The organism is Herbaspirillum sp. VT-16-41 (assembly GCF_001994935.1).
GTDB lineage: Bacteria > Pseudomonadota > Gammaproteobacteria > Burkholderiales > Burkholderiaceae_D > Herbaspirillum > Herbaspirillum frisingense.
Genome location: NZ_MUXB01000133.1, coordinates 56,370 through 171,712, shown reverse-complemented (window position 1 = coordinate 171,712; position 115,343 = coordinate 56,370). Strand labels below are relative to the sequence as shown.

Genomic DNA, 115,343 nt, shown 5'->3' with positions numbered 1-115,343 from the left:
CCGCATTCTCATGCCCTGGCGAGATCGGCGGGTCGCCGGCCCGCGCCCTGTGGAGACGGGCCGCTTGTGCTAGCATGGCGCCTCGCAACAAGGAGGTTTCATCACATGTCCCAGATCTTCCCGTACAGGGGAAATGCCGTCATTCCAGAGGTCAAGAAGCTCGATAGCGGTAAATTCATGGCTTGCTTCGTGATTCACGAGGGCAAGGATGGCAGCGGCAAGCTGCGCTACCAGCGCAAGGCGCCCACCAATGAATTCGACTCCGAAGACGAGGCCATTGCCTACATCCTCGATTTCTCCGGCGACTGGATCGACCAAAACCCGATGTGAGTCTGCGCAGGCGCAATTGTCAGGTTTATCAGGTTCGTCAGGTTCGTCAGGTTCCTCAGGCAGCGCCGGTCACGAGCACATGAAAAAAGAGCCGCATGGTTTCCCTGCGGCTCTTTTTTCGTCTGTGCGCTCCGTGCGTCCTGGAGGCGTTGGATTGAATCGGAACAGGCCCTAATCCCCCAGTACGCCATCGGCCTTCTGCTCGAACCATTCGCTGCCGCGCTGCACGAAGGTCTGCGTGGCCTCCAGCGCGAAGGAGCGTGCCTCGGGCTGCCAGGCCAGGCGGTGCACCACGATCTCGTGCGGCTGCACCTGCAGCACATTGAAGGAATTGCTCTCGCCCCGGCCCCGGGTGGACGTGGCCGTGCCGGCCTGTACCACCAGCGCCGAATAGCCGGGGATGTGGTAGCGCCCGGCGCTGCTGACGGCCGAGCTGGTGTGCACATGGCCGGCCAGCAGCAGGTCGGCGCCGCACAGGGCGAAGGCGCGCATGGCCGGTACTGCCTGGCCGACCAGGCCATGATGCTGCGGCCCCGGCGGCAGGTCGAAGGGATGGTGGGTGACGATGATCTTGACCAGATGGTCGCCCACCGCCGCCAGCTCGCGCCGCGCCAGCTCGATCTGGCGGTCGTTCACGCGCCCGTCCTGGATGGTCAGCGAGCGGGCGGTGTTGATGCCCACTACCGCAATCTCATCGTCCACGTACGAGGGCTGCAGGTCCTGGGTGATGTGGCGCTTGTACTTGCGCAGCGGCTGCAGCAGGCGCGCGGCGACATTGAAGAGTGGCACGTCGTGGTTGCCTGGGACCACCAGTTGCGGCTTGGGCAAGGCGTCCAGGAACTGGCGCGCCTCTTTGAACTGGCTGCTGCGGGCGCGCTGGGTGAGGTCGCCCGAGACCACCACCAGATCCGGGCGCAGTTCGTGGATCTGGGCGATCAGCGGTTCGATGATGGCCGTATCGATGCGACCGAAATGCAGGTCCGACAGATGGATGAGGGTACGCATCAGCGGTCCCCCCACAGTTTGTCCAGCATACCGGCTTCCTTGCCGGCGTCGTCATTTGCTTCCTGCGGCACGATCACCTCCAGCGAGGCGGGGCGGATGCGATAGTGCAGCGGCGTCTGCATCAGGTTGACCTCGCCATCGGTGGCCACGCGCATGCGTTTCTTGTGGGTCTCGATGTGGATCTCGGTGGCGGTCAGCACGTCGAAGTCCTGCGCTGCCTGCAGGCGCCCGAACAGCGCGTGCAAGGCCAGCCGCAGCAGGCCCCAGCGGCCGGTGCGATGGCAGACGTACAGGCTCAGGCGGCCGTCGGTGAGGGTGGAACGCTTGCCGATGTCCAGGCCGCTCATCAGGTATTCGTTGTTGCCGATGAAGACGAAGGGCGTGCGCCGCCAGTGTTCCTGGCCATCGATGGACAGGCGTACGCGCAGGAAGGGGTAGCGCCGCAGCGCGCCCATGGCTGCCCACGTGAACGCCAGCCACTTGCCGCGCCCCAGGCGGGCCTGCTGTTTCTCGCGCTCGCGCACGATGTCCGGATACAGGCCCAGGCTGGAATTGTTGATGAAGGGCTGACCATTGACCTCGCCACTGTCGACCCGCAGGCGGCGCCCGGTGGCGATGTTGGCGATGGCCTCTTCCAAGACCAAGGGGATGCCGAGGTCCTTGGCGAAGTGGTTCAGGGTCCCCAGCGGCAGCACGCCCAGCGCACTGCGGCACTGGCCGTCGGCCAGCAGGGTGGATGCCACGGCATTGACGCTGCCGTCGCCGCCGCCGACGGCTACCACCGGGACCTGGTCGCGCACCGCCTGGCGCGCAGCCTGCAGCATGTCTTCGCCGCTGTGCGCCAAGTGCACCGCGGCGCGCAGGCCGTGGCGGGCGAATTCATCGGTGATATGGGCGGCCAGCGCTTCGGCGTGACCGCCACCGGCCTTGGCATTGATGGCGGCAACGACGTCAGGACGCCCGGGTCCGGTCTTGCTGTCGGGTAAATTCTGGAGGGATTGTTGTTCTGGCATTCGCAACGAGGGGATGTTGGAAAGTCAGTTGGAGCGCGACATTGTCCAATAGTGCCGCTGTATCGTGAAAACCGCCGTGGTCCATAGCGCGAACCAGGCCGTGCCCAGCAGCATCGCCCCCAGTACATCGCTCAGGAAGTGGGCACCCAGATAGACCCGGCTGAACGCGGTCAGCCCGACCAGCAGCAGTGCCCCGCCCACCACGACCCGCTGTACGCCGGCAGGACCCAAGCGCAAGCGCGCGCCGAGGGTCGCCAGCAGGGCCGGGTGGTTCAGCAGGTAGGCCGCCAGCACGGCGTAGAGCAGGGTGGCACCGATGGTGTGTCCGCTGGGGAAGCTGTAGCTGTGCAGCACCAGGATGGGATCCTCGAAGCTGGGCCGCATGCGGGCGAAGACATGCTTGAGCGTGTAGTTGAACAGCATGCCGCCCGGCAACACCAGCGCCAGGTCGGCCACCCAGGCCCATTGCCGCGCCCGCACCATGTGCCGCAGCAGCAGCGCGCCCATCACCAGTACGCCGATGGTGCCGTGCAGGTGGGTGTAGCCCAGCACCAGCTCGGTCAGGGGCGAGAAGGCACGCTGGTTGAACCAGTCCGCCAGTTGCTGATCCAGGCGCGTGAGCGCGCCCTTGGTGGCGACTTCATAGGCGATCAGGGCAAACAGCAGTGCGGTGGAGAGCACCGCCATGAGGCCAGTGGTCAGCGGCAGGCCGAGATGGTGGTCGCGCGCCAGACGGGCGCGCAGGAAGCTTTTCAGGAGCGATGGGGAAGAGGGGGGGATCCGGGGTGTTGTCATCCGGCCATTCTAACCTCTCGCAGGTAGCTGGCGGCAGCTACCGGCAGCTCAGGCGCAGGGGTCGTTGCCCAGGGCGATGGCACGCAGGGTTGCCAGGTCGCTCAGTTCGACGTCGCGGTGGTTGACCTCGATGACGCCGGTCTTCTTGAAGTTGGTCAGCAGGCGGCTCACGCTTTCCACCGCCAGGCCCAGGTAATTGCCGATTTCCTCGCGGGTCATGCGCAACTGGAAGCGGGTGGTCGAATAGCCACGGCTGGCGTAGCGCGAGGACAGGTTCAACAGGAAGGCCGCCATCTTCTGCTGGGCGGTCATGCTGCCCAGGGTCAGCATGACGCGCTGCTCGCGGGAAATCTCCAGGCTCATCATGCGATGGAACTGGCGCAGCAGGGTTGGCATGTCGCGGAACAGGTCTTCCAGCCGCGAGAAGGGGATTTCACAGACTTCGCTGTCTTCCAGCGCCACCGCCTCGCACAGGTGGTGACCGGCGCCGATGGCATCCATGCCCAGCAGTTCGCCGGCCATCTGGAAGCCGGTGATCTGCTGGCCGCCATTGGTATTGCTCTGGAAGGTCTTGAAATGCCCCAGCCGGATGGCATAGAGCATGTCGAACTTGTCATTGAGGCGGTACAGGGACTCGTCGCGCTTGACCTTGCGGCGGCGGTTGATGACCTGTTCCAGCCGCTGCATGTCGCCCTGGTCCAGGCCCATCGGCAGGCATAGCTGGCGCATGCTGCAGGCCGAGCAACTGGCGCGCAGGGTATGCAGCGTGAGTGGTGGCGGTGCGTGGGCGGACATGGGGGCAGGTAGGCTGGACATAAGCGTGTGGAGATCCTCTATGTTGTGGCGGCGTCGGCTGGCCAGGGTTTGGCGTGATGATAGGTGATACGCAACATCGTGATGCGGCCACGCAGCTATTTTTTCCGTTACTTTTACCACAGTTCTCGGCTGCTGAATGCATCCGCAGGCCTGATAACAGAAACTTTCATCACTTCAATGCCCAACGTGCATTCCAGTTAAGTCCGGCCTCACTTGATCAGCTTCAGGACGGTGCGGAACTGCGGATGCCCACTTTCCCGCAGCCATTCATAGGCCACCATTTCCAGGGTTACCGGAACCGCGCCGGCCTGGCGCAGGCGCTCGAAGGCGGCATCACGGTCCAGGGCGCGGCGCGAGCCGCAGGCGCCCAGCAGCGGCAGCACGCGATAGCCCCGCTGCAGCAGTGAGAGCGCGGTCTGCAGCACGCAGATATGGGCCTCGCAGCCGGCTACAACGATCTGCCGCACCGATGCCGGAATGGCCGCCGGCAGGCCCTCGGCGCAGGCGTCGAAGTGCCGCTTGGAGAGGGTTTTGTCACACAGGCGGCGGATGTCGGGGTGGTTGGGGCCGAGCTTGTCGGGCATCTGCTCGGTGCCGATCACCGGCACCCCCAACAGGCCGGCGATGCTGGCCATGCGTACCATCTCGGCCAGCACGGCCTGGCCGTCATGGATGGCCGGCAGCAGCTTTTCCTGCGGGTCGACGACCAGCAGGGCGGATTCGTGGGCCTGGATCAGCATGGCGCGGAGTCTTTCAAGGATGGGTTGGCAGGAATTGAAGGTTTTGTGTCATTGACGCCAAAGTGCCCTCAATCCGACAATTTTTCCATCAATCACCCTCCGGAGCAAATCCCATGCGCTTCCCCTCCGCCGCCCCTGCCGGCAGCCGCAATGCCGCCGTCCTGGCCCTGTGTCAGGGGCTCTTCACCTGCGCCATCTCGATCGACCTGACCCTGACCGCGCTGACCGGCTGGCAACTGGCACCGGACAAGGCGCTGGCCACCCTGCCGTTTGCGCTCATCACGGTGGCCGGGGCGGTGGTGACCTGGTTTGCGGCTTTCCTGATCCAGCGCCTGGGGCGGCGCTGGTCCTTCGTGCTGGGGGCGGCCAGTTGCTGCGTGGGCGGGCTGATCTCGGTGTGGTCGGTATTCCACGGCCAGTTCTGGAGCTTCTGCGCCGGTACCGCCCTGGTCGGGGTGTTCCAGGCCTTTGCCCAGTATTACCGGCTGGCGGCGGCCGATGCCGTCAGTGAAGCGGCCAAGAGCCGCGCCATCTCCACCGTGCTGGCCGGTGGCGTGATCGCGGCGCTGGTCGGCCCGGCACTGGCGGCCTGGAGCAAGGACTGGTTCCTCACCGCGCTCTTTGCCGGCGCCTATCTGGTGGTGGCGGCCATGGGCCTGCTGTCGGTGCTGGTGCTGATTTTGTTCTATCGCGACCAGACCGATCACCTTGCTGCCGCCGCGGCCACGGGCGCGGAACTGGCGCCGGCACGGTCCTTGTCGGCCATCGCCCGCACCCCGGTGTTCATGGCCTCCGTGGCCAACAACGTGGCCGGGTCGATGGTGATGATGTTCATCATGACTGCCGCGCCGCTGGCGGCGATGGCCTGTCATCACGGCATCGACGATGGTGCCGCCATCATCCAGTGGCATCTGGTGGGCATGTATGCACCGTCCTTCTTCGCCGGGCGCCTGATCCAGCGCTTCGGGCTGGGCAGCGTGCTGCTGGCGGGGCTGGCCATGAACCTGGGCTGTGCGCTCATCGCCATGCTCTCGACCACCTTGCCAGCCTTCTATGTGGCCTTGCTGCTGCTGGGCGTGGGCTGGAACTTCATGTTCGTGGGCGGCACCACCTTGCTGGCGCAGTCCTACACCCCGTCCGAACGGGCTAAGACCCAGGGCCTGGCCGAGCTGATGCGCTACGCCGCCACCGCCCTGGCCACTCTCGGTGCCGGGCCGTTGCTGGCGCGCTTTGGGTGGGAATCCCTCAACGCCGCCATCCTGCCGGTGCTGCTGGTCTCGGCGCTGGTCACCGGGCGCTGGATGCTGGTCCAGCGTGCCGGGCGGGCGACGCTGGCGGCCGGGCTGCGCTAAGATCGCACGGACCTTCACTTCTGATCTTTACTAAGCGACTACAGGGTTTGCATGGAATCCAAGCACGCACCGCGCCAGGTCGTCATCCTGGCCTATGAAGGCATGAACCTGCTCGACCTGTCCGGCCCGCTGCAGGTGCTGGCGACCACCAATCGTCTGCAGGGGCGGGAGGTGTATCGGCTGCATGTGGCTTCGGCGCAGGGCGGCGCCATCGTCACCAGTGCCGGACTGCCGGTGATGACGCAGTCGCTGGCGGCGCTGGATGGACTGCTGGACGGGCAAGCGCTGCATACGCTGATCTCGCCCGGCGGCAGCCTGGGCGAGCCCTTCAGTCTGGATCTGGCACTGGTGGCATGGATACGCCGGATGGCGCCGCTTGCACAGCGTGTCTGCTCGGTCTGTACCGGCGCCTTCCACCTGGCCGAGGCCGGCGTGCTGGATGGCCTGCGGGTGACCACGCACTGGGATTCGGCCGAACAGCTGCAGCGCCGCTATCCGGCGCTGGAGGTCGATGGCGACCCGATCTACATCCGCCAGGGCCGTATCTGGACGTCCGCGGGCGTCACCGCCGGCATCGACCTGGCACTGGCACTGGTGGAACAGGACCTGGGCCATGCCTGCGCCATCGCCACGGCACGCCAGCTGGTGGTGTTCGTCAAGCGTCCGGGCGGGCAGTCGCAGTTCAGCGCCCCGCTGGCCTCGCAAGCCACCGGGGCAGGGCGCTTTGCCGAGCTGCATGCCTGGATCGCCGCGCATCTGGAAGCCGACCTGCGGGTGGAAAACCTGGCGCGCCGGGCCAATATGAGCCCGCGCACCTTTGCCCGGCTGTATGTGGCTGAAACCGGACGCACGCCGGCTCGTACCGTCGAACTGATGCGGCTGGAAGCGGCGCGCCGTGCGCTGGAGGAAACCCGCCTGCCGCTCAAGCGCATTGCCAGCCAGGCCGGCTACGGGGAAGAGCAGAACTTGCGGCGGGTATTCCTGCGCCAGCTCGGGGTCAGCCCGGGGCAGTACCGCGAGCGTTTCGCTACCGTCGCCCACCTCGGCGCCTAGGGCGCGGGGGCGTCGGCCGGCAGCGGCTCCAGCGACTTCAGCCCGGCCAGGGAATCCAGCCACCATGACAGCGCCGGTCCGGCCGGGTGGTCGGGCTTGTAGACGCACTGGATCGGCAGCTCCTCGCCCTGGGGCGAGTGATGAATGGTGCTGATGCTGATCAGCCGTCCCGCTGCCAGGTCATCCTTGACCACATGCAGGGGCATGTTGCCCCAGCCCATGCCGGCACGCAGCAAGGCGTGCTTGGTCCCCAGGTCGCTCATGCGCCAGGTCAGGCGCGAATGCACCGAAAAATCCTGCCGCGCCGTGAGCTCGCTGCGGTCGCTCAGCACCAACTGGGTCTGCTGCTGCAGCATCTTTTCCGTCACCCTTCCCTTGACCTGGGCGAGCGGATGGCCGGGTGCCACCACCGCCACCAGCTGCACGCTGGGCAAAGTAATGCGCAGCAGGTTGGGTGGCGTGGTCGGCAGCGTGCCCAGGATGCCCAGCATGGAGCGGCCATCGATGACCCGCTCGGCCACCGCCCCCAGCGCTTCCACCTCCAGCCTCACCGTCACGGCCGGGAAGGCGTCGCGAAAGCGTCGCAGCAGGTCCACCAGGCAGTCGGTGGGGAAGAACACGTCCACTGCCAGCGACATCTCCAGCTCCTGCCCACGGGCATAGGAATTGGCCCGCACCTGCAACGAATCCACATGGTCCAGCACCTGGCGCGCATCGGCCAGCAGCGCCATTCCCGGGCGGGTCAGCTGCGGCCGATAGCCGCTGCGGTCGAACAGCAGCACCCCCAGCTGATCTTCCAGCGTGGCGATGGCATAGCTCACCGCCGATTGCGCCCGCGCCAGCTTGCGCGCAGCTGCCAGGAAACTGCCACTGTCGGCAACCTGGACAAATACCCGTAACTGGTCCAGCGAGAGGCGTTCGATGTTCATGGCATTCCCCAGAAAGCAGAGCAAAAGAGAGCAAAACGCCAACTATATCTAAAAAATTGATGGTGATTATAAAAAGATAATCAGTTTTTCCGAGGCGTGATCTTGCCTATTCTGTCGTCACTGGCTGCAGCGAAACGCCGAGAGCGAACAGCACAAAGCCGGGCTTTGTCGGCAGTAGCAAGACGAACACATTGAAGTCATGTAGAAAAATGCAGTAAGAAAATGCAGTAAGACAACACGGCATCACAACTCAAACAACCGTAGTTCACCCATACCCAATATCAGAGAGGCTTACCATGATTACCAACTACACCACCTTCCGTATCGGCCGCGTCCTGCTGGCGTCGCTGTTCGTCATCTCCGGGATCTTCAAGATCGTCGGTTTCGCCGGTACCGTCGGCTACTTCACCAGCCTGGGCCTGCCGGTCCCGACCCTGGCCGTGCTGGTCACCATCCTGGTCGAAGTCGGCGGCGGTCTGCTGCTCATGAGTGGTCGCGGCGTGCGTCCGGTGTCGCTGGTGATTGCACTCTTCACCGTCGGCGCCACCCTGTCGGCCCACCATTTCTGGACCATGGAAGGTGCCGCTGCCCAGGGCCAGATGATTCACTTCCTGAAGAACGTGGCCCTGATCGGCGCCTTGCTGCTGGTGTCCTCCATCGACACCCAGGCCCAGCCGGAAGAAGCACACTGATTCAAGCACACTGATTCATTGATCCGCTGATCCTCACCTGTCACCGCCCCATCAATGCAGTCCCGGCCCGCGCCCAAGAGGTGCGGGCTGATTCAGATTCAAGGAGATCGACCATGACTACCCCCTACACCCGCCAGATCGAACGCCTGGTCAACGGCATCCCCACCCAGGATGGCGCCGGCGTCAGCCTCACCCGCGTGCTGACCCACGACCTGCAACGCCGCCTGGACCCGTTCCTGATGCTGGATGCCTTCCACTCCGACGAACCCAGCGACTACCTTGCCGGTTTCCCCGACCATCCGCATCGTGGCTTCGAGACCGTGACCTATATGCTGGCCGGCCGCATGCGCCACCGCGACAATGCCGGTAACGAAGGGCTGCTGGAACCGGGTGGCATGCAATGGATGACTGCCGGTCGCGGCCTGGTGCATTCCGAGTTGCCGGAGCAGGAAAACGGCCTCATGAGCGGCTTCCAGCTGTGGGTCAACCTGGCGGGCAAGGACAAGATGACCGATCCCGGCTATCAGGACATCCCCTCGGCCGGTATTCCCGAGACCTTCCCGCAACCGGGGGTGAAGGTGCGCGTGCTGGCCGGTACTGCCTTCGGTACCGATGGCGCCATCCGCCGCGATACCACCGAGCCGCTGTACCTGGATCTGGACCTGGAAGCCGGCGTGAGCCTGGAACTGCCGATCCCGGCCACCCACAATGCTTTCCTCTATGTCTACCAGGGCAAGCTGGCCGTGGGCGGCGAGGGCGCCGAACCCCGTCCGGCCGACGCCGGTCGCATGGCCGTGCTGACCAATCCGGTGGGCGCCGCCGGGGTGACGGTGCGGGCTGAGCAGGGTAGCCGCTTCCTGCTGATCGCCGGCAAGCCTCTGAACGAGCCCATCGCCCAATGGGGGCCGTTCGTGATGAATACCCGCGAGCAGGTCGAAGCCGCCATCGATGATTTCCGCGCCGGCCGTTTTTGAACGCACCTGCCCTGAAAAAGACTGCACTTCATCGCCAGTCATCTGAATGAAAAAAACGGGCGTCCGGGACGCCCGCACCACAACAGGAGAGCACCATGAGCAACATCCTTCACAAGATCCAGGGCCTGACCCGCGACATCGGCTTCCCCGTGCGCCGTCTGCTGCCCGCTGCTGCCGCCCGTACCGTCGGCCCCTTCGTCTTCTTCGATCACATGGGTCCGGTGGAATTCGACGCCGGCACCACCGAAGGCGATGTCCGTCCCCACCCGCATATCGGCCTGGCCACGGTTACCTACCTGTTCTCCGGTGCGATGATGCACCGCGACAGCCTGGGCGTGGTCCAGCGCATCACCCCGGGCGCGGTCAACTGGATGGCCTCGGGTCGCGGCATCGTGCACTCCGAGCGCATTCCCGACGACATCCGCGAGCAGAAGGTGCCGGTGCACGGTCTGCAGATGTGGGTGGCCCTGCCGGCCGACCAGGAAGAGGACGCACCGAGCTTCCATCACTACGCATCGGAAGACATGCCGCAGACCCAGGTGGGTGGTGCCAGCCTGCACGTGCTGGCCGGTTCGGCCTTCGGCGTGAGCTCGCCGGTAAAGACCGCCAGCCCGACCCTGTACGTGGCGGGCAGCACCACCGAGGGTGCCGAGCTGGAGATCGGCGCCGAGGTGCAGGAGCGCGCCGTCTATGTGGTCCGTGGCGATGTGACGCTGGATGGCGAAAGCATGCCGGCCGGCACCCTGGCCATTCTGCAACCGGGTGCCACGGTCGCCCTCAAGGCGGTCGGCGAGGCGGTCTTCATGATCCTGGGCGGTGCGCCGCTGGATGGCCCGCGCTTCGTCTGGTGGAATTTCGTCGCCACCTCGCGGGACAAGATCGAAGCCGCCAAGCTGGCCTGGAATGGCCGCGACAAGCAGGTGTTCCCGGATATCCCGGGTGAAACCGAGTGGATTCCGCTGCCAGCCCATTGAGCCGCATCGCGGATTCCGGATCCACGGCGCTGAAAAGAAAACCGCCAGTCGTGTGCATTGCATGCATCACGACTGGCGGTTTTTTTACCGGCGGCGGCCGGTGGCGCAGAGCTCAGAGCTCAGAGCAGTCCGATGATGCGGCCCATCTCGGTGATGTAGGGGCTGTCCTTGAGGACCTGGTTTTCCAGGCTGTCGGCGGCGCGACGCAGGGATTGCCAGGTGTCGCCGACCTGGCCGGCATGGGGTTGCGGCGCGCTCAGATGTTGCCGCAGGCGGGCGATGTCTTCGCGCAGCTGGTCGGCTTCGGTGCTGCCGGCGGGCAGTTTCTGCAGCTCCGCCTCGAACTGGCCGACCATGTCCAGCAGGCGCTGGTGATCGAAACCCGGGGTTTGCATTTGCTCGCTCATGGATTCTCCTTCGGTGATTGACCGGCTCCATCATAGGCGCATTGCAGCGCGGCCGGCGAAAAAAGCCGCCGGGGTTTGCCCGACGTCAAGTTGTCTTGTTTGGTTGTCGATGGCGGAGGGAAGTTCCGGTTCCGGCGAGGCCACGGCGTCATGCTTTGCTACACTGGCGGCTGTTTTTGCGCGCGGCGCGTCCGGCGCCGCCATTGCCTATCCTGATTCATGACTTCACAAGACGATTTCCCGCCGCAGCTCACCTGGCAGTCCGGCGCTCTCCAACATCAGCTGCGCTGGCATTCCGAGGCCGGTAATCCGCCGCCTCGGCGGGTCCAGGAGGCGGACGACCAGATCGCCGCCGATACCGCCTACAAGCTGGCCTGCGAAGGGACCGGCCTGCTTTGGCGCGGCGACTTCCAGAATGCACGGCAACTGCTGCAGGCGCTTGGCCGGCGCGTGGACAAGGCACGCGAGCGCGCACTGGCCAAGAGCCGCAGCAAGCCGGCCAGCGACGAGAGTCCGGCCCAGGCCTTCCACCAGCATCGCCAGATGCAGGCGCAACGCGCGCGCATCCTGGGCATGCTGCTCATTCCCGTGGAGCCCGGCTTCGTGGTGCCGCTGCGGCGTGCACCGGAGGTGCAGGCGGCCTGCAGCGAGGCCTACGATGCGTCGCTGGCCAGCGAGTCCTTCGCCGTCTCGCTGCGCGAACTGCAGGGTCTGATCGGTGCCCATGAATGGCGCAAGAAGGGTGTCGAGATTGCCGCACTGGGTGGGCGCATCCATCCCTATTACGGCGTATTTTCGCCGGTGCGGGGTGAGTATGTGGACCTGGTGGCGCAGGCGCCACTGCCATCCACCGAACTGGCCTTCGACATCGGCGTGGGTAGCGGTGTGCTCTCGGCGGTGCTGGCAAAGCGGGGCGTGCGCAGGATCGTCGCTACCGACATGGATCCGCGCGCCCTGGCCTGTGCCAATGAGAACCTGCGTGGCCTGGGCCTGCGCCAGCAGGTGGATCTACAGCAGACCGACCTGTTCCCGGCCGGACGGGCGCCACTGGTGGTGTGCAATCCACCGTGGCTGCCGGCGCGACCCAGCTCCGCCATCGAACATGCTGTCTATGACCCCGACAGCCGCATGCTGCTGGGTTTCCTCAATGGACTGGCGGCGCACCTGACTGCCCAGGGGGAGGGCTGGCTGATCCTCTCCGATTTCGCCGAGCATCTCGGCCTGCGCGCACCGGGCATGCTGGCCGAAGCGATTGCGCAAGCGGGCCTGGAGGTGGTGGCACGGCACGACATCAAGCCGCGCCACGGCAAGGCCGTCGACCGTGACGACCCGCTGTTCGCCGCCCGCAGCAAGGAAACCACCACCCTGTGGCGCCTGCGCGCCCGGGCCTAGTCCATCCTGGTCCATTGCAATGGCCACCCTGGGAGAGCCCTGATCATGACAATTCCACGCATCCTGGCCTGCCTCTTGTGCGCAGCGGCCCTGCCTGCCCTGGCGCAGGTCACCACGCGCGACCTGGGTGGTCACTATGGCCCACACCAGCAGGCGGTGCCGATCCCGGTGCCGGTTCCCGTGCCGGATACCTTGAACGGCAATGGCGCGCTGGCCGAGCCCATCACCACCTCCGGCAACAGCTGCACCTGCCAGGTGGCGCCTACCAGCGGTGGCGCCTGCATGATCTTCCTGCGCACCAATGCGGCCGACTGGATCGCCAGTCATGCCGCCCAGACACCGCTGCGTTCCTCCGCCAGCGGCCGTTACTACGATGCGCCGTTCGCGCTGGCCGCCAGTGCCTGCGCCGGGCGCAAGGTGGCGCCGGCCGGTGTGAAGGTGCACTGGCTGGACCGCCGCAACGCCATCATCGAATGGAAATAGCCAGACCCTAGGCCGGCGCCTGCCAGGCCGGGAACTGCAGCAGGACCGCAAAATGGCCGTCCGGCAGATAGGCGAACTGCATCTCGCCGCCGTGCGCGCGCATCACTTCCTCGACGATGGACAGGCCCAGGCTGGCGCCCATGCGATCCCCCGCACGCGGCGCGAAGGGCTTGCGCAGGCGCTCCCAATCGCCGGCCGGAATGCCCGGCCCGTCGTCGATGAAGCGCAACTGGTGGTATTGACCATCGCTATCCACCCGCACATGCAGCAGGCCCGGCGCGCCGTATTGCAGGGCATTGTCTAGGATGTTCTTGACGGCCTCGCCCAACGCGATGGCGTCACCCAGGATCAGGCAGGGCAGGGGCGGCACATCCAGCGCCAGGTCGTGCGGCGTGCGCGCCCGGTTCGACAGCACCTCGGTCATCTGTGAGCGCACCAGCGCGGCCAGGTCGATGGGCTCCTGCAGGCGGCTGTCGTTGCGATGCTGCACCATGGCATGATTGATCAGCTGGTTCACCAGCGCGCCCAGGCTGCGCGTGCGTTCACGCAGCAGGCCCAGGTGGCGCTGGCGTTTTTCTTCGTTGCTCTCGCTGGCCAGCAGTTCCATCTGCGCCACCAGTGCCGTCACGGGCGTGCGCAACTGGTGCGCGGCGTCGCCGATCACGCGGCGCATGGTGGCGCGGTGTACCGCCAGCCGCTGCATGAAGGCATTGATGGCGGAGACCAGCGCATGGGTTTCGGCCGGCACCGTCAGGGCCAGGGGCGAGAGGTCATTCAGGTCGCGTTCGCGGATGGCCGCCTCGATGCGCTTCAACGGCGCCAGTGCCTGGTACAGCGTGAACATGGCGGCCACCAGCGTGAACACACTCATCACCACGATCACCACCAGCGCCTTGCTGCCCAGGCTGTGGGCGAAGGACATGCGGGCATTGTTGGTCTGCGCCAGCACGATGACGGCCCAGGGATGCGGGCTGTCGACCGGCATGCGGCGGCCGATGATCGCCATGCGCACCGGCGTGCCCAGGTATTGGCCATCGCGCAGCAGCGGGCCCTGTTCCAGTTCATTCCAGGGAATCTCGGGGCGGAATTCGGCATCGCCGGCGATCACCCGGCCGCGCGGATCGAAGACGGCATAGATGGCGTGGTCGCCGGTACCCAGCATCGACAGCGCAGCGAGCGGCACATCGACATTGACCTCGCCATGGTCGTACCAGGTGTTTTCGGCGATCTGCAGGGCGCTGCCGGTGAGGATGCGGTCATAGGCTTCCTTGGCGGCCAGCTGGGTGGAAATCCAGATCGCGATCAACAGCACCGCGGCGCTGGCCAGCAGCACCGCGCCCACGCGCACCACCAGCCGGGTATAGAGCGAGCGCCCGGCCACCACGTCCTGAGTGCGGCCCTGCATCAGGGCAGTGCCTCGGCCGGGGCCTGCAGCACCAGTTGGTAGCCCAGGCCGCGCAGGGTGCGGATCTCGAAGGCGGCGCCGGCCAGTTTCTTGCGCAGACGCGCCACGTATTGCTCCACCGTGTTGGCGTTGGGGGTGTCATCGACGGTGAAGAGCCGATCCATCAATTCATCCTTGTTGAAGATGCGACCCGGACGGGCGGCGATGATTTCCAGCAGGGTCACCTCGCGCCGCGTCAGGTCAATGGGCTGGCCGTCCAGCGTGGCGCTGCGGCTCTTGCGGTCGATGCACAGGTTGGCGCAGTGCAGCAGGTTGGTGGATTCGCCGCCGCTACGGCGCAGCAGCACGCGGATGCGGGCCTCCAGTTCGCGGAAATCGAAGGGCTTGACCAGGTAGTCATCCGCGCCCAGGTCCAGGGCGCGCACCCGTTCCTCGATCTCGCCGCAGGCGGTCAGCATCAGCACCGGGGTGTGCTGGCCACGCGTGCGCAATTGTTCCAGCAGGGCGAAGCCGTCCAGTTGCGGCAGCATCACGTCCAGGATCAGGAGGTCGAAGGCCTCGCCCAGGCGGCGGCTGGCGGCCAGTCCCTGGCTCTCCCATTCTACGGTATGGCCGATGCGGGTCAGGTGGGAGACGATGGCCTCGGCCACGTCGGCGGTGTCTTCGACCAGCAGGATGCGCATGGGGATCTCCAGTGTGATGGCGTTGCCGCAGCTGTGGGCGCTGCTTGGGCGTGTTGCAGGGCGCCATTGTATGCCCGAACGCATAGGGAAAAACAGCCGTCAGCTTTTAGTCAGATTCGTTACAGCTTCGCGGCCTAGCATCCGTTCCAACATAAATCCTATAAATCATTTGGAGACTTGCATGAGCGACAATGCCCATGGCGCATCTGCCATCGATCCATCGCGTCCGCTGCTGGAGATCGACCGCGTCACCCTGCAATACAAGACCACCGATTCGCTGGTGACGGCCACCCAGAGCGTGAGCTTCAACGTCCATCCGGGCGATCGCTACATCCTGCTGGGTCCCTCCGGTTGCGGCAAGTCCACCCTGTTGAAGGCCATCGGCGGCTACCTGCAACCGACCTCCGGCGCGATCCGCCTAAAGGGGCGCGAGGTGCATGAGCCGGGACCGGACCGCATGATGGTGTTCCAGGAATTCGACCAGCTGCTGCCCTGGAAGACGGTGCGCCAGAACGTCGAATTCGCGTTGCACGCCAGTGGTCGCCTGCAGGGCCGCGCCGCCGCCGAGCGCGCCGAGTACTACATCAGCAAGGTGGGTCTGGCCAAGTTCATCGACAGCTATCCGCACATGCTCTCCGGGGGCATGAAGCAGCGCGTCTCGATCGCCCGTGGCATGGCCATGGAGCCGGACGTGCTGCTGATGGACGAACCCTTCGCCGCACTGGACGCGCTGACCCGCCGCAAGATGCAGGATGAGCTGCTGCGCCTGTGGGACGACACCCAGTTCACGGTGCTCTTCGTGACCCACTCCATCGAGGAAGCCATCCGCGTCGGTACCCGCATCCTCCTGCTGACCCCGCACCCGGGCCAGGTCCGCGCCGAACTCAACAGCATCGACCCCAGCCAGCTGGGAACCGCCGCCCAGGCCGAGCTGGAAACCCGCATCAACGACATGCTGTTCGCGCATCACTGAGCCGCGCCAGGAGACAACAATCATGCAAACCAATCTGCCCTACGTCCGCCCCGAGATCGTGGTGGAACCCAACCCCAATGCCACCGCCGAGGTGCAGCGCCCGCTGTCGGCCTTCGAATCGCTGTATCGCATGGGCTGGCTGCGCAAGACCGTGATCCTGCTGGTACTGGCGGTGATCTGGGAAGTCTATGGCCGCTGGCTGGACAATGCGCTGCTGTTCCCCAGCTTCAGCGAGACGGTGCAGGCCTTCCTCGCCGGCATCGGCAGCGGCGTGCTGCTGGAGCGTGCCGCGGTATCCATGCAGACCCTGCTGGTGGGCTACGGCCTGGGCATCCTGCTGGCCGGTCTGTTGACCACCGTGGCCATCAGCTCGCGCATCGGCAACGACCTGCTGGAAACCCTGACCTCCATGTTCAACCCGCTGCCGGCCATCGCGCTCTTGCCGCTGGCGCTGATCTGGTTCGGCCTGGGCACCGGCAGCATCATCTTCGTGCTGGTGCACTCGGTGCTGTGGGCGGTGGCCCTGAATACCCATGGCGGCTTCCGCGCGGTGTCCAACACCCTGCGCATGGTGGGCCAGAACTATGGCCTGCGCCGCTTCTCGCTGGTGAAGTCCATCCTGATCCCGGCAGCCTTCCCCAGCATCCTCACGGGCCTGAAAGTGGGCTGGGCCTTTGCCTGGCGCACGCTGATCGCAGCCGAGCTGGTGTTCGGGGTTTCTTCCGGCGCCGGCGGCCTGGGCTGGTACATCTTCGAAAACCGCAACCAGCTGGAAACCGCCAACGTCTTCTCGGGCCTGTTCTTCGTGATCATCATCGGCCTGGTGGTCGAGAACCTGATCTTCGCCCAGATCGAGAAGCGCACCATCCGTCGCTGGGGCATGCAGCACTGAGACCGAGCGCAACACGACTGACCACGACAAGACCGATAAACTGAGAACCCACAGGAGACAACACATGAAACGTCGTACCTTTAGCAGCATGATGATCGCCGCCACCCTGGCGCTGTCCACCGCCGCCGGTGCCGCGCGCGCCGAAGCGCCGGAAGTGCGCATTTCCCACGGCTACGGCCTGCTGTACCTGCCGCTGATGGTGATCCGCGACCAGGGCCTGTTGGAAAAGCATGCCAAGGCCATGGGCCTGGGCGATGTGAAGACCAAGTGGGTGCTGCTGGACGGCGGCAATGTCATCAACGACGCCATGCTGGCCGGTAACCTGGACATTGCCGGCACCGGCGCCCCGGGCTTCGTGACCCTGTGGTCCAAGGCGCATGGCATCCCGCGTTCCGAAGTGGTGGGCCTGGGCGCACTGTCGACCTCGCCGCTCTGGCTGAACACCAACAACCCCAACGTCAAGTCCCTCAAGGACTTCACGCCCAAGGACAAGATCGCCATCCCCGGTATCAAGACCTCGCTGTCGGCCGTGCTGTTGCAGATGGCCGCGGCCAAGACCTTCGGTGCCGAGAACTACGCCAAGCTGGACCCGCTGACGGTGAGCCTGTCACACCCGGAGGCGATGGCCTCGCTGGTCTCCGGCAAGACCGAGATCACCGCCCACTTCACCTCGCCGCCGTTCTCCTACCAGGAAGCCAAGGCGCCCGGTATCACCCGCGTGCTGAACTCCACCGACGTGCTGGGCCACATCACCATCGACGTGGTCTTCGCCCTGAAGTCCTTCACCGACAAGAACCCCAAGCTGACGCAAGCCTTCATGGCGGCGCAGGAAGAAGCGAACGCCTATATCGTCAAGAACCGCAAGGGCGCGGCTGAAACCTTCTTGCGCGTCTCCAAGCTCAAGCTGCCGCAGGAAGAAGTGGAACAGATGCTGGCCGACCCCGGTACCGAGTTCTCGACCACGCCGGTGGACATCATGCAATACGTGCTCTTCATGAGCAAAGCCGGCACCATCAAGACCAAGCCGGCGGTGTGGAACGAGATGTTCGTGCCGGCCTTCAAGGACCGCAAGGGGAGTTGAGGGGGAGTGCAGGGAAGTTGCGTGGCGCTGTCTTGCCATGACATGACACAGCCGGGGGCGGCAGACGCTGCCCCCGGCTGTGTCATTTTTCTTGCGCGTTGATCCCGTCGCAACGCTGTGCCACCAGCTCCGCCAGTGCATCTCCCAGCGATTCCGGCCGTCCTTCGAACAGGCGTTGCAAGGCCTGGGGATCGGCCAGATGCGCATACAGCGCCTGGCGCGCCGGGTAATCGGTCGCCATGCGCACCGCCGCCAGGATGTAGTCGTCCAGGGTGGCGGCAATGGTCCAGTCGGGCAGGCCGACCCGGCGGAACAGGCCCTCGTCGATGTGCTCGAAGACTTCCGGCCCGGTCTTGCAGACCCCCGGCAGGCCGACCGTGAAGGCGTCGATAATGCCGTTGGTATTGCCGAAGGGCAGCGGCGACAGGAACATGTCGCACTGGTTGAAGATGGACAGGTATTGCTGGTAAGGCTGGTGCGGGTAGACCTGGGCGCCCGGCACGTAGCGCAGTACCAGGCGCTGCAGTTGCGGATACAGCAGCCCCTGCGCCTGACCGACCAGGAAGTGCAGATGCACCTGTTTGCCAGCACCGCCACCGGGCGTCCTGGCCGCCAGTTCCACGATCTTCTGGCAGGCCATCAGGAAGCGTGGATTGAGCTTCATCGTGGTGGCGGCGATGGCGATGTTGACGTGGGGCAGGTCGCGTCGCTCCAGCCGCGGTACCGCGAAGGGAATGGCCGAGGGCCGATAGGGCTGGCCGTCGGCCGGCAGGCGCAGCAGCTTTTCGCTGAAGCAGGCCGGGTCGCCGACGAAGTCGTCTTCCACGCTGATGTAGTCGATGCGCGGCGAATGCGTGGTGGCCGGGTGGCCCAGCGCCGCCACCTGCAGCGGTGCCACGCGCAGGTTGGCGGCAAACATGGTGATCGGGAACATGCCCACGCTGGGCATGTAGAACACCTGTGGCTGTCGGGTGCGGGCCTGCGCGGCGATCTGGCGCATGCAGCCCATCAGGTCCGAGGGTTGCTCCAGGATGACGAATTCATCGAAGACTGCCCGCCCCAGATCGTCGGTATTGGCCTCGTAGCCCATGGCCACGACGTGGAAGTGGCGGCGTGCCGCCTCCAGCGTCTTGGAGTGGGTGCGATAGATGGAGTGGCCGCCGGAAAACCATTCCAGCAGCACCAGCATGACCGGCTTGCCGTCGACCCGGCCAGCGCCATCGTGATCCAGGTCAGCCAGACCCTCGGCGCGCAGCTTCTTGACGATCAACTGGTTGATGGCGCCCTTGATGCGATGGCGCTGCGGCAGGTCGGCATAGCTGCAGTGCATGTAGACGTCATGGAGCACCGCCACCGGCAGCCCGTCCAGCGAGTCCAGCTGCTGCAGCCGGTCCGGCAGCCAGCCCAGCAAGGCCTCGCGCTTGGAGTGCGCTGCCGGCGTGCCGAGAAAGCGTGGTGACATCAAGGCCAGGAACAGGGCCGCCGCCAGCGGCTTGTTCTGCGCCCACAGCATTTCCACGTCCAGTGGCAGTTCCGATTCGGGCGAGTAGAGGATGCAGAATTTCACCAGGTCCAGCGGCTTGATTTCGAACACCTCGGCCTGCGGACCACCCAGCTTGAGCGAGGCCAGGATGTGGTCGGCATTGATGAAGTGGCTGGCGCCGAACAGCGCCGCAAGCCAGCGCTGGAAATTGATCAGCTGGCCGAAGCCGTCCGGGCTGATGTGAAAGGCGGGGTCCGAGAACAGTGCCGAGATGGCGCTGGTGACGCGGGTCAGCATGTGCTGCTCCAGCTCGGTGGCGGTGACGGCGGCCGATACCTGCAGCGAAAACTTGTCGGCCAGCTGCCCATACTGGCGGTCGATCAGCAGCAGCAGGCGCACCAGTTCGCGGGCGGCTGGCTCATGCTGCCGCGAGTAGCACAGGTACTCGAATTTTTCCAGGGAGAAAATTTCGTCGGGGCGGGCCGTCATGGCGGGATCTCTTGATCAAATGGAGGCAGCCGGCATTGTGCCGTCTATGGCAGACGACTGCCAGCGCTTTCACGTCGTGCCGCGCCAGACGGTGGGGGGAAGATCCACTGCACCGCCTCCGGCGCCCCGAACAGCCGCGCCGCACCATGGGCGGCGCCGGGGATCTGCCGTTGCGGATGATCGACCGGAATCTGCCAGCGCTGCGACAGGTCGCGTTCGCTGCCCACGTAGGCCAGTTGTCGCGCCACCCGGGTCTGGCCTTGCATCGCCGCGCCGCAGGCATGGTCGAGGTAGCGGTGTTGCGGATCAGTGTCGCGAGCACCCACCATGTAGCGCACGTCCCGGGCGGCATAGCGGGCAAACAGCTGGCGTCCGTCCAGCTGCGGTGGCGGCAGGTAGGCGGGCGCATGCTGCAGCCCGTAGCGGTAGTCGTCGTAGCGCGGACAGGCCTGCATCTGCCTAGTCGGGATGGCAAAGCCGTCGCCGAGCGGGCGCTCCGGGCTCAGGTAGAGGTAGGAGGAGGGGCTGGAGATGACATAGCGCACATGGATGCCCGTCTGTTGCAGCTCTTCCGTGACCGCATTCAACACCGCGTAGCGCTGCAGCAGCTGCGCCCCGGCCGAATGGCCGATCAGCACGATCTCGCGCAGGTCCGGAAAGCGCCGCGGGTCACCCAGCCAGCGCAGCAGGTCGTCCAGCACCTGGAAACTGGTGATCCCCGTCACGCCCCGCGCCGACGGTTCGCCCTGCATCCAGGCGCCGCCGCCCCATACCGGCATGCCCGGCAGCACGCCACGGTCCTTGTGGGCCATGAAGTTGGGGGCCAGCAGCAAGTTGTCGGACGCTGCCAGACCGGCCATCGTCAGCAGGTGTTGACCGATGGCGAAGTAATCATCGGCGTTGCGCTTGACGCCGTGCAGGATCACCACGGCCTGCCGCACGTGACTTGGCAACCGGCCCAGATCGGCATTGGCATACAGGCCGAAGGTGTAGGGCGGGCGAGCAGGGCCTTCCAGCAGCAAAGGCTGGCGCATCGCGTCGCCGCTGGCAGTGGATGCAGCGGAGGCAGAGGCACAGTGGCCCAGGAGGGAGGTCAGCAGCAACGCCAGGGCGAAGGCGAGGGACATCAGGGAAGAGGGAGGTCGGGCCATGGTCTCAAAGGTGGCGAGCCTGTGCGTGCGTCGGCCTGCCACTATAGCCGGCAAATGCCCGGCCCGCTCAGTGCGGTGTGCGGGCCTGCAGCATGGCCGAGGGCGACTGGCCGAACAGTTTCTTGTAGTCGCACGAGAACTGGCTGAAATTGCTGAAACCCCAGGCCGCCGCAATGTCGCCGATGGGCTGTCGGCCATCGCCATGGGCCAGCGCGCGGCGCACGCCATTCAGGCGCAGCAGGCGCAGGTAGCTCATCGGGCTCACGCCCAGCACATCCTCGAAACAGTATTGCAGCGTTCGCCGGCTCACATGTAATGCCTCGCACAGCATGGGCACGGTGACCGGGCTTTCCTGATGGGCCAGGGCCAGATCGCGGGCGTCGTTGACGATGCGACGGCGGCGCAACAGGCTGGCGCCCGCCTCGGCTTCGATGTCGCCTTCGTCCAGCAGTGCCAGCAGCGAGACCAGCACCGCTTCCTGGCGCAGTTGCAGGGCGGCATGGGCTGCCTGGCCGCTGGCCTGGCCGGCCAGCGCGAGCAGGGCGCCGATCTGGTGGCGGCAATCGTCCAGGCCGCCGGCATCGACCTTCAGCATTTCGGCCTGACCCAGCCGGCGCCAGTCGGGCTGGCAGCCGAGCCGGGCGGCGCTGGCCTGCAGGGCGTCGCGCTGGACCACGACACCGAAGATGTCATGTTGATCCGGCGTGACCAGTTCGAAATCGCAGGCGCCGGGTCGGGTCATCACCACGTCCTGTGGCACCAGGCGGCCATTGATGCGCATGCCCATGGTGCGCACCTCGATGCCGAACCAGTAGGCATCCGGCCACACCTGGCAGGACTGGCGCACGGCACGGCTGCCGGCCTCGCGGAAGATCTGCAGACCTTCGCTCTGCCATTCCTGCAGCACACCCTCGAAGCTGCCGCAGGCCAACTGGTCGTAGCGCTGCTCCCAGTCGGTGAGGTTATGGGCATGTTCGTCCACGTCACGCGCAACGGCGGTGCGCAATGCCCGCCGGCTGTGCGTTGCCACTGTGTCAGGCTGGGACAGTGCAAGAGAGGACATGGGACGACTCCATAGATGAGTGGCATCGATAGCCGCCCGCAGGCGACGCAGTTTTGCCGAATTTCGATAACGCCGCCGATTTGGCCGTTGCTATATTGCGTCGCTAGGGCAGCGTCTTGATCAAAATCAAGCAAGCCGCATGCCCGCAAAGATGGCTCTTTTGCCACCCTGACGGCCGCCACAGTGCGGCCCACCTCTCGCGCCAACAGGAGAATCCGATGAATGCAAGCTCTTCAGGGCAGGGGCATACGCTCAAGCCCGTCCTGTCCACCCTGCAGCTCTGGGCCATCGCGGTCGGGCTGGTGATCTCTGGTGAGTATTTCGGCTGGAGCTACGGCTGGGCCAGCGCCGGCACGCTGGGCTTTACGGTGACGGCGCTGTTCATCGCGGCCATGTACGCCACCTTCATCTTCAGCTTTACCGAACTGACGACCTCCATCCCCCATGCCGGCGGCCCGTTCGCCTACAGCAAGCGCGCCTTCGGGCCGGTGGGCGGTTACCTGGCCGGGGCAGCCACGCTGATCGAGTTCGTCTTCGCGCCGCCGGCCATTGCGCTGGCCATCGGGGCCTATCTGAACGTGCAGTTTCCGGCGCTCGACCCCAAGCTGGCCGCGCTGGGCGCCTATCTGGTCTTCATGACGCTCAATATCGTGGGGGTGCAGATCGCCGCCACCTTTGAGCTGTGCGTGACGCTGCTGGCGATCTTCGAACTGCTGGTCTTCATGGGCGTGGTGGCGCCGGGCTTCTCGATGGCCAACTTCACCAAGGGCGGCTGGTCGGGCAGCGATGGCTTCAGCCTGGCGGCGGTGCCGGGCATGTTTGCGGCGATCCCGTTCGCGATCTGGTTCTTCCTGGCCATCGAAGGCGTGGCCATGGCCGCCGAGGAAGCCAAGGACCCGCGTCGCTCCATCCCCATCGCCTATATCACCGGCATCCTGACGCTGGTGGTGCTGGCCATCGGCGTGATGCTCTTCGCCGGTGGCGTGGGTGACTGGACCAAGTTGGCCAACATCAACGACCCGTTGCCGCAGGCCATGAAGCTGATCGTCGGCGAGAACAGCAACTGGCTGCACATGCTGGTGTGGCTGGGCCTGTTCGGTCTGGTGGCGTCCTTCCACGGCATCATCCTGGGTTATTCGCGGCAGATCTTCGCCCTGGCCCGGGAGGGTTACCTGCCGGCTTACTTCGCCCGTGTCCATCCCCGTTTCAAGACCCCGCACCGGGCCATCCTGGCCGGCGGCGTGGTGGGCATTGCCGCCATCTACAGCGATGAACTCATCAAGATCGGCGGCCAGACCCTCACCGCCAACATCGTCACCATGTCGGTGTTCGGCGCGATCCTGATGTACATCCTGTCGATGCTCTCGCTGTTCCGCCTGCGCCGCGACGAGGCCGGCCTGGAGCGCCCGTTCCGGGCACCCCTGTACCCGTACTTCCCGGCCTTTGCGCTGTTCGGCGCGCTGGTGTGCATGGCCACCATGATCTATTACAACCCGCTGATCTTCGGCATCTTCGTCGGCCTGCTGGCCCTGGGCTATGCCTGGTTCCTGGCAACGGCGCGACACCGGGCGGAGGGTGCGGCGGCGATGGCGAAATCCTGAGCGGCATGATTTTCCAAACGATATAAAACTTTTATTTCCCCAAGGCCATCATGAACAACAAACACACACCGACCACCGACTCCCACCCGCCCGCGCTGCAACGCCGTGGCTTCCTGGGCGGCCTGCTGGCCGCTGCCGCCGGCGGCACGATGGCGACCCTGGCCAGCCCGGCCCATGCAGCCAGCCGCGCCGAGGTGGCGCTGGACCGCGCCAAGTGGGCCATGCGCAATCACGACATGGTGGCGCAGATGATCGCCGAACACGGCAAGCTGGCGCCGGGCTACCAGTCCGGCAAGCGCCCCTACGCGGTCTTTGACTGGGACAACACCAGCATCATGAACGACTGCGAGGAAGCGCTGCTGATGTACCAGATCAATACGCTGTCCTTCAAGCTGAGCCCGGCCGAGTTCGCCGCCATCACGCGCCAGAACGTGCCGCCGGGTCCGTTCAGCAAGGACTTCAAGAACGCCGCCGGCCAGATCGTCGACCTCGACTCCATCTGCGCCGACCTGGACGCCGACTATGCCTTCCTGCACGCCAACTACAAGGGCATGGCCGGCAGCAAGTCGCTGGAGGAAGTGACGGCCACCACCGAGTTCCAGGACTTCCGCGCCAAGCTGTATTACCTCTACGAAGCGGTCAACGACACCCATGGTGTGAACGTGGGCTATCCGTGGGTGATCTATTTCTTCGCCAACATGAGCGTGGCCGAGGTAAGCGCCCTGGCCGAGGCCTCCAATGATGCCGCACTGGGCGCTGCGCTGACCAAGGTCAAGTACACCAGCCCGGCCGACCGTCCGGGCAAGGCGGGCGTGGTGAGCGTGTCGCACTTCCACGGCATCCGCCTGTGCACCGAAATCGCCACCCTGATGGACAGCCTGCGTCGCAACGGCATCGACGTCTATGTCTGTACCGCCTCGCTGGAAGATGTGGTGGCGGTGTTCGCGACCCATCCCAAGTACGGTTACCACGTCACGCGTGACAACGTCATCGGCCTGCGTCTGGAGCGCAACGGCCAGGCCTTCCGCAATGCCTACCTCAAGGACTGGCCGCTGACCTGGGGGCCGGGCAAGACGGTCGCCATCAAGCAGGTGCTGGTGGCGCAGAAGGGCTACGGGCCGCTGTTCGTGGCAGGCGATAGCGATGGCGATTACGATATGCTGCGGGACTTCCCGGAGACCCGTTTCGGGCTCATCGTCAACCGCATGAAGAACGGCAAGATCGGTGAGCTGTCCAAGCTGGCGGCCGACCAGATCAGCACCGACAAGCCGCGCTTCCTGCTGCAGGGCCGGCAGGAATCGACCGGCAACTGGGTGCCGGCCGAAACCAGCATCAAATACGGCAAGACCGCACCGCAACTGCTCACCAGCTGAGCGGCAGGGTGCAAGACCGGGCCGGTGCCGCCACCCACGGCAGCACCGGCTCCGGCGAACAAGGAGGAGCAGCATCATGGCCGAACACCGTTTCCGGCACAGCGCAGGTAGCGCCAGCTACGTGTTTCGCGATCTCAAGGACCTGATGGCCAAGGCCAGCCCGGCGCGCTCGGGCGACCTGCTGGCCGGGGTGGCGGCGGGCAGCGCCGAAGAGCGGGCGATTGCGCAGATGGCGCTGGCCGATCTGCCGCTGAAGCTCTTCCTGGAAGAGCCGCTCATCCCCTATGAAGAGGACGAGATCACCCGTCTCATCCTCGACAGCCACGACCGCGCCGCCTTCGCGCCCATCGCCCATCTCACCATAGGCGACCTGCGCAACTGGCTGCTGGCCGACGACACCGACAGCACCGTGCTGGCAGCGGTGGCGCCCGGCATCACCCCGGAGATGGCTGCGGCCGTCAGCAAGATCATGCGCAACCAGGACCTGATCCTGGTCGCCAAGAAGTGCCGCGTGGTGACGGCCTTTCGCAACACCATCGGCCTGCCGGGCCGGCTCTCGACCCGCCTGCAGCCCAATCATCCGACTGACGACGCCAGCGGCATCGCCGCCAGCATGCTCGATGGCCTGATGTACGGAAACGGCGACGCCGTCATCGGCATCAACCCCGCCACCGACAACGTGCCGCAGGTGGTCAAGCTGGTCGGCATGATGGCCGACGTCATTGCGCGCTATGACATCCCCACCCAATCCTGCGTGCTGACCCACGTCACCAACACGATTGCCGCCATTGAGCGCGGTGCGCCGGTGGACCTGGTATTCCAGTCGGTTGCCGGCACCGAGGCCGCCAACCGCAGCTTCGGCATCGACCTCTACCTGCTGGGCGAGGCGCGTGAAGCCGCCTTGTCGCTCAAGCGCGGTACCGTGGGCGACAACGTCATGTATTTCGAGACCGGGCAGGGCAGTGCGCTCTCGGCCAATGCCCATCACGGGATCGACCAGCAGACCTGCGAGGCCCGGGCCTATGCGGTGGCGCGGGCGTTCAAGCCGCTGCTGGTGAATACCGTGGTCGGCTTCATCGGTCCCGAATATCTCTACGATGGCAAGCAGATCATCCGCGCCGGTCTGGAAGACCACTTCTGCGCCAAGCTGCTGGGCCTGCCCATGGGCTGCGACGTCTGCTACACCAACCACGCCGAGGCCGACCAGAACGACATGGACGTGCTGCTGACCCTGCTGGGCGTGGCCGGCTGTACCTTCGTGATGGGCATCCCCGGCTCGGACGACATCATGCTGAACTACCAGACCACATCCTTCCACGATGCCCTGTATGCGCGCCGGGTGCTGGGTTCGCGCCCCGCGCCCGAGTTCGAGGCCTGGCTGCACCGGATGCAGATCTTCAACCAGGGCAGCGACGACGCCGCCTTCCGCCTGCATGCCGACATGGCACCGGGTTTTCGCGATACCTTGCTGCGGCTGCAATGATCATGGACGACCAGCCCATTTCCCCTTCAGGTGCAGAAAACGTCAGCCCCGGTGCGGAATCGGTCACGACCAATCCGTGGGAAGCGCTACGCCGTTTCACCGCTGCACGCATCGCCCTGGGGCGCAGCGGCGTCAGCCTGCCGACCGCGCCGCAATTGGCCTTCCAGCTGGCGCATGCGCAGGCGCGGGATGCCGTGCATCTGCCGCTGGATGTGGCAGCCTTGACGGCACAGTTGCAGCAGCAGGGCATCTGCGCTGCCGAAGACGTACTGCAGGTCCAGAGCGCAGCAACGGACCGCCTGGTCTATCTGCAGCGCCCTGACTTCGGACGCAAGCTCTCGGAGGCATCGCGCCAACTGTTGCTGGCGCGTTTCGGCAGCCAGGCGCCACGCAGCTACGACGTCGGCTTCGTCATCGCCGATGGCCTCTCGGCCCGCGCGATCTTGCGCAATGCCGCACCTTTCCTGGGCGAGGTGATGCGACGCATCGCACCGGAAGGCTGGACCATGGCGCCGCCGGTGATCGTGCAGCAGGGCCGGGTGGCGGTGGCTGACGAGATCGGGGAATTGCTGGGCGTGAAGCTGGTGGTGATCCTGATCGGCGAGCGCCCGGGCCTGAGCTCACCCGACAGCATGGGCCTGTACCTGACCTGGATGCCGGCACGCGGATTGACCGATGCCAGCCGCAACTGCATTTCCAACGTACGCCCGGAGGGCTTGCCCTATCCGGAAGCGGCCTACAAGCTGCATTACCTGATGGCCCAGGCGCACCAGCGCAGTCTGTCGGGCGTGGCCTTGAAGGATGAGACGGCTGGCGAGGGCGCGGAACTGGATGTGCGGCGCAATTTCCTGCTCGATGGCGCCTGAAATCGGGCCGGCACATGATCATGGGAGGATGCCCTGAGAACCGTTCGGACTGAGTAGCGGCTCTGCCGCGTATCGAAGACTCACCGGCATGCGCGCCTTCGATACGCCGCACTGACGTGCGGCTACTCAGTCCGAACGGTAGTCGGTTGGTTTTCCGCTATTCAAGATGGCCGTTCGGACTGAGTAGCGGCTTTGCCGCGTATCGAAGACTCACCGGCATGCGCGCCTTCGATACGCCGCACTGATGTGCGGCTACTCGGTCCGAACGGTAGTCGATTGGTTTTCCGCTATTCAAGATGGCCGTTCGGACTGAGTAGCGGCTCTGCCGCGTATCGAAGACTCACCGGCATGCGCGCCTTCGATACGCCGCACTGACGTGCGGCTACTCAGTCCGAACGGTAGTCGGTTGGTTTGCCGCTATTCAAGAAGGCCGTTCGGACTGAGTAGCGGCTCTGCCGCGTATCGAAGACTCACCGGCATGCGCGCCTTCGATACGCCGCACTGATGTGCGGCTACTCAGTCCGAATGGTAGTCGGTTCACCAGCAGCTTTCCCGCATGGCCCTGCCATGCAGGCTCAGCCCGCAAAAAGCAAAAAGACCGCGAACTTGCATTCGCGGCCTTTCCGTTTTTACTGCCGGAGGGTGCTCCAGCTACCCTCCGGCAGATGAAGGCGCCTTACAGCGATTCCAGCGCCTTGTTCAGCGTGGCGCTCGGACGCATCACGGCGAAGGTCTTTTCGCGGTCCGGCAGGTAGTAGCCGCCGATGTCCACTTCCTTGCCCTGCACCGCATTGAGCTCTTCCACGATCTTCTGCTCGTTGTCGGTCAGTGCCTTGGCCAGCGGTGCGAACTGCTTGGCCAGATCGGCGTCGTCCTTCTGCGCGGCCAGTTCCTGGGCCCAGTACATGGCCAGGTAGAAGTGGCTGCCGCGGTTGTCCAGTTCACCGGTCTTGGGCGAGGGCGACTTGTTGTTGTCCAGCAGCTTGCCGGTGGCGGCGTCCAGGGTCTTGGCCAGCACCTTGGCGCGGTTGTTGCCGGTCTTGATGCCCACGTCCTCGATGGACACGGCCAGGGCCAGGAATTCACCCAGCGAATCCCAGCGCAGGTGGTTTTCACCGACCAGCTGTTGGACGTGCTTGGGCGCCGAGCCGCCAGCGCCGGTTTCGAACATGCCGCCGCCGGCCATCAGCGGAACGATCGACAGCATCTTGGCCGAGGTACCCAGTTCCATGATCGGGAACAGGTCGGTCAGGTAATCGCGCAGGATGTTGCCGGTTACCGAGATGGTGTCCTGGCCACGGATGACGCGTTCCAGGGTGTAACGCATGGCGCGCACTTGCGACATGATCTGGATGTTGGCACCGGTCAGGTCGTGATCCTTCAGGTAGGTGTTGACCTTCTTGATCAGTTCGGCTTCGTGCGGACGGTACGGGTCCAGCCAGAACACGGCCGGCATGCCGGACAGGCGGGCGCGGGTCACGGCCAGCTTGACCCAGTCGCGCACCGCTGCGTCTTTGACCTGGCACATGCGCCAGATGTCGCCTTCTTCCACGTTCTGCTCCAGCAGGACCTGGCCGTCCAGCGTGACGATGCGGGCCACGCCGGCTTGCGCGATTTCGAAGGTCTTGTCGTGCGAACCGTATTCCTCGGCCTTCTGGGCCATCAGGCCGACGTTGGGCACGGTACCCATGGTGGTCGGGTCGAAGGCGCCGTTGGTCTTGCAGAAATTGATGATTTCCTGATAGATGCGGGCGAAGGTCGATTCCGGCAGCAGGGCCTTGGTGTCTTCGGTCTTGCCGGCGGCGTTCCACATCTTGCCACCCGCGCGGATCATGGCCGGCATGGAGGCATCGACGATCACGTCGTTGGGGGCGTGCAGGTTGGTGATGCCCTTGGCGGAGTCCACCATGGCCAGGCGCGGACGTTTGGCTTCGTCGGCCTTCAGGTCGGCCAGCACTTCAGCCTTCTTGGCTTCGGGCAGGGTGTTGATCTTTTCATAGACACCCGACATGCCGTTGTTCGGGTTCACGCCGATCTCGGCGAACAGGGCGGCGTGCTTGGCGAAAGTGTCCTTGTAGTAGGTACGCACGGCGTGGCCGAAGACGATGGGGTGCGAGACCTTCATCATGGTGGCCTTGACGTGCACCGACAGCAGCAGGTCGGTATCGAAGGCGTCCTGCATCTGTTCTTCGTAGTAGGCGCACAGGGCCTTCTTGCTCATGAACATGCTGTCGATGATTTCACCGGCCTGCAGCGAGACCTTGGACTTCAGGACGATGGTTTCACCGGACTTGGTGACCAGGTCCATCTTGACGTCGACGGCCTTGTCCAGGGTCAGGCTCTTTTCACCGGCGTAGAAGTCGCCGCCGTGCATGTGCGCCACGTGGGTGCGCGAGGCCATGGACCACTTGGCCATCGAGTGCGGGTGCTTGCGGGCGTAGTTCTTGACGGCGTTGGGTGCGCGGCGATCGGAGTTGCCTTCGCGCAGGACCGGGTTCACGGCGCTGCCGGTGACCTTGGCGTAGCGCTTTTGCAGGGCCTTCTCTTCGTCGGTGGAGGGGTTTTCCGGATAGTCGGGCAGCTTGTAGCCGCGTGCCTGCAGTTCGCGGATGGCCGCTTGCAGCTGCAGGATGGAGGCGCTGATGTTGGGCAGCTTGATGATGTTGGCGTCCGGGCTCTGGGTCAGTGCGCCCAGTGCGGCCAGGTTGTCGGGGACTTTCTGCTCATCGGTGAGGTACTCCGGGAATTCAGCCAAGATACGAGCAGCCACCGAAATATCGCTTTCGACGACGTCGATGCCAGCCGGAGCGGTGAACTTCTTGACGATGGGCAAGAGCGAGTGGGTCGCCAGATAGGGTGCCTCGTCGGTCAGCGTATAGATGATGGTCGGGTTGCCAGTAGTCACGATGATGTCCTTGCGTTGGTGTGTTGATGTGCTTTGGTGCGATCCTCGCAGCGCCGGATGGCCCGTCCTTGCTCTGTCGGCCTGGACTGGTGCCATCTCCTTGTCGGCTTGCTGCGCGGAAATTCGTCTCCCGGGGCGGCGTTCCCGGCGTACTGCTGCCAGAGGGCCGCGGCAAAAAACAGCGGTAGTTTACTCCTAAGCGGCCGGAAATGCTTCAACTCTTATATAAGACTTGAAGAAATTTTTGTATTTCCCTGGATTGATTTCCCGCTTGCCGTGTTCTTCGCCAAACCGGGTTAGTGTCTCAGCCTGAACTTTTGAATATGTCCGGCAATTTGCCGTACAATGACTTCCGGAGGAAAACATCATGCCCGCCGTCTCAACCGCCAGGCTCGAAGCCCGGATCAGTCCTGAATTGCAGCAATTACTCAAGCGTGCCGCCGAGATCGAAGGTCGTACGCTGACTGATTTCGTCGTAAGCGCCGTGCAGGAGGCTGCGCAAAAGGCCATCGAGCAGGCCGATGTGATCCGCCTTTCACTTCAGGACCAGCAGCGTTTCGCGGACGCATTGCTGGCGCCTCCATCGCCATCGCCCGCCCTCAAACGCGCCATGGCGCGTCATGACGAGCTTCTGCGCACTGAAGAATGACGCGCCCGCCGTTCCTGGTGACGGCGCTGGAGACCGGGATTCATGATCGTAGCCGCTTCGACTGCGGCGTACTTGCACTAAACCGCTACCTGCGGGAGCAGGTCTCGCAGGACATCCGTCGTCGCGTGGCCGCCTGCTTTGTCGCTCTCGATGACAGCCAGCGCATCGCCGCCTATTACACCCTGGCCAGTGCCAGCGTGCCGTTGACCGGACTGCCGGATGATCTACGACGCAAGCTGCCGCGCTATGGCGCAATCCCGGCCATCCGCATGGGCCGCCTTGCCGTGGACAGGGAGTTCAAGGGGCGCGGCCTCGGTAGCGCGCTGCTGGTCAATGCCATGCGCCGGGCAGTGGCAGCCGAGATTCCAGGGGCGGTCATGGTGGTCGAGGCGAAGGACCCGCAGGCAGCCGCTTTTTACCGTCATCACGGGTTCATCGAACTGCAGGATGCACCGCTCACCCTGTTCCTGCCCTTGTCCAGCCTGCGCTGACCCTATGGCGCGCCGTTGCTTGCGCGCATAAAAAAGGGCCGCTTAGCTTCAGCGGCCCATCATTCCAATAGCTATTGCAAAAACGCTTGTCAGGCTGCAGCCACCTGCTGTGCGGTCTTGTTGCGGTAGAGGATCAGGGTGGCGATCAGACCGCACACCGCGGCTGCGCTCATCCAGATGCCAGGCGCCGCCTTGTCGCCGGTGGCCTGGATCAGGCCGGTGGCGATGGCCGGGGTGAAGCCGCCGAACACTGCCGTGGCCAGGCTGTAGGCCAGCGAGAAACCTGCGGTACGCACGTCGGCCGGCATCACCTCGGTCAGTGCCACCACCATCGCGCCGTTGTAGCTGGCGTAGAGGAAGGACAGCCACAGTTCCACGATCAGCATCTTGCCGAAGGTGGCGTCATGCACCAGCCAGTTCACGGCCGGGTAGGCGGTCAGGATGGTCAGTACCGTGAAGGCCACCAGGATGGGGCGACGGCCGATGCGGTCCGACAGCGCGCCCATGATGGGCAGCCAGATGAAGTTGGACACGCCCACGCACAAGGTGACGATCAGGCTGGCCTCGGTGGACAGCTTCAGGACGTTCTTGCCGAAGGTCGGGGTGTAGACCGTGATCAGGTAGAACGACACGGTCGTCATCGACACCAGCATCATGCCGGCGATGACCAGCTTCCAGTTCTCGATCATGGAGCGGAAGATCTGGCCGGTGCTCGGACGATGCTTGCGGCGCATGAATTCTTCGGTTTCCTGCAGCGAGCGGCGGATCACGAACAGCACCGGCACGATCAGGCAGCCGATGAAGAAGGGAATACGCCAGCCCCAGTCACCGACCTGGGCCGGGGTGAGGGTGGTCGAGAGTGCGTAGCCGATGGCGGCCGCCACGATGATGGCCACCTGCTGGCTGCCGGACTGCCAGCTCACGTAAAAGCCCTTGCGGCCGGGCGTGGCCATTTCGGCCAGGTAGACCGACACACCGCCCAGTTCCACGCCGGCCGAGAAGCCTTGCAGCAGGCGGCCGATCAGCACCAGCACGGGCGCCAGCGCGCCGATGGTGGCGTAGGAGGGGACAAAGGCGATCAGCATGGTGCCCAGCGCCATCAGGGCCAGGGTCACGATCAGGCCCTGGCGGCGACCGACGCGGTCCACGTAGGCGCCCAGGATGATGGCACCCAGCGGACGCATCAGGAAGCCGGCGCCAAAGGTCATGAAGGTCAGCATCAGGGACGCGAACTCGTTGTCGCCCGGGAAGAAGGCCTTGGAGATGTGCGTCGCGTAGAAACCGAACAGGAAGAAATCGAACATTTCCATGAAGTTGCCGCTGGTAACCCGCAGCACCGTGGAAAACTTCGACGGCGAAGAAGTGGATGTCGTCATGATATGTGCCTCGTTATCTGTTGGGCGGACCGTGTTGCTTCCGGTCTTGCGCCTGTCTCGTCCCGCCATGCGGCAGGTTGTGTCAGGATCTTTTCTGTGGGGACAGCTATTGCGCCGCCGATTCTATGCCCGAATTCCCGGCCATGGACCACCCCGCCCCGGGATGGAAGCAAATATCGGTTTTTTCGATAGCTGGATGAAAGCTTGGGGAGCCAATCCGGCCAAAAGAAGGGCTTTCCGGCGTTGTTTTGCGTAGTTCTGCACTGCGTCAAGGCAAGCTGGCCGTAAATATGGTGCAATGCCGCATCACGTTTGTGCGGCTCTGCGGCCCCGCCCACCGTTTCCCATCTCCACCCGTCTCGAAAGGTCTCCATGAAAACCGCCGTCTACAGCGCCCGCCGCTACGACCAGACCCTGCTCCTGCGTGCCAATGCCCAGTCTGGCGCGGGCCACGAATTGGTGTTCCTGCAGGATCGGCTCGACAGCGATACCGCCCAACTGTGCAGCGGCTGCGAGGCGGTGGCGGCCTTCGTCAACGACGATCTCGGCGCACCCGTGCTGGAGCGTCTGGCGGCCCAGGGCATACGCTTTGTCACCACCCGCTCCACCGGATTCAACCATATCGATATCCAGGCCGCGCGCAGGCTGGGCATCACGGTGGCGCGGGTGGCCGATTATTCACCTTATTCGGTGGCCGAGTTCGCGGTGGGTCTGCTGCTGGCGGTCAATCGCAAGATCGCCCGCGCCAGCATGCGCACGCGCGAAGGCAATTTCGAACTGGATGGCTTGATGGGTTTCGACCTGCACGGCAAGACCGTGGGCGTGATCGGCACCGGCAAGATCGGTGCGCTGTTTGCCCGCATCATGGCCGGTTTCGGCTGCACCGTGCTGGGCAGCGACGTGCATCGCAACCCGGATTTCGAGGCACTGGGCGGCCGTTACGTGGAGCGCGAGGCCTTGTTCGCGGCCAGTGACGTGATCTCGCTGCATTGTCCGCTCACCGAGGCCACGCGCTATCTGGTCAATGCGCAGACCCTGGCGGTCACCAAGCCCGGCTGCATCCTGGTCAATACCAGCCGCGGCGCGCTGGTGGATACCGAGGCCGCCATCGCCGCCCTCAAGAGCGGCCAACTGCGCGGCCTGGCCATCGATGTCTATCAGCAGGAGGCCAGCCTGTTCTTCCAGGACCTGTCCTCCACCATCATCACCGACGACGTGATCCAGCGCCTGGTGTCCTTTCCCAACGTGATCGTGACCGGTCACCAGGCCTTCTTCACCGAGGAAGCCATCGGTCAGATCATGCAGACCACCATCGACAACCTCAGCGATTTCGCCACCGGCGCCAGCCTCGGGGAACGCCTGGTGGCCTGACCGGCGCTGCTTTCAACCCGCAGCGCCGCGGGTATTGAACAGCGAACCCAGTTGCTCGCCGATGCGCGGACGCAGGTGCTCGCGCACGCGATGGATGATCTCTTCTGCGTCGGCCGTGCCATAGGTCTGGGCCAACTGCCGGTGCATGTCAAAGTGCAGGTAGAGCAGGCCACGCAGGCTCTGGAAGGCGGTGGGGTGGGACTGTCCGCAGATCTGCTCGTTGTTGTCCATCACCTGGTTGAGCACGCCCGGATCGAACAGGCGCACCTGGCAGATCACGGCGAAGCGCACGATCTCCAGGTCCAGGGCTTCCAGTTCCTGGGTCAGCTCATCGGGGGTGTGGCGCTCGGCGCTGAGTTTCTCGGACATGAATTCTTTCGGAGGAGGAGGGGCCTCCAGCTTAGCATTTGCTGCGTCGCGAAAAATTGTCGGAAATCAATCCTGCCTTGATAATCAGACGTGATCAGGGCGATGGCGCTAGGATTTGGGCGCGAGAGTGGTAATTTTTTGCTGCATGGCAGCGAGGATGGGCAATGGGCGACGCCGGCTGCCAGCGCCGCCCACTACAAGCTACGCCGCTTCCACCATGGGATAGAAGTCCCGGTTCTCACGGCCAATGCGGTCGAACAGCAGCTTCAACACCCGATTGGCATCGGCACGGAACAGTTCGGGTTGTTCCGCGATGCGCTGGGCGTCATTCCATTGGCGCGAAAACTGGGCGTATTGCGCCGAGATGTCCTGCATCTCCTCCTGATAATGCCTGGCCTTGGCGGCCAGTGCGGGCGAGGCCTGCTGCATGGCAGGGTAGAGGTAGCGGTCTTCCACCGACAGGTGCAGCTTGATGACCGAGCTCATCGCGATCACTTCGCGGGCGATGGAGGCGGCCTCTTCGGCGATGCCCTGCGAGCACAGGGCCTTGAGTTGTTGTACGTGGCCGATGATGTCGGCGTGTTCACGGCGGTATTTGTCCAGGTTCATATCGTTTCACTCATGGGTGATGGAAGAACCCGCACCCGGCCAGGTCGGCCGGCTGCGGGGGCAGGGGCATTACTGCAGGGCGGCTGCGGGTCCGAAGAATTCGTAACGCGCCTGCGCCGCCGGCACGCCCAGTTCCTCCAGCGCCTGCCTGATGGCCTTCATGAAGGGCTTGGGGCCGACGAAGTAGGCGTCCACATCACGATCGGCCGGCAGCCACTGCTGCAATAGCGCGGCATCGATGAAGCCGTGGGCATGCGGCGCCACATCGCCGGCACGCTGGTTCTCGTAGCAGAAGCGCACTTGCAGCTGGGTATGGCGGGCGGCCAGTTCTTCCAGCGCGCCACGGAAGGCGTGCACACCCGCATGACGGGCGGCATGGATGAAGTGCACCGGGCGGCCGCTGGGCAGGGCCGCGACCAGCATGCTCATCATCGGCGTGATGCCGACGCCACCGCTGATGAGCACCAGCGGCCTGGCGCTGGCGGTCAAGGTGAACTCGCCGGAGGGCGGGAACAGTTCCACCACCGACCCCACATGGATCTGGTCATGCAGATGGCGCGAGACCTTGCCATTGGCTTCGCGCTTGACGCTGATGCGGTACTGCGCCGGCTGACCGTTCTGACGCAGCGGCGCCGACAGCGAATATTGGCGACGCTGCTCCTCCCCGTCGACCATCATGCGCAGGCCGATGTACTGGCCCGGTTCGAAGTCCAGCAGGCTGCCGCCATCCTGCGGCACGAAGTAGAAGGACGTGATTTCCTCGCTCTCGGCCACCTTGCGGCTGACCACGAAATGGCGGCCACCGCGCCAGCCACCGGGCGCTTCGGCCTTGCTGTCGTACTGCTGGCGCTCGGCGCCGATGAGGATATCGGCCAACTGCCCATAGGCCGCGCCCCAGGCGTCGATGACGGCATCGGTGGCGATGTCCGCACCCAGCACTTCGCGGATGGCGCGCAGCAGGCAATCGCCCACCATCGGGTAGTGCTCGGGCATGACCTGCACGGCGACGTGCTTGTTGATGATCTGTGCCGCCAGGGGGCCCAGTTCTTCCAGGCGGTCGATGTGGCGGGCATACATCAGCACGCCGTTGGCCAGCGCCCGTGGCTGGTCGCCGCTGACCTGGTGGGTACGGTTGAACAGCGGACGCACTTGCGGATAGTCACGCATGAGCATCTGGTAGAAGTGCGTGGTCAGGGCCTCGCCGCCCGATTCGAGCAGGGGGACGGTGGACTTGACGATGGCGAGTTGGGCTTCGGTCAGCATTCTGGGCCTTTCAGTGGTGGAGTGGAGGTGCCGGAGTACCGGTCTGCCCTGATGTATTACAAAAGCCGTGCCACCATCATGTCCTAATAAAATCAATGACTTAGGAAATATCCATGTCATTTTTACCTGTGTCATAATGACTTTAATTCACTTTATTGGTAGTCAATATGACCTCAAAGGCTTTGCTGGATGCGCTGTTGCCGCTGGTGGCCGACCTCTCCCGGGAGATCGATGATCGGGAGCGCTACCGGCGCCTGCTGCAGACCTTGCGCACGCTCTTTCCCTGCGACGCGGCCGCGCTGCTGCGGCTGGAGGGCGAGGTGCTGGTACCGCTGGCCATCGACGGTCTTTCTGGCGACACCCTCGGGCGGCGCTTCCGGGTGGCAGATCATCCGCGCTTCGGCGTGCTGCTGGCCAATGTTGCACCCACGCGCTTCCCGGCCGATTCCAGCTTGCCCGACCCCTATGATGGGCTGGTCGACGGGCTCAACGACGCCCATTCCGGCCAGCTGGAAGTGCACGATTGCATGGGGTGCGCGCTGACCGTCAACGGCCGTCCTTGGGGACTGGTCACGCTGGATGCGCTGGGGCCAGGCCGCTTCGACCGGGTCGACATGGCCTCGCTGCATGCCTTTGCCGCGCTGGCGGCCGCCACCGTCAACGTGGCCGAGCGCATCAGTGACCTCTCGCAAGCCGGAGAACAGGCGCGTCAGCGCGCCGAAGCCTATCGTCTCGGGCTGGAGGAAAGCCAGGGCAAGCGCGAACTGATCGGCCAGAGCCCGGCCCAGCGCCAGCTGATGGAAGAAATACGCATGGCCGCACCCAGCGACATGACGGTATTGATCAGCGGCGAAACCGGCACCGGCAAGGAGTTGGTGGCGCACGCCCTGCATGCCGCCTCGCCCCGCGCCCACAAGCCCATGATCAGCCTGAACTGCGCCGCCTTGCCCGACACCCTGGTCGAGAGTGAACTGTTCGGTCACGTCCGGGGCGCCTTCTCGGGTGCGGTGGCTGACCGTCGCGGCAAGTTCGAGATGGCCGATGGTGGCACGCTGTTCCTGGATGAAGTCGGCGAGTTGCCGCTGGCGGTGCAGGCCAAACTGCTACGGGTACTGCAGAGCGGGCAATTGCAGCGGGTGGGCTCGGACCGTGAACATCGGGTTGACGTGCGCTTGATTGCCGCCACCAATCGCGACCTGGCCGAAGAGGTCAAGCGCGGTCACTTCCGCGCCGACTTCTATCACCGCCTGTCGGTCTTTCCCATCCGGGTGCCGCCGTTACGTGAGCGGGGTCGCGACGTGCTGCTGCTGGCCGGGTATTTCCTGGAGCAGAACCGCGCAAGACTGGGTCTGACCAGCCTGCGGCTGTCCGCCGACGCCCAGCGCGCCCTGCAGGAATACCCTTGGCCGGGCAACATCCGGGAGCTGGAACATCTGGTCGGCCGCAGCGCCTTGCGTGCCCTGGCAGCACAGCCGCAGCGTCCATCCATCCTCACGCTGGACGCCGAGGCGCTGGATCTGCGCACGCCGCTGGCGCTCGCGTCCGATGCAAGCGCGGCAATGGGGAGTGCTGTCGCGGGAGTCAAGCCGACCGGCGCCACGCCGGGGCCGCTCTCTTTGTCACTGCGCGATGCAGTGGAGCGCTACGAGCGCGAGCTGGTCGGTGCCAGCCTGGAGCGACACCAGGGCAACCTGGCGGCTGCGGCACGCGAGCTGGGGCTGGACCGGGCCAACCTGAGCCGACTGGTCCGCAGACTGGGATTGCGTTGATGGCTTCAGGAGGAACAGGGCCTGAGCAGGAGAGCAGGGCGCCTGAGCCCGAGAGCGCAGGCACAGCAGTCGACACGCTCTAAAAAAATCGGCCAGTGCTCGCCGGGTAGATACCCGTGAGCACTGGCCGCAGCGTCTTACCGACGACGCCGGGAAGTTCAGGCTTGTGGCCGTTCGCTGTCCAGTTCCGCCAGTTGCCCGCGAATGCGGAGGGCGGTCAGGTGGCGGGCGGCGGCGGCATCGTCGTTGACGTGTTGCAGGTCTTCCGGCGGTGCGCTGATCGCTTTGACGGGAGCCCCTTGCTGCGGGCTGCCTGGAATGCCAGGGTTGAGTTGCGACATGATGTTCTCCAAGGGATGAAAATCTTGTGCAGACCCGCGGCCGGCAGGGCCGGCGGGCAGGGCTGCCAAATCCTGTTCGCAGGGGCCGGCGAGGAAACATCGCGGCCGATATGTGAACGTTTTGGCAAACCAGATGAAAGCATATTAGCCGTTTTAGCTGCGCTGCAACAGGTGTTCGGCGACCTAAATTTTTGTAGGAACTCGCGAAATGTTGGGGTGGGGCAAGGATAAGCACCTGCCATTCGCTTCGAATTTGCTGCGCAGCAATGCAAGGTGAGTTTCAGGCCCCCGATGCGCGAGCTTGCCGATTGGTACCCGAGTCCCGCTAGCCCTGCGCATCGATTCCTACGCCAACTGGTGGCATTGGCCGATGTCGGCTGCCGGCATGAGCGGCTAGCCTTGCTGAATCGTCCATCCCCTCATACCTCATGCAAGGAGTCCCAATGAACGAGCGCAAGCACGACAATTCCAACACCTACAAGATCATCGAAGTCGTGGGCAGTTCGCCCAACAGCAGCGACGAGGCCATCCGCAATGCCTTGGCCGACGTCGTCAAGACCGTCAAGAACATCGACTGGTTCGAGGTCACCCAGTGCCGTGGCCATGTCGAAAATGGCAGCATCGGCCATTTCCAGGTCGGTCTGAAGATCGGCTTCCGGGTCGAGGCCTGATCCCGCCAGCCATGCCGTGGACGGCACGGCAGAGCTTGGGCGGCCCTTCCCACGGATGAGGGATACAGGGCCGCAATCGGGCTGGTCCCCATATAGCGAGGTTCAATTGGCGGCTTTCAGGCTCCTTTGGCTAAAGTGGGGGTTCATCACCGCGTGCAGCGGCGATACTCGCCACGGCAGCCACGGCATCCACGCCAGCACCGCCACTTGAACCGCCGGCACTGCACCCTCTTCATCGTCAATTCGTCGTCAATTCGTCGTACTGCGGCCCGCCCTTCGCGGCCCCGGCGGCGTTTGCGTTTTCTTGCAGTGCGGTAGCAGGCCTCGTCACCAATACGGATTTCTGCCCAGCGTGCAGCTCCGGTTTTTTCGCCGCGCTGCAACAGTAGGATTCATCCTACGCGATCTCAGGCCGCTGTCCGATAGTGAGGGCTGATCCTGATCCGTATAACGTAATCATCGGCGCTCAAAAGTTTGTCCAGGCCAACATAACAACAAGGACATGTCTTCGCCCGGCCACCGGATCAAGCCCGGCCGAGGCGCAGATGCAATGCGATGCGACGAGCCAAGGGTGCTTTCCATCTCAGGTGCTTTCACACATTAGGGGTCCATCTTGCAAGCTCGAGTTCTGTTAGTCAGCTCGGAGGCCGTACCGCTCGTCAAGACCGGTGGCCTGGCCGACGTCATCACCGCTTTGGCGGTAGCGCTGCGCAAAGTCGGCATCGACGCCAGCATCCTCATGCCCGCCTATCCGGAGGCGGTGCGCAATCTCGGCGAGACGGTACAGATCGGTCTCAAGCATGGACTGCCCGGCGGCGCCGGCCGGCTCCTGCGCGGCACGGTCCCCGGCACCGACGTGCCGGCACTGCTGCTCGATACCGCGCGTTTCCGCCAGCGCGGCGCCAACCCCTATCTCGATGCCGATGGCGTGGAGTTCAGCGACAACGCGCTGTGCTTCGCCGACCTCTCGCATGCGGCCGTGGCCATCTGCGCCGGCGAGACCAGCCTGCCGGCACCGCACGTGGTGCACGCCAATGATTGGCACGCCGGGCTGATTCCCTGCCTCCTGAAGCTGCGCGGGCTGGATCACATCGGTACCATGCTGACCATCCACAACCTGGCCTTCCAGGGCAATTTCGCGCTGGGCTCGGCCGAGCAGATCGGTATTCCCCAGCATCTGCTGACCGGCGATGGCGTGGAATACTGGGGCAAGCTGTCCTTCCTCAAGGCCGGCATCCGCTTCTCCGATTGCGTCTCCACCGTCAGCCGCAACTATGCCGAAGAGATCATGACCCCGCGCTTCGGCTGCGGCATGGACGGCATCCTGTCCTTCCGCAAGCTGGACCTGCGCGCCATCCCCAATGCCATTGACGCCGAGCTGTGGAACCCCGCCAACGATCCGCTGATCGCCCGCAATTTCAGCGTCGGCAACATGAAGGGCAAGTCTGCCTGCAAGCGCGACCTGCAAAAGCTGTTCGGCCTGCCGGTCGATCCCTTCGCCCCGGTGATGGGCCTGGGCAGCCGCATCTCGCACCAGAAGATGGCCGACGTCGTCATCGAGGCATTGCCGGGCATCCTGGAGCGCCATCCGCGTCTGCAGGTGGTGGTGCTGGGCTGCGGCGACCATGACTACGAAGACGCCTTCCTGGCACTCACCCGCCAGTATCCTGGCCGCATCGCCGTGCATATCGGCTATGACGAGCGCCGCGCCCATGCGCTGCATGCCGGCAGCGACATGCTGTTGCACCCGACCCGTTTCGAGCCCTTTGGCCTGACCCCGCTGTATGCCATGCGCTATGGCGCCATTCCCATCGGCTCCCGTGTCGGCGGTCTGGTCGACACCGTATGCGACGCCGATCTCGATCCGCAACGCGCCACCGGCGTGCTGTTCGAAGGCGAGCGCGTGGAAGACATGCAGCACGCCGTCGCCCGCGCCTTTGCGCTCTACAGCGACAACGAGCGCTGGCAGTCCATCCAGCGCAATGCCATGAGCATCGACTGCGACTGGGCCGGCCCCACCCGCGCCTACATCGACGCCTATGCCCACGTGGCGGACATGGCCGTGCGCCCACTGTTTGCGCCGCGTCCCTTGCCGGTGGAGCGACCGGCAGCGCAGGTCGCCCACGGCGCAGTTGCCCATGAGCGGGTGGCTGGCATGGTCAGTCCGGCGGCGGCCATTGCCGCGGCCCTGGCGGGTGTGGTTGCCGGACCTTCGGCCGTGGCGGCGGCCTGATTGCGTCGCTGCAGCCGTGGCAGCTGCGGCCGTCTTTTGACAATTTTCTTTCAAGCCCGACCGCGTCCCTGCATCCATCAGGGACGCGGCAGGGAAGGTGTTTGCCGGCGTGCCGCCACGCGGTGCGCCGGATGCTGACCATCGATATTTCGATCAACCCAGATAACAACAACAGGAGTGTGCATGTCCGGCATGTCTGTCATGGCGTATAGGGAATCCCTGGACTCCGCGGATTCGTCTTCCGACGCCAGCTCGGCGCCCCCCCATCATGCCCCCGGCGCAAGCCCGGAGCAGTCCCTTCCTCCCCTCGAGAAAACCGCGCTGTCCCTGTCCTTTGAAGAGCAGGGCCTGCTGGAAGCCCTGCTGGCAGGGCGCCTGAACCAGCCTTTCTGCCTGCTCGGCCCTCGCTATGCGCGCGAGGCCAGCGGCGTCAGCGCCATTCGTTGCTTCCACCCCGGCGCCGAAGCGGTCCGCGTGCGCTGCCGGCATAGCGGCGCCCTGTTGGGCGAGCTGCAGCAATATCCGCTCAACGGTTCGCCCAGCGGCTTCTTCAGCGGTGTCGTCACCGGTCTGGAGCAGCGCCGCTACCAGGTCCCCTATGTGTTGGAAGTGGACTGGCATATCCCCGACGGCAACCGCAGCGTGCAGAGCACCGAAGATCCGTATGCCTTCGGTCTGCTGCTGGGCGAGCTGGACTTGCACTTGCTGCAGGAAGGTCGCCATCGTCAACTGGCCGATTGCCTGGGCGCGCGCCCGATGGAAATCGATGGCGTGCCCGGCACCCGCTTTGCCGTCTGGGCACCCAATGCCGAGCGCGTTTCGGTGGTGGGCGACTTCAACCAGTGGGACGGGCGCCGTCACGTGATGCGCCTGCGCCATGAGCCGGGCGTGTGGGAGCTGTTCATCCCCCGCATCGGTCCTGGCGATGTCTACAAATACGAAATCCTCGGCCGTGATGGCGTACTGCTGCCGCTCAAGGCCGATCCGGTGGCGCGCGCCACGGAACCGCCGCCGGCTACCGCCTCGGTGGTGGCCGATGCCCGTCCCTATGTCTGGCAGGACCAACAGTGGATGGCCGAACGTGCCCAGCGCCAGTCGCGCTCGGCGCCCATGTCCATCTACGAGGTGCATCCCGCCTCCTGGCGCCGCGTGCCTGAACAGGCGCATCGCAACTTCACCTGGGATGAACTGGCCGATGAGCTGATCCCCTACGTGGTCGGCATGGGCTTCACCCATATCGAACTGATGCCGGTGATGGAACATCCCTTCGGTGGCTCCTGGGGCTACCAGCCGATCAGCATGTTCGCGCCCAGTGCCCGCTTCGGCAAACCGGAGCGCTTCGCCGCCTTCGTCGACCGTTGCCACCAGGCTGGCATTGGCGTGCTGCTGGACTGGGTGCCGGCGCATTTCCCCAGCGACCAGCATGGCCTGGCACAGTTCGACGGCACCGCGTTGTATGAACACGCCGACCCCCGCGAAGGCTTCCACCAGGACTGGAATACCCTGATCTTCAACCTCGGCCGCAATGAGGTGCGTGGCTTCCTGATCGCCAGCGCCCTGGAGTGGCTGGAACACTTCCACGTCGACGGCCTGCGCGTGGACGCGGTGGCCTCCATGCTCTACCGCGACTACAGCCGCAAGTCTGGCGAGTGGGTGCCCAACATCCATGGCGGCCGCGAAAACCTGGAAGCCGTGGCCTTCCTGCGCGAGCTCAACACCGTCGTGACCCAGCGCTGCCCGGGCGCGCTGATGATTGCCGAGGAATCCACCTCCTGGCCCGGCGTGACCGCCGAAGTCAAGGACGAGGCCGATCATCACGGCCTGGGTTTCCACTACAAGTGGAACATGGGCTGGATGAACGACACCCTGCGCTACATGCAGCATGACCCGCTGTTCCGCCGCTATCACCACCACGACATGACCTTCGGTCTGCTCTACGGCTTCTCGGAAAACTTCATCCTGCCGATCTCGCATGACGAGGTGGTGCATGGCAAGCGCGCCTTGCTCAACAAGATGCCGGGCGACGAATGGCGCCGCTTCGCCAACGTGCGTGCCTACTATGGCTTCATGTGGACGCACCCCGGCAAGAAGCTGCTCTTCATGGGCAGCGAATTCGGCCAGCCCGACGAGTTCGACCACGACAAGTCGCCGTACTGGCATCTGCTGGACGAACATGGCGGCCACCCGGCCGGCCATCGCCAGCTGCGCCAGCTGGTCAGCGACCTGAACCATCTCTATTGCAGCGAACCGGCACTGCACCAGCGCGATTGCCGCGCCGACGGCTTCTCCTGGGCGGTCGGCGACGACAGCGTCAACAGCGTGCTGGCCTACTTCCGCTACGCCGATGAGGGGCCGCCGGTGCTCATCGTGGTCAACCTGACCCCGGTGCCACGCACCCACTACCGCATTGGCGTGCCACCCATCGCACCGGGCCAGCCCGGTGTGTGGCGCGAAGTGCTCAATACCGATGCCGCCGTCTATGGCGGCAGCAACAGCGGCAACATGGGCCGGGTCGAGGTGCAGGACATGGGCTGGCATGGCCACCCCAACTCCATCGAACTGAACCTGCCGCCGCTGTCCACCCTGATCCTGCGTAGAGAGTCCTGAAATGAGTGTCGCCTTTCCTGATCGCCTGATGCCAGGCCTGCCTTACCCCCTGGGCGCCAGCTCCGATGGCCTGGGGGTCAATTTTGCGGTGTTCTCGGCCAACGCCACCCGCATGGATCTCTGCCTGTTCGACCCCTCCGGCAAGCGCGAACTCAAGCGCATCCAGCTGCCCGAATGCACCGACGAGGTGTGGCACGGTTACCTGCCAGGCGCCGCCCCGGGGCTGGTCTATGGCTTCCGCGCCCATGGCCCCTACGAACCCAACAAGGGCCATCGCTTCAACCCCAACAAGCTGCTGCTGGACCCCTATGCCAAGCGCCTGGTGGGCCAGGTGCGCTGGACTGATGCGCTCTACGGCTACCGCCTGCATTCGGCCCGCGCCGACCTGTCCTTCGACCGGCGCGACAGCGCCGCCGCCATGCCCAAGGCCATGGTCACCGAAGACGCCTTCGTCTGGGAACATGACCGCCTGCCGCAGGTGCCGTGGAACAAGACCGTGATCTACGAGGCCCACGTCAAGGGCATCTCCAGGATGCGCGAAGACCTGCTGCCGCACGAACGCGGCACCTTCGCCGCGCTGTCCGATCCGGCCTTCATCGACCACCTGCTGCGCCTGGGCGTGACCACACTGGAACTGATGCCGGTGCATGCCTTCCTGCAGGACAGCTTCCTGGTCGAACGGGGCCTGAGCAACTACTGGGGCTACAGCACGCTCTCGTATTTCGCGCCCGAGCCGTCCTACATGTCCATGGGCGACCCCAACGAGCTGCGCATGGCCGTGCGACGCCTGCACAGCGCCGGCATCGAGGTCATCCTCGACGTGGTCTACAACCACACCAGCTGCGGCAGCGAACTGGGCCCCACACTGTCCTTCCGCGGCCTGGACAATGCCAGCTACTTCCGCCTCATGCCCGGTCAGGAGCGCTATCACATCAATGACACCGGCTGTGGCAACACGCTGAACCTGTCACACCCGCGGGTGTTGCAGATGGTGCTGGATTCGCTGCGCTACTGGGCGCAGTCCTTCCATATCGACGGCTTCCGCTTCGACCTCGGCTCCACCCTGGGGCGCGAACCGCATGGCTTCGACCCCGGTTCGGGCTTCTTCGATGCGCTGCTGCAGGACCCCGTGCTGTCGCGCCTGAAGCTCATTTCCGAACCCTGGGACATTGGCCCCGGCGGCTACCAGCTGGGCAACCATCCGGCCCGTTTCGGCGAATGGAACGACAAGTTCCGCGACGACATGCGCAAGTTCTGGAAGGGCGACGAGTCCATGCGCGGCGGCTTCGCCCAGCGCATGCTGGGTTCGGCCGAGCTGTTCGAACACCATCGCCGCAAGCCCTGGGCCAGCATCAACTTCATCGCCTCGCATGACGGCTTCACCCTGCGTGACCTGGTCAGCTACAACGGCAAGCACAACGAGGCCAATGGCGAGAACAACAACGACGGCCACAACGACAACGCCAGCTACAACTGGGGTGCCGAAGGCGAGACCGACGATGCCGCCATCCAGGCCACCCGCGCCAATGTGCAACGCTCCATGCTGGCCTCGACCCTGCTGGCGCAAGGCACGCCGATGCTGCTGGCCGGCGACGAATTCAACCGCAGCCAGGGCGGCAACAACAATGCCTACTGCCAGGACAATGAGATCTCCTGGATCAACTGGGAGCAGGCCCGCTCGCCCGAAGGCGCTGCGCTGACCGCCTTCGTGGGCCGCGTCACCGCCATCCGCCGCGACTTCGAGGTCCTGCGCGCCAGCTATTTCCTGCATGGCGCGCAGATGGTGGCCGACGGCCTGCCCGATGTGGCCTGGTTCGACGAGGCGGCGCGCCCGGTCTCCAGCGAAGACTGGAACAACCCGGTGGCCCGCGCCATCACCCTGCAACTGGCCGGCAAGCGCCAGGAGGCGCACAAGCAGCTGAGTTCGCGCATCCAGGACGCCGCCAATACCGATGCGCCCGGCGACATTCCCGAAGCCATCCCGGATGTGCTGACGATCTTCGTCAATGCCGGTCATGAGCCGATCGAATTCCACTTCCCCCGCACCGAAGGCGAATATTGTCTCCTGCTGGACAGCGCCCAGCCCACCGGCATGCCGGAAGGCGAGGGTGCAGCGGCCAGGGTGCAGGGCAGTGCCACGGTGCAGGTACAGGCCCATAGCCTGCAAGTGTTCGCCAACCGGCCGCTGCACCTGTCCTCGGCCATCTACCCGCTGGCGGCCAATGAATGGATTGCCCGCAACGAATGGGGAGAGCGCGCATGACGGCCCGCTTTTCGCTGCCGCTGCCTTTTGGCGCCCAGGTCACGGCGCCTGGTCAGGTGCGTTTTCGCATCTGGGCACCTGGCGCCGATGCGGCTGCGGTGGAGATCACCGGAGGCGGCCGCCTGCCGATGTCACCCGATTCCGCGGCGCCGGGCTGGTACGTACTGGACACCGCCTGCGAACCCGGCACCCTCTATCGCTACGTCCTGCACTCAAAGGTGGAGGGCGAAGTCACCGTCCCCGATCCGGCCTCGCGCGGCCAGGCCGGGGACGTCTTCGATCCCAGCGTGGTGGTGGATGCCCACGCCTACCAATGGCAATACCCGCACTGGCAAGGCCGGCCCTGGGAAGAAACGGTGCTCTACGAGCTCCATCCCGGCGCCATGGGTGGCTTTGCCGGCATCCAGCAGCGCCTGGCGGAACTGGCCGAGCTGGGCATCACCGCCATCGAACTGATGCCGGTGGCCGAATTCCCCGGCGCCCACAACTGGGGGTATGACGGCGTGCTGCCCTTCGCCCCTGACGCCAGCTATGGCACGCCCGAACAACTCAAGGCGCTCATCGATACCGCGCATGGTCTGGGGATGATGGTGTTCCTCGATGTGGTGTACAACCACTTCGGCCCGGCCGGAAACTATCTCAACAGCTATGCTCCGGAGTTCTTCCGGCACGACAGCAACACCCTGTGGGGGGCGACCATCGATTTCCGGCGCCCCGAGGTGGCCGATTTCTTCACCCTCAATGCCCTCTACTGGCTGCAGGAATACCGCTTCGACGGCCTGCGCCTGGATGCCGTGCATGCCATCTGCGAGCCGGACTGGCTGGTCAGCCTGGGCCATCGCATCCGCCAGGAGATCGGTACCGAACGTCATGTCCACCTGGTGCTGGAACACGACGGCAATGCCGCCCATCTGCTGGGCTATGGTGACCAGGGCGAACAGGTCGCCGATCCCGATCAGGGCGAAGTGCGGCCGCGTACCAGCCATGTCTACGATGCCCAATGGAATGACGACGCACACCATGTCCTGCATGTGCTGTTGACCGGCGAAGACGGCGGCTACTACAGCGCCTACGCCGAGCAGCCGGCCGAGAAACTGGCGCGCTGCCTGCAGCAGGGCTTCGTCTACCAGGGCGAGGTCTCTCCGTACTCCGGGGAGCCCCGCGGCGAACCCAGCGCCGAGCTCCCGCCTACGGCCTTCGTCAACTTCCTGCAGAACCACGACCAGATCGGCAACCGCGCCTTCGGTGAACGGCTCACCGTACTGGCCCATCCGCTGGCCCTGCATGCCGCGCAGGCCCTGATCCTGCTGGCGCCGCAAGTGCCGATGCTGTTCATGGGCGAGGAATTCTGCGCCGTGCAGCCTTTCCTGTACTTCACCAGCCATCAGGACGAGGCCCTGGCCACGGCCGTGCGGGAAGGGCGGCGACGCGAATTTTCCCGCTTCCCGCAATTCGCCGATCCGCAGTTGCTGGAGCAGATTCCCGATCCCAACAGCTTCGCCACCTTCGTCTCATCCATCCCCGAGCCGGGTCCGGCACCGGGTTCGGCGGCCTGCCTGCGCCGTGTGGCCGAACTGCTGCACATCCGCAAGCTGCATATCGCACCCTACCTGCGCGGCGCGCGCGCGCTGGAGGCCCGTGCCATCGGTCCCAAGGCGGTGCAGGCGCGCTGGCGCCTGTCCAACGGCAGCGTGCTCAACATCACGGTCAACCTGGATGAGCAGCCGCTGCAGGAGTCGCTGGACCAACTGGCCCATCCGGCTGGCGCCGATGTGCTCTTCGACAGTGGTGCCGTGCTGGAAACCCTGGCCGAGGGTACGTTCCCGCCGCACGCCATCCTGGCCCTGCGTGAACCGGCCGCGGACACGATGTCGACCCAGCCTATCGGGAGACCGACATGAGCAGCACTGTCATGCGCGAAGCCGCGCCATCCCGAATGTCAGCTCCCGTGCCACGCCCGGCCCCGGCCCCGGTCACCCAGGAAAGCGATCTCTATCGCCTGGCACGCAAGGCCGGCATCGCCGTGCAATGGACCGACGCCTACGACCAGCCGCAGGTGGTGCAGGAAGACGCGCTGCGCGCCATTCTGGCCGCACTGGGCTTGCCCTGTGCCAGCCCGGGCGACTGTCGCGACAGCCTGGCCGAGCTGGATCGTCAGCAGGCGGTGGGCTACCTGCCACCGCTGCTGACCGGGGTGCTGCACCAGCCGGTGGCGCTGCCCATGCATTCGCGCCTGCACGGCCTGTCCTGCCGCGTGGAGCTGGAAAACGGCGCACGCCTGATGCTGCTGATTTCCTCCGACCTGAACCGCCCGCCGACCTTGCCGCCCATCGAGGTGCTCGGCTATCACCGTCTGCTGGTGGCCGGCCATATCCTCACGCTGGCCATCGCCCCCGCGCGCTGCTACACCATTGCCGACGCCCTGGCCGACCGTGGCAGCGCGCGCGGCTGGGCACTGGCGGCCCAGGTCTATGGTCTGCGCAGCGACAGCCTGAACCCGGCCCGCACCATCTACGGCGACGGCGGCATCGGGCATTTCGGCGCGCTCAAGGCGCTGGCACCGATGGCAGCCGAGTACGGCGCAGCGGCGCTGGCGATGTCGCCACTGCACGCCATGTTTGCCGCCGACCCCGGCCGCAGCAGCCCCTATTCGCCTTCCAGCCGGCTGTTCCTTAATCCTTTCCTGATCGACCCTGCCGGCATTCTCGGCGAAGAGGCCCAGGCTCAGGTGCTGGCCGAGGGGGGATCGGAAATGATCGCCGCCCATGAGCGCCTGCAGCAGGCCAGCCTGATCGACTGGCAGCGCGCTGGTGCGCATCGCCTGACGTTGCTGCGCCGCCTGTACGCCTTGTTCCGTACCGAACAGGCGGGGCAGGGACAGCACGCACACCATCAGGCCGCCTTCAAGGCCTTCCAGAGTGCCGGGGGCGCGGCCCTGCATGCGCATGCGCTGTATGAGGCCTATAGCCACCACCTGGCCGCGCAAGGCGTGGCCGGCAGTTGCGACTGGCGCCAATGGGGCCAGGCCGGCCTGCATCCGGAGACCCCCGAGATGCGCGCCTTCGCCGAACAGCATGCCGGCGAGATCGATTTCCACCTGTTCCTGCAATGGCAGGCCGCGCATCAACTGGGCCAGGCCCAGCAGGCCGCCCGCGATGCCGGCATGCCCATCGGCCTGATCGCCGACCTCGCCGTCGGTGCCGACAATGGCGGCAGCCAGGCCTGGAGCCATCAGGCCGAGATCGCCGCCGGCCTGACCGTGGGCGCGCCGCCGGACCGCCTGGCCCCGCAAGGCCAGAACTGGGGGCTGGGCGCGTTCTCGCCGCTAGCCCTGCGCCGTACCGGCTACCAGGGCTACCTGGCGATGTTGCGCGCCTGCTTCGCCCAGGGCGGCGGCGTGCGCATCGACCACGTGCTTGGCTTGAACCGGCTCTGGCTGGTGCCGCAAGGACTGGACGCCGATGCCGGTGCCTACGTCAGCTATCCGCAGCAGGACCTGCTGCGCCTGATCGCGCTGGAATCCTGGCGCCACCGGGCCGTCGTGATCGGCGAAGACCTGGGTACGGTGCCACCCGGCTTCGACCAGGCACTGGATACGGCGGGCGTGGCCGGCATCCGCGTGCTCTTGTTCCAGCGTGACAAAACCGGCTTCCTGCCGCCGGCCGACTGGTCGGATCAGGCCATTGCCGTGACGACCACGCACGACCTGCCCACCGTGGCCGGATGGTGGTCCGGTGCCGACATCGCCTGGCGCGACCGCCTGGGCCATCTGGATGAAGGCGTGGCCGCCGCGCAGGAACAGCGCAGCCAGGACCGCCGCCAGCTGTGGCACAGCCTGGTCGAGCAGGGACGGGCCAGCGGCCCCTTGCCAGAGGTGGCACAGGCCCTCGTCGAGGAGGTGTCGGAAGAACACCATCCTGCCAGCCTGGAAGACTGCGCCATCGCCGTCGACGCCGCACTGGATATGGTGGCCGCCACGCCCTCACCGCTGGCCGTGGTGCCGGTGGAAGATATCCTCGGCCTGAGCCAGCAACCCAATCTGCCCGGCCTGACCGACCCCCACCCCAACTGGCGCCGCCGCCTGCCGGCCGATACGCCACAGCTGTTTGCCGCCTATGCCGCCCGGGCCAGGCTGGAACGCCTGCGCCGCGTGCGCGGCTGCGGCCCCAAGGAGACCTGATGCCCGACCCGACCGCACCCCATCCGCATGGTGAGCGCAGTGACCGCCGTGGGCGCAATGACATCCCGCGCGCCACCGCCCGTCTGCAGCTGCATCGCGATTTCCGTTTCGAACATGCCGCCGAGGTGGTGGATTACTACCATCGCCTGGGTGTCAGCCATTACTACCTGTCACCCATCCTGGTCGCCCGTCCCGGTTCCACCCATGGATACGACGTGGTGGACGCCACCCGCATCAACCCCGAACTGGGCGGCGAGAAAGGCCTGCGCCAGCTGTGCCAGCGCCTGCATGCCAAGGGCATGGGTGTGATCGTCGACATCGTCCCCAATCACATGGCCGTGGGCCAACACAATGCCTGGTGGCAGGATGTGCTCCGCTGGGGCCGTCACAGCCACCACGCCGACTGGTTCGACATCGAGTGGGACAGTGCCGACCCGGCCCTGGCCGGCAAGGTCCTGCTGCCTTTCCTCGGCCAGCCCTATGCCGAGGCACTGGAAGCCGGCGAACTGGTGCTACGCCTGGATACCGAACGGGGTGAGCTCTATGTGGCGCACCACGACAACGTCTTCCCCCTGGCCATGCAAGACCACGCGGTGGTGCTGGAGACCGCCGGCAGCCCACGTCTGGCGGAGCTCATCAGCGCCTTCCAGGCGGTCGAAGCCGGTCACCCCGAGCAGTACCGCCGGGCAGCGCAGGCCTGCAATCTGATGCGCAGCCTGGCCGCCGACCCCGATGTGCTGGCCGATATCGACGCCGCCCTGGCAGCCTTCTCCGCCGTGCAGCCGCATGGACGTAGCGCCATGCACGAACTGCTGGAACGCCAGCATTACCGCCTGGCCTACTGGCGCAACGCGGCTGACGAGATCAACTGGCGCCGCTTCTTCGAAGTCAGCGAACTGGTCGGCATGCGGGTCGAACGCGAGGATGTGTTCGAGGCCATGCACGCCGAGATCTTCCGCCTCTATGGGGAAGGCCTCATCGACGGCCTGCGCCTGGACCACATCGACGGCCTGACCGACCCGGCCGCCTACTGCCAGCGCCTGCGGGCGCGTCTGCGCAGCCTGCGACCCGGCCACGAACCCTATCTGATCGCAGAAAAAATCCTGGCCGGCGACGAGATGCTGCCGCCCGGCTGGGCACTCGATGGCAGCACCGGCTATGAATTCATGGACCAGTGCGCAGCCGTCCTGCACGATGGCGAAGGCGAACCGGTGTTGGAAGAGCTGTGGCGCGACATCGTCGGCGAAGTCACGCCGACAGTGGATCACATGCAGGGCCATGCAGCGGGCGAGCTCAGCCATTTCCCGACCATCGTGCAGCAGGCGCGCCGCAGTTTTCTGGTGCGCAATTTCGCCGCCGAATTCAATGCCCTCACGCACTGCCTGCACCAGCTCGCCCGCACCGCAACGCAGACCCGCGACCTGACACGGATGTCCATCCGTCGCTGCGTGGCCGAATTGCTGGTGCATTTCCCGGTCTATCGCACCTATGCCAACGCCGAAGGCATGCCCGCCCTGGACCGTGAGCTGCTGGCCCGCACCGCCCGCACGGCGGCGACCACCCTGCACGCCGCCGACCACCCGACGCTGCATGTGGTGGAAGGCTGGCTGGGCGGGGACCTCCTGCTCAATAGCAGCGATGCCCGCCGCCGCGCGTTGCAACTGCGCGCCATCGCCCGCTTCCAGCAACTGACGCCGCCGCTGACGGCCAAGTCCATGGAAGACACCGCCTTCTATCGCTATGGGCGCCTGCTGTCGCGCAACGAAGTGGGCGCCGAACCGGCCCACCTCTCGCTCTCCGTGGCGCACTTCCACCAGCTGGCCGCGCGCCGCGCCGAACAGACGCCCTACAGCCTCCTGGCCACTGGTACGCACGACCACAAGCGCGGCGAAGATGCCCGCATGCGCCTGGCCGCGCTCTCCGAGATCGCCGAGGAATGGGCCACCGTGCTGCGCCACTGGCATCAACTCAATGCCCCCATCGTCGCGGCCACCGCCGGTCCGCAGGGCGGCATCGACGCCGTCGACGAAAGCATGCTCTACCAGACGCTGGTAGGCGCCTGGCCCGATGGCATGCGTGCCGGCGACGACGACTTGAGCGCCCTGGGCCAACTGGCCGAACGCGTCATCGAATGGCAGCGCAAGGCCCTGCGCGAAGCCAAGCGGCGCAGCGACTGGGTGGCACCCCAGCAGGATTATGAAGACGCCTGCGAACGCTTCACCCGCGCCTTGCTGTGCGACCCCGGACTGGACCCGCGCCATCATCCCTTCCTCACCGAACTGGAAGACTTCGTCCGTCGCCTGGGCCCGCTGGGTGCCATCAACAGCCTGTCGCAGACCATGCTCAAGCTGGCCAGCCCAGGCGTGCCGGACCTCTACCAGGGTAGCGAGCTCTGGGACCTGAGCATGGTCGACCCAGACAATCGCCGACCGGTGGATTTCGCCCTGCGCGCGCGTCGTCTGGACGAGGCCACCAGCCGCCCGGTCTCCCTGCGCGAATGGCAGAGCGGCGGCGCCAAGCAGCAACTGATCCATGCGGTGCTGCAGTACCGGCGCCGCCATGCGCCACTCTTCGCCGACGGTGGATACATCCCCCTCACGGCCCATGGCAAGCTGGCGCGCCACGTCATCGCCTTTGCCAGATTGCTGCCGGTGGAGCAGGGCGATGAAGCGCAGGGCCTACAGGTGGTGGTCGTCATCTGTACCCGACTGGCGGGCCACCTGCTGTCCTTCGAAGGACGTCGTGAAGAAGCCTTGCCGTTGATCTCTGCCCAGGCCTGGGGCGATACCAGCATCGCGCTCCCGCAGTCACTGTCGCATGAGGCCTGGCAAGGCATGCGCGTCTGGCGTAGCGTCCTCACCAGCGGCCAGGGTCAGCTGGAGGAATGCGCCATGCCCGATGGCGAACGGGGTGGCAGCATCGCCGTGGCGGAGATTCTGGGGAGTTTGCCGGTGGAGATGCTGGAGTTGCATCTGGAGTGAGGGAAGGAGGGGGGCGCCTCCCCTCGAAGCAGCCCCGGGTCGATGTTGCCCGGGTCTGCTGCCATGCTGCCAGTTTTTGCTGCCGGCGCTTCTTAAGCGGCTAGTATTGCCATGGGTTTTGTAGCCACCATCAGAGTTGGCCTCGACCCCGACATTAGCCGGATTGAGACGCGTATCAAGTCCGGAAGATGGCGTAATGAGGGGTGTGATGCTTTCTAGGATTGTTCAATCATGTTGACCTTTCGGTTGAATGGAAGTCCGACAGAAATGCGTCGGTGACGACGACCGCCAAGCAGATGCCATCGACGGGTGCGTCCACGCGACTCAGGTTTTCGTTCTGCGCTAGAGGGCGGAGAAATAGAAAAACTTGATTGACGCGAAACCAGATGAGTACCAGAGCGACTGCGAAAGGTAGGTGCGTGGGCACGCAGATGAATCAGTTTTCATGCGGTAGTGGGCGATCTCCTGGACGAGACATGCCACCGCAAACGGCGCTAGATAAAAGATGATGGTGACAAATCTCCGGGGCGAAAAAAATAGCTGATCCGTGAGAAGAAGCGTCAAGCCGGCAGCAAGGGAACCGGTGATGAAATACATCAGAGGCTTTACGAAGAAGTGCCCAGCATCGTTAGGCCTCCTGTGCCGGCGCGGCCATTGGGACGAGCGCGCAACGGCAGAGTGCGCGACATCGACGATGGTCCGAAAAAAGTCGAGCAAGCTTTTTTCCATGACGTCAGAGGACAATCCACCGTTGCTCCCTCCAGACCAAGGCCAGCAAGCCCGCGACAATCAGGTAGGGGCCGAAGGCCATGGGCTGGTCGGGGTCACGGTGGCGCACTTTCGTCTGCCACAGGCCGACCACTGCCGCACCGGTGGAGGCCAGCACGATGATGTGCAGCAGCGGTCCCCAGCCGAACCAGGCGCCGAGCGCGGCAAGCAGCTTGAAGTCGCCGTAGCCCATCCCCTCCTTGCCGGTGAAATAGAAGCAGATCCAGTAGATGCTCCATAGCGCCGCGTATCCCGCAGCCACACCCCAGAAGGCCTCGCGCAGCGGCACGAAGGCGGCAAATGAATTGAAGAAGAGCCCCAGCCAGAGCAATGGCTGGGTAAGGCAGTCCGGCAGGATCTGGTGATTGAGGTCGATGAAGAAGAGGGCGATCAACGTCCATAGCAGCAGCCATGTACCGACGGTTTGCGAGGTCGGGCCGAAGTGCCAGGCGGTGGCGACGGTCGCCACGGCGCTGGCCACTTCGACCAGCGGATAGCGCACCGGAATGTGGGTCTTGCAGCCGGCGCAACGGCCGAGCAGGTAGAGGTAACTCAGGACCGGGATGTTTTCGGCAGCACGTACCGGCCGCTTGCAGGCGGGGCAATGGGAACCGGGCCAGGCCAGCGTCATGGCGGGCGGCAGTGTTTCCGGTCCCTCTTCAGGGGCGGTCGACGCCTGCTCGCCAGGGGCGTTGTGAGCGGCTTCTAGCATGACGGGCAGGCGGTAGATCACCACGTTCAGAAAGCTGCCGATACAGAGCCCGATCATCAAGGTCATGAAGAAGACGACGAGGGGATGGTCATAAGACATGTCGGGCAAGATAAGCATGCGGTGTTCCTTGAAGGGGGAAAGAGGGCTGCAGCGGCACCGCTGCTACATGGCGTCCTTGAGCAGGTGGCGCAGGCGGCCGATAACCTGGGTGGCGTAGCGGGCGCGCTTGTCGGGGCTGACGGCGTTGTAGGCACCGACGGCCTCCCAGCTCACACCCATGCGCTGGAAATTGGAGCCGAGTATCCAGGCGCCGACGTGGATGTTGGTGCAGGCATCGAGGAGATCTGCTTCGCTGATGTGATGGCGCGCCAGAAAGCCAAGCCAGCTGGAATTGATCTGCATGATGCCGATGTCGCGCGTGCCATTGGCATTGCGGTGCAGGGCCCTGGGGTTCAGGCCCGACTCCTGTTGCGCAATGGCCTGCAGGATCAGCGGGGACACGCCATAGCGGGTCCCCGCCTGTTCGAAGCACAGCTCGGCCGCTGCTGCCGGCGCGACGCACAAGGTGCCGGCCAGTGCAACGGCCAGTGTGATGGCCAATGCCAGGGGCTTGTAGCTCCGAAGCATTCAGTGCCCGTCCTCTGGTGAAGGAGGGCTGGCCTTGAGCGCGAGGGCGGCACTGAAAAAGAACGCCGGTGCCCCCAGCACCATCGACAGCATGATGGCGCCGGGGTAGCTCAACACCCGCAGGTGGCCCAGTACAAAGGCCAGCAACAGGCTCGCTACGCAGAGTAGCGGCAGAACCGTGGTACGCGTCCGACCGGCGACGGCGACCGGCAACTCACGCCAGCGTGCACGCCGCAGGCGGAAGTACAGGTAACCCAGCAAGAACGGGCCGCCGTAGGCCAGCAGCAGGAACAGCAGAATCAGCATCAAGTCGGCAGCCTGCATCGCTTACTCCGTCGCCAGGTAGGTCCAGCGTTTTTTCTTGAACATGACAAGCTGGTAGTAGTGGGTTTCGCCGTAGTCGGTGCCCCCTTTGTTGTAGAAGTTGAATTCGAGGTACATCGGTTCGAAAAACACTTCGCGTCGGTCCGGGCCACCGCTGGTTCCATCGTCATCGAGATAGCAATTCATGCAGCTGAAGGCCGGTCTTCTGAACATGGGCTTGGTCCATTCCGACGGGTCCATGGGGGTCATGTAACTGAAGTGGAAGCGCACCCGGCTGAAGTTTTCGTAGGGGAAGTCACCACCGGCCGGTTGAGCCAGGGCATAGAGTCCGTCGTCGTCGCCGATCATCGGCTTGGTGTTTTCCCAGGTATCGATGACGACGCCATTTTTAATGTGTTTCAGGGTGACCTTCCCGGTAATCGCCTGGCCCCACCACCACGAACCGAGCACGTTGCGGTGCCAATCCTTCCAGCGAAAATCGGCGGCCAGATATTCGTTGGGGTCGATGATCTCTTCCGTCAGTTTCTTGAACGGCATCCTCCACTGGGCGGCACCGCTGCCATTGGATGTGCATCGCAGGATGCCAGCCTGATCGCCGTTGCCGTTGCTGGCCATGGCATTGATCTGGTCGGTATTGCAGCTGTCTCCTTCTCTGGCCACTTCCGCCTTGGCGCGTGCATAGATGCTGGTCGCCCAACTCAGGCCACCATCACTGCCGGCCTGGCAGACCAGCAGATTGGTCGTGCCTTGCGCCGTGATCTCAGCGGCCATCATGCCTTTGGTGGTGCAGGATTGACCCGCGACCTGGTTGCCCATGGCGGCGGCCTGCCACTTTCTGCTCCTGCAGATTGCCATCAGGCCGTTGGGCAGATAGGCGGTCGAGCCCTCCGGGCTGCAGCTGTCGCCGGCACTGACCTGGCTCAGACCATAATTGTTATTGGCCACCTCCCAGTAGTTGGCGGTGCACATCATCAATCGGCCATTGGCGTCTTGCGCCAGGGCGAGATTCTCCAGACACCCCATGCCCACCGTGACGTAATTGCCATAGGCCAGCAAACGGGCACCGCTGTCGGAGAACTGCGCGGCATTCTCGATGTTCAGCCTGGAGGTGCGTATGCCGCCATTGGCGTTCAACTCGCCAGCGACAGTCAGCGCCTTGGTCATCTTCACCGGCGCCTTGAAGGTAGCCTCGCCATTGACCACCAGCGACTGGATATCGGTGGCGCCCTGGGCCACCAGGTTGCCCAGCGCGGTCAACGTGCCTTTCACAGCCAGTGTGCTGTTGAGATTGGCGGCGTCATTGGCGGTCAGGGTGCCGGTGGTCAAGCTGGTGGTCGTCAGCGTATTGCTGGTCAGGGTCTGGGTGGTCATGCCCTGGGCCGTCAGCTGATTCACATTGTTGATCGAGTGCTTGGCAAAATCCCAGTCTGCCGTCGGCTTGAGCGAGCCATCGCGACGGATCAGCTCCAGCGTGGCGGCTGCCGCATAGCCATTGCGCCAGGCCAGGATGCCGTGTACGCCCTTGGCGCCGGCTTTGGTGGTCTTCTGCACCGGATTGGTGACGCTCCAGGCACCTGCATAGGCTTTGAGGTCGAACTGCGGATTGATGCTGCTGGTGTCGGTATCGCGATCGGGCTGGCCCGAGGTCGCGCCGGCACCATTGGACATGCGCAGCAGCGCTGACATGTCGGCGTGCACCAGCGCATAGGGCTGCACGTTGAAGACCAGCGAATCCAGATTGACATCGGTTCCGGCCGGCGTGCGCGTGATGACGATGCCGTAGACGTTGTCATGCCTGGCGGCCGCGCTGCCGCTGGCGCCGCCCGTGACCACCGTGGCACGTACCGGCAGCAGGGGCGCGGCAGGAATCTGCCGGTCCACCAGACCGAGGGTCTGCAGGTCGGCCAGCGTCGGCTGCAGGATATTGTCAACCTGATGGGTCTTGCTGGCACCGGCGGCATCGGTATAGCTGGCCGCGAACTGGCATGACTTGACAGGGCTGCCCGAGGCCGGGTGGTTCACCTTGGCGCAGCTGTCCGGGTGGGTGCTTCGGTCAATGATGTGCGGATAGTACAGCGTCATGTAGGCACCGACGCCATTGTTGATGCGGGCATAGACCGCGTTCTGTGCCTCCAGCAAGGCAGCCTGGCGCTGCTGCGAGGCCCAATCGGTGCCGACGGCGCCGACTGCGCCCAGCATGGCCGTGGACACCAGCGCCTGGCCGAGTGCGAAGCCACGGTGACGGCGTCGGGTGTGGCGCTGCCCTGGATCAAGGGGTGTGCTGCGCCGGGGCAGGCACAGCAACTGCTGCGAGATGCGACGAAGTAGGGTAGTCATCAGTTCCTCTGGGAAGTTTGTTGCGTTTTCTTTTGCACGGCACTCTGCAGTTGTTGTGTGGTCGCCATGAAGCCGAGAAGCATGGAGGCCAGCGCGACACCGCAGAGCAGGAGCATCACGCTGTTGAGACGGGCAGACGATTTTTCGATGGAAGTGGCGATGCGGTCGATGGAGCCGGTGCCGATCTTGACGAAGGCCTCCACCGGGTCGCGGCGTTCGGAGGCGTCCATGATGCGGTCTTCCAGATCCTGGTTGAGCACGCCGGTGCCGAAGGCGGCGCCGAAGTTTTCGGCATTGGCCGAGCTGATGCCGCGCAGGATGCTGCGTACGTGCCAGCGCATCCACGGGGTGGAATAGCGCACCGCCTGCTCCAGCGAGGAGCGCAGGGAAATGCCCGAGCGCATCAGCGAGGCCAGCGAGACGATCAGCATGGCGCCGGAATAGTCGCGGTAGACGCTGTAAGGCAGGCGCTTGTCGAACGGTCGCCGACTTCTCCCGGCCCAGTGGGCCAGTGAATAGAGGAAGGCGATGAACAGGACCACGTTGAGCCCGATCATCAGCAGCCCGTAATGCCGCACGCCGTTGGCAACGGCGGCCAGGGCTTTGCCGGAGGCCGGCCATTCGGTGACGGGCATGATCGATTCCAGCACCGGAATGGCGTAGAACGAAAAGCCCAGCAAGATGGCGTAGAACAGCGCGATCAGGAACAACGGATACATCACCGCACCCTTGATGGCGGCCGTCATGCGTTCGGTCTTTTCTACCGTGCCGGAGAGGAAGCGCAGGCCCTCGGCCACGCTGGCGTCGCCGGCGGTCTGGGCGGCATCGAGCATCATCAGCTCCGACGACGGTGCCACTCCCTCCAGCGCCGTGGCCAGCGAACCGTTGATGGCATTTCTGAGAATGTGGCGGTAGAGCAGGGCCATGCCGCGGTCGCGTTTGCGGGCGCGCTTCTCGTACTTCTTGAAGGTGGAAAACAGAGGTACCCGGTCTTCCAGCGACATGGCCAGGTCGAAGTAGAACTCGGCCCGGCGTGCGCGCAGGCGGCGCTTGGCCATGTTCAGTTGCAGGCGTTCAAATAGATTCATGGCATTCCCTTTTGCACGATCTGGCGGAATCCTTTGGGATGACCAAAGGTGGTCTTGAAGTAATAGGGGTCGACCTGCCCCTGGGCCAGGCTGTAGAGGGCATGGCCCCAGGCGGCCTTGCCGCGCATGTCCGGGGCATCGAAGGGGGCTACACGGGTGGCGTGGTAGTGGTCACGCGCATCCAGATCGCGCCCGGCCAGCAAGAGCCGCAGCAGGTCGTTGTCGGGCGTGATCACCTCGGCAGCCACGCATACGCCGCGGGTGCCGGCGTGCGACAGCTGGCTGTAATCCACGCCGGGGATGCGGCAATGGACGCAGCCGCTGTCGCTGGCGCACATCATCTGGTCGACGTCGAGGTCGAAGTAGACTTCATAGGCGTTGAGCTCCTCGGCTGACAGCCGCTCCCTGGCGGGCTGCTTGCAATGCGGGCAGTTCCTGGGCAGCAGCGCCTGATAGACCAGGATGGACAGGAATTCCGGATTGCAGACCGCATGCCGGTCCAGTCCCACCATCTTGGAGGTCAGGCGCGAGACGATGCCCAGCGCCGAGGTGGCATGCACGGTGGTGAAGATCTTGTGGCCGGTCTCGATAGCGGCCTGGGCGATTTCGCCGGAGAGCGGATCGCGCACCTCGCCGAACATGCCGATATCGGGGTCAAGCCGCAGAAAGGCCCGCATGGCGTTGAGGAAGGGGTTTTCCGCGCCGATGGCATTGGTCCGCTGCACCGAGAGATGGGTCACGCCCGGCACGATGTACTCGACCGGGTCTTCGATGGAAATGATCTTGCGTTCGCCGCCGGCCGCCAGCATCGACAGCATGGAATTGAGCGTGGTGGTCTTGCCCGAGCCGGTCACGCCGGCTACGAACACACCACCCCAGGCCGACTGCATGGCCAGGTCCAGTTGCTCCACCTGGCTGGGCAGGTAGCCCAGTTCCGGCAGGGTCTTGACCTTGCCGGAGGAGCTGGCGCTGGAATGCAGGATCCGCAGCACCACATCGAAACCGCCCACCGAGGGATGGCTCTGGTAGCGCAGGGTGAAATCGCGGTACTTGTTGCGGATCGGGATCATGGCCTGCTGCGGCAGGCGGGCATTGAAGGCGGCGTCCGAGCGTGACAATTCCTCGGCCTGCACGGTAAAGGCGGCGCTGACGGCATCAATGACGATCTGCGCCGGATAGCTGCCGATGCGGCGTATCACGCCATCCACGCGGGCGTTGAGCACGGCATAGTCGCCGCGTACCTCGAGATGGGCATCGCTGGCGCCGATCTCGATGGCGCGCCCGACCATGTCGGCGAAGTAGTTCAAGGGCTTGGATTCGGCGATGATGAGGTCGATGCCTGATACCGCTCTGGTCGCCGCTTCCTCGTGATTAGCCGCGACCTGATACTCAAGGATCTCGAAGACGATAGGTTCGGCCGTGAAGAACATGCGAGGCGTTTTACCGTCGCGCTTGAAACGGTCAAGGATGTGGAACCACTCCGAGGACAGGTTCACGCCACGGGTGGCGACCACCGCAATCAGGCCCGCTTCCATGTTCAGCACGGCGATGCGCTCCGGGTTGAAGGCGCGGTATTTCAGAGCCGGCCACATCTCCATCACGCTGCGGAACTGCGGCAGTTCCTCAGCGCGCCGGAGATGGGCCATCTCCAGGCCCGCGGATGGGGTGCGGTCGGGGAGCGCGCTGGTACTGCCCGCGCTACCCGTGCTGCCCACGTTGCTTATCTTGGCCATGCTGCTCATGTCCGTCACACTGGCCATCAGCGCAAGGCCGGCTTCGTGTTGACCATGTTGATGCGCTCGCCCGGGCTCTGCGGCTTGCCGCCGAATTCGAGCGCCGTGGTGCGGGCGCCGACCGGGAGCTGGCTGGCCAGATGACGTGCCTGGGCGTCCGGCGTGATCAGCGAGCGTGAATCGTCGCTGCCCTTGGGCACCGACAGGAACAGGCAAGTCTCCTGTTGCTGGCAGGCCTGCACCGCAGCGTCGCGTTTGGCGCTACCTGCCTTGCTGCCGTCGTGCGGACTCCTGGTCAGCAGCACGCCTTCTTCCATGAGCGCGATGTATTTCCACGGTCCCATCTTGCGTACCGGCCCAGGCACGGGGACCACGCGGGACTGGCCGTTGATGTCGAGTTCGGCCTTGTAGTGGCGGTCGATCCCGTACAGGGCCAGCAGTACGGGATTCTTTTCGACCACGGGTTCGGCAGGCTCCTTGCCGACGTTCTTGCCGGCCGGTCTGAGGCGGGCGGCAAACTCCCGCTCGCCGGCCTGCTTGGCCAGCTTGATCATGTCGCCCAGGGTCGCGCCCTGGTCCAGGTGACTGATGGACGCGTCAGCTGCTGCCGGCGCTGCAGTCCCCTGGCCGCGTGAGACCTGCGCGGTACCCAGCAGCAAGGCAGTCAGCGCAACCATCAATGGCAGATTAGAAGTCTTTACCTTTTGCATAATATTTTCCAGAGAGCTTGAAATGGATCTTTTCCATGGATGGGGCCGCCTTGTCCGTGTCGAGTTCGACGCTGAAGGTGTCAAGGGCCACGTAGTCGTCCAGCACGATGTTTTCCAGCGTCCACAGCGGCCCCTCGATGCTCCAGGCGGCGTTGACCACCGGGCGCACCAGCTGGTTGACATCGCCTTTCCCGGCGAACAGTGTTGCCGGCTCCACCTTGACCTTGATGTCCACCATGGACAGGTCCTGCAGGGTGCTGAAGAACTTCGACGACACGGCACTGCGCAGCGGCAGCGCCGCGCGCATGAGTTTCGGTGGGGCTGCCGACGCGGTCGGTACGACGCCGTCGGCGGTGGTTTCCTCCAGCCGGTGCTGCGTCACCAGCCGGGCGCTGGTCAGATCGTCGGGCTTGAAGACGTCGTATTGCGGCTGGCCCATCGCCGAGGGTGGCAGCGCCTCGCCGAATTCGGCAAAGTTGCCGTAGCTGCGGCTCCATGAGGCGTTGCACAGGGCGGGAGTGCATTCCACCTTGCTCAGCCGCCAGCCATTGATCTGCAGCGGGATCTGCTTGAGCCCACCGACCATGCGGCGCAGGCTGGTCTGGCCGGTCCCGGTGATGGCGGCCAGATCGCCCTCGATCCTGGTTTCGTAGACGATATTGGGATCGCTGGCGATGCGTGCCTGTTCGTCGGCGATGCGCTTGTCACGGGCCAGCTTGTAACTGACCCCGCTGAAGCCGGCCGCGAACACTACGGCCGACACCGCCAGCAAGGCGAGGATCTGGCGGATGTCGGGAATCTTCTTCAGGCGCGCCTTGGCCGTGACTTCGTCCAGCACCAGGTCCCAGTCGATTTCTTCCACATTGCCCAGCAGATCGACCGCGCCGACGCGTCGTACCGCGCCTACGTCGGTCAGTTGCAGGAAGGTGTTGATGCGTTCCGTCACCACCTCGGCGCTGCCGATGACATCAAATCCCGGCACCGGTTGTCCGTCGCGCAGCACGATCACGCAGCAGCGCCTGGCATCGACATGGAAGGCGAAGACTTCCTCGCCACCGTGCGAATAGTTCTCGCCCAGCAGCAGCGCCAGCGAGACCAGTGCGCCACGCCCCTTGCCATGGCCGCCCGGGTTGGAGGAGAAAAATCCGATCTGCGTGCCATCAGGGGTGACGCAATAGCTGTGCTCGCCCTCGCTACGGGCGGCGGTGAAGAGCTTGCTACGCTCGCCCTTGTTCAGCGGCACCCAGCGCAGGCCGGCCACGAGCGCCACCTTGTTCTTCTGGAAGATGCGGCTGTGGTCCACCTCCGGCCTGGCGCGGCGGGCCGGTTTCTTGTTGAGTAGAGTCTTAAACATCGGTCAGCCGCGGAGTGATCAGGATCACGAAGGATTGCCGTACGTTGGCGGCGGTCTTGCTGGCGGCCAGGCCATCGACGCTGCCGCTGTTGCTGGAATTGGCCTGGGCCTGGTCATACCCGAGCATGACCAGCGTTTCGCCCGAGGGCACTACCATGCGCTGGCCGACGGTAAAGGCATTCACGTTGGGCAGCTGGATGGTCTGCCCGGCCGAGCTGAACGACGGCAAGCCCTTCAGGCTGGAGATGTTGATATAGGTCTGCAACAGCACCTGGTTGGAATCCAGTACCACCGGCAGGAAAGCCAGGGACATGCCGGTACTGATCTGGCCCGGGGTCAGGCTGGGCCCGGTGGTGGAGACGCTGCCCACCTGTCCGCCGGCGACGACCGCCGCCTGGGTCTGCTTCAGGTAGGCCTGCTGGTTGACCACCATCAGGGGTACCGAGACCCGGTTGGAGGTCACGGCCACGCCGGAATAGGTGGTCGAGACGCGGCCGAAGGTCTTGAGCAGCTTGATCAGCGCGGTATTGCCATTGCCGTTCTGGTAGCCGATGGTGAAGGGGCTGCCGGACTGGCTGGGTAACAGCGCTGCGGGCGCCGAGGAGGTGAAATTGTTGCGGACCACGTTCCAGTCGATGCCGGCCGAGAACTCGTCGTTCAGCTGCACCGACAGGACCTGGATTTCCAGGCTGACCTGGCGCATCAGCGACTTGTTGACCAGTTCGACGTAGCTTTCCACGGCCTTCATCGGCTCGATGGCGTCGGTCACCGTGATGACCCCGGATTTGGCGTCGACCGAGAATTTGCCGCCGCCGGAGACCAGCGCAGCCAGGGTCTTTTCGATGCCGCCCCAGAAGTCGGATTCGAACTCCATGCTGGCCGAACTGCCGCCACCACCACCGCCGCCACCACCTCCTCCTCCTCCGCCACCTTCACCCGTCGAGGCCGACAGCGACGCCGTGTACTTGAAGGAAGAGCTCAGCGTCTTGACGAAGAAGGTGCGGGTGCTGACGCGATAGAAGAGGATGCGGTCGTCCTCGTATTTCCATTGCAGTCCCGCGCGCACGGCCACGTAATCCAGCAGGCCCGCAAAGGAGCCGGCGTAATTGAGTTCGTAGGTGTTGCCGTAGGACTGGTTGCTGAAGCTGAGGTCGCTCAGGCCTTTTTCGCCAAAGGCGCTTTTCTCGCTGGCCGCGCCCTGCGGCCCCGCGCCTGGAAGCGGCTGGGCAACCGCGGCCAGTGCGGCGCCCGCAGCACCGGCTGTGCTGCCGACGGTAAAGCGCGAGGCCGGCAGCAGGGCGTCGGGCGTGAGCAGCATGGGTACGCCGGTCTCGCTGGCGATACGCTCGACGATGGTGGCCACCGAATAACGGCCCGGGAAGCGGAAGGCCACTTGACGCATCGCATCCGGCAAGGCCGCCTCGCGGGAGAGGGGCATGGAGCGTGTGGCAATCGTCAGGCGTGTGTCCTTGACCGCATAGGCCGGGCGCGGCTGGGCCGTCATCAGTTCGGCGCGTGAGCTGTCGGTGCGGCTGACGACCTTGTCCAGGGTCTGGTCGGCCTGGCGCCAGGTGCTGCATGCGCTACACAGCATGCTGGTGGCGACCACCAGCGGAAGGGCGCGGCCGGGGCGGCGAGCGTGCGGCGCAGGGGAGCGGGTAAGAGTTTGCCCGGGGGCGATGATGTGTTCGATTTTCATGATTTTGCGTGATGGATCTAGCGGGCCTTGCCTTCCAGATAGCGGCCGATGCGGATGATGCGTAGCTCGCTGTTGATGCGCGCCTGCACCGGATAGTCGGTGGTGGCCAGCGACTCGATGACGGCGCTGACGACCTGCTCGATGCGGCCCGACAATTGCAGCTCGGTCTCGATGGGGAAATCGCGGGGGGCATCCCACACCAGCTGCCAGCCGGCGTCGCTGCCCCAGCGTTGCAACATGCGCCGCACCGAGACGTCGGTACGTCGCACCTGCCATTGTTGTACGCCGGGATCGGGTTGTTGGCCCAATGCGGACATGGCGATGCCGTCGGACAGCTCGGGCGCAATCGTGTCGCCCTTGGGCAGCCAGGCGGAGGCACGCGCATTGGCGGGTGTCGTTGGCGCAGAAGCTTCTGCTGGTGCTTCTGCCTGCACTTGCGCGCTGTCGGAAAGCTGCTCCGTCGCCTGCTCGGCATGGACGGGAAGACTGGCCGCCATCAGCACGAGCGGGGGCAGCCATTGACGCCTCAGGCGGGTGAGGCGGGTGAGATCAGTAAGGTAAGCCGTGACTTTTTTCATATGGTGATGTCATGCCTAGAGAGCATGGTTGTTACCTGTAAGGAAGAGGTTGAAGTAAGGCTGGTCGGTTTCGCACAGGGTGCTCATGGCGGCCGGATTGAGCGGGGCATAGGGGTCGCTCTTGATCACATACACATCGGCCAGCGAAGTGGTCAGTACGCGGTTGGCGTCCAGCGCGACCGCGCCCAGCGCAGAGGTGGTGACTGCCGTGCCGTTAGTCGGTGAGCCGGCCAGGGCATGTCGCAGGTTGGCGGTGTTCAAGGTGGATTCCACGCTTTGCACGATGTCCGGACACAACCGCATGGGCAGCCCCGATACCTGCAAGACCCAGTTGGTATTGCTGCCGGCGATCAACGGACCCACGAACATCTGCCCGCCCCAGGGATTGTTGATCTGGGTACTGGCGCCGGCACCGCCCCCGACGTATTGCCGGGCCACGGCGGCGCCGCTGGCCAGCGTGCTGTTGTTGATCGGTGCGGCACCGTTATCGTTGGAAAAGAAATTCTGCAACGCCACCACCGTCTGCTGCAGGAAATAGGACGATGAGGCCACCTGCGTCTGATCCAGCTGCTGGCGCAGCACCACCAGCGAGGCCACCGCCAGGATGGCGGCAATGGCCATCGAGACGGATAACTCCACCAGCGTGAAACCACATTGGCGCTGTCGCAGTAGATGTGGCAGCGGCGCGTGACCGGGGGCGCCAGGCGAATGGGTGGCACATGACCGCCTGGGTAAGGAGAAACGGTTCATCGTAATTTGGTTTTCAGTAGCAGCACGCCGAGGTTGTCGCCAGCGTCCTGGCAAGTCGCTGCCAGTGCTGGAGGGGTAAGTTCGCGAGTCAGATTCTTGACGATGCGCGGTGCGGCCGGGCCAAAACCGCCTCCGATGGTGATCTCCGGCACGGCGGTGTTGATGGCAATGTTGCCGGTCCAGCCGACCGGGTTGCCCATACCACCGGGAAAGACCACCAGCGCATCGGCTAGTGGCGCCGACTGGTACAGCATTTCGATGCAGTGCCTGGCCGGGATGGCGTTGAGGTAGAGGCCCCAGGCCAGAGGCGCGGCGCCACCGAGCGCGGCCACGCCAACGGCACCGCCGAATGGATGGGTCACGGTCACGCGGTCGGTCCCAGGGAAGTTGATGATGAACTGGTTGAACGCGCCAAAGGACACCGCTCGTCGCAAGGACAGACCGGCGTAGCTGGGCAGTTGCGCATAGGCTTCGTTGACGCGCCTGATGGCATTGGCATTCTGCTCGGACAAGTCGTTGATACGTTGTTGATCGAGCAGCGAGGTGGCACCGGTGATGCCGCCCAGAACGATCATGCCAGCCAGGGCCACAGTGACCGAGAGCTCTACCAGCGTGTAGCCGGATTGCTGTTTTCTCATGAATGTGCGGAGGTATGTTTCGATGCAGCTCCTCTTAAAGGAACCGCATCGAAGGACATCACTTCCAGTTGACCAGGCCGATGGTGACGGTGCTGCTACCGGTGCCGCAGGCACGCGGATCGGTCATCGCTGCGATATCCAGATTGCCGTTTGCAAGATTGCCCTTAACGACCGCACCGCCGCCGGTAGTGCCGCCGGCCGCGGCACCGCCAGGTGGAACGGCTTGAATGGCGGCCAGAGTCATCGTGCCAATACCTGCAGTGGTAATGGAGCGGGTGCCGACCGTAGTTTCAGGTTGAACAAGAATGCCGCGTATGCCGGTGGCAGCCGCGGAAGTGACAATGTCAGCACAGGAAGACGCAGGAATGCCGGCGAAAGTGACGGCGTAGCCGGTGTTGGTTGCTGCTCCGGTAAAGGCCGTGGCGACATCCACGTTGGTGGCGTAACCAAAGCGGTTATTCGCGATGCGGTTTGGGGGAGCGCCGAGAATGTCAAAGACACTGTCAAAGGCACCGAAGCCAACGGCCACGTCGGTGGTCAGACCGATGAAGTTATTGGCCCGGGCATAAATCTTGTCGATCTGTGCCATCAGGCGCGGGATGCCGCTGACCACATCATTGGCGCGCGATTGCCGCAGCACCACCTGTACCAGTGCAATCGCCGAGACCAGCAGCACGCCGGCAATGGCCACGGCGACCGACAGTTCGACGATGGTAAAGCCGCGTTGCGCATGCGGCAGGGTGCGCGGCTGGCGCGCCGGGTGAGGGGAGTAAAGCATGTCTGTATTCCTTGAAATAGGGTTAGCGCCGGCTGAAAGAGGGGGGCAGGCCTAACTGATGAGTGGATGGATTCTTGGCAAAGAACACTGCGCCGGGCCAAGGGGTGTCCCGTTCTTCATGCCACGTCCTGGCCGGCAACCAGGGTGTCGGGGCAGTCTTGCGCGCATGCGCCTTGCTTTCTGTCACTTCGTCGTGGTGCTTGTCCTTGGTTTGGCGATTTACTTCATCACGGGGCTATCTCCTTTCTCGTGGATCGAAACGCTTGGCCTGGATCGGCAGGACGAAGCGGCGCGAATAGCTCAGTACCCGCATGTAGCCGGGCAGGCGGAATTGCAGGATGTCGTCCTTGACGGCGCCAAACAGGCTCTGCACCGAGGCCAGGGCATCGACATCGATGTCGCTGGAGAGATGACCGATAAAGAAGTTTTCGGTCTGCGTCAGCAGGGAATAGCTGACCGAGGTCGGCGACTGGGTGGAATAGACGATGCCGATGCCGAACTTGGCGCCTTCCTTGGCAAAGCGGGCGTAGATGTCGGTGGTGTTCTTGCCGGCCGCCTCGACTGGGAAGATCATGTGTGCTTCTTCGAAGTAGATCTGCACGAAGCGCCCGCCCAGGGTGTTGGTGATGAATTTGTGTTCCTGCTGCTGGAACACGGCCGTGGAGATGATGCGCGAGAAGTAGCGCACGATGCGTTCATTGGCCGCACCCAGATCGATGATGACGGTCTTGCCGGTATCGAGGGCACGCAGGCTGTCATGCAGGAAATCGCTGGCGTTGGCGGAGTGGAACTGCAGGCATTCGCGCAGGAAATAGGGACCCACGCCGTTGGTCTGGCAGAGCAGTTCCTGGATCACGCGGTCTTCTTCGTCGAACAGTTCGGTGCGGCCCACGCGCAGGTTGGGGTCGTTCTCGTACTTGAGCGCGAAGGCCGAGAGCACGCGGATTTCTTCGGTCATCTCGGTGAAGCTGGTGGGTATCGGCGGCGGGACCTTCGATCTGATCGCCTGCCAGGCCGCCATGCGCAAGCCCTGGGTGAAACCGACGTTGACCAGTCCACGGGCAGCGACGGCGGCGCAGACGGCCTCGCCCGGCTCGAAGCCGGCTTCCTGGAGCAGTGTCCAGTACAGGCAGAGCTTGCGGAAGGCGGCGGCACTGTCGTCGGCGCGACCGGTCTTCAGGGCCGACAGGGCCGGAAAGCGGATCATCAGGAAGTTGCGTACCTCGGGAATCTCCAGCACCGAGGGCGTGAGCAGTTCGGAAAAGATCGCCAGGGCGCGGTCCGGGATGTCATAGAAGTTGTAGCGCAGGAATTCGCCGTCGCCCCGGGGCTGGGTCGAGAGGTAGTACACCTGGACGCGCTCGGGGTAGGCCGAGGCGATGGAGAAATTGCCGTCCTGGGGATTGTCGTTGGCGTATTCGCCGTTGACGTCGAACACCAGCTGGCCGACGTGAGCACTCTCGCGGGTGGCATTGAGCACGCCCTGCATGAGCAGCTTGACGACGTTGGATTTGCCCAGCCGGGTCTTGCCGAACATGGCAGTGCGCTTGCCCACCACTTCATTGACGCTCATGGCCACCGGCGCCGTGTAGGCATGCTGGCCGATATGTTCGCCCCAGCGCACATGGCCCAGTTCGAAGGCTTCACCGACCTCGCCGGAGAGCGCCAGCAGGGCGCGCAGGATGGGCTCGGGCAGCACGTGGCAGCCGCAGGTGGGCGAGAGCATCAGCCCACTGTAGCCAGGCAGGCCGGCGAAGTAGCTCAGTTGCCCGTTGACCGGGTTGATGCGACAGCTGCCCATGACCCGGCAATGCAGTTCGCAATTGGTGCTGTAGCCATCGCGCCTGGCTGTGACCTGCAGGAAACGGACCAGGATGAACTCCTGCTGGCCGTTGAAGATCCAGTCGGGGGCAGCAACGGCGAGGAATTGGCCGGGCACGATGCCGGCGTCGCGCAGTCTTTCATAGGAGGAGCCTGCCTTGACCAACGGGCCGTCCTGGGATTCGACCCAGCCCAGGCTCCCTTCCCGATTGAAAAACGACTGCGCATCCTTGGAGGCCGCATTGCCAGCCGCGGCACCGTTTGCACTGAGCAGCGTCACGATCGCCTTGGTCTCAGGCATGGGGGTAGTCGACACACGCGGGATGATTCCGGTCGATGTCGGGTGCGGGCTGGTGGCGACAGTGGTGTTCATAAATGAGAGTGGCTGCAAGCAATACTTCATCGCTACAGCGCTACGATCCATTGATTTGACGGCTGTACTTTAGCTAGCAAAACTACACGCCGGCTGACATTTCCTGACCGGATTGATCGCCGCAAAGCCGCGCGGGCATTGGATTTCCGTCGATCAAAGGAAATCTGCATCCAGGCAAAACAAGGAGCGCGGATTCCTCGTTTCCTACAAGCGAATGTCCCGCCGTCCTATGCCCTGCGGAACAGGTCGACCCTTATCATCGAGCGATCCGGCATGCCGTCCGGCAAGTCCGCTGGCGCTGCCATCCCGCTCAAGGAGTCCGCATGACCAAGTTGCCCGCCGCCGATCTTCAACTGCCGCTGTTCGTCTACAGCCAGCGCGAGTCGCTGACCGAGAAGAGCGCCTGGATCGCCCTGCAGGAGCACCACCAGTACAGTGCCCGCCACTTCCGCCTGGAACGGCTGTTCGCCGCCGATCCCCGGCGCGGCGAAACCCTGACCGCCGAAGCGGCAGGTATCTATCTCGACTATTCCAAGAATCTCGTCACCACCGAAACCATGACCCTGCTGATGCAGCTGGCGCGCCAGTGCGGTCTGCAGGATCGGGTGGAGGCAATGTTCCGGGGCGACCGCATCAATGCCACCGAGCAGCGTGCGGTGCTGCATACGGCCCTGCGCAAGCCGGCGACGGAGCGGCTGGTGGTGGAGGGTGAAGACGTGATTGCGCAGGTGCAGGATGTCCTGGCGCGCATGGAGGTGTTTGCCGAACAGGTGCGCAGCGGCGCATGGACCGGGCATACCGGCCGGCCGATCCGCCACGTGGTCAACATCGGTATCGGTGGCTCGGACCTGGGGCCGATGATGGCGCACGAGGCCCTGCGCCACTACAGCCAGCGCGACTTGTCGCTGTACTTCCTCTCCGACGTCGACGCGGCGGCACTGCTGGAAACGGTGCGCGGCTTGCCGGCGGAGGAGACACTTTTCATCGTCTGCTCCAAGACCTTCACCACCCTGGAAACCATGACCAATGCCCAGGCCGCACGCCAGTGGCTGGTGCAGCAATTGGGCGACGAGGCGGCTGTGACCAGGCACTTTGTGGGCGTGACCACCAACATCGAGGAAGCCAGCCGCTTCGGTATCGATGAGCGCAACATGTTCGGCTTCTGGGACTGGGTCGGTGGCCGTTATTCGATGAGCAGCGCCATCGGCCTGTCGACCATGATCGCCATCGGACCGCAGCACTTCCGTGACATGCTGGCCGGTATGCACGCGATGGATGAACATTTCCGGACCGCGCCGCTGGAGCAGAACCTGCCGGCCATCCTGGGCATGCTCACGGTCTGGTACGGTAATTTCTTCGATGCCCGCAGCCAGGCGGTGCTGCCGTATAGCCAGTATCTCAAGCGGCTGCCGGCCTACCTGCAACAGCTGACCATGGAGAGCAACGGCAAACAGGTGACCCTGCACGGCGAGCCGGTGGATTACCAGACCTCGCCGGTGTATTGGGGCGATAACGGCATCAATGGGCAGCACTCCTTCTACCAGATGCTGCATCAGGGAACGCAGATGGTGCCGTGCGACTTCATCGGGTTCTGCCATCCCGCGCAGGCGCTGGGGCAGCAGCAGGAACTGCTGATGGCCAACATGTTCGCCCAGGCCGAGGCGCTGGCCTTCGGCAAGACCGTGCAGCGCGTGCGCGAAGAAGGCACGCCTGAAGAACTGGTGCCACACCGGGTCTTCCCCGGCAACCGCCCCAGCAACAGCATGCTCATCGAGCAGCTGACCCCCTATAGCCTGGGCAGCCTGATCGCGCTGTACGAACACAGTGTCTTTACCCAGGGTGTGATCTGGAATATCGATTCCTTCGACCAATGGGGCGTGGAGCTGGGCAAGCAGCTGGCCAAGCGCACGGCGCGCGAGCTGATCGATCACGGGCAGCCGCTACACCACGACAGTTCCACCAATGCCTTGATCCGGCGCTATCGCGCCTGCCAGGGCGGCACTGTCGCTAGCGATCCATCCAAATGAAGCGAAGCGGCCGCCTTGCGCCGCAGGGATCAAGGAGGAGACACCATGGGCAGCATCATCGCCGCACGATTTGAATTGCAGGACGAGGCGGCGCGTGCCGTCAATGCGCTGGTCGATGCCGGCTTCGCCCGTGAGCGCATCAGCAGTTTCTTCGTCAACCCGGCCGGGCAGCATGACCGTTTCGCCGTGGGCGGCGATCGGGACAAGTCGCCCGGCGCCGAAGAGACGGATAAAGGTGCGGCGGCCGGCGTGGCCGCGGGTGCCGGCGCCGGGGCTGTTGCCGGGGTGGCCGCTGCGCCCGTGGCTGGTCCCTTGGGGCCGGTGCTGGGTGGGCTGGTGGGTGGCCACCTGGGCGGTCTGGTGGGCAGTCTGAGTGCCACCGACGACGATCCGGTGCCGCGTCGCGTCGCAGGCATGCTGGTGGCGGTGCAGCTGGACGACTCAGCGGCCTCCGCCGATTCCGCTGTTGAACAACGCGCCATGAGGGTGCTGCAAGACCTGCAGGGTGCTGATCTGGAGCGTGCAGAAGGCCAGGTTCGCGATGGTGACTGGATCGATTTTGATCCTCTGGTCGAACCGCAATGGATACCGGCTGGCGTGGGCTGACGCAGTGCAGCGACAGGATCAGGACCAGGCCCGGCAGCATGCTGTCGGGCCTTTTGCTTTCCTGAAGGCACAGAGTGCAATCCTGGGCATGCATACCGTCGCTGAGAGTTGATGAGTTTATGACTTTATAAGTCTATAATTGGGCGTAATAATTGATTACCAGAAATTCAGCGGGCGGGCGTACGACAGAACAATAAGAAACGCCAAGAGGGGGCGCTGCGATCGAAGGCAGCTGCGCCGTGAGAATGATCATGAAGCGGACGAACGCACATGAGATTATTGACCAAGGGCTTGTTGATCGTTGCCATCCCCAGCCTGGTTGAATTACTGCTGCTGGGGGCGCTGTTCAACTCACAGGACGATGCCGAGGAGGCTGAGCGCTGGGCCGCGCACTCGGCGCAGGTGATCAACCAGGCGGCCGAGGTGCGGCAACCGATGCTGCTGGAATCGGCCCGTATCCGTAATGCCATCCTCCTCAACCAGTCCGAGCCGATCAGTCGGCCCGAGATGTGGGCCGATCTGGAGGTCAAGACTGGCGAGCTGGTCCGGCTGGTGGCCGACAATCCCCAACAAACGACTGCAGTGCGGGCGCTGCACGATAGCATCGCGCGTTATCGCAGCTGGGCCGATACCGCCCGCGAGCGCATGCAACGGGGACAACGCGATGCACTGATCCGCGAACTGCGCGACGAGGAGGGCCCACATCGGCTCTCGGACTTCCTGAGCCGGCTGGATGGCTTTGTCGAGCAGGAGCGTCGGCTGGGCGAGCAGCGCACGGCGCTGCTGCAGTCGGCGCGCAATTCCCAGACTGCGTTGCTGATCGCGGCGGTGTTGGGCTCCATCGTCACTGCGGGACTTGCCTCGCTGGCCTTTACGCGCAATATCGGCAGCCGTATCTCGGTGCTCATCACCAATGCCCAGCGCCTTGCCGACGGGCAGCCGCTGGCGGCGCGGGTGGGTGGCAATGATGAGATCTGCCAGCTCGATGATGCCCTGCACCGCAGCAGCGAGCGCCTCAACGAGGCTTCGCGCCAGGCCCAGGGCTATCGTACCGAACTGGAACAGCGCGCACGCGAGCTGGCCGAGGTCAATGCCGACCTGCGCCAACAGACCCAGGACAATGAAATGTTCATCTACAGCGTGTCGCATGACCTGCGCTCACCGCTGGTGAACCTGCAGGGCTTCAGCAAGGAGATCACCCACACCACCCGCGAACTGCTGGCCGAAGTCGAGCAACTGGCGCTGCCGGCCACGGACAAGCAGCGCCTCAAGGCGCTGGTCGAAGAGGACATCCACACCTCGCTGCGCTTCATCCAGAACGCGGTTACGCGTTCGGCCGGGATCATCGATGCCATGTTGCGCCTCTCGCGTGCCGGCCGCGTCGAATACCAGCCGGTGATGCTGGACATGCACGCCATTGCACAGCGCATCGTCGCGGCCATGAGCAGCAGCATCCGCGCCAAGGGGGCGCAGGTAGAGATCGCGGCCGACCTGCCGCCGGCCTTCGGCGACCCGACCTCGGTGGAGCAGGTGCTGGGCAACCTGGTGGGCAATGCCGTCAACTACCTCGATCCTTCGCGCCAGGGGCATATCACCATCGACCACGTGCGCCACGCCGACAACATCGCCGCCGCGCCCAGCCTGGTGACCTACTGCGTGCGCGACAACGGCATGGGCATCGCACCGGCCTATCTGGACAAGATGTTCATTGCCTTCCAGCGTCTGCATGGCAACGCCGCGCCGGGCGAAGGTATCGGCCTGGCACTGGTCAAGCGGGTGGTGGAACGCCACGGCGGTCGCATCTGGGTGGAATCGGTGGAGGGGCAGGGCAGCTGCTTCTATGTGGCCCTGCCGGCGCGCCCGCCGGTGGCGGCATGAGCGCCGGCACCGGCGGGCTGGCATACATCACAGGGAGAGGGGCATGAATACGGAACAAAGCGTCAATATCCTGCTGGTCGAAGACGATGACGGTCATGCGCTCCTGGTGGAGAAGAACCTGCGGCGCGCCGGCCTGGTCAACGGTTTTACGCGCTTGCGTGATGGCCAGGAGGCACTGGACTATTTCTATGGTGACGAGTCGGCGCAGGGTGAATCGCAACAGCTGGTGGTGCTACTGGACGTGAACATGCCGCGCGTGAATGGCGTAGAGGTGCTGCGCCGGATGAAGCAGGAGGCCTCCACCGCGGCCATCCCGGTCATCATGCTCACCACCACCGATGACCCCCGCGAGATCGCCCACTGCTACGAGACCGGCTGCAATGTCTACATCACCAAGCCGGTGGAATATGACGACTTCATCGAGGCGGTGCGTCGACTGGGTTTCTTCCTGCAGGTGGTCAAGCTGCCCCTGGCGGGTCGTGTTGCGGATCGAGGCGAGAACGGGTCACGATGAGCGCCATCGCCGCCCACGTACTGGTACTGGAGGATGATGACGGGCTGCTGGCATTGGCGACCCGGGTACTGCGCAAGCAAGGACATCGCGTGACCGCCATGGCCGATGCCGTCAGCGCCCTGGCGTCGGTGCAGCAGGAGCGACCGGACCTGCTCATCGTCGACTATCACCTGCAGGCGCTCGAGACCGGTCTGGACTTTTTTCGGCAGCTGCGTGCATCGGGGCTGGACATTCCGGCCATCATGGTATCGGGCGTGTCGGACGATGCGCTCATCATCGAGGCGCTGCGTACGGGGGTGGCCGACGTGCTGCCCAAGACCAGCGATTATCTGGACTATCTGCCGGCCGCAGTGGAGCGCCTGCTCCAGCTGCAGGCGCTGCAGCGTCTGGCGGAGACCGAGCGTATGGCCCGTGTGCGGGAAGAATTCGTGGCCACGCTGGCGCAGGAATTCCGTGCCCCCTTGAATACCATCATCGGCTGGACGCAGTATCTGCTGCGCGACGCCACCGATGGTCAGCAGGTGCGCAAGGGGCTGGAAGTCATCGAACGCAATGCCCGCCTGCAGGCGCAGCGGGTGGAGCAGTTGCTGGAACTGAGCCGCCTCATGGCCGGCAAGCTGCACTTGGACATGCAACCGGTGGACATGGTCCGCGTGGTCGACCAGGCGATTGCGGCGGTACACGCGGTGGCCGATGCCAGGCAGATCCACATTCATGCTGTAGTCGATACGCCAGCGCCGATCCTGGGGGATCCTGCGCGGCTGCAGCAGGTGGTGGGGAACCTGCTGACGCACGTCATCCGCTCTACGCCGCCGCAAGGGCGCGTGCAGGTGATCCTGCGTCAGACAGGTGGCCAGGTAGAGCTGGAGCTGGGGCAGGCCTTGATCGACGCCGGTCAGGCCAATGCGCCGGAGCGTGTTGGCGATGACGATGTCGAGGTCGACCTTGCAGGTGAGAGCGGCGTTGCGTCAGGATTGTCGCTGGCCATTGCCCGTCAGCTGGCGGAATTACACGCAGGGCGCATGCACGCGGAAGGTCTTGGCCCCGGTGTCCGTTTTCTGCTGACGCTGCCGCTGACCACTCCGACCTGAGCGATGTTGCCGGGGTGCCGGTGGCGGTCTGCGTCGCATTCAGTCTGCCGGCACCGGAATGGTGACGGTGAAGGTGATGATGTTGCTTTCGCAGTCCACGGTAATGCGGCCCCCGTGGCCGTTGACGATCTCGCTGACGATGTACAGGCCCAGTCCCAGGCCGCGCGCATTGCGCTGGTTGCCCATCGATTCCTTCTTGTAGGGCTTGAAGAGATTGTCACGCACGGCGGCCGGTATCGGTGCGCCGTGGTTGGAGACCGAGATGGTCAGTTGTTCGTCGCGGCGGAACACGATCAGCGTGGACGGCTTGCCGATTTCGCCATGGTGGCGTGTATTGGACAGCAGGTTGGAGACCACCTGGCTGATGCGGTCACCATCGAGCCCGATCTCACCGCAGTCTTCGGCTTCCAGGATGATTTCATTGTCGGGATAGGCCATGCGGGCCTCGTTGACGATTTCCATCGCCATCTTGCGCACGTCCACCGGACGACGCTGGATATCCAGACCCATGCCGCTTTGCAGGCGGCTGATGTCGAGTACCTGCGAAATCAGCCGATGCATGCGGCTGGAGGAGGACGAGATGCGCTTGCTCAGGTTGGAACTGGAGGGTGAGTGCTCGCGCACCTCGATCATGCGGGCAGCCATCATGATGGCTTGCAGCGGATCGCGCAGGTCATGGCCCAGCGTGGCCAGCAGGGTCTCGCGGGCGCGCTTGACCATGTTTTCGTTGGACAGGGCCACTTCCTGGAAATCCAGGCGCAGCTGGCCGGCCACTTCCAGTTCGGTCTTGACCCAGGGCAGGCTCTTGCCGCGCACGGTTTCCTTCCAGACCGCGAAGGAGCCACGTGGCGTGAGTCGCGGGCCGAGCGGGCCGATGCTGTATTTCTTTTCGGGGTTGCCGCCCCAGCGCACGTCTTCCACCTGTTCGCTGCGGAACCAGAACGCATAGCCATCCTGTTCGCGGTAGAAGCGCACGGCCAGCACGCCGCAGATGTCGCCCAGCACCTGTTTCAGGGCTGGTGCATCGGCGCCGAGGGCGCTGGTGTAGAACAGGTCCCCGGGTTCGTTTTCGTTGAGCCAGTTGATCAAGGCGTTGACCGCCTCGCGTGACGGCGCCTTGCCGAAGACCTGGGTCTTGCGGTCCATCGAGATGGCGCCGCCATGGCTGTTCATCAGGCGCAGGAAGCCCTCGTGTTCACCGGCCAGGGCCAGCACGATGTCTTCGCGGTCGGTGATGCGGGCCACGATCTCGCGCCGCAGGGCGGTACTGTATTCCAGCGCCCGGGCGCGCTCGCCATTGAGGTTGCGCTCGACCAGGGCGCTGACGAATTGCGCCAGCAACTGGCAGGACATGCGCACCGCGTGCGGTACCAGGTGGGCACTCATGTGATGGCAGGCAATGAGCCCCCACAGCCGGTCGCCGATGACGATGGACAGGCTCATCGAGGCGCCCACGCCCATGTTGCTCAGGTATTCGATGTGCACCGGCGAGACGCTGCGCAGCATGCTGTGGCTGAGGTCCAGCGGCCGCCCGGTCAGGGGATTGAGATCAGGCTCCAGCGCCACCGTGGGCGCCTTGACATCGGCGATCAGGCGGATCGGGTTGATCACGTACAGGCGTCGCGCCTGGGCCGGGATGTCGCTGGCCGGATAGCGCTGGCCGAGGAAGGGTTCGAGGTCTTCGCGCTTGTGCTCGGCAACGACCTCGCCGCTATCGTCATGCAGGAAGCGGTAAGCCATCACCCGGTCGAATCCGGTGATGCGGGCGATCTCGTCCACGGCCAGGGTCAGCAGGTCTTCCACGCCTTGCTGGCGCTGGATGCGCTGGATGGCCTGGTGCGCTGCCAGGGCGAAGGCGTCCAGCGACAGCGCATCGGGCGGGCGTTTCTCGAATTCGGCGATCAGCACACCCTCGGACTTGTGGGTCACCAGATCGAAGGCGCCTGACGGCAGGGTGATCATGCGCGAATCGACATAGCCATGCTTGTCTTCCAGCGCGCTGTGGATCACTGCGCGGGCGCCGGCATCCAGGTGGTGTTCTCCCAGGGGCGCACCTGGCGCGGGCAGCGCGCCAAGCAGGGCATCAGCGTTGGCGCTGCGCGAAGCGAGGCAGCCATCCGGCGTGAAGCACAGCAGGGCGCCGTGGCTCTGGATGGAACCGGGGATGTGGATCGGCTCCCGGTCGCAGTTGCTCAGGTCGACCGATCGTCGGCGATTTTCGTGGTACGGGTTGCTCATGTACTGCTTTCCCGATGCCTGTGGAAACAGGGCGTCGAATTGCGGTCGCGCACATCTGGAGACGAACGCAAGTTGAAGGCGGCCCAAAGTCGGCAACGCACCTTTTCATTCCGCGCTGTTCCAGCTGTCGTCAAGCGCGGCGGTACGGCCCTTGTCTTCGGGAAATGCCAATTATAGGCGTGGTCCTGCATTTGGTGAACTCTGCATGTGAATTTAATGGCAGTGCCGGGAGGCCCCGATCCGTCCAGTCTCGCCAGCCGCCGGGATTTCCATTTTGTCCTACAAGGCAATCGGGAACAGTCCGATAGAACTCATCCGTGCGGGCTCTTAAGATCAGCACAAACTCGCAGAAACAACGCGGCATATCGGTGGCGTATCGGTGCTTTGACGCCGGAAGATGCCACACGGGAAAAGATTGCCCGGTTCAAGTGCTGAGACTTCGTGAGGATGCGTCAAATCACATCAGGAGGTGCCGTCAGGCTCTTCCAGTTTTGCGTGACATGGCTACAATGAAGTCGTCGATAGTGTGCTGAGCCGGGGTTACAACAGGGAGCGAACCAGTATGCTGTCGATGACATACCGGGAAGAAATCGAACGCTGTATCGGTCCGGCCAAGCCGCTGGCACCTGCCGGGACTGATGCGGACAATGGCAAGCTGACGTTGCAACCAGCCCGGCGCAGTCGGTATGCGTCGGATCTTTGAGCAGGGTAGCCTCATGGACAAGTCTGATTCCACCCATCCTTGCGATCCTCTCGTCGCCATCCAGCAGGGCGACTGGACCGCTTATCGCAACCACATCTCGACCCAGGCCGGGCACCCCGGCGAAACCGAGGACGAGCGGCCGAGCACTTTTGCCGAGCCCGTACAGCAGCAGGATACGGCGGGGGAGCCGCCGCACGGCGAGGAGGACATCCTGGCCTATCGTCGGCGCTGCGCGCGCGCCTACATCGGCATGAACGGTCGCCTGGGCGGCCGCGCCTACCGGCCCAACGAGCCGGTGATCCTGACCCAGGAAGCGGTCCAGGAACTGGCCGAGTTGAATCGCCTGCTGCGCGAAGAACGTGCGCTGAAGAAAAAAGCCGGCTGATACCCTGAGGCCGGGCGCCGTACCCTGTAGGTGCCTGACGCGACTTCATGTAGGAAAAACGGAAGCTCCCCGCAAATGCAGACGCCATGCGGCTCCTGGTTGCATGCGCCGTTGCCCGCCGCGTGAGACGGCAGCGCGAGCGGGCGCGGGCTTCCCGTATAATCGTGCGCGTCATGCAGGGGCGCATGATCGACATTATCGAGCTTGCAGCACTATCGAGATTGCTGTGAGCAAGCGCCCCCGCTCGAAACGGATGCGAACAACAATGAAGGGACCCGTGGGCAAGGACGGCGCAACGTGATCGCGCAACGCCGTCATCCACGCGACCGACCTCGGTGCTCATAAAGGTAAGTTTCACGACATGGCAGAAATTTCTTGGTTGCGCGCAACCGGCCTGACCGCGCAAATCGTCGCAGCAACCGATTGGAGCGCCAGCCCCCTGGGCGCGCCGACCCACTGGTCGTCCACGCTGCGGACCACCCTCAATATCGCACTGCGTTCGCCCACGCCCAGTCTGCTGGTGTGGGGTGCTGGCCGTCACATGCTCTACAACGATGCATTTTCCGCCTGTATCGGCGCGGCCCACCCGGCCGCGTTCGGTGCTGCGCTGGCGGGTTCACACATGTGGACCGGCGCCGGTGGCCGCTGCGAATCCGCCATCGAGGCCGCGTTCGCCGGCCAGCAACAGCAGCTGTGCCGTCTGCCCTTGTTCCACGATGACAACCAGGCGATCGCCACCGGCAATCAATGGGATTTCTCCTGTCTGCCGGTATGGGATGAGAAGGGTGAAGCAGGCGACGACCAGGTGGCCGGCGTCCTGTGTTCCCTGCACCGGGCCAGTGGACTGGATGCAGCGCTGGCCCATACCGACCTGCTGCGCGACCTGATGGAGCAGTCGCCCAGCTTCAAGGCCGTGGTGCGCGGGCCGCAGCACGTATTCGAGCGCGTCAATGACGCCTATTTCAAGCTCTTCGGCGACCGTCCGGTGCTGGGGCTGCCAGCGCGCGAGGCCTTGCCCGAACTGCTGGATGAAAACCTCTTCGCGCTGCTGGACCGCGTCTATCAGACCGGGCAAGCCTATACCGAACGTGGCGCCCGCTTGTTCCTGCGGCGCTCGGAGGAAGGCGGATTCGCCGGCGCGGTGCTGGACTTCGTGTTCCAGCCCATCAAGGGCAGCGATGGCCGGGTGGCGGGCATCTTCATCGAAGGCAATGATGTCACTGATCTCCATGTCGCCGAGGAGCGGCTGCGCATCGTCGACCGTGCCGGTGGGATTGGCATCTTCGAGTGGTTTCCTGATTCCGGCAAGCTGGCGGTGTCAGACCGTTTCCGCCGCCTGTGGGGTGTCGCGCCGGAAGGCGAGGTGACCTCGCAGCAGCTGGTGGACATGATCGATGAAGAGTTCCATCCCAACCTGGGGACGGTGCGTATCCGTGAGAGCGGCCCGCGCAATCCGCTCGAATACACCGAATACCACATCACCCGCCCCGACGGCGAGCAGCGCTGGCTGGCGCGCAAGGGCGAGGTGGTGCAGGACGATCCACGTGCCGGTGCACGTTATGTGGGCGTGGTGTTCGATGTTACCTCGCGCAAGCTGATGGAACAGGCGCTGGCCGCCTCTGAGGCCAGCGTGCGGGCCAACAACGCCTTCGTGCGCCAGCTGCTGGATTCCACCGATCAGGGTTTCTTCTCCATCGACTGCGATGGCACGGTTACCCTTTGCAATGCCGCCTTCCTGCAGATGCTGGGCTATGCCAGCGAGAAGGACGTGCTGGGGCGTTCCATCCATGAAGTGATCCTGGTCCCGCAACAGGACGTGCCGGTCAGCCGCACCGAATGCGCGGTGCTCAAGGCGGCGCGTGAAGGCATCACGGCCCATATCGACAACGAGGACTTCCTGCGCCTGGATGGCAGCAGCTTCCCGGCGCAATACCAGGCGCATCCGGTATGGCAGGACGGCAAGCTGCAAGGGGCGTTGTGCACCTTCATTGATCTGACCGAGCGGCGTCGTGGCCTGCAGGCCTTGTCGTGGAGCGAGAGCCGCCTGACGGCCATCTTCAACCAGGCCTCGGTCTGTTTCTCCGAGCTGGACCTGCAAGGCAACTACCTGCGCGTGAACCAGGCCCTGTGCCGCATGCTCGGGCGCACTGAAGACGAGATGCTGCACATGACCCTGGCCGACGTCACCCATCCGGATGACGTGCCGATGAACATGTCCCTGTTCAACCGCTGCATCGAGGATGGCCGCTCCTTCACCCTGGAAAAACGCTACCTGCGTCCGGACGGCTCGACCTTCTGGGTCTCCAGCGACATCAGCCGCATCGTCGACGGCGAGGGCCGCCCGCAGGCCATGATCGCGGTCTCCACCGACATCACCGAACGCCGCCGCGCCGAAGATGCCCTGCGCGAACTCAACGACACCCTGGAGCAGCGTGTGGTCGCCGAGATCATCGAACGCACCCGCGCCGAGGCCGCCCTGCGTCAGATGCAGAAGATGGAAGCCGTGGGCCAACTCACCGGCGGGGGGGCGCACGACTTCAACAATGTGTTGCAGATCATCGGTGGCAACCTGCAATTGCTGCAGGGTGACCCCCGCCAGGATGATCGCAGCCGGCAGCGCATCCGCACCGCCATCGGCGCGGTCGATCGCGGGGCCAAACTGTCCTCGCAGTTGCTGGCCTTCGCGCGCCGGCAACCGCTGCAGCCGCGCAGCATCAATCTGGAACGTGTCGTTCAGAACATGGATGACCTGCTGCGCCGCGCCGTGGGCGAGAACATCGAGATTTCCACGGTGGTCACGCATGAACTGTGGAACAGCATGCTCGACCCCAACCAGGTCGAGAACCTGATCATCAACACCGCCATCAATGCGCGCGACGCCATGCCCAATGGCGGCCGCCTGACATTGCAGATCGATAACGTACAACTGACCGATCCGGCCTTCCTGTCACAGGCCGATCTGGCCGCAGGCGACTACGTCGAGCTGCAGATTTCCGACAATGGCGCCGGCATGTCGCCGGAGGTGCGCGAACGCGCCTTCGAACCCTTCTTCACGACCAAGCGCGAAGGCGAGGGCACCGGGCTGGGGCTGTCGATGGCATATGGCTTCGTCAAGCAGAGCAAGGGGCATATCAGCCTGCACAGCGAACCGGGCAAGGGCACGACCATCCGCATCTACTTCCCGCGTTGCATCGAGGACGAGGTGGTCGTCGACGACAGCCGCGACCTGCAGGTGCGCGGGGGCGACGAGACCATCCTGGTGGTCGAGGACGACCCCAACCTGCAGCTCACGGTCATCGACACGCTCTCGTCCCTGGGCTATCGCGTGCTCAAGGCCGACAACGGCGAACGGGCCTTGGCCATCCTGCAGAGTGGCATCACGGTGGACATGATGTTCACCGACGTGGTGATGCCGGGCAGCGTGCCGGTCACCGAACTGGCGCGGCAGGCGCGTCAGTTGCTGCCCGAAATCGAAATCCTGTTTACCTCCGGCTATCCGCGCGATGCCATCGTGCACGAAGGACGACTGGATGCCGGCGTGGAATTGCTCTCCAAGCCCTACCGCATCAACCAGTTGGCGCAACGGATCCGGCACATGCTGTCCAACCGGGCGCATCGCATCGAACTGGCCAAGGCCAGCGGGGAGCGTGACCTCGCCACGGCCTCGGCCACCATCCATGTCTTGCCGGTGGCCGAGCGCCACCACCAGGCTGATGCGACCGAGCAGCCACTGTCCCAGGAGGCTTATGGCACGGGTGGCCTCGCTGCCGGTGGCAGCGTCGGCGTGACGGGCAGCGTGACTTCGCAGGGCGCCGATGAGCCCGCACAGGCCGTCAGCGGACTGCGCCTGCTGGTGGTGGAAGACAACATCGATTCCCAGCAGCTGGTCTGTGAGTTGCTGGAGACCCTGGGCCATCAGGCGCGCGGCGTGGCCAGCGGCGAAGACGCGCTGCAGGCCCTGGAGGAGCAGCCGTTCGACGTGCTCTTCACCGATGTCAACCTGCCGGGTATCACGGGGGTGGAACTGGCCAAGCGCGCGCTGGAGCGGTTCCCGACGATGTCGGTGATCTTCGCCTCCGGCTATGGCGCGATGGTGGCACGCAACGTGGGCTTCCCATCGCATTCGCTGCCCAAGCCTTACGACATCGATCAGTTGCAAGAGATATTGACGAAGATTGCGTTGGCTTGAAGCCTTGGGTCGGGTCTCAGATGCCGTCCCTGCTCCAGCCTGCGCCGTAGCCCGGGCACAGCAACAGGAACTCCTTTGTCGTTGCGTCCTTGAAGTCCACGATCACAAAGGAATGGGAGTCATCTTCCAGGCGATAGCAGAGCATGCCCTTGCTGGCTTCAAACGCAGCCTGCGTGTAGAGCCTGTTCTTGAAGACGGTGATCTTCTCCGAGACGATGCGAAAAGCCACCACATCGACTGGGCCGTGCCAGAAGTCGGGAGGGACAAGGATCAGTTTGCAGTAGAGCGCAATGGGAGCGGCGATGGCTGCGCCGATCAATAGTGATTTTATTGTCATGGATTCCCTCGCGATGATGCAGCGCTGGATATCGGGAGCAAGTGACGAGGCAAAGATGAATTCATATGCCGTCTCGTAACCAGCCCGTGCCAAGGCCCGGGCAGATGATGAACTCTTCCAGGGTCGTTCCGTCCTTTGGGTCGAATACGCCGAAAGACCAGGTTATTTCGTAAAGGCGGTAGCATTCCGTTTCCTTGAAGACGGTAAAGGCCACTTCCTTAGAATCCTGGGTCTTGAAGACGTCGAGTCGTTCCGAGACGAACTCTACTTTTTCAAGATCGATAGTTGAGAAATGAAACCGTGGATCGATCAGGAGCGCGTGTCCAAAATAGCTGACAAGCGATCCGAGGATGACGCCCTTTAACCATTGGGGAAGCGTCATTGTCATCTCTTCGGATAAAAGTTCTTTTTGACCAAACGCCTGTCCAGCTCTAGCCGCCGCTTAAGTTCAGCTTCCACCTTTTAGCTTCCCCCGTGTTGATAGCCATAAGACCAAGCCCATGCTGTCGTGGAAGCTATGCCCTTTGCTTTGCCGTACAGCTCGAAATGGGGGAATCCGTCCTTCGCGGTGCCGCCGTGGGAGGTCGGGTCTCCCGCCCGGATGATGGCTTTGGACACGTGCTGCTCCTTTGTAGTCAAAAAAGCAGCGACAGTAGCGTCAACCCATCGGCCTTGAGCACCGCCACCGAAGGAAGGATGGAAATACGGTAATTCTTGCGATTCAGGCTCGAAGGGATTCGATGCGCCAGAAAATGGGCCAGCGTGTCACGGGGAGGGCCGACGAAGCGAGCGGATGCAAAAAACTGTACACGGTGGTTTCCTTTTGCCTTCAGATTTCTTACAATTAATAGTAACCATTCTCGTTCTTATTTAATAATTGAATGGTGAAGGGAAATTTTTGATCGTGCTGCCTTTTCGGGTGAGTGCGTCATCTGTCTGCACGGGAAGTCAATGCTGTAGCTTGCCGCTGGCCACCCCCTCGATGGGCTGGCGGCCTGATTCAGCCCGACATTTCCGCTCAGCCGTTCTATCGTTCTGCGGTTTAGCCACCTGCCCAATCAGCCTTACTGACCCTCATGCGCGCATTGCTCGTTCTCCTCCACCGCTGGTTCGGCCTTGCCGTTGCCGTGTTCCTGTTCATCGCCGGTGCCACCGGGGCGCTGATTTCCTGGGACCACGAACTCGACGCCTGGCTCAATCCGCAGCTGTTCAATGCCCGCAGTGCCGATCAGCCCGGTGCCGGGGCGCCGTTGCCCGGCCTGGAGCTGGCGCGCAGGGTGGAGCAGGCCGAACCGCGCCTGCGGGTGACCTATGTGCTGACCGAGGCCGAGCCGGGCCATACCATCGGGATGATGGTCGAGCCGCGCCTGGACCCGGCCACCGGCAAGCCATTTGCCCTGGATTACAACCAGATCGCCGTCGATCCGGTCACCGCCGAGATCCAGGGCCGGCGCATGTGGGGTGCCATCTCGCTGTCACGGGAAAACCTGCTGCCCTTCCTCTACAAGCTGCACTACACGATGCATCTGCCTGATATGGGCGGCATCGAGACCGGTATCTGGCTCATGGGCATCATCGGTATCGTCTGGATGCTGGACTGCTTCATCGCGCTCTACCTGTCCTTCCCCAACTGGCGGAGCTGGCGCAAGTCGCTGGCTTTCCGCTGGCGTGAAGGCGGGCACAAGCTCAATTTCGATCTGCATCGTTCCGGGGGCGTGTGGGTCTGGGGCCTGCTGCTGGTGCTGGCGGTGACCTCGGTGTCGATGAACCTGGAGCGCCAGGTGATGCGGCCGATCCTGCAGACGGTCTCCACGCTGACCGCCGGTCCGTTTGAGACGCGCACGCCGCTGGCGGCAGACAAGGTGCCGGAGCCGCGCATCTCGCGGGAAGAGGTGGTGGCGCTGGGCCGGGCGCAAGGGCAGAAGCTGGGATTGGATGAGCCGGTGGGTGGAGTCTTCTATTCCGGCATGTTCGGCGTCTATGGGGTCGGCTTCTTCCAGCCGGGCAATGACCATGGCGACGTCGGGCTGGGCAATGCCTGGCTGTATTTCGATGCCATGACGGGCGCCTATGAGGGTGGCAAGATTCCAGGCCGGGGTAGTGCCGGGGATATCTTCCTGCAGGCCCAGTTCCCGCTGCATTCGGGCCGTATCCTGGGGCTGGCCGGGCGGGTGATGGTATCCCTGCTGGGGGCGCTGGTGGCCATGCTGTCGGTGACCGGGGTGATCATCTGGGTGCGCAAGCGCAAGGCACGACTGCAGCAGCGTGAACGGCTGGCTGCACAAAAGACACCGGCCCGCGAGGGGCCGGTGGCGGAACTGCGGTAAGCGGATCAGCGCCGCGTCTGTGCGTCAGTGCGCCATCAGGACCGGCAGCGTCATGGTCTTGAGGATGGTCAGCGTGACCCCGCCCAGCAGCACTTCACGGAAGCGGGTGTGGCCGTAGCCGCCCATGACCAGCAGGTCGGAACCCTTGTCGGCGGCCAGCGAGAGCAGGGCGTTGCCGATGTCCAACGGGGTCTGTTCCTGCGCCACTTCCACCTTCACGCCATGGCGCGCCAGATAGAGCGCGATGTCGGCGCCGGGTTGCTCGCCATGGGTGCCCAGGCGCTTGTCGGAATTGAAGATCACCACCGTCACGTTGTCGGCCTGGCGTAGCAGCGGCAGGGCAGCAGTGATGGCGCGGGTGGATTCCATGCTGCCGTCCCAGGCGATCAGTGCGTTCTTGCCGACGTGCTTGAATTCGCCGGCGCTGGGGATGATCAGCACCGGGCGCGGTGCATTCAACATCACATATTCGGGCAGGTCGGTGAGGAAACTGTCGTCGGCATCGTCCAGGTCGGCCTGGCTGACCACCACCAGGTCGGCATAGCGGGCTTGCAGCGCCAGGCCACCTTCGGCGTCGTCGTCGACGAAGCGCTTCTCGCAGGAAGGCACGCCCACGCTGTTGGCGATCTTGTCGAAGCTCTCCAGGGCCGCCAGGGCGCGGTCGCGGAAGCCATCCATCTGCGCGGCCACATAGGCGGCGCCTTCCATCGTGATGAAACTGGAGATGCCGCTGACGGCGCTGCCGATCAGGTGCGCCTGCTGGGCGCGGGCCAGTTCGGCGGCGATGCGGATGCGCTGGGCGGCGTGGCGCGACTGGTCGACATGGACCAGGATGGACTTGTAGCTCATGGTGACTCCTCGGAAATATCGGGTAGATCAGGTGGGACGGCATCCGGGGCGGGACGCCATGTATCCAGACTAGGCCGCTCCTGCCCGGGCGTCCAGCGCAAATGCGGCGCTGATTGACACATGTCAATCGCGGCCGGCATCACTTCGCGGGCAGAATTCGGCGCGCCAACGATAGGCGCTTGCAGTGCGGTGGCGCTGGCTGGGTTATCCTTGTCAGCTTTGCGGTCTTTCCGTCACCCGACATTGCGTCATTGCCTCAGCGAGGAGCTTGCATGCCATCGATCTTCCATCTTGCCTACCACGTGCGCGACCTCGACCAGTCGCGCCGCTTCTATTGCGACCTGCTGGGTTGCGAAGAGGGCCGCAGTACCGACACCTGGGTCGACATCGACTTCTTCGGCCATCAGCTCTCCTTGCACCTGGGGCAACCCTTCGCGGTGAGCAACACCGGCAAGGTCGGTGAGCACATGGTCCCCATGCCACACCTGGGTGTGATCCTCGAGCTGCCCGAGTGGCAGCAACTGGCTGATCGGCTGACGGCCAGCGGCCAGGTCGAATTCGTGCTCAAGCCGCAGATCCGCTTCGCCGGTGAGCCGGGCGAACAGGCGACCATGTTCTTCCTCGACCCCTCTGGCAACCCCATCGAGGTGAAAGGCTTCAGGAGCCTGGCACAGGTGTACGCCAAATGAGTCAAGGCACGACTATCCCCTTCGTCAGCCAGGGCGATGCTGCCTCGGTCGCCGCCTGGCTGCAGGCCTTGCGCAATGCCATGCCGGAGGAGCAAGTGGTGGCCTTCGCCGATCTGGACGACGCCCAGCGCGCCCAGTGCCGCCTGGCCATCGTCGCCAACCCGGACCCGGCCCAGCTGAAGCAGTTGCCGCAACTGCAGTGGGTGCATAGCGTGTGGGCGGGGGTGGAACGGCTGGTGGCCGATCTTGGTCAGTCCAACCTGCAGATCACCCGGCTGGTCGATCCCCGGCTGGCGGCGACCATGGCCGAGGCCGTGCTGGCCTGGACGCTCTACCTGCATCGCGACATGCCGCGCTATGCGCAGCAGCAGCGCGAGCAGCGCTGGCAGCAGCTGGACTACGTCGCACCGGAACAGCGTCGCATCGGCCTGCTGGGCCTGGGCGCGCTGGGCGAGGCAGCCGCCGTGGCACTGCGCCAGGCGCGCTTCCCGGTGGCGGGTTGGAGCCGCAGTCCGCGCCAGCTGGACGGCGTGGAGACCTTCAGCGGCATGGAAGGGCTGACGCAACTGCTCTCACGCAGCGATATCCTGGTCTGCCTGCTGCCGCTGACCAACGACACCCGTGGCCTGCTGGATGCGGCGCGCCTGGCCTTGTTGCCACCACAGGCACAACTGATCAACTTCGCCCGTGGCCCCATCATCGACGACGGCGCGCTGCGCCAGGCACTGGATGCCGGCCAGCTGAAACATGCGGTGCTGGACGTGTTCGCCACCGAGCCCCTGCCGCCGGCTTCCTGGCAATGGACCCATCCCGCGGTGACGGTCTTGCCGCATTGCTCGGCCCCCACGGATGCCGCCACGGCCTCGACCATTGTGGCGGGGAATATCCGGTATTACCGGGAGAGTGGGGAGATTCCAGCCAATGTGGATTTGGCGCGCGGTTATTAACGGTATTTTTTGCTGAATATCTCAACCTCAGGCTGGAACCGATGTTCCTTAGCGACGCAGAGAAAGTCACAAGCGTCCGGGCTCAGATAGTGTGTGGGTGGGAGTTGGCAGACCGCGTGGGGAAGGGGAGTTTGCACGAGCACGATTGCGCGACGGGACGTGATGCATTTACGCCCGACTTACTGAAACGGTTCCTCAAGCATGCGGGCAAGATACTCGCTATATTGCCCGAAGGTCCATGTTGTGTAATCGTGTGTAGAATCTATCTTGCTGTGCATGGACAGCGCATCCCTCATCAAACGACTCAAGGCCGACGGCTGGTACCTGGTGCATACAGCAGGCTCACATTACCAGTTCAAACATTCGACCAAGCCCGGCAAGGTGACGGTGCCGCATCCCAAGAAAGATCTGCCCTTGGCAACCCAGAAAAGTATTTTCAGGCAAGCCGGCCTGAAGTAAGGCCATCAGGAGAACCCCGTGCTTTATCCAATCTACGTTCACAAGGATGCCAATAGCGCCTATGGTGCGGCCTTCCCCGACTTTCCTGGCTGCTTTGCGGGAGCGGACGATTTGCAGGACCTGCCGGCCGCTGCACAAGAGGCGGTGGAAGTGCACTTTCACGGCGAGACAGAGCCCATCCCTCGGCCTAGCGCGCCCGAAGACTGGTCCGATGATGCGCAATTCCAGGGCGGCTACTGGATGCTGGTAGAGATTGATTTGTCACGCGTCAACGCCAAGGCGATACGGCTCAACGTCAGCCTGCCGCAGAGCCTGGTAAAACGCATCGATGCCGTTGCTCAGGCGCGCAGTATGTCGCGTTCTGCCTTTCTGGCCCTGGCGGCAGAACATGAAATGCAGGTCGCCAGCCGCTGACGTCCTGTTGAGGACTCCCGCAGCAATTACTGTGCTCCGCCGCCCCTCCCTCAATCCAGCCGATAATCCTTCCCGCACGCTGCCGCCGGTGGCAGCGGTTCGCCCGCCAGTTCCAGCAAAGATCGCTCGATTTCCAGGCTGATGGCGTCCAGCGCCAGGCCATTGGGGGAGCAGGCGAAGGGCAGGGAGATTTCGCTGGCGATGGCTTCCAGCGCCAGGAAGGTGTAGGAGACGAAGACCGAAATCAGCGGTGTGGCAACGCCGATGGCATCGACCAGCCCGAACGGCAGCAGCAGGCAATAGATGTAGACGGTCCGGTGCAGCAGCACGCCGTAGGCAAAGGGGATGGGCGTGGAGGCGATGCGCTCGCTGGCGCCGATGCAGTGGTTGATCTCGTTGAGCTGCTGGTCGCAGGTCCACAGGCCAGTGTCGCTGAGCCTTCCCTGCCGGTTGGCCTGGGCCAGCATGGCGCGCAGCTGGTCCATCTGGTACACCGGGAGGTATTGCACCGTGCCGGCTGCTGCATCGGCCTCAGCCGCGCCCGGCAGCAGGCGCGCCATGTCCTCTCGTGGTGAAGTCTTGCGCAACTGGTGCTTGAGCGCATAGGCCAATGCGATGATGCGACGGATGAACAGCTTCTTGTGGGCGGCATCCTCGCCCGTCACGCCATAGCGCAAGCCCTGCGACGCCAGCGCCCGCGCTGCAATCAGCAGGGCACCCCAGATCTTGCGGCCCTCCCAGTAGCGGTCATAGCTGGCGCTGTTGCGAAAGCCCAGGAAGATCGCCAGCGCCACGCCCAGCAGGGTGAAGGTGGAGGTGTTCAGCGGCAGCTTGTCGCCGAAGATCTTGCCGTCGGTCAACACCGCCAGGGTGGAGAAGGCCGTCATCATCAGCATCTGCGGCATGATGGTGCGCAGCACCGAGCCGTTCCAGACGAAGAGCATGCGGAACCAGTGGGGCTGGGGGCGAACGATCATATTGGCTTCCCGGAACAGGAACGAAAAAGTCGAAGCCCCATGTTAATTCCGCGCCGCCCCGGCAAGCGTAGACAGATGACGCCAGCGTCCGCACATACAGCGGACCGCCGTCCAGCCCTTACTGACGGGCGATGGTGAATCCGATGGTGTTATGTCCGCCGCCGCTGCTGGCGAAGGCCCGCCCGCCATGCATGCGTGCCACCGCCTTGACGATGGCCAGCCCCAGGCCGTGGCCATGGCTGCCGTTGATGTCCTGGCGGGCGCTGTCGACCCGGTAGAAGCGGTCAAACAGGCGCGGCAGGTGCTGTTCGTCGATGGCGGGGCCGGGATTGGTGACCGCCACCCTGACCATTTCTTCACCTGCGGAAATATCAATGCGCAGCATTGCGCCTTGTGGTGAATGCTGGATGGCGTTCTGGATCAGGTTGGTCAGTGCCCGCTTGAAGAGCGCCGTTTCCATGGTGGCCGTGGCCTGGGTATCGCCGGCGACCGTGATGCCCATGCCGGCATCGTCCAGTACGAACTCGAAGAAATCGGCAGTCTTCTGCACCTCCGCAGCCACCCGCGCCGGCACCCGGGCGGTGGCGGCCTCGCCCTGGTCGGAGCGGGCCAGAAACAGCATGTCGTTGACGATGGAACGGATGCGGTCCAGTTCTTCCAGGTTCGATTGCAGCACGTCCTTGAACTCGCCCGCGCTGCGCTCGCGTGCCAGCGCCACCTGGGTCTCGCCGATCAGGTTGGCCAGGGGCGTGCGCAGTTCATGGGCCACGTCGGCATTGAAGGCTTCCAGTTGGGTATAGGCCTGTTCGATGCGTTCCAGCGCGCCATTGAAGGCGTCGGCCAGGACCGACAGTTCTTCCGGCAATGCTTCCACCGGCATGCGCGCCGACAGCTTGCGTGGCGAAAAGCTCTGGGCGCGGACCGACATGCGGCGCAGCGGTGCCAGACCGGCGCGGGCGATCCAGTAGCTGGAGATGACAGCCAACACGATGCCCAACAGCGAGGAAATGCTGGTCCCCAGCAGGAAGGTACGGCGCATCTCGAAGTAGGGTTCTCCATCCACGCCCACCGTGACCCGCACTTCGGGGCGCTCCTCGAAGGCCGGCAGGGTGCGCGTCATGATGTGCAGGGGGAAGCGGCGTCCCGGCAGATGCAGGCGGCCGACCACCTTGCCGTCGTCGTGGGTGATGGCGGCCGGGGTCAGGCGGGTGAGGTCGCCATAGGTAAAGCGCGGGTCGTCGCTGGCGATCCAGAAGAACACGTGCTGGTCCGCCTGCGACAGGGTGGAGAGCTTCAGCTGCACGCGTCCCCAGCGCTCGGTGTTGCCGGCGCGCTCGATCTGGTAGCTGATGTCGTTGAGGGTGGTGAAGAGGGCGTCGCGCTCGTGGCGCAGCAATTCGCCCTTGAGGACGGTGTAGAGCACCACGCCAGCGACGGCGAAGATCAGCAGGGCCGAGGCGGCCGACATCAACACCAGGCGCGCCGTGATCGATTGCCGCAGCGGCAGGCGGCGCCGGCGGGGCGGTTGCGCCGCCGGGACGGTCTGGAGATCGGGCTCAGTCATCGCCGGCTTCGGCCGCAGCCCGGGGCTCCAGCACGTATCCCATGCCGCGCACGGTATGCAGCAGTTTCTGTTCGAAGGGCGCGTCGATCTTGGCGCGCAGGCGCTTGATGGCGACTTCGACCACGTTGGTGTTGCTGTCGAAGTTCATGTCCCAGACCAGTTCGGCAATGGCGGTCTTGGACAGGATCTCACCCTGGCGCCGCGCCATCACCGCCAGCAGGGCGAATTCCTTGGCCGTGAGGTCGATGCGCAGGCCACCGCGAAAGGCCTTGCGCGAGAGCAGGTCGATCTGCAGGTCGCCGATGCGCAGTTGCGCCGGCTCCTGCGCGCGGCCGCGCCGGGTCAGGGCCTGCAGGCGGGCCAGCAGTTCCAGGAAGGAAAAGGGCTTGATCAGGTAGTCGTCAGCGCCGTCATGCAAGCCCTTGATGCGGTCTTCCACGCTGTCGCGGGCGGTCAGCATGATGACCGGGGTCTGCTTGACCGTACGCAGCGAGCGCAGCACGGCAAAGCCATCCAGTCCCGGCAGCATGACGTCGAGCACGATGACGTCGTAGTCATGCTGGATCGCCAGGTGCTGTCCATCCACCCCGTTGGAGGCCAGATCGACCGCGCATCCCTGCTCGGTCAAGCCCTTGCAGAGGTATTCGGACATCTTTTGTTCGTCTTCGACTATCAGGATCTTCATGCGGTCTCCATAGCCTGCGCCGGGACAGGATCGCCCGGCGTCAGCCCATGCCGGATTCTACCGTCCCGGCTTTTTATCGGTGTGGTCTTGTTTCAATGTTCTACCTGCGGCGGCTGTTGGGCCAGGCGGGCGGCCTTGCGTGCCTGGCGCGCCTTCTTCTTGCGTTCATACCAGTAGTGCGCGCGGTCCAGGTAGAGGTAGACCACCGGGGTGGTGAACAGGGTCAGTGCTTGCGACAGCACCAGTCCGCCCACCATGGCATAGCCCAGCGGCCGGCGCAGTTCAGAGCCGGCGCCATGGCCCAGCATCAGCGGCAGGCCCGACAGCAGGGCGCACATGGTGGTCATCATGATGGGGCGGAAGCGCAACAGGCAGGCCTGGTAGATCGCCTCTTCCGGCTTCATGCCCTGGCTGCGCTCGGCGGTGAGGGCGAAGTCGATCATCATGATGCCGTTCTTCTTGACGATACCGATCAGCAGGATGATGCCGATCAGCGCGATCACCGACAGGTCGTAGCCGCCTATCATCAGGATCAGCAGGGCGCCCACGCCGGCCGAGGGCAGGGTCGAGAGAATCGTCAGCGGGTGGATGTAGCTCTCATAGAGCAGGCCCAGCACGATGTAGACCGCGATCAGTGCGGCCGCGATCAGGTAGGGTTGGGACGACAGCGAATCGCCGAAGGCCTTGGCCGTCCCCTGGAAATTGCCGACCAGCGTCTGCGGCACGCCCATCTCGTCCTTGGTCTTCTGGATAATGTCCACCGCCTCGCCCAGGGACACGCCCTTGGCCAGGTTGAAGGAAATCGTCACCGCCGGGAACTGGCTCTGGTGGCTGATCGAGAGGTAGGAGGTCTTGCTCGTATCGACCTTGACGAAGGTCGACAGCGGCACCTGCTGCCCGGTCAGGGGCGAGGTCAGGTAGAGCTTGTCGAACAGGGCCGGGTCCTTCTGCAGCTGCGGCGTCACTTCCAGGATCACGCGATAGCTGTTGATCTGCGTGAAATACTGCGCGACCTGGCGCTGGCCGATGGCGTCATAGATGGTGGCGTCGATCAAGGCCGGCGAGATGCCGAAGCTGGAGGCGCGGGCGCGGTCGATGGTGATGACGGCCGCCGCCGCCTGGTTCTGCTGGTCCGAGGCTACATCGGTCAGCTGCGGCAGCTGGCGGAAACGCTCCAGCATGCGCGGCGCCCAGACGTTGAGCTCATCGAGGTCGGTATCGGTGACGGTGTACTGGTACTGGGTGCGCGAAAGGCGGCCACCGACGTTGATGTCCTGGCTGGCCTGCATGAACAGGTTCACCCCTTGTACGCGTGCCACCTTGGGTCGCAGGCGGGCGATGATCTCGTCGGCATTGGTGGTGCGCCCCTGGTCCTTGGGTTTCAGGGCGATGAAGAACTGCCCGGTGTTGAAGGTGGTGGAACCGGCGCTCATGGCAAAGCCGATCACGTCCGGGTCCTGGCGCACCACGTCGGCCACCTTCAGCAGGCGTTCATGCATGGCCGCCGAGGAAGTGTCCTGCGAGGATTCGGCAAAGCCGACGATGACGCCATTGTCCTGCTGCGGGAAGAAACCCTTGGGGATGAAGATGAACAGCACCACCGTCAGCGCCACCGTCGCCAGGAAGCTCATGAGCGTGATGAACTGGTGCTTCATCACCACATCCAGCCCGCGCTTGTAGCCGGCCAGCATGGCGTCGAAGCAGCGTTCGAACCATTGATACAGCTTGCCGTGGCGCTGGCCGTGTTCGTTCTTGAGGAAGCGCGAGCACAGCATGGGTGTCAAGGTCAGCGAGATCACCACCGACACGCCGATGGTCAGCGTGACCGTCACCGCAAACTCGCGGAACAGACGCCCGACGATACCGCCCATCAGCAGCAGCGGGATGAACACCGCCACCAGCGAGACCGAGATCGAGATGATGGTGAAGCCGATTTCGCCCGCACCCTTCAAGGCCGCCTCCAGCGGCGACATGCCTTCCTCGACGTAGCGGTAGATGTTTTCCAGCATGACGATGGCGTCATCCACCACGAAGCCCACGGCAATGGTCAAGGCCATCAGCGACAGGTTGTCGAGGCTATAGCCGACCACGTACATCACGCCGGCCGTGCCCATGATGGCCAGCGGCACCGTGACCGAGGGGATCAGGGTGGCCGCCACGTTGCGCAGGAACACGAAGATCACCATCACCACCAGGGCGATGGTCAACACCAGGGTGAATTCCACATCCTCCACCGAGGCGCGGATGGTCTGGGTACGGTCGATCAGGGTGTTGACGTGGATGGCGGCCGGAATCGCTGCGCGCAGGCGCGGCATGGCGGCCTTGATGCGACCCACGGTCTCGATCACGTTGGCGCCGGGCTGCTTGGTGATGGCCAGCACGATGGAGCGACCGTTGGTGATGGTGTGGTCCGCCGTGTTGGCAGCACCCGAGAAGGCCCAGGCGGCGATCTTGTTGTTTTCCGGTCCGTCGATGGCGATGCCGATGTCCTTGACCCGGATCGGCGCGCCATTGCGCCAGGCCAGGACCATGTCGTTCCACTGGTCGGCCTTGAGCAACTGGTCATTGGTATAGACGGTAAAGGCCTGGCGCGCGCCATCGACCGTGCCCTTGGGCTGGTTCACGGTGGTGGTGGCGATGACGCCGCGGATGTCTTCCAGGCTCAGGCCCAGGGTGGCCAGCTTGGCCGGATCGACCTGGATGCGCACGGCCGGCTTCTGCTGGCCGTTGACGTTGACCAGGCCGACGCCGGAAATCTGCGAAATCTGCTGGGCCAGGATGTTGTCGGCGTAGTCGTTGACCACCGTCAGCGGCAGCGCATCGGACTGCACCGACATGATCATGATGGGCGAGTCGGCCGGGTTGATCTTGCGGAAGGTCGGCGGGTTGGGCAGGTTGGACGGCAACTGCCCGGTGGAGGCGTTGATGGCCGCCTGCACATCCAGCGCGGCGGCGTCGATGTTGCGGTTCAGGTCAAACTGCAGGGTGATCTGGGTGGTGCCCAGGGTGCTCTGCGAGGTCATCTGTGAGAGCCCGGCGATGAGCGAGAACTGGCGCTCCAGCGGCTGCGCCACGTTGGAGGCCATGGTCTCGGGACTGCCCCCGGGCAGTTGCGCGGTGACCTGGATGGTCGGGAAGTCAACCTGCGGCAGCGGCGCCACCGGCAGCAGCGGCCAGACCGCGATGCCCACCAGCAGGATGGCGATCGCCAGCAGCGTGGTGCCGATGGGGCGCTTGATGAAGGCGGCGGAAACGCTCACTTGGTGTTTCCTTTCGCATCGGTGCCAGCGGCGGAACTGCTCTGGGCCTTGGCAGGCTGCGGCTTGCTCTCGACGATGCGGCTGCCCGGCTTGAGTTTGTACTGGCCGTCGATGACCACGCGCTGGCCAGCGGCGACGCCGCTATCGGCGGCCAGCACGGCCACGCCGTCCTGGATGCGATCGACCTTGACCGGCTGCATGTTGGCCTTGTCGTCCTGGTCGATGGCATAGACGTAGGTACCCTGCTGGTTGCGCTGGATGGCGGCAGCCGGCACGGTCAGGGCATTGCCGTGGGAATTCATCTGCAGGCGGGCATTGACGTACTGGCCCGGCCACAGCTTGTGTTCGGCATTGTCAAAGCGGGCCTTGAGCTGCACCGTGCCGCTGGTGGTGTTGATCTGGTTATCCAGCAGCACCAGCTTGCCGGTGGCTAGCACCTCCTGCGAGTCGCGAGCATAGGCGCTGACCTTGAGCGGCTGCTGGCTGCTGCGCTGGGCGCGGTTGATGGCCACCACCGCCTCCTCGGGCAGGGTGAAGACCAGGGTGATCGGATCGATCTGGTTGATCACCACCAGGCCATTGGCATCGCTCGCATGCACGATGTTGCCGGGGTCCACCAGACGTGCGCCCACGCGCCCGGAGAGCGGGGCGTTGATGGTGGTATAGCTCAATTGCACCTTGGCATAGGCCACCTGGGCCTCGTCGGTCTTGACCGCCGCTTCCAGCTGCGCCACCAATGCCTTTTGCGTATCCAGCTGCTGCTGGGTGGCCGCGTCCTGGCCGCGCAGGGTGGTGTAGCGCTGCAGGTCCAGCCGTGCATTGGTCAGGGTGGCGGCGTCCTTGGCGCGTTGTGCCTCGGCCTGCGCCAGTTGCGCCTGCAGGGCGCGCGGGTCGATCTGGGCCAGCAACTGGCCTTTCTTGACCTCTTCACCTTCCTTGAATCCGACCTTGTCCAGCTGGCCGTCGATGCGGGTCTTGACCACCACGCTGGCATTGGCCGTGACCGTACCCACGCCGGCCAGATAGAGCGGCAGGTCGCGTTCCTGCACGCTCGCCAGCGAGACGGCCACCGGCGGCGGCGCCTTGGCGGCCGGCTGGTCGGCCGCGCGGGCGTGTTCGACATAGGACCAGGCGCCGATGCCGGCCGCCAGGATCAGGGCCGTGGCAACGAACACGGCGAGGGGAGAGCGCTGGGGAGATTGGGGTGAGGTGGTCATGCCTGAAACTCGTCCTGAAATGATCGCTGTTGATTCGGAAATGGGTGCGTGGCCGCGTTCAGCGGGCAGCCATCGGCGGGGCTGAAGGTGTCGACGTTGCAGCATCAGCGGCCCCGGCCGCTGCAGCCGCTTCTGCCTGCCAGCCACCACCGGTGGCCTTGATCAGGGCAACGCTGGCCACCAGTTGCCGGCCCAGCAGAGTCACGGCATTGCGCTGATTGGTCAGCGACGTGGCCTGGGTGGTCACCACCGACAGATAGGTGACGGTGCCGGCCTGGTACTGGCGCATCGCCAGTCGTTCGGCCAGCTGTGCCGATTGCACCGCCTGTGCCTGGACCGCGCTTTCCTGGTCCAGCACGCGCAGGGTGGAGAGGTTGTCTTCCACTTCCTGCAGGCCACCCAGCACGGTCTGCTTGTATTGCGCCACGGCGGCATCGAAGGCGGCCGTGGCCGCATCGTTGCGGGCGCTGCGGGCGCCGCCGTCGAACAGGGTCTCGGCCAGCGCTGCACCCAGCGACCAGACCCGGCCGGGGGTGTTGAACAGTTGCGCAAAGGCCGGGCTGTTGTAGCCGCCGCTGGTGGAGAGCGTGAGGGTCGGGAAATACGCCGCCCGTGCCACGCCGATGTTGGCATTGGCGGCAGCGGCCAGGCGCTCGGCATTGGCGATGTCGGGGCGGCGTTCCAGCAGGTCCGAGGGCAGGCCGGCAGGAATCTGCGGCAGGCTGGCCTGCAGGCGCTGGGCATTGGCGTCCATGGCATCGTCGCTGGCGGTGGCGGCGGCCACCGGTGCCAGCGAGAAGGCGGCCGGCGCCTTGCCGATCAGCATGGCGATGGCGTGTTCCAGCTGGTTGCGGGTAGCGTCGAGGTCGATCAGCTGCGCCTGGGCGGCACGCAACTGGGTTTCGGCCTGGGCCACGTCGGAGCGCAGGGCGGTGCCGGCTTCGTATTGATGGGTGGTCAGCTGCAGCGAGCGGCGATAGGCCTCCACCGTGCGGCGGTACAGGTCCTTCTGCAGGTCGGTCACGCGCAGTTGCAGGTAATCCTGGGCCAGTGTGGCCTGGATCGCCAGGCGCGCCGCCGCCAGGCTGGCCGCACTGGCCTGGGCGCTGGCATCACCGGCTTCGGCGCCGCGTCGGATGCGGCCCCAGACATCGGCCTCCCACGAGGCATTGAGCCCCACCGTATAGGTGTCGGCCAGCCGTTGCACGCCGTTGCTGTTGGTCTGCCCGCGCGCGGCGCCGGCCTGCAGGCCGACGGTCGGCCACAGGCTGGCGCGGGCCAGTGCGGCGGTGGCCTGGGCCTGGCGATACTGGGCGGCGGCCTGCTGGATGGTCTGGTTGGCGGCGTTGGCCTGGGTGATCAGGTCATTGAGGATGGGATCGCCATAGGCTTGCCACCAGGGCTGGTGGTCGTCGACCTGGCGCGGCGTGGCCTGCTTCCAGGGGCCGGCTTCCTTGTAGGCCTGCGGCAGGTCGATGGCCGGGCGCACGTAGTCCGGGCCGACTGCACAACCGCCCAGCAGCGCGGCCAGCAACAGCACCGTCATTCCCTTCTTGGCGCGGAAGGGGGTTCGATTATTGGGATGAGTGAAATGACGGGTACTGACGCTGGCTGCGACGCGGCGAAACGGGACGACCATAGGGCTCACGGAGATGGCTTGCGGATGACGGACAGACCGACCCCGGCGCCCCTCAGCGCCCGTAACCGGCCCCTGCTTAGGGCGCTAATGTAAGCCTTGGCCCTCGACGTCAGGCTGACATCAAGATGACAATTCTGTCAGCCAGGGCGGGGACCGGTGTAGGCGGCGCGGGGACGGATCAGGCTACCGTCGCGCCCCTGTTCCAGCGCGTGGGCGATCCAGCCCAGCGAGCGGCCCAGCGCAAACAGGCCGAAGGCGCTGCCCGCAGGCAGACCCAGATGACGGCGCAGCGCCGCCAGGGCGAAATCGACCGAGGGGGCATGGCCGGTCAGTTCGCGCACGGTGGTGATGGCGAGCTGCCAGCGGGGATGGGCGTCGAGGAAGCCCGCCAGCAGGGCCTGAGCCCGTACATCGCCCTGCGGATAGAGATGGTGGCCGAAGCCAGGCAGGTCATCACCCCGTGCCAGCCGTTCGCGCAGGGCCTGGGCTGGATCGGCCGCTATCTCAAGCATTTCCAGCAGCGCCTCGACGCGGGCCGTGGTGCCGCCGTGCAGCGGGCCGCTCAGCGCCGCCAGCCCGCCCACGATGGACGCCTGCAGATTGGCGCCGGTGGAGGCAATGCAGCGGGCGGTGAAGCCGGAGGCATTCAGTTCGTGGTCCGCGCACAGCACCAGCGATCGCCTGACCAGATCGGCACCGACCGCATCCAGTTGCCAGGCCCGGGCGCACTGCAGGTGCAGGGGTTCAGTGGAGGGCCTGCTACCCAGCAGGCAGGCTGCCAGGCGGCGCACCAGCAGGCCGGCGCTGGCCAGTCGGCGGGCCGACGGCAATTGCCATTGCGCGCCGATGTCCTCGGCACAGGCCAGGGAGAACAAGGGCAGCAGTGTCTGTTCGGCGCGGCGTTCATGCCACTGCGCCGCCAGTGCATCAAATCCTGTGGGCAAGCAGGGCGCTGCCTGGTCGAAGGCCTCTTCCACAGTGCAGTCCCAGAGCAGGGCGGCGGCCTCTTCGACGCTGGCCTGCGTGCTGAACTCCACCGCATCCTGGCCGCGATAGTACAGGCGCCCATCTTCGATCAGCGTCAGCGCCGACTCCAATACCGGCAAGCCCCAGTCCAGCGCCGCCCGCGCCACTTCGCGTGGCTTGCGGCCACGGGTGCGGTTGACCGCCAGGCGCTCCACTTCGGCGGCCAGGTAACGGCTTTCCCTCGCTTCTTCCCCCGGATGGGCGTGCAGCAGGCCACGGCTGACGTAGGCATACAGGGTCTGGCGCGACACGCCCAGCAGGGCGGCGGCATCGGCGGAAGAAAGATAGGTGCTCACGGCAGGTCCAAATCGGTCGATAAGTTGATTAAATTAATCAATATTGACGATTAATTCAAGCGGAGTAAGCTGCAGGCATTCCCCCTTGCCCGACACCGACCTTACTTGAGGAGCCCACCATGACCCAGCCCGACCCCACACCCGCCTACGCCATGCTGGCCGAGATCTGGAGTGCCCTGGGCGGGCCGGCGGCCGCGCTGGAGACCGTCACCCTCAGTGGTGGGGGTGCCTTGCCCTCGGTCTTTGCCACCAGCGACCTGGCCCAGGCCTCGGTGGCGGCGGCCGGGATGGCGCTGGCGCAGTGGATCCACAGCGGGGGCGCGCCGCTGCCGCCGGTGCAATGCGACCGCCGTCTGGCCTTGATGTGGTTTGCGTCTTCGCTGAGGCCCCAGGGCTGGCAGGGGCCTTCATTGTGGGATGCGGTAGCCGGCGATTATCGCGGACGCGATGGCTGGATACGCCTGCATACCAACGCTGCTCACCATCGTGCGGCGGCGCTGGCAGTGCTGGGGCTGGATCCACTGCAGGCGAATCGCGAGGAGGTGGCCCGCGAGGTGGCGCGCTGGCACTGCGCCGAGCTGGAGGCGGCGGTGGTCGGCAACGGCGGTTGTGCCGCCGAGATGCGCAGCCAGGGCCAGTGGGCCGCGCATCCGCAGGGCATGGCGGTGGCCGGCGAACCGCTGGTGGCCAGCCATCTGGTCGACGCCGGCCCGGCCACGCCGCACCGCATTGACCCGTCCCGGCCCCTGGCGGGCGTGCGCGTGCTGGACCTGACGCGGGTTCTGGCCGGACCGACCGCCACACGCTGCCTGGCCGGCTTCGGCGCCGAGGTCCTGCGCATCGACCCGGCCCGCTGGAATGAGCCCGGCGTGGTGCCGGAAATGACCCTCGGCAAGCGCTGCGCCCATCTGGAGCTGGACCAGCCCCAGGACCGCGCCACCCTGGAAACCCTGCTGACCCAGGCCGATGTGCTGGTGCACGGTTATCGCGCCGATGCCCTGGAGCACCTGGGCCTGGGGCCGGCCCGGCGCCGCGCCCTGAACCCGGCCCTGGTGGATGTGGCACTGGACGCCTACGGCTGGAGCGGCCCCTGGGCCGGCCGGCGTGGCTTCGACAGCCTGGTGCAGATGAGTTGCGGCATTGCCGATGCCGGCATGCGCCAGCACGGCAGCGACAAACCGGTCCCGCTGCCGGTCCAGGCGCTCGATCACGCCACCGGCTACCTGCTGGCCGCGGCTGCCGTGCGCGGACTCACGCTGCGCCAGGCCAGCGGGCAGGGCAGCCAGTACCGCCTGTCGCTGGCCCGCACGGCCCATCTGCTGGCCGCCTATCCGGTGACGCAGGCGCATTCCGGCTTCGCTAGCGAAAGCCCGCAGGATCTGGATGCGCACCTGGAACAGACCTTCTGGGGCCCGGCGCAACGGCTGCGCGCGCCCTTGCAGGTGGCTGGTGCGCCCATGCACTGGAGCCTGCCGGCCGGGCCTTTGCGCTCGGCGCCGGCACGCTGGGGCTGAGTACGGCAGCTTGAGGTAGGATGTGCATCCTTGTCATAGGAGACCCACCATGCCCTCGACCGCCCGCAAGCTGCTGACCCAGAACAAGGGACTGCTGGCCTTCATCGCCCTGATGGTGGTGTTTCGCAGTGCCATCGCCGACTACAACGTCGTTCCCAGCGGCTCCATGCTGCCCACCGTGATGGTGGGCGACCGCATCCTGGTGGACAAGCTGGCCTACGACCTGCGCCTGCCGCTGACCCATATCAGCCTGCTGCGCCTGGGCGAGCCGCAGCGCGGCGACATCGTTACCGTTGATTCGCACCAGGCCGGGGAGCTGCTGCTCAAGCGCATCGTCGGCCTGCCCGGTGACGTGGTGGAACTGCGCGACAACGTGCTCACCATCAATGGCCAGGCGGCCAGCTACGGCCAGGCCCAGGTCAGGCCGGTGGCTGGCGACGGCGCGGATGATGCCGTCTACCGCGACGAGCGTATCGACGGCATGAACCATCTGGTGCGCCTGTCGGAATCGCATCCCAGCCTGCACAGCAGCTTTGGCCCGGTAGTGGTGCCGGCGGATCATTACATGATGCTGGGCGACAATCGCGACAACAGCATGGATTCGCGCTATTTCGGCTTCTTCGCCCGCAGCGAACTGATGGGGCGCACCAGCCGCATCGCTTTTTCGCTGGATGCGGACAAGGGCTACCGACCCCGGCTGGACCGCTTCGGCCGCCTGCTGGATCCGGTCGACATCCATCATCAAGAGCAATAACAGGCGCTGCTCCATTGTTGTCGTAAAAATCTGCGTTTTTTTGCTGTCAATTGCTCAAGTTGTCCAAAAGCATGCCGTTACCAGAAGCGGAAAACATGCAATTGCCATCTGGAGCACATCATTTCTCTCACCTTCATCTCCGATCCGGCCACCGGTCGCCGCAGGAATGCCGTCAGTCATGACGCCATCCTCGATGCCACGTATGTGATGCTCGAGGAGATCGGCTTCGACAAGCTCTCCCTGGAGGGCGTGGCGGCACGCGCTGGCGTGGGCAAGGCCACCATCTATCGCTGGTGGCCCAACAAGAGCGCCCTGGCCATGGAAGCGCTGCTGCGCGCGGTGGAACCGATGCCGGCCATCGGCGACAGCGGTTCGGCGCGGGAAGATATCGGCTTGCATATGTTGCAACTGTCCCAACTGTTGCGTGGCAAGTCCGGTCGTGTGGTGCGCGAGATGATTGCGCTGGCCCAGTTCGATGAAGAGAGCAAGCGCATCTTCAATGACAACTATCTTGAGCCGCGCCGCCTGGCGCTGGTCAATGTCCTGCGCCGCGGCGCCCAACGCGGTGAGTTCAGGGATGATGCCGACCTGAACCTGGTCTTCGATCTGCTGTATGCCCCCTTGCTGCAGCGCCTCCTGACCGGCAGTGCCGACATCGATGAACGCCAGATCCAGTCCCAACTGAAGCTGGTCCTGGGCAGCATCGCGCTGTCCCAACCCTTTTTAGCGACCAGTAAAATTTCGAGCCAACAAGCGTAAATTTTGTTGAGCAGTAGATAATTTGCACCTAGAATCCGAGACGAAACGTATCGTATTGGTTCTGGGAAACTGACTTTTTGTCTTTTGAAACAGGAGTGCTGGCTGTTTTAAGGGGCGTTTTTTGTAAAGAAAACGGCTCCAGCCTCCTTCCTCTCCGCCGCCGTGCGCGAGGGGAATTCTCATGGAAAATGCGAGCCGCCATCCTTTCCGATGGCTCGCTGCTTCCCCCGTGCCTGCCTTGGCAAGCGCTTCCCTGACCTTTACGTTGATCCGGACTTATATCACCGGCGGCTCCCTGTGGAGCTGCCGGATAACGGTTGCCGTTCCGCATTTGGGCGCCTTCGGGCGGCGGTGCGGCGACCCAGGGGCAGACAATACATGCAAGTGCAAGGGGGAAATATGCACGGCGAGTCGATGCAGCAATGCGCGGGCGCAGGCGGGGCCTGGCAGCGCGAGGGACACTGCCGACGACAACGCCAGCTGCGGCGCTGTTGCCTGGCAGGCGTGGTAGCCATTCCGGTGTTATTGGGTTTTCTCTGGCTGCAGTTCGCCGCAGCGCGCAGTGGCGGTGAACTGTTCTACGCCGATCAGGTGTGCGGTTGCCGTGACGTGCTGGCGCTGTGGGTGAGCGACTATGTGTGGACGCAGATGATCTGGTTGCCGGGCAACATGCTGTTCCTGCTGATCTGGATCGCGCTGGCGGTCAAGCTGTGGAGCAGCAAGCGGCGCATGTGCTGAAGGCAGCCCTGCTGGCTGCCTTTTCACCCTTTTCACCTTTTTCGCCCTGTTCACTCTTCTCAACCGTCGATATGCGCCACCAGCGGCAGGTGGTCCGAGGCCACCCGCGCCAGCGGCGTGCGATGTACGTTTACCTGCAGCAGGCGCTGGCGCGGGCTGATCCAGATACGATCCAGCGCGAACAGCGGCCAGCGTGAGGGAAAGGTGCGTGGCGCCGGTGCCGCCTCGAAATGCGACACCAGCCAGCGCAGCGTGCGTCCCCACATGAACCATTCGTTCACATCGCCCATCAGGATCACCGGCGCCTGATCAGTATCGAAAGCCTGGAGCAGGCGCTTGATCTGGTCACGCCGTTCAGCCGGCTTCAAGCCCAGATGGGTGGCGACCACCCGCAGCATGTGGCCGTGGCAATCGATATCGGCATCCAGCGCGCCGCGCGGTTCCCGGCTGCCGAAGGAGAGGTCCAGGCTCTGCTTGGCCAGGATGGGATAGCGGCTCAGCACCGCATTGCCATAGCGTCGTTGCGGGGTATCGATGGTCGCTCCTTCGACGGCGAAGAAACCGGTTTCCTCGCGCAGCAGCCCCAGCACATCAACCTGTTCCGTGCCGCCCAGCGGCACTTCCTGCAGGGCTAGCACGTCGGCATCGATTTCGCGCAGGACCTGGGCGATGCGCTGCGGCGAAAACACGCCATCCGTGCCGACCGCACCATGGACGTTGTAGGTGGCCACTGTCAGGGGCCAGGGGTTGAGATCGCGCAGCGGCACGTCGGCCGTGCGCACCAGTTCGGCGTCCGCTTGCCGCGTCGCTTCGTGCTGTCCCTGGCGGGGATGCACGGAGTCCGAGGTCCCCAAGGTGTCGATCCTCATCAAGCCTGGCGCGCCTCAATCGGATGATCGGCCTGAACGCGTGGCAGCGGCTCTTCGCGTCGCACGGGCTGGTCGGTCGTGGTCACCGCACCGGTGGTCTTGCCCATTGCATTGCGTGACGGCTTGCCCGGCTTCGTCTTCTTGTCGCGCGGCTTGAGCAGCTTCTGCAGACCGAAGGCCGTCAGCATCAAGGCAGCCGTCACGCCCGCCAGCACCAATACCGTCTGCAGGCTGGGATGACGGATCGCCTCGGCCAGGTTATGCGAGAACACCACCGTCAACACGATGCCCGGCACCATGCCGATCAGGGTGCCAAGCAGGTAATCGCGCAAGCCCAGATGGGAAGCACCGGCCACCACATTGACCACCGTGAAGGGTGCAATCGGCAGCAGGCGCACCACGGCCATGGCGGCGATGCCGCGCTGGGCAAAGCGTCGGCTCAGATTGTTGATGCGCGGGCCCAGCATGTCGCGCAGCGCGTCATGGCCCAGCCAGTGACCCAGGCCGAAGCCGAGCAGGGCGCTCAGACCCACCCCGGCCGTGGCGTACATGCCACCATTGACCGGCCCGAAGACCACCCCCGCCACTGCGATCAGCACCGTGATCGGCACCATCAGCATCCCTGCGACCACGAAGGCAGCAATGACGATGGCGGGTGTGAAGGGCATCTTGTCCACGCTGCGCGCCAGGGCGATGAGCGAACTCAGATTGATCCAGTCGCGCAGCGGCGTGAAGCGCCAAGCCAGTGCGAATACCACCAGTGCCACGGCCAACATGCCCAGCCCGATCATGCGGCGCGGCACCGGCTTGCGGGCGCTGCGCGGCACATAGGCGTCGACGATCTCGTCGGGGCTGACCGGGCGCTCTGGATCGAAGACAGCGTTGTCCTGGGTCAGGGCGTCCAGTTCGGGAATCAGGCGCGGGTCCATCGGTCGCAGCTCGCGCTGCTCTGGCTGGCGCAATTGTTCGATGGCCGCATGCAGGCCGGCCTGCTGGTCCATGGCTTGTTGCACGGCGGCCGGGGTCACGCCCAGGTGTTCGGCCAGCAGGCGATTGCGCATGAGCCCGATGGCCTCGGCGATCTCGCGCTGGCGCTGCGCATCGCCCTGGACTTCGATCGTGAGATTGCATTCGGTATCGAAGCCCATCGAACGATTGCTCATATTGGCCGAGCCGACCGAGAACAGGCGGTCATCCATGGCGAAGACCTTGCTGTGTACGTTCAGGCAGCAGCTTTCTTCCAGCCCCGGCAAGTGCGGGCAATACATCTGGTAGCGCGCTTCGGCGGACGGCTGCTGGCCTTCCAGCGCATTCTTGAGGCGATGGTGGATGCGCGCGCGCAGGGCGCCCATGGTGGCCTGTTCCAGCCAGCCGCTCTGGGTCTGCGGGGAAATGACGGCCACTTCCGGGCCATCCGTTTCGCGCAGGCGGGCGCCGATGGCCTCGGCCAGCACGTTGGAAGTGAAATACTGGTTTTCGAAGAACAGATGCTGGCGGGCGGCAGCAATCGCATCCAGATAGAGCTCCCGCACTTCGAACACGCCCGGCCGGTCTTCATAGGCCGGTTCGGTACGGGAGATGCCGATGCGCAGGTCGCGCAGATCCGGCTCGAAGCCATCAGGCCAGAGCTCGCTGGCAGATGCTTGCGATGGCTCCAGCCGGGGCGAGCGACCTTCAGCGCGTTCGGCATAGCCTGCCAGCGTCCAGCGGCGACGCGCCAGGTCGCCCAGGGCAAGCGCCACATCGCCATCGACCATGGCCTGGACATCGTGGAAGGGGGCGTAGGGCTTGTCGTCCGGATCGCGTCGCAGCGGGTTGTCGGGGGCATGTTCGGGGGTATCCCAGCGGCAGCGCGTCAGGTCCAGACCGCCGACGAAGGCCAACTGATCGTCGATGACCACGATCTTCTGGTGATGCGAGGCGCCCACCGGGTGACGGGCGTCGGTGCGGAAATGCAGGCGCTTGTTGCGGGGGCGACCGGGCTTCCTCGCCATCATCCATTCGCGCTCCAGCGCATAGAGCATGGCGTAGTCCCAGTTGAGCACGCGGATGTGCAGCGCGGGCTGCCGCTCCACCAGCGCATGCAGCAGGTCACCCAGCTGCTCCGGCAAGCCGTCGTCACTGCCCTGCGGAACGAGCACAGTGCGGCTGTCCAGATCCCAACCCAGGATGTACACGCTGTGGCGCGCCTTGACCAGCGCACGCCGCAAGGCGCTGAAATAGTCGGCTGCGTCAATGAGCAGCTTGAAGCGGTCGGCGTGCTCCAGCCGCCAGCAATTGCGGCCAGGCTGCAACAGGCCGGGAGTGGGATTGTCCTGCAGGGTGGGCGACGACATGGGGGCCTCCGGGTGCGCGGTCTTGTTCTTGTGATGGGTGTGGGTCTGGCTTGCCGCTCAGGGCTGGCCGACCGAGAGCGGATGCTCTTCGCCATCGGTCGAGGCTGGCCGCTTGCCGGCAGGCGCCTCATCCTGGCCCTGGTCCTGGCCTGCCTGTCGATGCTGGGGCCGCGGCTGCTGGGGGAGGGCGTGTGGCTTGCTCTTGTCCATGGCGCCTTCGCTGGCGCGGGTGGTGTCTTCGGGCAGGGGAATGGCTTGGCTCATGGGAGTCTCCTCATCATCGGATGCGATTGTTCATTTCACTGTGGTGGCTGGCCGTTGGAGGCGGTCAGCCCGCCATCCACGGGCATGTTCACGCCGGTCACGAAGGCCGCATCGGGGCTGGCCAGGAAGGTGATCACGGCGGCGATTTCCTGCGCCTCGGCGCCACGGCCCAGGGGAATGCGCTCGGCAAACTTCTCCTGCAGGACCGGGTCGTCTTCCATATCGGCCGTCATCGCGGTGTGCGTGAAGCTGGGGCAGACCGAATTGACGCGCACGCCCTTGCGGCCGAAGTCCATCGCCATGGCGCGGGTCAGGTTGACCACGGCGCCCTTGGAGGTGTTGTAGGCCGACAGATTCCAGTCCGCCCCCAGGCCCGAAACCGAGGCTACGTTGACGATGCAGCCGCGCGTCTTCTGCAGGTGCGGCATGGCTTCACGCGCGCCATAGAAGACGCCGTTCACATTGGTGGCCTGGACGCGGTGCCAGTCTTCCGGGCTGACTTCGGTGACGTTGCCTTCGGCAAAGATGCCGGCATCGCTGACCAGCACATCCAGACGGCCGAAGCGCTCGATGGCGAAGGCCACCATTTCGCGCACGTCTTCGTGGCGGGAAACGTCGGTTTCGCGGGCCGCCGTGCGCTCCGACGGCAGCGAATCGAAGACCTTGGTCAGGGCCGCCGCATTGCGGTCGGCCAGCAAGACCCGGGCACCTTCATCGGAAAACCGCCGCGCAGTGGCCTCGCCGATGCCGGAAGCCGCGCCGGTGACGATGACGACCTTGTCCTTGAAACGCTGCAGATGGGAAGGGTTCAGTGGATGCATGCGGACTCCTTTGCAAATCGGAGGAAATAAAGAAGAAATGGTGGATGGCAGGCAGCCTGAACACCAGGAAGACCAGGGTAGAACCAGGATGCCAATGCCTGACGATAGCCAACGATAGGCCATGGCCCGCCATCGGAACATCGGACAGCTCCCCAAGCTGCTGTAGGAAGACGCTGTCTCAGCCCGTGTCGAGGGCGCGCGCGTCCTGCCGCTTGAGACCGGCTTTCTCATTGGCCGCCGCGGCCCGAATGCGAGCTATTTCCTGCGCCGCTGTCACAAACGGATTGTCACGTAGCAGTAATACTTCAATGCAACAATGCGCCCCGCATCCAGACCGGTCGCTCATTTGTTCATATTCCAGGGACGAATGTGAAACAAATGACAACACCGGTTCACCGCCATCTCAAGGGGAATTCCATGACCATCCGCATGCGTATCACGCTCCTGGTGATACTTACCTTCGTCGCCATTGCCGGCATTGGTGGCTACGCGATGTACCAGTCGCGCAGCAGCGCCGTCGAGGTCCGTTCCGTCACCGAAGGCGTGATGCCCAGCGTGCTGGCCTCGTCCGACCTGATGGGGCAGTTGAAGGACGTACAGTTGGCGGCCATGGTGATGGTCACCGAGAGCGATACCCAGCTGGTCGCGCAAGAAAATGACAAGCTGGCCGAAAAGAAGGCCGTGCTGGAACAGGCCCTGGCAGCCCAGGCCAAGCAGGCTGAAGGCGTGGCCCAGCGTGGCCTGATCGAGCAGGCCAGGGAAAGCCTGGACAACTACTTCGGCGCCATCGACACCACCGCCAAGTTCAAGCTGGCCGGCAAGAACGAGATCGCCCAGGCGCAGTTCTTCGGCGGCGTGATGCAGTACCAGAGCGAACTGGAAGGCATCGTCAACACCCTTCGCATCGAAAAGAACCGCTTCAAGGACAATGCCATTGCCTCGCTCAACGGCAAGCTGGCCCAGACCACCACCACCATCAGCGTGGTCACGGTGATGGCCGTGCTGCTGCTAGGGGGCATCGGTTTCCTGCTGTATCGCCAGATCACCGGCCCCATCAGCCGCATGGCGGCGATGATGGGCGAGATCGCCACCAGCCAGGATTTCACCCGTCGTCTGCCGGTGCAGCGCATGGATGAGGTGGGGCATTCCATCGTCGCCTTCAACGGCATGGTCGAGAAAATCGAAGAAGCCTCGGCCCAGGTGCGCCAGAAGACCGCCGACATGCAGGCCATGCTGCAGAACATCCCGCAGGGCATTCTCACCATCGTCGACGGCAACCGTATCCACCCGGAGTACTCGGCCTTCCTCGAAACCGTCTTCGAGACCACCGACATCGCCGGCCGCGACGTGATGGAACTGGTCTTTGCCAACACCAACCTGGGCGCCGATACGCTGTCGCAGATCGAAGCCATTGGCGGCGCCTGCATCGGTGAAGACGTCATGAACTTCGAGTTCAACGAACATCTGATGGTGGGCGAGATCGAAAAGACCATGGCCGACGGCAGCAAGAAGATCCTGGACCTGTCCTGGTCGCCCATCACCGACGAGAGCGATACGGTGATCCGCCTGATGCTGTGCGTGCGTGACGTGACCGAGCTGCGCCAGCTGGCGGCGGAAGCCAACGAACAGAAGCGCGAACTGGAAATGATCGGCGAGATCCTGGCGGTAGCTGCGCCCAAGTTCGCCGAGTTCATCGGCAGCGCGCGCCGCTTCCTGGACGAGAACGAGCAGATCGTGCACCAGAACCCGGAAGCGACCGCCTTCGCCATCGCCAAGCTGTTCCGCAACATGCACACCATCAAGGGCAATGGCCGCACCTATGGCCTGCTGCACCTGGCCAACGTGGTGCACCACGCCGAACAGCACTACGACGACCTGCGCCACCCGGCCAGCGGCGCCGTGTGGAACCAGCAGGAACTGCTGCAGCAACTGGCCCAGGTGCGCGAGTTCATCGACCGCTATGCCCGCATCAATGAGGTGACCCTGGGTCGTGGCAGCAGCACCGCCAGCGCTGGCGAACAGGTGCTGCCGGGTTACGAGCGGCAGGTCCTGACCATCGACCGCAAGCACATCCAGGAAAGCCTGCAGCGCCTGGAAAACGTCAACACCGCCAACCTGCACGAACTGGTGGCCGTGCGTAACGACGTGCGCCGTACCCTGCGCCTGCTGGGTACCGAGACCATCGCCGACGTGCTGGCCCCGATCACCGATTCGCTGCCTGCGCTGGCGGCCGACCTGGACAAGGCGGCACCGGTCGTGGACATCGAGGACAACGGTTACGTGGTCCATAGTTTTGCCGCACCGCTGCTGCAGAACGTGTTCATGCACCTGATCCGCAATGCCATGGATCACGGCCTGGAAGGGCGCCAGGAGCGGGCCGCCAAGGGCAAGCCCGAGACCGGCACCATCAAGCTGGAGACGGGTGTGATGGACGACATGTTCCAGCTGGCGCTATCCGACGACGGCCGTGGTCTGGCGCTGGAAAAGGTGCGCCAGATCGGCATCGAAAAGCAGCTCATCACCGTGGATCAGGCCATGTCGGATGCCGAGATCGCCCGCCTGATCCTGCAACCGGGCTTCTCCACCCGCAGCGAAGTGACCGACGTTTCAGGTCGTGGCGTGGGCATGGATGCGGTGCTGGACTTTGTCACCCGCGAACATGGGCAGATCGAGATCCGCTTTGCCGATACCAACGAAGGCGCCGCCTTCCGCCCCTTCCAGATCATCGTGATGCTGCCCGAGAGCGTGGCGGTGGAAGTGGATGGCGTCGACGTGCCTTACCCGGTGGCCGGCCAGGAGGCGACGGTGCCGGTCGCGCTGCCGCCGCAGGACGGCAATCCCCAGGTGGCCTGAGGGCCGACCGACATCGGGCACCCAAGCAAGAGAAGCAAACGCGGAAGCAAAAAACGGATGAGCATGTTCAATTCGATCCTCCTGGTGGCGCTGGGCGCCGCCCTGGCCGGCCTGCCGATGACCTGGTTGTGGCTACGGCAGAAGCGTCGCGCCGGGCAGTTGTTCGATGCCGGGCAGCTGGAGCAGGCCCGCGACCAGGCATTGGCGACCCTGGCACAGCAGCAAGAGCAGTGGGCCGCCCATCAGCGGCAACTGGAACAGCAGCAACTGGCCGCCGAGCGCCACATGGCCGAGATGCGTCACGAGAGCGAGGCCATGCTGGCCCGCCTCAACCAGCAGCAAACCGACAGCCTCTCGCGCGTGATGCAGAACTGCGACGCCTCCCAGGACACCATCGGCAAGCTGCTGGGCCTGGTGCGGACCTTCGAGCGCTGGCACGACGACATGAACGAACTCATCACCCACAATCGCGACATGCACCGCATGAACGACGAGTTCGCCCTGATCGTGAACCAGGTCATCATCGTGGCCCTGAATGCTTCCATCGAGGCCGCTCGTGCCGGCGTGCACGGGCGCGGCTTCGCCGTGGTGGCGCAGGAGGTGCGCGACCTGGCGCAGCGGGCCGAGAAACTCTCCAAGAGCTACCGCGCCAACCTGTACCAGAACGACCTGATCACCACTACCACCTTCCAGGACCTGCAGGCCGGCGGCAAGATGATCATGGGCGCCGTCATCGGGCTGGACCTGATCAACAGGAAGACCAGGGAAACCCTGGCCGAGGCGGCATGAGCGCCCACGACATGGACGAGCTGCAGGCCGTGGCCCAGAGCATCGCTGACGAGCGCATCAGCGCCAGCGCCCGCGACGGCTTCGACACCCTGTTGCAGCAAGCCCTGCGCGGCAGCCTGGTGCCCTCGGGCGCCGAGGCGGTGATCACCGCCGTCGAGGTGGACGATCTGGCGGAAAAGAAGATGGTGGTGCTCACCATTTCCTCCTACCTGTTCCGCCTGATGGTGATGTTCCATTTCACGCCGGACGCCGCCACCAAGGGCCACTTTGCGCGGCTCGCGGGTGACGGTGCGGCTGAGGTGGGGGCAGGGGGCGAGCAGGCCTTCATGGACGCGCTGGCCGAGTGCGGCAACCTGTGCTGCGGCATCTTCAACCGCGAGCTGGGGCGCTTCTTCCCGCACCTGGGCATGTCCACGCCCAATGTCATCGACACCCAGTGCCTGCACTACCTGCACAAGCTCAGGCACGCCCATGTGCGCCACTTCGCTATCGACATCGACCCGTCGCCCCGGCTGCATGTCTCGCTCTGCGTATCGGCCTATGACCGGCTGGACTTTGCCGTGTCGGCCGAAGAGCAGGCAGACACCACCGGCGAACTCGAACTGTTCTAGACCGCCATCAACGATCCGGGGAACCCACACCATCATGCAAGCCAGCGCCAGCCTCGACAACACCATCACCAGCAAGGTCCTGGTCCTGGACCGTGACGCCGACTGCTACGACACCATCAAGTCCTTTTGCGAACGGCATCAGCTGGTCGGCCTGAAGGCGCATGAAGAACACGTCATGGCGGTCTTGCGCAGCAATGTCGACCTGGGCGGCATCATGCTCTCGGAGAGCCTGGCCGGTCTGGGCGAGGGCGGTCGCGGCCTGGCCCGCCGCATTCGCGAGGTGCGCCCGGAGTTGCCGATCTTCCTGCGCCGCCGCCGTGAGAGCGCCGACACGCCATTGGCCGAGCGCGACAGCGAACTCTTCAGCGCCGTCTACCGCATCGACGACATCGAAGCCCTGGCCCCCGCCGTGGCGGCCTCCATCTTCAGCCAGCGCTACCCCAATGCCCTGGTGCGGGGTATCGCCGAAATCAGCCGCATGGTGCTGGAGAGCCAGTTCCCCGGCATGCAGGTGGAGATCGACCAGCCCTATCTGGTGCGTGACCGCATCATCTTCGGTGAAGTCTTCACCCTGATCCCGCTGGAGAGCAGCTGGTGCCGTGGCTACATGATGCTGCAGGCCGAGCAGAAGACCCTGCAGGCGCTGGCACCGGAAGCGGCTGATGATTTCCGCCATCTCAACAATGCCCTGGGCGAACTGACCAACCTGATCTGGGGCTGGTTCAAGAACCGCTTCATCAACCAGAGTCAGCCCATCCAGCAGTTGAGCCAGGTGCCCATCATCATCAACCACCAGCATCGCTACATCTCCTTCGGCTCGGACGATGCGCAGCTGTGCTTCAAGTACGTGCTGCGCCGGGACGACGGCGTGCCGCTGGTGCTGCTGCAGCGCTTCATCTTCAACCTGTCCTGGTCGCCCGAGGATTTCCGCGAGAACCAGACCTCGGTGGAGGAACTGTTCGAATCGGGCGAGCTGGAACTGTTCTGACCTGGCTGCCCGCGGCGAAGATTGCAGCCCCCCATTTCCCTCATCCCCTCATTGAAACAATCCTAGTGAAAGAGAATTCAACATGGCACAAATCCTGGTAGTGGACGATTCGAGCACCGTGCGCGCCGAAGTCGGCGACTTCCTCAAGAAGAACGGTCTGGACGTGGCGCTGGCCGTGGACGGCCGCGACGGCCTGAACAAGCTCAAGGGCGACCCGGCCATCAAGCTGGTGGTCTCCGACGTGAACATGCCCAACATGGACGGCCTGACCATGGCCGAGAAGATCCGCAGCGAACTGGGCAATGCCAGCGTGAACATCATCATGCTCACCACCGAGAACTCGCCCATCATGAAGGAGCGCGGCAAGGCCGCCGGCATCAAGGGCTGGATCGTCAAACCCTTCAAGGGGGAGGCGGTGCTGCCGACTTTCAAGAAGCTGGTGGGGGCATAACTTGTTCCTGCATCGCTGAAGTCCCCTGCGAGTCACCACTGATAATTCGGCCTGCAATGCAGGCCGAATTGTTTTTGACAGACCCGGTTCCAATTAAATGTAGCTACAAATAACTCTTGTCGAAGGAGATTATATGTAGCTACAATAATTGATGGAAATCCTGTTCGATCCTCATAAAGACGCCATCAACAAAAACAAACATGGCGTTTCGCTCGCAGAAGCCGCGGCTATCGAATGGGAGAGTGCCTTGATCACGCTTGATGACAGAATCGACTACGGCGAACAGCGGGAAATCGCGATCGCCTACATCGGTCTGCGACTTCACGTGGTGGTCTATGTGCAACGCGCGTTTGCCAGGAGGATCATCAGTCTGCGCAAAGCGAACAAAAGGGAGATTGATCGATATGCCGAAGCTTAAACAGGGAACCATCCTGCCCACCCCCGCGGAAGACGCGCAGATCACCGCTGCGGCGCTGTCCGATCCCGATGCACAGCCGTTGAGTCCGGCCCAACTGGCTGCGTTGCGGCCTGCACGGGGACGCGGCAGGCCCGCAGGTAGCGGCTCCAAGGTGCAGGTCACAATGCGTTTCGACGTCGATATCGTCGAAGCCTTCAAGCGCGGCGGCGATGGTTGGCAAAGCCGCATGAACGGTGCCCTGCGCGAATGGCTGACACAACACCAATGATCATGGACGGTGATTGATGGCGCGACCGCGTCTGCCTTCACTGCTCATGTAGCTTCACTGCTCTTCCAGTACCAGCTCAAAGCAGATCAACACCGGATTGCAGCCCCGCGCCAGCACCCCTTCACAGACCTGGCCTTGCGGATTGACGAGGCCGATATCCAGGCGGCCGATGCCATCCCGCACTTCCCCAGCACGGATCAGGATTTCCGTGGCGCGGTCATCCAGTACGCGGCCGTCCTCGAACTCGGCGCCGATGATGCTGCCCACGCTACCGCGCACGATGGCGTTGCGCATGTCGTGGGCGGCGCAGGCCTGCTCAACGGCCAGGGTCAGGTCCTGGTCGGGCCGGATGCGGGCCAGCACCACGCGCTTGCCGGTGGCGACGACGGCCTGGTCCGATAGGCGGGTGGGGTAGAAGAGGGTGAAATTGGTTTCCGGATCGTAGCGCGTGGCCATGGTGGCGTCGTGCAAACCCCAGGCCTGGGCCGGTGCGGTTTGGCCGACGATGGTCTTTTCCATCATCAGGTGGCCGCCCTGGCGCTGGCCATCGCGACCACGCCAGATGGCGTGGCAATGCACGAAGGGCTCGCCGTCCTTGCGCCCATAGGTGGCGCAGGCGTATTCGATGACGGTGCCTTCTTCCATCGCATGCGGCGCGCTGTAGAAGGCGGCATGCTGGTCGTCCACCGCCAGCGCGGGCATGAGGAAGTGCAGCGCGGCGATCTTC

The 115,343-nt window shown here is 64.5% G+C and carries 98 protein-coding genes (1 of these 98 only partly in view); 49 read left to right on the top strand and 49 right to left on the bottom strand.

What is annotated here, in order from left to right; translation table 11 throughout:
* Positions 1-105 precede the first annotated feature (105 nt).
* On the top strand, positions 106-330 hold the full coding sequence (locus tag BTM36_RS22945) for a hypothetical protein (protein ID WP_006463880.1): 225 nt from the start codon (positions 106-108) through the stop codon (positions 328-330).
* A 171-nt stretch (positions 331-501) separates the two neighbouring features.
* Here BTM36_RS22945 and BTM36_RS22940 read toward each other — a convergent pair whose 3' ends face one another.
* The 5 genes from BTM36_RS22940 to BTM36_RS22920 all read right to left on the bottom strand — a co-directional run bounded on the left by BTM36_RS22940 (position 502) and on the right by BTM36_RS22920 (position 4,699).
* On the bottom strand, positions 502-1,335 hold the full coding sequence (locus BTM36_RS22940; RefSeq protein ID WP_077238095.1) for a metallophosphoesterase: 834 nt from the start codon (positions 1,333-1,335) through the stop codon (positions 502-504).
* Entirely contained in the window at positions 1,335-2,348 is a 1,014-nt protein-coding gene (locus tag BTM36_RS22935) for a diacylglycerol kinase family protein (RefSeq protein ID WP_077238094.1), read from the bottom strand. Before BTM36_RS22935 ends, BTM36_RS22940 begins: the two co-directional genes overlap by 1 nt.
* 24 nt (positions 2,349-2,372) lie before the next feature.
* Positions 2,373-3,143 (bottom strand): phosphatase PAP2 family protein, encoded by a 771-nt coding sequence (locus BTM36_RS22930; protein ID WP_077238093.1) that lies wholly within the window; start codon positions 3,141-3,143, stop codon positions 2,373-2,375.
* Between the two features lie 48 nt (positions 3,144-3,191).
* A complete protein-coding gene (gene fnr, locus BTM36_RS22925) occupies positions 3,192-3,959 on the bottom strand; it encodes a fumarate/nitrate reduction transcriptional regulator Fnr (protein ID WP_077238092.1) in 768 nt (255 codons plus the stop codon).
* Positions 3,960-4,168: 209 nt separating this feature from the next.
* Complete coding sequence (locus BTM36_RS22920) at positions 4,169-4,699, bottom strand: isochorismatase family protein (RefSeq protein WP_077238091.1); 531 nt, start codon at positions 4,697-4,699, stop codon at positions 4,169-4,171.
* A 113-nt stretch (positions 4,700-4,812) separates the two neighbouring features.
* On the opposite strand from BTM36_RS22920, the gene BTM36_RS22915 reads away from it, so the two are divergent.
* Together BTM36_RS22915 and BTM36_RS22910 are read left to right on the top strand one after the other, a co-directional pair.
* Positions 4,813-6,051: an MFS transporter gene (locus BTM36_RS22915; protein ID WP_077238090.1), complete on the top strand. Its 1,239-nt coding sequence runs from the start codon at positions 4,813-4,815 to the stop codon at positions 6,049-6,051.
* Between the two features lie 51 nt (positions 6,052-6,102).
* A complete protein-coding gene (locus tag BTM36_RS22910) occupies positions 6,103-7,104 on the top strand; it encodes a GlxA family transcriptional regulator (protein ID WP_077238089.1) in 1,002 nt (333 codons plus the stop codon).
* On the opposite strand, the gene BTM36_RS22905 is transcribed toward BTM36_RS22910, so the two are convergent.
* On the bottom strand, positions 7,101-8,033 hold the full coding sequence (locus BTM36_RS22905; protein WP_077238088.1) for a LysR family transcriptional regulator: 933 nt from the start codon (positions 8,031-8,033) through the stop codon (positions 7,101-7,103). The genes BTM36_RS22910 and BTM36_RS22905 overlap by 4 nt on opposite strands.
* A 296-nt stretch (positions 8,034-8,329) precedes the next feature.
* On the opposite strand from BTM36_RS22905, the gene BTM36_RS22900 reads away from it, so the two are divergent.
* From BTM36_RS22900 to BTM36_RS22890, 3 genes are all read left to right on the top strand, one after another.
* On the top strand, positions 8,330-8,725 hold the full coding sequence (locus tag BTM36_RS22900; protein WP_006463871.1) for a DoxX family protein: 396 nt from the start codon (positions 8,330-8,332) through the stop codon (positions 8,723-8,725).
* 113 nt (positions 8,726-8,838) lie between these two features.
* The gene (locus BTM36_RS22895) at positions 8,839-9,699 is read left to right on the top strand and encodes a pirin family protein (protein WP_077238087.1); all 861 of its coding nucleotides are present in this window, start codon (positions 8,839-8,841) and stop codon (positions 9,697-9,699) included.
* 95 nt (positions 9,700-9,794) lie between these two features.
* Positions 9,795-10,673 carry a pirin family protein gene (locus BTM36_RS22890; RefSeq protein WP_006463869.1) on the top strand — a complete coding sequence of 293 codons (879 nt, stop codon included), beginning with the start codon at positions 9,795-9,797 and terminating at the stop codon, positions 10,671-10,673.
* A 119-nt stretch (positions 10,674-10,792) separates the two neighbouring features.
* Here the strand turns inward: BTM36_RS22890 and BTM36_RS22885 are convergent, their stop codons facing one another.
* Complete coding sequence (locus BTM36_RS22885) at positions 10,793-11,080, bottom strand: hypothetical protein (RefSeq protein ID WP_006463868.1); 288 nt, start codon at positions 11,078-11,080, stop codon at positions 10,793-10,795.
* 219 nt (positions 11,081-11,299) lie between these two features.
* On the opposite strand from BTM36_RS22885, the gene BTM36_RS22880 reads away from it, so the two are divergent.
* Together BTM36_RS22880 and BTM36_RS22875 are read left to right on the top strand one after the other, a co-directional pair.
* Positions 11,300-12,472, top strand: coding sequence for a class I SAM-dependent methyltransferase (locus tag BTM36_RS22880; RefSeq protein WP_077238086.1), 1,173 nt, complete (start codon positions 11,300-11,302; stop codon positions 12,470-12,472).
* Positions 12,473-12,517: 45 nt separating this feature from the next.
* A complete protein-coding gene (locus BTM36_RS22875; RefSeq protein WP_077238085.1) occupies positions 12,518-12,955 on the top strand; it encodes a hypothetical protein in 438 nt (145 codons plus the stop codon).
* 7 nt (positions 12,956-12,962) lie between these two features.
* On the opposite strand, the gene BTM36_RS22870 is transcribed toward BTM36_RS22875, so the two are convergent.
* Together BTM36_RS22870 and BTM36_RS22865 are read right to left on the bottom strand one after the other, a co-directional pair.
* Positions 12,963-14,360 carry a sensor histidine kinase gene (locus BTM36_RS22870; protein ID WP_077238084.1) on the bottom strand — a complete coding sequence of 466 codons (1,398 nt, stop codon included), beginning with the start codon at positions 14,358-14,360 and terminating at the stop codon, positions 12,963-12,965.
* A complete protein-coding gene (locus tag BTM36_RS22865; RefSeq protein WP_077238083.1) occupies positions 14,360-15,043 on the bottom strand; it encodes a response regulator transcription factor in 684 nt (227 codons plus the stop codon). Before BTM36_RS22865 ends, BTM36_RS22870 begins: the two co-directional genes overlap by 1 nt.
* Before the next feature lie 181 nt (positions 15,044-15,224).
* Between BTM36_RS22865 and BTM36_RS22860 the strand changes: the two genes are divergently transcribed.
* The 3 genes from BTM36_RS22860 to BTM36_RS22850 all read left to right on the top strand — a co-directional run bounded on the left by BTM36_RS22860 (position 15,225) and on the right by BTM36_RS22850 (position 17,989).
* Entirely contained in the window at positions 15,225-16,016 is a 792-nt protein-coding gene (locus BTM36_RS22860) for an ABC transporter ATP-binding protein (RefSeq protein ID WP_006463863.1), read from the top strand.
* Positions 16,017-16,038: 22 nt separating this feature from the next.
* Positions 16,039-16,908, top strand: a complete 870-nt coding sequence (locus BTM36_RS22855) for an ABC transporter permease (protein ID WP_006463862.1) — start codon at positions 16,039-16,041, stop codon at positions 16,906-16,908.
* Positions 16,909-16,972: 64 nt separating this feature from the next.
* Complete coding sequence (locus BTM36_RS22850) at positions 16,973-17,989, top strand: ABC transporter substrate-binding protein (protein ID WP_077238082.1); 1,017 nt, start codon at positions 16,973-16,975, stop codon at positions 17,987-17,989.
* An 82-nt stretch (positions 17,990-18,071) separates the two neighbouring features.
* Here BTM36_RS22850 and BTM36_RS22845 read toward each other — a convergent pair whose 3' ends face one another.
* The 3 genes from BTM36_RS22845 to BTM36_RS22835 all read right to left on the bottom strand — a co-directional run bounded on the left by BTM36_RS22845 (position 18,072) and on the right by BTM36_RS22835 (position 22,175).
* A complete protein-coding gene (locus BTM36_RS22845) occupies positions 18,072-19,961 on the bottom strand; it encodes a peptide transporter (RefSeq protein WP_077238081.1) in 1,890 nt (629 codons plus the stop codon).
* Between the two features lie 44 nt (positions 19,962-20,005).
* Positions 20,006-21,112 carry a hypothetical protein gene (locus tag BTM36_RS22840; protein ID WP_077238080.1) on the bottom strand — a complete coding sequence of 369 codons (1,107 nt, stop codon included), beginning with the start codon at positions 21,110-21,112 and terminating at the stop codon, positions 20,006-20,008.
* Between the two features lie 67 nt (positions 21,113-21,179).
* Positions 21,180-22,175 (bottom strand): helix-turn-helix domain-containing protein, encoded by a 996-nt coding sequence (locus BTM36_RS22835; protein WP_077238079.1) that lies wholly within the window; start codon positions 22,173-22,175, stop codon positions 21,180-21,182.
* A 218-nt stretch (positions 22,176-22,393) separates the two neighbouring features.
* On the opposite strand from BTM36_RS22835, the gene eat reads away from it, so the two are divergent.
* From eat to eutC, 4 genes are all read left to right on the top strand, one after another.
* Entirely contained in the window at positions 22,394-23,776 is a 1,383-nt protein-coding gene (gene eat, locus BTM36_RS22830) for an ethanolamine permease (protein ID WP_077238078.1), read from the top strand.
* Between the two features lie 50 nt (positions 23,777-23,826).
* Positions 23,827-25,149 (top strand): HAD family hydrolase, encoded by a 1,323-nt coding sequence (locus BTM36_RS22825; RefSeq protein WP_077238077.1) that lies wholly within the window; start codon positions 23,827-23,829, stop codon positions 25,147-25,149.
* Between the two features lie 76 nt (positions 25,150-25,225).
* Entirely contained in the window at positions 25,226-26,632 is a 1,407-nt protein-coding gene (locus tag BTM36_RS22820) for an ethanolamine ammonia-lyase subunit EutB (protein WP_077238076.1), read from the top strand.
* A complete protein-coding gene (eutC, locus tag BTM36_RS22815; protein ID WP_077238075.1) occupies positions 26,629-27,498 on the top strand; it encodes an ethanolamine ammonia-lyase subunit EutC in 870 nt (289 codons plus the stop codon). The genes BTM36_RS22820 and eutC overlap by 4 nt, the downstream gene beginning before the upstream one ends.
* Positions 27,499-28,174: 676 nt before the next feature.
* Here the strand turns inward: eutC and BTM36_RS22810 are convergent.
* On the bottom strand, positions 28,175-30,403 hold the full coding sequence (locus BTM36_RS22810) for an NADP-dependent isocitrate dehydrogenase (protein WP_006463853.1): 2,229 nt from the start codon (positions 30,401-30,403) through the stop codon (positions 28,175-28,177).
* A 367-nt stretch (positions 30,404-30,770) separates the two neighbouring features.
* Here BTM36_RS22810 and BTM36_RS22805 point away from each other — a divergent pair, with 367 nt between their 5' ends.
* Positions 30,771-31,052 carry a DUF1778 domain-containing protein gene (locus BTM36_RS22805; RefSeq protein ID WP_077238074.1) on the top strand — a complete coding sequence of 94 codons (282 nt, stop codon included), beginning with the start codon at positions 30,771-30,773 and terminating at the stop codon, positions 31,050-31,052.
* Positions 31,049-31,543: a GNAT family N-acetyltransferase gene (locus BTM36_RS22800; protein ID WP_077238073.1), complete on the top strand. Its 495-nt coding sequence runs from the start codon at positions 31,049-31,051 to the stop codon at positions 31,541-31,543. The genes BTM36_RS22805 and BTM36_RS22800 overlap by 4 nt, the downstream gene beginning before the upstream one ends.
* Positions 31,544-31,632: 89 nt before the next feature.
* Here BTM36_RS22800 and BTM36_RS22795 read toward each other — a convergent pair whose 3' ends face one another.
* Positions 31,633-32,919 (bottom strand): MFS transporter, encoded by a 1,287-nt coding sequence (locus BTM36_RS22795; RefSeq protein WP_006463849.1) that lies wholly within the window; start codon positions 32,917-32,919, stop codon positions 31,633-31,635.
* 372 nt (positions 32,920-33,291) lie between these two features.
* On the opposite strand from BTM36_RS22795, the gene BTM36_RS22790 reads away from it, so the two are divergent.
* Entirely contained in the window at positions 33,292-34,290 is a 999-nt protein-coding gene (locus tag BTM36_RS22790) for a 2-hydroxyacid dehydrogenase (protein WP_077238072.1), read from the top strand.
* A 12-nt stretch (positions 34,291-34,302) separates the two neighbouring features.
* Here BTM36_RS22790 and BTM36_RS22785 read toward each other — a convergent pair whose 3' ends face one another.
* The 3 genes from BTM36_RS22785 to hmpA all read right to left on the bottom strand — a co-directional run bounded on the left by BTM36_RS22785 (position 34,303) and on the right by hmpA (position 36,531).
* The gene (locus tag BTM36_RS22785) at positions 34,303-34,659 is read right to left on the bottom strand and encodes a hypothetical protein (RefSeq protein WP_006463847.1); all 357 of its coding nucleotides are present in this window, start codon (positions 34,657-34,659) and stop codon (positions 34,303-34,305) included.
* 201 nt (positions 34,660-34,860) lie between these two features.
* Positions 34,861-35,268: a hemerythrin domain-containing protein gene (locus BTM36_RS22780; protein WP_006463846.1), complete on the bottom strand. Its 408-nt coding sequence runs from the start codon at positions 35,266-35,268 to the stop codon at positions 34,861-34,863.
* 69 nt (positions 35,269-35,337) lie between these two features.
* Entirely contained in the window at positions 35,338-36,531 is a 1,194-nt protein-coding gene (hmpA, locus tag BTM36_RS22775; RefSeq protein ID WP_077238071.1) for an NO-inducible flavohemoprotein, read from the bottom strand.
* A 167-nt stretch (positions 36,532-36,698) separates the two neighbouring features.
* On the opposite strand from hmpA, the gene norR reads away from it, so the two are divergent.
* The gene (gene norR / locus BTM36_RS22770; protein WP_077238070.1) at positions 36,699-38,300 is read left to right on the top strand and encodes a nitric oxide reductase transcriptional regulator NorR; all 1,602 of its coding nucleotides are present in this window, start codon (positions 36,699-36,701) and stop codon (positions 38,298-38,300) included.
* 158 nt (positions 38,301-38,458) lie between these two features.
* Here norR and BTM36_RS22765 read toward each other — a convergent pair whose 3' ends face one another.
* Positions 38,459-38,641 (bottom strand): hypothetical protein, encoded by a 183-nt coding sequence (locus BTM36_RS22765; protein ID WP_039875641.1) that lies wholly within the window; start codon positions 38,639-38,641, stop codon positions 38,459-38,461.
* A 443-nt stretch (positions 38,642-39,084) separates the two neighbouring features.
* On the opposite strand from BTM36_RS22765, the gene BTM36_RS22760 reads away from it, so the two are divergent.
* From BTM36_RS22760 to treY, 7 genes are all read left to right on the top strand, one after another.
* A complete protein-coding gene (locus tag BTM36_RS22760; RefSeq protein WP_077238069.1) occupies positions 39,085-39,312 on the top strand; it encodes a dodecin in 228 nt (75 codons plus the stop codon).
* A 613-nt stretch (positions 39,313-39,925) separates the two neighbouring features.
* On the top strand, positions 39,926-41,545 hold the full coding sequence (glgA, locus tag BTM36_RS22755) for a glycogen synthase GlgA (protein WP_077238068.1): 1,620 nt from the start codon (positions 39,926-39,928) through the stop codon (positions 41,543-41,545).
* Positions 41,546-41,728: 183 nt separating this feature from the next.
* Positions 41,729-44,152 (top strand): 1,4-alpha-glucan branching protein GlgB, encoded by a 2,424-nt coding sequence (gene glgB / locus BTM36_RS22750; RefSeq protein WP_077238067.1) that lies wholly within the window; start codon positions 41,729-41,731, stop codon positions 44,150-44,152.
* 1 nt (position 44,153) lies between these two features.
* The gene (glgX, locus tag BTM36_RS22745; protein ID WP_077238066.1) at positions 44,154-46,415 is read left to right on the top strand and encodes a glycogen debranching protein GlgX; all 2,262 of its coding nucleotides are present in this window, start codon (positions 44,154-44,156) and stop codon (positions 46,413-46,415) included.
* Entirely contained in the window at positions 46,412-48,316 is a 1,905-nt protein-coding gene (treZ, locus tag BTM36_RS22740; protein WP_077238065.1) for a malto-oligosyltrehalose trehalohydrolase, read from the top strand. Before glgX ends, treZ begins: the two co-directional genes overlap by 4 nt.
* Positions 48,313-50,595 (top strand): 4-alpha-glucanotransferase, encoded by a 2,283-nt coding sequence (gene malQ / locus BTM36_RS22735; protein ID WP_077238064.1) that lies wholly within the window; start codon positions 48,313-48,315, stop codon positions 50,593-50,595. The genes treZ and malQ overlap by 4 nt, the downstream gene beginning before the upstream one ends.
* Complete coding sequence (treY, locus tag BTM36_RS22730; protein ID WP_077238063.1) at positions 50,595-53,576, top strand: malto-oligosyltrehalose synthase; 2,982 nt, start codon at positions 50,595-50,597, stop codon at positions 53,574-53,576. The genes malQ and treY overlap by 1 nt, the downstream gene beginning before the upstream one ends.
* Before the next feature lie 342 nt (positions 53,577-53,918).
* Here the strand turns inward: treY and BTM36_RS22725 are convergent, their stop codons facing one another.
* The 15 genes from BTM36_RS22725 to BTM36_RS22650 all read right to left on the bottom strand — a co-directional run bounded on the left by BTM36_RS22725 (position 53,919) and on the right by BTM36_RS22650 (position 69,794).
* Positions 53,919-54,305 carry a hypothetical protein gene (locus BTM36_RS22725; protein WP_077238062.1) on the bottom strand — a complete coding sequence of 129 codons (387 nt, stop codon included), beginning with the start codon at positions 54,303-54,305 and terminating at the stop codon, positions 53,919-53,921.
* A gap of 4 nt (positions 54,306-54,309) precedes the next feature.
* Entirely contained in the window at positions 54,310-55,173 is an 864-nt protein-coding gene (locus BTM36_RS22720; RefSeq protein ID WP_077238061.1) for an A24 family peptidase, read from the bottom strand.
* Between the two features lie 45 nt (positions 55,174-55,218).
* A complete protein-coding gene (locus tag BTM36_RS22715; protein ID WP_077238060.1) occupies positions 55,219-55,683 on the bottom strand; it encodes a lytic transglycosylase domain-containing protein in 465 nt (154 codons plus the stop codon).
* Complete coding sequence (locus BTM36_RS22710) at positions 55,684-56,007, bottom strand: hypothetical protein (protein ID WP_077238059.1); 324 nt, start codon at positions 56,005-56,007, stop codon at positions 55,684-55,686.
* 3 nt (positions 56,008-56,010) lie between these two features.
* Positions 56,011-58,344, bottom strand: a complete 2,334-nt coding sequence (locus BTM36_RS22705) for a polymer-forming cytoskeletal protein (RefSeq protein WP_077238058.1) — start codon at positions 58,342-58,344, stop codon at positions 56,011-56,013.
* Positions 58,344-59,432 carry a hypothetical protein gene (locus BTM36_RS22700; RefSeq protein WP_077238057.1) on the bottom strand — a complete coding sequence of 363 codons (1,089 nt, stop codon included), beginning with the start codon at positions 59,430-59,432 and terminating at the stop codon, positions 58,344-58,346. The genes BTM36_RS22705 and BTM36_RS22700 overlap by 1 nt, the downstream gene beginning before the upstream one ends.
* A complete protein-coding gene (locus BTM36_RS22695) occupies positions 59,429-61,165 on the bottom strand; it encodes a GspE/PulE family protein (protein WP_168189824.1) in 1,737 nt (578 codons plus the stop codon). Before BTM36_RS22695 ends, BTM36_RS22700 begins: the two co-directional genes overlap by 4 nt.
* A 26-nt stretch (positions 61,166-61,191) precedes the next feature.
* A complete protein-coding gene (locus BTM36_RS22690) occupies positions 61,192-61,875 on the bottom strand; it encodes a hypothetical protein (RefSeq protein WP_139347246.1) in 684 nt (227 codons plus the stop codon).
* Positions 61,853-63,229 (bottom strand): type 4b pilus protein PilO2, encoded by a 1,377-nt coding sequence (pilO2, locus tag BTM36_RS22685; protein WP_077238054.1) that lies wholly within the window; start codon positions 63,227-63,229, stop codon positions 61,853-61,855. Before pilO2 ends, BTM36_RS22690 begins: the two co-directional genes overlap by 23 nt.
* Positions 63,222-64,928 carry a secretin N-terminal domain-containing protein gene (locus tag BTM36_RS28030; RefSeq protein ID WP_139347245.1) on the bottom strand — a complete coding sequence of 569 codons (1,707 nt, stop codon included), beginning with the start codon at positions 64,926-64,928 and terminating at the stop codon, positions 63,222-63,224. Before BTM36_RS28030 ends, pilO2 begins: the two co-directional genes overlap by 8 nt.
* 17 nt (positions 64,929-64,945) lie before the next feature.
* Complete coding sequence (locus tag BTM36_RS22670; protein WP_077238051.1) at positions 64,946-65,506, bottom strand: toxin co-regulated pilus biosynthesis Q family protein; 561 nt, start codon at positions 65,504-65,506, stop codon at positions 64,946-64,948.
* Between the two features lie 15 nt (positions 65,507-65,521).
* Entirely contained in the window at positions 65,522-66,256 is a 735-nt protein-coding gene (locus BTM36_RS22665; protein WP_077238050.1) for a type II secretion system protein, read from the bottom strand.
* Positions 66,253-66,894 (bottom strand): Tfp pilus assembly protein FimT/FimU, encoded by a 642-nt coding sequence (locus BTM36_RS22660; RefSeq protein WP_077238049.1) that lies wholly within the window; start codon positions 66,892-66,894, stop codon positions 66,253-66,255. Before BTM36_RS22660 ends, BTM36_RS22665 begins: the two co-directional genes overlap by 4 nt.
* 58 nt (positions 66,895-66,952) lie before the next feature.
* Positions 66,953-67,672: a type 4 pilus major pilin gene (locus BTM36_RS22655; protein ID WP_077238048.1), complete on the bottom strand. Its 720-nt coding sequence runs from the start codon at positions 67,670-67,672 to the stop codon at positions 66,953-66,955.
* Positions 67,673-67,907: 235 nt separating this feature from the next.
* A complete protein-coding gene (locus BTM36_RS22650; RefSeq protein WP_254427065.1) occupies positions 67,908-69,794 on the bottom strand; it encodes an ATP-binding protein in 1,887 nt (628 codons plus the stop codon).
* A gap of 395 nt (positions 69,795-70,189) precedes the next feature.
* Here BTM36_RS22650 and pgi point away from each other — a divergent pair, with 395 nt between their 5' ends.
* The 5 genes from pgi to BTM36_RS22625 all read left to right on the top strand — a co-directional run bounded on the left by pgi (position 70,190) and on the right by BTM36_RS22625 (position 75,982).
* The gene (pgi, locus tag BTM36_RS22645) at positions 70,190-71,893 is read left to right on the top strand and encodes a glucose-6-phosphate isomerase (protein WP_077238046.1); all 1,704 of its coding nucleotides are present in this window, start codon (positions 70,190-70,192) and stop codon (positions 71,891-71,893) included.
* A 45-nt stretch (positions 71,894-71,938) separates the two neighbouring features.
* Positions 71,939-72,499 carry a hypothetical protein gene (locus BTM36_RS22640; protein ID WP_077238045.1) on the top strand — a complete coding sequence of 187 codons (561 nt, stop codon included), beginning with the start codon at positions 71,939-71,941 and terminating at the stop codon, positions 72,497-72,499.
* Positions 72,500-72,769: 270 nt separating this feature from the next.
* A complete protein-coding gene (locus BTM36_RS22635; RefSeq protein WP_077238044.1) occupies positions 72,770-74,377 on the top strand; it encodes an ATP-binding protein in 1,608 nt (535 codons plus the stop codon).
* A gap of 43 nt (positions 74,378-74,420) precedes the next feature.
* Positions 74,421-74,891 carry a response regulator gene (locus tag BTM36_RS22630; RefSeq protein WP_077238043.1) on the top strand — a complete coding sequence of 157 codons (471 nt, stop codon included), beginning with the start codon at positions 74,421-74,423 and terminating at the stop codon, positions 74,889-74,891.
* Positions 74,888-75,982, top strand: coding sequence for a hybrid sensor histidine kinase/response regulator (locus tag BTM36_RS22625; protein ID WP_077238042.1), 1,095 nt, complete (start codon positions 74,888-74,890; stop codon positions 75,980-75,982). Before BTM36_RS22630 ends, BTM36_RS22625 begins: the two co-directional genes overlap by 4 nt.
* A 39-nt stretch (positions 75,983-76,021) precedes the next feature.
* Here the strand turns inward: BTM36_RS22625 and BTM36_RS22620 are convergent, their stop codons facing one another.
* Positions 76,022-78,220, bottom strand: coding sequence for an ATP-binding protein (locus tag BTM36_RS22620; protein ID WP_077238041.1), 2,199 nt, complete (start codon positions 78,218-78,220; stop codon positions 76,022-76,024).
* Positions 78,221-78,936: 716 nt separating this feature from the next.
* Here BTM36_RS22620 and BTM36_RS22615 point away from each other — a divergent pair.
* On the top strand, positions 78,937-79,308 hold the full coding sequence (locus tag BTM36_RS22615) for a hypothetical protein (protein WP_077238116.1): 372 nt from the start codon (positions 78,937-78,939) through the stop codon (positions 79,306-79,308).
* A gap of 361 nt (positions 79,309-79,669) precedes the next feature.
* Complete coding sequence (locus tag BTM36_RS22610) at positions 79,670-83,497, top strand: PAS domain S-box protein (protein ID WP_077238040.1); 3,828 nt, start codon at positions 79,670-79,672, stop codon at positions 83,495-83,497.
* Between the two features lie 16 nt (positions 83,498-83,513).
* On the opposite strand, the gene BTM36_RS22605 is transcribed toward BTM36_RS22610, so the two are convergent.
* Together BTM36_RS22605 and BTM36_RS22600 are read right to left on the bottom strand one after the other, a co-directional pair.
* The gene (locus BTM36_RS22605; protein WP_077238039.1) at positions 83,514-83,927 is read right to left on the bottom strand and encodes a hypothetical protein; all 414 of its coding nucleotides are present in this window, start codon (positions 83,925-83,927) and stop codon (positions 83,514-83,516) included.
* A complete protein-coding gene (locus BTM36_RS22600; RefSeq protein ID WP_077238038.1) occupies positions 83,896-84,216 on the bottom strand; it encodes a hypothetical protein in 321 nt (106 codons plus the stop codon). Before BTM36_RS22600 ends, BTM36_RS22605 begins: the two co-directional genes overlap by 32 nt.
* Positions 84,217-84,910: 694 nt before the next feature.
* Here BTM36_RS22600 and BTM36_RS22595 point away from each other — a divergent pair.
* Positions 84,911-86,161, top strand: a complete 1,251-nt coding sequence (locus tag BTM36_RS22595) for a PepSY domain-containing protein (protein ID WP_006462309.1) — start codon at positions 84,911-84,913, stop codon at positions 86,159-86,161.
* Positions 86,162-86,185: 24 nt separating this feature from the next.
* On the opposite strand, the gene BTM36_RS22590 is transcribed toward BTM36_RS22595, so the two are convergent.
* On the bottom strand, positions 86,186-87,010 hold the full coding sequence (locus BTM36_RS22590; RefSeq protein ID WP_077238037.1) for a universal stress protein: 825 nt from the start codon (positions 87,008-87,010) through the stop codon (positions 86,186-86,188).
* Positions 87,011-87,282: 272 nt separating this feature from the next.
* On the opposite strand from BTM36_RS22590, the gene BTM36_RS22585 reads away from it, so the two are divergent.
* The 4 genes from BTM36_RS22585 (at position 87,283) to BTM36_RS22570 (ending at position 89,519) form a co-directional block, all read left to right on the top strand.
* Complete coding sequence (locus BTM36_RS22585) at positions 87,283-87,699, top strand: VOC family protein (protein WP_006462307.1); 417 nt, start codon at positions 87,283-87,285, stop codon at positions 87,697-87,699.
* Positions 87,696-88,646, top strand: coding sequence for a glyoxylate/hydroxypyruvate reductase A (locus tag BTM36_RS22580; protein ID WP_077238036.1), 951 nt, complete (start codon positions 87,696-87,698; stop codon positions 88,644-88,646). Before BTM36_RS22585 ends, BTM36_RS22580 begins: the two co-directional genes overlap by 4 nt.
* A 276-nt stretch (positions 88,647-88,922) precedes the next feature.
* Positions 88,923-89,105 (top strand): type II toxin-antitoxin system HicA family toxin, encoded by a 183-nt coding sequence (locus tag BTM36_RS22575; protein WP_006462305.1) that lies wholly within the window; start codon positions 88,923-88,925, stop codon positions 89,103-89,105.
* A gap of 18 nt (positions 89,106-89,123) precedes the next feature.
* Entirely contained in the window at positions 89,124-89,519 is a 396-nt protein-coding gene (locus tag BTM36_RS22570; protein ID WP_006462304.1) for a type II toxin-antitoxin system HicB family antitoxin, read from the top strand.
* A 50-nt stretch (positions 89,520-89,569) separates the two neighbouring features.
* On the opposite strand, the gene BTM36_RS22565 is transcribed toward BTM36_RS22570, so the two are convergent.
* The 7 genes from BTM36_RS22565 to BTM36_RS22535 all read right to left on the bottom strand — a co-directional run bounded on the left by BTM36_RS22565 (position 89,570) and on the right by BTM36_RS22535 (position 100,183).
* Positions 89,570-90,496 (bottom strand): bestrophin family protein, encoded by a 927-nt coding sequence (locus tag BTM36_RS22565; RefSeq protein WP_006462303.1) that lies wholly within the window; start codon positions 90,494-90,496, stop codon positions 89,570-89,572.
* Between the two features lie 118 nt (positions 90,497-90,614).
* Entirely contained in the window at positions 90,615-92,060 is a 1,446-nt protein-coding gene (locus BTM36_RS22560; protein ID WP_077238035.1) for a heavy metal sensor histidine kinase, read from the bottom strand.
* Positions 92,053-92,745, bottom strand: coding sequence for a heavy metal response regulator transcription factor (locus tag BTM36_RS22555; protein ID WP_077238034.1), 693 nt, complete (start codon positions 92,743-92,745; stop codon positions 92,053-92,055). The genes BTM36_RS22560 and BTM36_RS22555 overlap by 8 nt, the downstream gene beginning before the upstream one ends.
* A gap of 92 nt (positions 92,746-92,837) precedes the next feature.
* On the bottom strand, positions 92,838-96,005 hold the full coding sequence (locus BTM36_RS22550; RefSeq protein ID WP_077238033.1) for an efflux RND transporter permease subunit: 3,168 nt from the start codon (positions 96,003-96,005) through the stop codon (positions 92,838-92,840).
* A complete protein-coding gene (locus BTM36_RS22545) occupies positions 96,002-97,222 on the bottom strand; it encodes an efflux RND transporter periplasmic adaptor subunit (protein WP_077238032.1) in 1,221 nt (406 codons plus the stop codon). Before BTM36_RS22545 ends, BTM36_RS22550 begins: the two co-directional genes overlap by 4 nt.
* 58 nt (positions 97,223-97,280) lie before the next feature.
* Positions 97,281-98,861: an efflux transporter outer membrane subunit gene (locus BTM36_RS22540; RefSeq protein WP_139347244.1), complete on the bottom strand. Its 1,581-nt coding sequence runs from the start codon at positions 98,859-98,861 to the stop codon at positions 97,281-97,283.
* Between the two features lie 137 nt (positions 98,862-98,998).
* On the bottom strand, positions 98,999-100,183 hold the full coding sequence (locus BTM36_RS22535) for a citrate synthase family protein (RefSeq protein WP_077238030.1): 1,185 nt from the start codon (positions 100,181-100,183) through the stop codon (positions 98,999-99,001).
* 119 nt (positions 100,184-100,302) lie between these two features.
* Between BTM36_RS22535 and BTM36_RS22530 the strand changes: the two genes are divergently transcribed.
* The 4 genes from BTM36_RS22530 (at position 100,303) to BTM36_RS22515 (ending at position 103,948) form a co-directional block, all read left to right on the top strand.
* Positions 100,303-101,697 carry a CoA transferase gene (locus BTM36_RS22530; RefSeq protein ID WP_077238029.1) on the top strand — a complete coding sequence of 465 codons (1,395 nt, stop codon included), beginning with the start codon at positions 100,303-100,305 and terminating at the stop codon, positions 101,695-101,697.
* Positions 101,698-101,746: 49 nt separating this feature from the next.
* Positions 101,747-102,451: a signal peptidase I gene (gene lepB, locus BTM36_RS22525; RefSeq protein WP_077238028.1), complete on the top strand. Its 705-nt coding sequence runs from the start codon at positions 101,747-101,749 to the stop codon at positions 102,449-102,451.
* 108 nt (positions 102,452-102,559) lie between these two features.
* Positions 102,560-103,210, top strand: a complete 651-nt coding sequence (locus BTM36_RS22520; RefSeq protein ID WP_274620108.1) for a TetR/AcrR family transcriptional regulator — start codon at positions 102,560-102,562, stop codon at positions 103,208-103,210.
* A 399-nt stretch (positions 103,211-103,609) separates the two neighbouring features.
* Positions 103,610-103,948 carry a hypothetical protein gene (locus BTM36_RS22515; protein ID WP_254427064.1) on the top strand — a complete coding sequence of 113 codons (339 nt, stop codon included), beginning with the start codon at positions 103,610-103,612 and terminating at the stop codon, positions 103,946-103,948.
* Between the two features lie 59 nt (positions 103,949-104,007).
* Here BTM36_RS22515 and BTM36_RS22510 read toward each other — a convergent pair whose 3' ends face one another.
* Genes BTM36_RS22510 through BTM36_RS22495 form a run of 4 tightly spaced genes read right to left on the bottom strand, consistent with a single transcriptional unit; the run spans position 104,008 to position 108,238 of the window.
* Positions 104,008-104,817, bottom strand: a complete 810-nt coding sequence (locus BTM36_RS22510; protein WP_077238026.1) for an endonuclease/exonuclease/phosphatase family protein — start codon at positions 104,815-104,817, stop codon at positions 104,008-104,010.
* Complete coding sequence (locus tag BTM36_RS22505) at positions 104,817-107,153, bottom strand: VTT domain-containing protein (protein WP_077238025.1); 2,337 nt, start codon at positions 107,151-107,153, stop codon at positions 104,817-104,819. The genes BTM36_RS22510 and BTM36_RS22505 overlap by 1 nt, the downstream gene beginning before the upstream one ends.
* 57 nt (positions 107,154-107,210) lie before the next feature.
* Positions 107,211-107,417: a hypothetical protein gene (locus tag BTM36_RS22500; protein WP_077238024.1), complete on the bottom strand. Its 207-nt coding sequence runs from the start codon at positions 107,415-107,417 to the stop codon at positions 107,211-107,213.
* A gap of 35 nt (positions 107,418-107,452) precedes the next feature.
* Positions 107,453-108,238, bottom strand: a complete 786-nt coding sequence (locus BTM36_RS22495) for an SDR family NAD(P)-dependent oxidoreductase (protein ID WP_077238023.1) — start codon at positions 108,236-108,238, stop codon at positions 107,453-107,455.
* A 417-nt stretch (positions 108,239-108,655) separates the two neighbouring features.
* Here BTM36_RS22495 and BTM36_RS22490 point away from each other — a divergent pair, with 417 nt between their 5' ends.
* The 7 genes from BTM36_RS22490 (at position 108,656) to BTM36_RS22460 (ending at position 114,616) form a co-directional block, all read left to right on the top strand.
* Positions 108,656-111,091 carry an ATP-binding protein gene (locus BTM36_RS22490; protein WP_077238022.1) on the top strand — a complete coding sequence of 812 codons (2,436 nt, stop codon included), beginning with the start codon at positions 108,656-108,658 and terminating at the stop codon, positions 111,089-111,091.
* A 57-nt stretch (positions 111,092-111,148) separates the two neighbouring features.
* Positions 111,149-111,880, top strand: a complete 732-nt coding sequence (locus tag BTM36_RS29435; protein ID WP_306460543.1) for a methyl-accepting chemotaxis protein — start codon at positions 111,149-111,151, stop codon at positions 111,878-111,880.
* Positions 111,877-112,491 (top strand): hypothetical protein, encoded by a 615-nt coding sequence (locus BTM36_RS22480; protein WP_077238021.1) that lies wholly within the window; start codon positions 111,877-111,879, stop codon positions 112,489-112,491. The genes BTM36_RS29435 and BTM36_RS22480 overlap by 4 nt, the downstream gene beginning before the upstream one ends.
* A 34-nt stretch (positions 112,492-112,525) precedes the next feature.
* Positions 112,526-113,479, top strand: a complete 954-nt coding sequence (locus BTM36_RS22475) for a chemotaxis protein CheX (protein WP_077238020.1) — start codon at positions 112,526-112,528, stop codon at positions 113,477-113,479.
* A gap of 82 nt (positions 113,480-113,561) precedes the next feature.
* A complete protein-coding gene (locus BTM36_RS22470; RefSeq protein WP_006462277.1) occupies positions 113,562-113,930 on the top strand; it encodes a response regulator in 369 nt (122 codons plus the stop codon).
* A 151-nt stretch (positions 113,931-114,081) separates the two neighbouring features.
* A complete protein-coding gene (locus BTM36_RS22465) occupies positions 114,082-114,348 on the top strand; it encodes a BrnT family toxin (RefSeq protein WP_077238019.1) in 267 nt (88 codons plus the stop codon).
* On the top strand, positions 114,335-114,616 hold the full coding sequence (locus tag BTM36_RS22460) for a BrnA antitoxin family protein (protein WP_006462275.1): 282 nt from the start codon (positions 114,335-114,337) through the stop codon (positions 114,614-114,616). The genes BTM36_RS22465 and BTM36_RS22460 overlap by 14 nt, the downstream gene beginning before the upstream one ends.
* A gap of 54 nt (positions 114,617-114,670) precedes the next feature.
* On the opposite strand, the gene BTM36_RS22455 is transcribed toward BTM36_RS22460, so the two are convergent.
* Positions 114,671-115,343, bottom strand: partial view of a DUF296 domain-containing protein gene (locus BTM36_RS22455; protein ID WP_077238018.1) — the 3' portion only. It continues 194 nt past the right edge of the window; the window shows 673 of its 867 coding nt (coding positions 195-867); the start codon falls outside the window, past its right edge; its stop codon occupies positions 114,671-114,673.

Excerpts from the sequence above, each read along its gene's own strand:
- BTM36_RS22945 (WP_006463880.1), top strand. The coding sequence starts at position 106 with ATGTCCCAGATCTTCCCGTACAGGGGAAATGCCGTCATTCCAGAGGTC.
- BTM36_RS22940 (WP_077238095.1), bottom strand. The coding sequence starts at position 1,335 with ATGCGTACCCTCATCCATCTGTCGGACCTGCATTTCGGTCGCATCGAT.
- BTM36_RS22935 (WP_077238094.1), bottom strand. The coding sequence starts at position 2,348 with ATGCCAGAACAACAATCCCTCCAGAATTTACCCGACAGCAAGACCGGA.
- BTM36_RS22930 (WP_077238093.1), bottom strand. The coding sequence starts at position 3,143 with ATGACAACACCCCGGATCCCCCCCTCTTCCCCATCGCTCCTGAAAAGC.
- fnr (WP_077238092.1), bottom strand. The coding sequence starts at position 3,959 with ATGTCCAGCCTACCTGCCCCCATGTCCGCCCACGCACCGCCACCACTC.
- BTM36_RS22920 (WP_077238091.1), bottom strand. The coding sequence starts at position 4,699 with ATGCTGATCCAGGCCCACGAATCCGCCCTGCTGGTCGTCGACCCGCAG.
- BTM36_RS22915 (WP_077238090.1), top strand. The coding sequence starts at position 4,813 with ATGCGCTTCCCCTCCGCCGCCCCTGCCGGCAGCCGCAATGCCGCCGTC.
- BTM36_RS22910 (WP_077238089.1), top strand. The coding sequence starts at position 6,103 with ATGGAATCCAAGCACGCACCGCGCCAGGTCGTCATCCTGGCCTATGAA.
- BTM36_RS22905 (WP_077238088.1), bottom strand. The coding sequence starts at position 8,033 with ATGAACATCGAACGCCTCTCGCTGGACCAGTTACGGGTATTTGTCCAG.
- BTM36_RS22900 (WP_006463871.1), top strand. The coding sequence starts at position 8,330 with ATGATTACCAACTACACCACCTTCCGTATCGGCCGCGTCCTGCTGGCG.
- BTM36_RS22895 (WP_077238087.1), top strand. The coding sequence starts at position 8,839 with ATGACTACCCCCTACACCCGCCAGATCGAACGCCTGGTCAACGGCATC.
- BTM36_RS22890 (WP_006463869.1), top strand. The coding sequence starts at position 9,795 with ATGAGCAACATCCTTCACAAGATCCAGGGCCTGACCCGCGACATCGGC.
- BTM36_RS22885 (WP_006463868.1), bottom strand. The coding sequence starts at position 11,080 with ATGAGCGAGCAAATGCAAACCCCGGGTTTCGATCACCAGCGCCTGCTG.
- BTM36_RS22880 (WP_077238086.1), top strand. The coding sequence starts at position 11,300 with ATGACTTCACAAGACGATTTCCCGCCGCAGCTCACCTGGCAGTCCGGC.
- BTM36_RS22875 (WP_077238085.1), top strand. The coding sequence starts at position 12,518 with ATGACAATTCCACGCATCCTGGCCTGCCTCTTGTGCGCAGCGGCCCTG.
- BTM36_RS22870 (WP_077238084.1), bottom strand. The coding sequence starts at position 14,360 with ATGCAGGGCCGCACTCAGGACGTGGTGGCCGGGCGCTCGCTCTATACC.
- BTM36_RS22865 (WP_077238083.1), bottom strand. The coding sequence starts at position 15,043 with ATGCGCATCCTGCTGGTCGAAGACACCGCCGACGTGGCCGAGGCCATC.
- BTM36_RS22860 (WP_006463863.1), top strand. The coding sequence starts at position 15,225 with ATGAGCGACAATGCCCATGGCGCATCTGCCATCGATCCATCGCGTCCG.
- BTM36_RS22855 (WP_006463862.1), top strand. The coding sequence starts at position 16,039 with ATGCAAACCAATCTGCCCTACGTCCGCCCCGAGATCGTGGTGGAACCC.
- BTM36_RS22850 (WP_077238082.1), top strand. The coding sequence starts at position 16,973 with ATGAAACGTCGTACCTTTAGCAGCATGATGATCGCCGCCACCCTGGCG.
- BTM36_RS22845 (WP_077238081.1), bottom strand. The coding sequence starts at position 19,961 with ATGACGGCCCGCCCCGACGAAATTTTCTCCCTGGAAAAATTCGAGTAC.
- BTM36_RS22840 (WP_077238080.1), bottom strand. The coding sequence starts at position 21,112 with ATGGCCCGACCTCCCTCTTCCCTGATGTCCCTCGCCTTCGCCCTGGCG.
- BTM36_RS22835 (WP_077238079.1), bottom strand. The coding sequence starts at position 22,175 with ATGTCCTCTCTTGCACTGTCCCAGCCTGACACAGTGGCAACGCACAGC.
- eat (WP_077238078.1), top strand. The coding sequence starts at position 22,394 with ATGAATGCAAGCTCTTCAGGGCAGGGGCATACGCTCAAGCCCGTCCTG.
- BTM36_RS22825 (WP_077238077.1), top strand. The coding sequence starts at position 23,827 with ATGAACAACAAACACACACCGACCACCGACTCCCACCCGCCCGCGCTG.
- BTM36_RS22820 (WP_077238076.1), top strand. The coding sequence starts at position 25,226 with ATGGCCGAACACCGTTTCCGGCACAGCGCAGGTAGCGCCAGCTACGTG.
- eutC (WP_077238075.1), top strand. The coding sequence starts at position 26,629 with ATGATCATGGACGACCAGCCCATTTCCCCTTCAGGTGCAGAAAACGTC.
- BTM36_RS22805 (WP_077238074.1), top strand. The coding sequence starts at position 30,771 with ATGCCCGCCGTCTCAACCGCCAGGCTCGAAGCCCGGATCAGTCCTGAA.
- BTM36_RS22800 (WP_077238073.1), top strand. The coding sequence starts at position 31,049 with ATGACGCGCCCGCCGTTCCTGGTGACGGCGCTGGAGACCGGGATTCAT.
- BTM36_RS22795 (WP_006463849.1), bottom strand. The coding sequence starts at position 32,919 with ATGACGACATCCACTTCTTCGCCGTCGAAGTTTTCCACGGTGCTGCGG.
- BTM36_RS22790 (WP_077238072.1), top strand. The coding sequence starts at position 33,292 with ATGAAAACCGCCGTCTACAGCGCCCGCCGCTACGACCAGACCCTGCTC.
- BTM36_RS22785 (WP_006463847.1), bottom strand. The coding sequence starts at position 34,659 with ATGTCCGAGAAACTCAGCGCCGAGCGCCACACCCCCGATGAGCTGACC.
- BTM36_RS22780 (WP_006463846.1), bottom strand. The coding sequence starts at position 35,268 with ATGAACCTGGACAAATACCGCCGTGAACACGCCGACATCATCGGCCAC.
- hmpA (WP_077238071.1), bottom strand. The coding sequence starts at position 36,531 with ATGCTGACCGAAGCCCAACTCGCCATCGTCAAGTCCACCGTCCCCCTG.
- norR (WP_077238070.1), top strand. The coding sequence starts at position 36,699 with ATGACCTCAAAGGCTTTGCTGGATGCGCTGTTGCCGCTGGTGGCCGAC.
- BTM36_RS22765 (WP_039875641.1), bottom strand. The coding sequence starts at position 38,641 with ATGTCGCAACTCAACCCTGGCATTCCAGGCAGCCCGCAGCAAGGGGCT.
- BTM36_RS22760 (WP_077238069.1), top strand. The coding sequence starts at position 39,085 with ATGAACGAGCGCAAGCACGACAATTCCAACACCTACAAGATCATCGAA.
- glgB (WP_077238067.1), top strand. The coding sequence starts at position 41,729 with ATGTCCGGCATGTCTGTCATGGCGTATAGGGAATCCCTGGACTCCGCG.
- glgX (WP_077238066.1), top strand. The coding sequence starts at position 44,154 with ATGAGTGTCGCCTTTCCTGATCGCCTGATGCCAGGCCTGCCTTACCCC.
- treZ (WP_077238065.1), top strand. The coding sequence starts at position 46,412 with ATGACGGCCCGCTTTTCGCTGCCGCTGCCTTTTGGCGCCCAGGTCACG.
- malQ (WP_077238064.1), top strand. The coding sequence starts at position 48,313 with ATGAGCAGCACTGTCATGCGCGAAGCCGCGCCATCCCGAATGTCAGCT.
- treY (WP_077238063.1), top strand. The coding sequence starts at position 50,595 with ATGCCCGACCCGACCGCACCCCATCCGCATGGTGAGCGCAGTGACCGC.
- BTM36_RS22725 (WP_077238062.1), bottom strand. The coding sequence starts at position 54,305 with ATGGAAAAAAGCTTGCTCGACTTTTTTCGGACCATCGTCGATGTCGCG.
- BTM36_RS22720 (WP_077238061.1), bottom strand. The coding sequence starts at position 55,173 with ATGCTTATCTTGCCCGACATGTCTTATGACCATCCCCTCGTCGTCTTC.
- BTM36_RS22715 (WP_077238060.1), bottom strand. The coding sequence starts at position 55,683 with ATGCTTCGGAGCTACAAGCCCCTGGCATTGGCCATCACACTGGCCGTT.
- BTM36_RS22710 (WP_077238059.1), bottom strand. The coding sequence starts at position 56,007 with ATGCAGGCTGCCGACTTGATGCTGATTCTGCTGTTCCTGCTGCTGGCC.
- BTM36_RS22705 (WP_077238058.1), bottom strand. The coding sequence starts at position 58,344 with ATGACTACCCTACTTCGTCGCATCTCGCAGCAGTTGCTGTGCCTGCCC.
- BTM36_RS22700 (WP_077238057.1), bottom strand. The coding sequence starts at position 59,432 with ATGAATCTATTTGAACGCCTGCAACTGAACATGGCCAAGCGCCGCCTG.
- BTM36_RS22695 (WP_168189824.1), bottom strand. The coding sequence starts at position 61,165 with ATGGCCAAGATAAGCAACGTGGGCAGCACGGGTAGCGCGGGCAGTACC.
- BTM36_RS22690 (WP_139347246.1), bottom strand. The coding sequence starts at position 61,875 with ATGCAAAAGGTAAAGACTTCTAATCTGCCATTGATGGTTGCGCTGACT.
- pilO2 (WP_077238054.1), bottom strand. The coding sequence starts at position 63,229 with ATGTTTAAGACTCTACTCAACAAGAAACCGGCCCGCCGCGCCAGGCCG.
- BTM36_RS28030 (WP_139347245.1), bottom strand. The coding sequence starts at position 64,928 with ATGAAAATCGAACACATCATCGCCCCCGGGCAAACTCTTACCCGCTCC.
- BTM36_RS22670 (WP_077238051.1), bottom strand. The coding sequence starts at position 65,506 with ATGAAAAAAGTCACGGCTTACCTTACTGATCTCACCCGCCTCACCCGC.
- BTM36_RS22665 (WP_077238050.1), bottom strand. The coding sequence starts at position 66,256 with ATGAACCGTTTCTCCTTACCCAGGCGGTCATGTGCCACCCATTCGCCT.
- BTM36_RS22660 (WP_077238049.1), bottom strand. The coding sequence starts at position 66,894 with ATGAGAAAACAGCAATCCGGCTACACGCTGGTAGAGCTCTCGGTCACT.
- BTM36_RS22655 (WP_077238048.1), bottom strand. The coding sequence starts at position 67,672 with ATGCTTTACTCCCCTCACCCGGCGCGCCAGCCGCGCACCCTGCCGCAT.
- BTM36_RS22650 (WP_254427065.1), bottom strand. The coding sequence starts at position 69,794 with ATGCCTGAGACCAAGGCGATCGTGACGCTGCTCAGTGCAAACGGTGCC.
- pgi (WP_077238046.1), top strand. The coding sequence starts at position 70,190 with ATGACCAAGTTGCCCGCCGCCGATCTTCAACTGCCGCTGTTCGTCTAC.
- BTM36_RS22640 (WP_077238045.1), top strand. The coding sequence starts at position 71,939 with ATGGGCAGCATCATCGCCGCACGATTTGAATTGCAGGACGAGGCGGCG.
- BTM36_RS22635 (WP_077238044.1), top strand. The coding sequence starts at position 72,770 with ATGAGATTATTGACCAAGGGCTTGTTGATCGTTGCCATCCCCAGCCTG.
- BTM36_RS22630 (WP_077238043.1), top strand. The coding sequence starts at position 74,421 with ATGAATACGGAACAAAGCGTCAATATCCTGCTGGTCGAAGACGATGAC.
- BTM36_RS22625 (WP_077238042.1), top strand. The coding sequence starts at position 74,888 with ATGAGCGCCATCGCCGCCCACGTACTGGTACTGGAGGATGATGACGGG.
- BTM36_RS22620 (WP_077238041.1), bottom strand. The coding sequence starts at position 78,220 with ATGAGCAACCCGTACCACGAAAATCGCCGACGATCGGTCGACCTGAGC.
- BTM36_RS22615 (WP_077238116.1), top strand. The coding sequence starts at position 78,937 with ATGGACAAGTCTGATTCCACCCATCCTTGCGATCCTCTCGTCGCCATC.
- BTM36_RS22610 (WP_077238040.1), top strand. The coding sequence starts at position 79,670 with ATGGCAGAAATTTCTTGGTTGCGCGCAACCGGCCTGACCGCGCAAATC.
- BTM36_RS22600 (WP_077238038.1), bottom strand. The coding sequence starts at position 84,216 with ATGACGCTTCCCCAATGGTTAAAGGGCGTCATCCTCGGATCGCTTGTC.
- BTM36_RS22595 (WP_006462309.1), top strand. The coding sequence starts at position 84,911 with ATGCGCGCATTGCTCGTTCTCCTCCACCGCTGGTTCGGCCTTGCCGTT.
- BTM36_RS22590 (WP_077238037.1), bottom strand. The coding sequence starts at position 87,010 with ATGAGCTACAAGTCCATCCTGGTCCATGTCGACCAGTCGCGCCACGCC.
- BTM36_RS22585 (WP_006462307.1), top strand. The coding sequence starts at position 87,283 with ATGCCATCGATCTTCCATCTTGCCTACCACGTGCGCGACCTCGACCAG.
- BTM36_RS22580 (WP_077238036.1), top strand. The coding sequence starts at position 87,696 with ATGAGTCAAGGCACGACTATCCCCTTCGTCAGCCAGGGCGATGCTGCC.
- BTM36_RS22575 (WP_006462305.1), top strand. The coding sequence starts at position 88,923 with ATGGACAGCGCATCCCTCATCAAACGACTCAAGGCCGACGGCTGGTAC.
- BTM36_RS22565 (WP_006462303.1), bottom strand. The coding sequence starts at position 90,496 with ATGATCGTTCGCCCCCAGCCCCACTGGTTCCGCATGCTCTTCGTCTGG.
- BTM36_RS22560 (WP_077238035.1), bottom strand. The coding sequence starts at position 92,060 with ATGACTGAGCCCGATCTCCAGACCGTCCCGGCGGCGCAACCGCCCCGC.
- BTM36_RS22555 (WP_077238034.1), bottom strand. The coding sequence starts at position 92,745 with ATGAAGATCCTGATAGTCGAAGACGAACAAAAGATGTCCGAATACCTC.
- BTM36_RS22545 (WP_077238032.1), bottom strand. The coding sequence starts at position 97,222 with ATGACCACCTCACCCCAATCTCCCCAGCGCTCTCCCCTCGCCGTGTTC.
- BTM36_RS22540 (WP_139347244.1), bottom strand. The coding sequence starts at position 98,861 with ATGGTCGTCCCGTTTCGCCGCGTCGCAGCCAGCGTCAGTACCCGTCAT.
- BTM36_RS22530 (WP_077238029.1), top strand. The coding sequence starts at position 100,303 with ATGACCCAGCCCGACCCCACACCCGCCTACGCCATGCTGGCCGAGATC.
- lepB (WP_077238028.1), top strand. The coding sequence starts at position 101,747 with ATGCCCTCGACCGCCCGCAAGCTGCTGACCCAGAACAAGGGACTGCTG.
- BTM36_RS22515 (WP_254427064.1), top strand. The coding sequence starts at position 103,610 with ATGCACGGCGAGTCGATGCAGCAATGCGCGGGCGCAGGCGGGGCCTGG.
- BTM36_RS22510 (WP_077238026.1), bottom strand. The coding sequence starts at position 104,817 with ATGAGGATCGACACCTTGGGGACCTCGGACTCCGTGCATCCCCGCCAG.
- BTM36_RS22505 (WP_077238025.1), bottom strand. The coding sequence starts at position 107,153 with ATGTCGTCGCCCACCCTGCAGGACAATCCCACTCCCGGCCTGTTGCAG.
- BTM36_RS22500 (WP_077238024.1), bottom strand. The coding sequence starts at position 107,417 with ATGAGCCAAGCCATTCCCCTGCCCGAAGACACCACCCGCGCCAGCGAA.
- BTM36_RS22495 (WP_077238023.1), bottom strand. The coding sequence starts at position 108,238 with ATGCATCCACTGAACCCTTCCCATCTGCAGCGTTTCAAGGACAAGGTC.
- BTM36_RS22490 (WP_077238022.1), top strand. The coding sequence starts at position 108,656 with ATGACCATCCGCATGCGTATCACGCTCCTGGTGATACTTACCTTCGTC.
- BTM36_RS29435 (WP_306460543.1), top strand. The coding sequence starts at position 111,149 with ATGAGCATGTTCAATTCGATCCTCCTGGTGGCGCTGGGCGCCGCCCTG.
- BTM36_RS22480 (WP_077238021.1), top strand. The coding sequence starts at position 111,877 with ATGAGCGCCCACGACATGGACGAGCTGCAGGCCGTGGCCCAGAGCATC.
- BTM36_RS22475 (WP_077238020.1), top strand. The coding sequence starts at position 112,526 with ATGCAAGCCAGCGCCAGCCTCGACAACACCATCACCAGCAAGGTCCTG.
- BTM36_RS22470 (WP_006462277.1), top strand. The coding sequence starts at position 113,562 with ATGGCACAAATCCTGGTAGTGGACGATTCGAGCACCGTGCGCGCCGAA.
- BTM36_RS22465 (WP_077238019.1), top strand. The coding sequence starts at position 114,082 with ATGGAAATCCTGTTCGATCCTCATAAAGACGCCATCAACAAAAACAAA.
- BTM36_RS22460 (WP_006462275.1), top strand. The coding sequence starts at position 114,335 with ATGCCGAAGCTTAAACAGGGAACCATCCTGCCCACCCCCGCGGAAGAC.